Here is a 99,776-nt window from a genome sequence, read left to right as displayed (position 1 = left end):
GGCCGTCTACGTGTCGTACGACAAGGGCCAGAGCTGGAAGAAGGTCACCGTCACCAACGGCAAGATCAAGGTGAAGAACCCGGCCAAGGGCAAGAGCATCTCGTTCCGGGCCAAGATCACCGACAAGAAGAACAACAAGTCGACGATCTCGATCTACAACGCGTACTACGGCAAGTGAGTCCGTAGGACACAGAAGCACCACCTGAGCAAGGAGCCCGCCGGAAGCTGTCACAGCTTCCGGCGGGCTGTTTCGTGTGCGGCCCGGTGGTCGGCACGAAGGGACACCGGCGACACCTGTTCGGCACATCAATGTCCCTATTTACACCAAACCTCCCTAGCCTGGTGTGATGGGTGAGGACAGGCGTCTCGCGGCGGTGGTGGCGCTGGCGCAGGGCATGGCCGCGGCGCACAGTTCGCGGGAGGCCTGGCGGGCGGCGGCGGCCGGCGCGTGCCGGGCGCTCGGCGGGAGTTTCGCCGCGCTGTCAGTGTGGGAGCGGGAGCTGGGCCGGCTGCGGGTGCTCGTCAATGTCGGCGAGCGGGCTCCGGGCGAGGCGGAGTTCCCGGACGGCGAGGCCTACCCCGTGCACCAGTTCCCCGAGATCACCGAGTTCCTGCACGAGCGCTGGGCCGGCGGCGGCGAGCCCAACGCCTGGGTGGAGACGGCGGAGGGCCCCGCGGCCGGCCGCCGCCCCGGCTACTGCCATCAGCGCGTCGCCGCCCTGCGCCGCCGCGGCCGGGGCTGCTGCGTCGTCGCGCCGATCGTGCTGCACGGCAGGGCGTGGGGCGAGCTGTATGTGGCCCGGCCGGTGGGCGCCCCCGTCTTCGACCGGGCCGACGCCGACTTCGCCACCGTACTGGCGGCCGTCGTCGCCGCCGGGATCGCGCAGGCGGAGCGGCTGGAGGAGGCCCGGCGGCTGGCGTTCACCGACGCCCTCACCGGCCTGGCCAACCGCCGCGCCGTCGACGTACGCCTGGAGGAGGCCATCGAGCGGCACCGCAGGGAGGGCGTCGTGGTCAGCCTCGTCGTCTGCGATCTGAACGGGCTCAAGCGCGTCAACGACACCCGCGGGCACGCCGTCGGCGACCGCCTCCTCGAACGCTTCGGCTCCGTCCTCTCCCTCTGCGGTGCCATGCTGCCCGGCGCGCTCGCCGCCCGGCTCGGCGGTGACGAGTTCTGTCTGCTCGCCGTCGGCCCGCCCGCCGACGAGGTGGTCCGCGCGGCCGACGAACTCTGTCGCCGGGCGGCGGAGCTGGAGCTGGGCGAGGGGGTGGCCTGCGGGGTGGCGTCCACCGAGGACCCCATCGGGCCCGTGCGCTCGGCCCGTCGGCTGTTCCGGCTCGCCGACGCGGCCCAGTACCGTGCCAAGGCCGTACGGGCCACGAAACCCGTGGTCGCCGGGCGGGAGGGGCCGGACGACCCCGTCGTCCGGCTGGCCGACGCGCCCTCGAAGGAGAGGGGGGCGGAGCGGCGGCGCTTCCGGGGGCACAGATGACGTGTCGGTAAGGGTCTCAGGTGCGCTCCGCTAGTGACATCCTGGAATTCACTGCGTACGCTCCTGAATATGGATATGCACACTGTGGTGGTGGGGACGTCCGGGGTCACCGCGTCCGACGTTCTCGCCGTGGCGCGCGGCGGCGCCCGGGTCGAGCTCTCCGGGGAGGCGGTCGCGGCCCTCGCCGCGGCCCGCGAGATCGTGGACGCGCTGGCGGCCAAGCCCGAACCCGTCTACGGCGTCTCCACCGGCTTCGGCGCGCTCGCGACCCGGCACATCGGCCAGGAGCTGCGCGCTCAGCTCCAGCGCAACATCGTCCGCTCGCACGCCGCCGGCATGGGTCCGCGGGTGGAGCGGGAAGTCGTCCGCGCGCTGATGTTCCTGCGGCTCAAGACCGTCTGCTCCGGGCACACCGGCGTCCGCCCCGAGGTCGCGCAGACCATGGCCGACGTCCTGAACGCCGGCATCACCCCCGTCGTCCACGAGTACGGCTCCCTCGGCTGCTCCGGCGACCTCGCCCCGCTCTCCCACTGCGCCCTCGCGCTCATGGGCGAGGGGGACGCCGAGGGCCCGGACGGCGTCGTACGGCCCGCCGGTGAGCTGCTCGCCGAGCACGGGATCACCCCCGTAGAACTGCGCGAGAAGGAGGGTCTTGCCCTCCTCAACGGCACCGACGGCATGCTCGGCATGCTGGTGATGGCCCTCGCCGACCTCGACACCCTCTACAAGTCCGCCGACATCACGGCCGCCCTCTCCCTCGAAGCGCTCCTCGGCACGGACAAGGTGCTCGCCCCCGAGCTGCACGCCATCCGGCCGCACCCGGGCCAGGGCGCTTCCGCCGCCAACATGCTGGCGGTGCTGAAGGGTTCGGGCCTGACCGGGCACCACCAGGACGACGCCCCGCGCGTCCAGGACGCCTACTCCGTGCGGTGCGCTCCGCAGGTCGCGGGCGCCGGACGCGACACGATGGCGCACGCGCGCACGGTCGCCGAGCGCGAGCTGGCCTCCGCCGTGGACAACCCCGTCGTCCTGCCCGACGGCCGCGTGGAGTCCAACGGCAACTTCCACGGCGCGCCCGTCGCCTACGTCCTGGACTTCCTCGCCATCGCCGCCGCCGACCTCGCCTCCATCACCGAGCGGCGCACCGACCGGCTGCTCGACAAGAACCGCAGCCACGGCCTGCCGCCGTTCCTGGCCGACGACGCCGGTGTCGACTCCGGGCTGATGATCGCCCAGTACACGCAGGCGGCGCTGGTGAGCGAGCTGAAGCGGCTGGCCGTACCGGCGTCCGCGGACTCGATCCCGTCCTCCGCGATGCAGGAGGACCATGTGTCGATGGGGTGGTCGGCGGCCCGGAAGCTGCGCACCGCCGTGGACAACCTGACGCGCGTCATCGCCGTGGAGCTGTACGCGGCCACGCGCGCGATCGAGCTGCGCGAGGGCCTGACTCCGGCACCGGCCTCGCAGGCCGTGATCGACGGGGTGCGGGCGGCCGGTGTGCGAGGGCCCGGCCCGGACCGGTTCCTGGCGCCCGACCTGGCGGCTGCGGACGCGTTCGTGCGTGACGGGCGGCTGGTCGCGGCCGTGGAGTCCGTCACCGGTCCGCTCCGCTAGCGGACAGCACGAAGCCCCGCCGTACGGAGGTGACGGCGGGGCTTCGGACGACTTACTTGATCTTGCCCACCTGGGCCGTGACGACCTCCGCCGGGATCTCGGACGCCTTGTCGGAGTCGAGCGCCGCGAGGTTCAACGAGTAGAACGAGGCGACGGTGTTGCCCTTGCGCACCACCTCGGTGGTGAAGAGGGCCGTGCCGTCGCCGTCCATGTCGACGCTCTGGACGAACGCCACGGACTCGTCACCCTGTCCGGAGCCCTTCGCCGGGGCGACCTTGACGACCTTCGTGGTCTCGCCCTCGCCGGTGAAGTCGTACCCGCCGGAGCAGGCCGAGACGCCGTCGGAAACGGCCTTCATGGCCTTCTCGGCGCCGTCACCCTCGTAGGAGGACAGGCCCACGAAGGTCACGTTGACGTTGAGGGCGTCCGCGAAGTCCTCCGGGATTTCACCGCCGGCCGACGTCGGGACCTGCGAGACGGTGTTGGACACGTGCGCGTCCGTCTCCCCCGGCGGGAGAGCGGCCGTGGCCCAGACCAGCGGTTCGCACTCGGCCTTGCTCGACTTCACTCCGGTCTTGGACTTGGGGAGGGTGTCGTCCCCGTCGTCGACCTTGTACTGCTTGGCGTCCAGGTCCCCCTGCGCGAGCAGCAGCTTCTCCAGCTCGGCCGTGCTGAGCGCCTTGGCGGCCTGCGTCGGCGAGGAGGAGGACTCAGGCGCCTTGGAGCCGTCGGAGCCCTTCGAGTCGTCGCTCGAACAACCGGTGATGAGGGCGAGCGACAGGGCGCTCACGCCGATCGCGGCGCCTATGCGCGCCCCCGATGATCTCTTCATGAGCGGACTATGAGCGTTTTGTTAAAGAAGAGTCAAGTTTAATCAGAAACCGTGACGTTCCCGGCGAACCGAGTACGCGACGAACCCGGCGCCCAGCGCGAGGAACGCGGTCCCTCCGACGACGTACGGCGTGGTGTCGAAGCTTCCGGTGTCGGCGAGTTCGACGTCGGACGTCTGCGGGGTGGTGGCCCGCGCCTGCTGGGTGGCCTGCGTGGCCGCGGTCGCCGAAGAAGGGGTCTGATCGGCGGTCGCGTTGGCGGACGGGACGAACCACAGGGCGCCCAGCAGGGTCCCCGCGGCGGTGGCGGTCAGCAACGGACGGCGAGCGGATGACACGGAATATCGATCCCCTTGTGGCGCTGGCGAATTGGCCGTGTGGAGCGATGCTAATGAAAGGCGCGGGTCGCGGGAAAGTCGCGGGAGCCTCCAGCCTGCCTCGGGCCGTACGCTCCGACCATGAGCACTGCAGAGACATCACGTTTTGTACGCCTTCGCGTGGAACTCGTCCTTGAGGTGGACGACGAGGACGCCGTGACGAAGGCGGCGCTGCGCCGGATCGCCGACGACGGCGATATGCCGGCCGACGAGCGGGTACACGCCGAGAGCGCTGTGACGGAGGACACCGCGGAGGCCCTCGCGTACCTCGTGGACCCGTTCGACCTGGTCAGTGAAGTGCCGGGGGTCGAGCTCACTCAGGCGTCCTGGTCCAGCGAGCGGATCGACTACGACCCCGAGTCGGCGGAGTGGGACCTGGACGAGGATGATGTCGACGAGGACGACGAAGAGGACGGCGAAGCAGGAGCGGCCGGTTAGCCGCGCTCGGGAAAAATCGTGGCCCCGGGCGGCAACCGCCGCCCGGGGTTTCGTCGTCTCAGGGAGCGCACTGACCGACACCCACACCAGCCGCTCCGGCGGACGTGGTGTGCCCCACACCTGCGAGGGATGTGGAACGGGACGAACCGGTCGTAGCGTTGAAGGTTCTTGACGGGGACTCTCGGGGTTTTGGGGATTCGGCAACGATGGAGAAGCGTGTGATGACGAACAGTAGGCGGCGCAAGGGCCTCGCGGCCGCGTCCGCACTGCTCGGCGGTGTGCTGGTGCTCTCGGCCTGTTCCGGCGGCGACGACAAGGCCTCCGGTGACGGCGGCAACGACACCTCGCAGGCCAAGGTCGACGAGGCGGCCGCCGAGAAGACCTCCGAGGCCCAGATCAAGATCATGCCGAAGGACGGCTCCGACAACGCCTCCATCAACAACTCCGCCACCGTCACCGTGAGCAAGGGCACGCTCACCGAGGTGACGATGACGACCGCCGACGGTGCCGCCGTCGAAGGCGCGATATCCGCGGACAAGAAGAGCTGGAAGCCGAACGCCGCGCTGCAGCGGTCCACCACCTACAAGATCGCGGTCACCGCGGAGGACGCCAAGGGCCTGAAGGCCCACGAGAACGCCTCCTTCAGCACGGTCTCCCCCGACAACAGCTTCCTCGGCTACTTCACGCCGGAGGACGGCTCCACCGTCGGCGTGGGCATGCCGGTCTCGCTCAACTTCGACAAGGCGATCACCAACAAGGCGGACGTCCAGAAGGGCGTCACCGTCACCTCCACCAGCGGCCAGGAAGTCGCCTGCCACTGGTTCAACGACACCCGCATGGACTGCCGGCCCGACGAGTACTGGAAGGAAGGCTCGACCGTCACGCTGAAGCTCGCGCTCGACGGCGTCGAGGGCGCCGAGGGCGTCTACGGCGTCCAGCAGAAGACGGTGACCTTCACCATCGGCCGCAACCAGGTCTCCTACGTCGACGCGAACACCAAGCAGATGAAGGTGACGCAGGACGGCAAGACCATCAAGACGATCCCGATCTCCGCCGGTGCGCCCGAGACGAAGACGTACGAGGGTCAGATGGTGATCTCCGAGAAGTTCAAGGAGACCCGGATGAACGGCGCGACGGTCGGCTTCACCGACGACGACGGCAAGGGCGAGTACGACATCAAGGACGTGCCCCACGCCATGCGCCTGAGCACCTCCGGCACCTTCATCCACGGCAACTACTGGGGCGCGAAGTCCATCTTCGGCAGCGTCAACACCAGCCACGGCTGCGTGGGCCTGTCGGACACCAAGGGCGCCAACGACAAGGGCACCGCGGGCTACTGGTTCTACAACAACTCCATCGTCGGTGACGTCGTCGTCGTCCAGAACACCGGCGACAAGACCATCGCCCCCGACAACGGCCTCAACGGCTGGAACATGAGCTGGGCGGACTGGAAGGCGGGCTCGGCGGTCTGACGCCACCCGAGCACGGAACGAGGGCGGTCACCCGATGGGGTGGCCGCCCTCGACTTTGGCTTCGCATAAGGGAGTTGCCGGTCGTGTGTCTGGTTCCCCGGTTGCTCCTGTTGAGCCGAAGCCCCTGTCACGGTGCCCGCCGTGGCGGGGGCTTCTCCAAGGAAGTACGCAGCCCGCGGCTCGCCGCAAGCCCGACCCGGCCACTGGATCTCAGTTCGACTTCGGCGCCGGGGCTCATGGCCGACGGTGACTACTCCCCCGGCCACTCCGGCTTGCGCTTCTCGTTGAACGCCGCGACGCCCTCCGCCCGGTCCCCCGAGAACGCCACCGAGCGCCAGGCCGCGTCCTCGACCTCGAGCCCCGCGCGCAGATCCATCCCGAACCCCAGCCGCAGCGCCCGCTTCGCCGCCCGCAGCCCCACGGGCGAGTTGCCCGCGATCCGCCCGGCCAGCGCCAGCGCCTCCGCGCGGTCGTGCCCGGCGTCCACCAGCTGGTCGACGAGCCCCAACTCCCGTGCCTCGGCCGCCTCGACCCGCCGCGCGGTGAAGATCAGCTCCGCGGCCCGGGCCGCCCCGACCCGCCGCGGCAGCAACTGCGTACCGCCGCCGCCGGGAATCACGCCCACCGACACCTCCGGCAGCCCGACCACGGCCGTCCGGTCGGCCACGATCAGATCGCAGGACAGCGCCAGCTCGAACCCGCCCCCCAGCGCGAACCCGTGCACCGCCGCGATCGTCGGCACCGGCAGCTCCAGCACCCCGGTGTACGCCGCCCGCGCCACCGGCCGCTGCCGTACCAGATCCGCGTCGCTGAAGGAGTTCCGCTCCTTGAGGTCCGCCCCGACGCAGAACGCCCGTTCGTGCGTCGAGGTCAGCACCACCACCCGTACGCCGCTGTCCGCGCCCAGCGCCGCGCAGGCCGCGCCGACGGAGCGGGCCATCTCCGTGGAGACGGCGTTCATGGCCTTGGGCCGGTCCAGAGCGAGCTCGGCGACGTGCCCGCCGTCCCCGTGCCGCCGTACCAGCACGAACTCCCCGTACCGCTGCTCGCTCATGACACCGCTCACGACACCCTCCCGGTTAACGCGGGTTAACAACACTCGTCCAGATCATCGCAGCCCGGCCCCGCGCAGGGAAGCGGGAACCCCGCAGGTCGCCGCCCGGGCCCTCGACCCCGGCCCCGACACCCGTTCGAGTGACATCCCGCCCAACTCCCCCGCCACCGCCCACGGCAGCGCATACCGTGCGCGAGCGCAACGGGGAGGGAACGTGATGACGACGACGGACACGACAACGACACCGGAGGCGCGGCCGCAGGACACCGCGGCGCTCCGCCTCTTCGGCCCCCGCGGCCGGCACCGCCGTCCCCGCCCCCGCAAGGTCCTGCTCGCCGCCGGGGGCCTCGCCCTGGCCGCCGGCGCCCTGAGCCTCGTACGACTGGCGTCCGAGTCGGCTCCCGGCGGGCTCGGCGCGCCGGACGCCGAACCGTGGCGGGCTCCCGGGACGGAGCCGGAATCCGGCACGGACCGCGCCACGAACGCCGCCGTCACGGTCAGCGCGGTGCCGCGGGTCAGTCCGTCCGCGACCTCCGCCATGGGCGGGCCCGGCGCCACGCCGACCGGCGCCGCGAGCCTGCCGGCGGCCCCGGGCACCACCGCGCCGCCGTCCGCGGCCGACGCGTCTGCCGACACCACGACGATCCCCGAGGCACCCGCCGCCACCACGCCCGCGCCCCGGCCCGCCGCCCCGACGAGCGCGCACCCGCAGCCTCCGGCCGGGCCCGCGGACTCCCCCGCCCCGGCCCCGCAGCCGACGCCGTCCACCGCTCAGCCCACGCAGCCCGCCCCGGCCGACCCGCCCGTCGTGTGCATCCCCGTCATCGGCCTGTGCGTGGACCCGCTGAAGCTGCACACGGAGAACTGACGAAGGCCGCTACGACGGGTCCCCGTCACGCCGCGTCAGCAGCCACGGTTCGACCACGCCGAGGCCGCGTACCGGGCGCTGCCACATCGGCTGCAGCGCGAAGCGGTACGTCGGCGGCTCCTCGCCCTCCTTCTCCGCGGCCGCGGCGGCCTCGGCCGCCTCCGCCTCGGAGGCCGGGGCCTCGCGGGTGCGGATCAGCTCCTCGGCGAAGGCGCTGTCGACGAGGACGGCGTCGCGCGGAGCTATCGAGGTCAGCCGGGAGGCCAGGTTCACGGTCGTTCCGAAGACGTCGCCCATACGGGTGGTCACCGTGCCGAACGCGATGCCGACGCGCAGCTCGGGCATCGTCTCGTCGTTCGCCATGGTCTCGATGAGACGCAGGGCGATCTCCGCGGCGACCGCGGCGTCGTCCGCCGCGTACAGGACCTCGTCGCCGAGGGTCTTGATGAGCCGTCCGCCGCGGGCGGCCACCAGGTCGGCGGCGGTGGTCTCGAAGGCCTCGACGAGCTCGCCGAGTTCCTCCTCCTCCATACGGCGGGTCAGCCGCGTGAACCCGACGAGGTCGGCGAACCCGACCGCGAGGCGCCGGTCCACCATCTCCTCGTCGTCGGCGGCCTGTACGACCCTGCCGGTCGCGGCGGCGAGCTGCCGGCGCCAGACGTAGACGAGGAACTCCTCCAGCTCGGGCAGGAGCAGCTCGACGAGGGGGTACGTGACCTCGGTGCGGGTCATGCCGGGTTCCGGCGGCTCGGTCAGCCCCTCCAGGAAGGAGTCGATCTGCCATTCGGCCAGCCGGGCGGTGGTCTGCCCGGTGGACCGCGCCACCTGCACCGCCATCGCCTCGCTCAGCAGCCCCGCCTCGACGAGGCCGGCGAGCCGCCGCAGGGCCAGTACGTCGGCCTCGGTCAGCGCCTTGGCCTGCCCGATGTCGGCGAAGCCCATGGCCCGCCAGAAGCGGGAGGCCAGTTCCATGGAGACACCGGCGCTGCGGGCCGCCTGAAAGGGGGTGTAGCGCCGCTCCGCGCCGAGGATCAGCTGTTCGAGACGCAGGGCGAGCGGATCCTCGCCGGGGTCGGCGGCGTAGGGGTCCGTGCCGGAGCCCGTGTCGTCGACGGTCACGCCTGCTGCCCTTCCGATCTGCCACGGTCAGGTATCGACCGGCCTCAACTCTACGGCAGGTGTGCGCCAGCTCACTCCGTTAGGTTTGGCCGGGGGTTTCGTGATCGCCGGTTGTCCCGCACCGGCGTAAGCGCCCCGCCGTGGGGGCTCCGCCCCCAGCCCCCCGTCATGCCGCCGTGGCACTCCGCGGGCCGGCGGGGGTTGCTCGCGCAGTTCCCCGCGCCCCTGACGGGGCACTGCCCCACGCCCGACGTCCAGCCTGCGGGCATGCGTGCCGCCCGGGGCGGCACGGGTGGGCGCAGGCGGCGCCCCGGTGGCGCCGGGCTGCGCGTCTCACTCCGACGTCAGCTCCCACACGCGGTCACGCCGGACGCAGGTGGACGATGTCGCCCGCCCCCACCGGCTCCTGGACGCCCTCCTCCGTGGCGATCACCAGCCGCCCGTCCCCGTCCACGGCGACCGCCTCGCCCTCGATGGACCGGTCGCCCGGAAGCTCGGCGCGCACGGCTCGCCCGAGCGTCGCGCAGCCCGCCGCGTAGGTCTCCTGGAGGCCGCTCGCGGCGGGGTCACCCCCGGCCCGCTCCCACCGCCCGTACCACGACTCCAGCGCCCGCAGCACGGCCCGCAGCAGCGGATCGCGGTCGGTGGTCACGGCCCCGGCCAGCGCCAGCGACCCCGCCGCGGGCACGGGCAGCTCATCCTCCCGGAGGGTGACGTTGATGCCGACGCCGACGACGATCGCGTCGTCCCCGGCCCGCTCGGCGAGGATCCCGCCGGCCTTGCGCTCCTCGCCGCCGACGGTGACGAGCAGATCGTTCGGCCACTTCAGCGCCGTGTCGACGCCCGCCGCCCGCGACAGCCCCGTGGCCACGGCGACCCCGGTGAGCAGCGGCAGCCAGCCCCAGCGGGACACCGGCACGCCCTTCGGCTTGAGCAGGACGGAGAAGAACAGGCCGGAGCGCGGCGGCGCGGTCCACTGCCGGTCCAGGCGGCCCCGCCCGGACGTCTGCTCCTCCGCGACGAGGACCGCGCCCTCCTCGGCGGTGCCGTTGACGGCGCGGGCGACCAGGTCGGAGTTGGTGGAGCCGGTGCGCTGCACCACGTCCACGTCGCACCACAGGCCCCCGTGTCCGCCGTCCCGCACCAGCGCCCGACGCAGCGCCGGCGCGTTGAGGGGCGGACGATCGAGGTCGGACCAGCGGCTGTCGTCTGAGGCATCTCGCGGCGTCATGCAAGCCACCCTAGGTGTGTGAAACGCCGCACTGCTGATTGATAGACCCCCCATTACTCTACGGATGAGTAACCGTCCCCCCTTTTGAGCAGGCAGGGAGCCGCGAGACCGATGTCCGAGCCGGAAGAGATCGACATCCACACCACCGCGGGCAAGCTCGCGGATCTCCAGCGCCGTATTGACGAGGCGACGCACGCCGGCTCCGAACGCGCCGTCGAGAAGCAGCACGCCAAGGGCAAGTTGACGGCCCGTGAGCGCATCGACCTGCTGCTCGACGAGGGTTCCTTCGTGGAGTTGGACGAGTTCGCGCGGCACCGCTCCACCAACTTCGGGCTGGAGAAGAACCGGCCGTACGGCGACGGCGTCGTCACCGGGTACGGCACCGTCGACGGCCGCCCGGTGGCGGTGTTCTCGCAGGACTTCACGGTCTTCGGCGGCGCCCTGGGCGAGGTCTACGGGCAGAAGATCGTAAAGGTGATGGACTTCGCGCTGAAGACCGGCTGCCCGGTCATCGGCATCAACGACTCCGGCGGCGCCCGCATCCAGGAGGGCGTCGCCTCGCTCGGCGCGTACGGCGAGATCTTCCGCCGCAACACCCACGCGAGCGGTGTGATTCCGCAGATCAGCCTGGTCGTGGGTCCGTGCGCGGGCGGCGCGGTGTACTCGCCGGCCATCACCGACTTCACCGTGATGGTCGACCAGACCTCGCACATGTTCATCACCGGCCCGGACGTGATCAAGACGGTCACCGGCGAGGACGTCGGCTTCGAGGAGCTGGGCGGGGCCCGTACCCACAACTCGGCCTCGGGCGTGGCCCATCACATGGCCGGGGACGAGAAGGACGCCATCGAGTACGTCAAGCAGTTGCTGTCGTACCTGCCGTCCAACAACCTCTCCGAGGCCCCGGCGTTCCCGGAGGAGGCGGACCTCGAACTCAGCGACGAGGACCGCGAGCTGGACACCATCGTGCCGGACAGCGCGAACCAGCCGTACGACATGCGCACGGTGATCGAACACGTCCTGGACGACGCGGAGTTCTTCGAGACGCAGCCGCTGTTCGCGCCGAACATCCTCACCGGCTTCGGGCGGGTGGAGGGCCGGCCGGTCGGCATCGTCGCCAACCAGCCGATGCAGTTCGCGGGCTGCCTCGACATCGACGCGAGCGAGAAGGCCGCGCGGTTCGTGCGGACCTGCGACGCCTTCAACGTCCCCGTCCTCACCTTCGTGGACGTGCCCGGCTTCCTGCCCGGCGTCGACCAGGAGCACACGGGCATCATCCGCCGCGGCGCCAAGCTGATCTACGCCTACGCCGAGGCGACGGTCCCGCTGATCACCGTCATCACCCGCAAGGCCTTCGGCGGCGCCTACGACGTCATGGGCTCCAAGCACCTGGGCGCCGACCTGAACCTGGCCTGGCCGACCGCCCAGATCGCCGTGATGGGCGCCCAGGGCGCGGTGAACATCCTGCACCGGCGCACGATCGCCGAGGCCGAGGACTCAGGAGAAGGGGAGGCGACGCGCGCGCGGCTGATCCAGGAGTACGAGGACACGCTCCTCAACCCCTACGTCGCGGCCGAGCGCGGCTACGTCGACGCGGTGATCATGCCGTCGGAGACCCGTCGGCACCTCGTGCGCGGGCTGCGTCAGCTGCGCACCAAGCGGGAGTCCCTGCCCCCCAAGAAGCACGGCAACATCCCCCTTTAAAGGATCCGAAGGAGCCGCTGTGACGATCAAGGTCTTGCGGGGCAACCCGACACCGGAGGAGCTGGCCGCCGCCCTGGCGGTGGTCCGCGCCCGCGCCGCGGCGGCCGCGGTCGAGCCGTCCGGCGCGGACGCCCCGAGGGACGCGTGGTCCGACCCGTCCCGCATCGCGGCCCACCGCCTGCCCCAGCCTGGCCCGGTGTCCTGGGCCCGCACCTACTGGCCGGGCTAGAGAACCGTTGAGACGGCTTCGGCCATCACCGCGTACCCGGCGTCGTTCGGGTGCAGGTGGTCGCCGAAGTCGTACGCGGGATGCAGCCGGTCCGGGTTGTCCGGGTCGGCCAGCGCGCGGTGGAGGTCGACGACCGTGTCGTACTCCCCCGAGCCGCGGATCCATGCGTTGAGCGCGTGGCTCGTCCTGGCCGCGCGCTCGCCCCAGTGGTCCGAGCCGCCGAGCGGCAGCAGCGTCGCGCCGATCACCCGCAGGTGCCGGGCCCGCCGTAGCAACGCGCGGTGTCCGGCGATCAGTTCGGCGGCCTCCAGGACGGGTGCCGGTTTGTAGGTGGGCTGGTCGTCCGTCTCGCTGAAGCCGATGTCGTTGAGGCCGAGCAGCACGACGGCCGTGTCCACCCCGGAGTGGTCCAGCACGTCCCGGCCGAACCGGTGGACGCCCTTCTCGCCGTACCAGGCGGAGTCGTTGAGCAGCAGGTTGCCGCCGATGCCCGCGTTGAGCACGGGCCGTCCGGTGCGGGCCGCGAGGGTGTCCGACCAGCGCCGGTCGGTGCCGGGGGTCGAGCCGAAGCCGTCGGTGATCGAGTCGCCGAACAGGGCGACGCCGTCGGCGCGTCCGGCGTCCGTGTCGACCGCGGAGAGGAAGTACCAGGACTCGGTGGTCGCGGTGAAGCCGGTGCCGTCGGCGTCCGTGAGCAGGTCGCCCTCGCCCCGGTATGCGGTCGTGAAGGCCTGCGCGTGGAAGGTGGCCGGGCCGGTAGCGGCGTCGAAGTGCAGGGTGACCGTCACCGACTCCCCTGCCGCTACGGCGAGTTCGGCGGGGTCGCTGACGAGCTGCCCGCGCGCCGGGATCTCCGCCGAGGCCGCCCCGCCGAAGGTCAGCCGCGTCAGCGACCCGGGCGCTACGGCGGCCCCGGCGGCGGCGCGTCCCAGGCTCGCGCCCGCGATCCGCACGGCCGAGGTGCCGTAGGCGTGGGAGAGCCGTATCCGCACCCGCCCGCCGCCCGCGCTGAGCCGGACGACCTGGCGCAGTGACTGGCGCCAGAAGCCCTCGCGGGACCAGTTGGGGGTGAAGCCTTCGCTGGGGAGCTGGGGGGAGGCGGTCCAGGCGGTGGTGAACACGACGAGCACACCCTTCCTAAAGGGGACTGGAGTTCCATTAGCTTAATGGAACAGGTGGCCCATTTGGAAATGCCGGTGAAGTTGAGTACCCGTACTCAGGCGCGGGGCGGTTCCGCCGCCGACCATCGAGACATGCTGTGGTCCGACCCCGAGAACGAACCCCCGAAGGACATGCGCGAGATGCAGGGCATGCTGCGGCGGTTGGGCGTTCTCATGGCGCTGGCCATGGTGCTGGCGATGCTGGTGACCGGCCTGAGATGAGGCACGGCGAAGCCGCCGATACGCTGACGGCATGACTGATCAGCCGCGCCGCCGACTCGTCCTCGCCTCCCAGTCCCCCGCCCGGCTCGGGCTGCTGCGGCAGGCCGGACTCGCCCCCGAGGTGATCGTGAGCGGGGTCGACGAGGACGCCGTCAGCGCACCCACACCCGCCGAGCTCGCGCTCGCCCTGGCCCAGGCGAAGGCCTCCGTCGTGGCCGCGAAGCCCGAGGTCAAGGGCGCGCTGGTGATCGGCTGCGACTCGGTCCTGGACCTGGACGGGCAGCCGCTCGGCAAGCCCGCCGACGCCGAGGAGGCCACCGCCCGCTGGAAGGCCATGCGCGGCCGGGCGGGCACGCTCCAGACCGGCCACTGCGTCTGGGACACGGCCACCGGACGGCACGCCGCCGCCACCGCCTCCACCGTCGTCCGCTTCGGCGAGCCCAGCGACGAGGAGATCGCGGCGTACGTCGCCTCCGGCGAACCCCTCTACGTCGCCGGTGCGTTCACCCTCGACGGCCGCTCGGCGCCGTTCATCGACGGCATCGACGGCGACCACGGCAACGTGATCGGCATCAGCCTGCCGCTGGTTCGCCGACTGCTGGCCGAACTGGGCGTCGGCATCACGGAGTTGTGGGCGCCGGCCCGCTGACCGGCTCCCCCGGGACGTCCGGGACGGCGTCGGCGGGCTCGGCGGGCTCCTCGGGGCTGTCGTAGGTCATCAGCAGCAGCACGATCAGCCCCAGCACCACCACCATGAACAGGAACTCCGCCCAGCCCAGCAGCCCCCAGGCGAACGCGCCGAGCATCCCGTGCACCACGGCCGCGCTGATCAGCAGGATCCGGCCGAAGCCCGCCGGCGGCCGGTCCCGCAGCGCGACCAGCAGGGCCACCAGGCCGCACAGGGCGAAGTACAGGCCGAAGACGACCCCGCCGAGCTTCGAGGACAGCGACATCACGTCCGGGTCCAGGCCCGCCAGCGACATGTCCTGGCGGTCGACGACCACGCCGAGGAACCAGTTGACGGCCGCGATGCCGAGCGCCTCCACGAAGAGGACGATCGCCACCACCCATGCCACCGGTCTGCGCACCACCGGCCCCCACCCACTTCCGAGCGTTCGAGCGCTGTCCGAGCAGGACTGCGGTTACTCCAAGTACGTTCGAGACATCGCGAACGCTACTAACGGGTAAACCTCGGGACAAGGGTTCCGGGAGGGGCAAAGAATCATTGGGCCATTCGTAGGGACTCCACAAAGAAACCGAGTGGGCCGCAGCACGCTCTCACAGAGACCTTGACCACATCAGGGGACTAGGGTTTCTCCGAGGAGTCCTGCGTACGGCGGTGCGACAAGGGATTTCGCGGGTCGAGCGAGCCTCGAATCACGCTCCGTGTGGGCAAGCTCACCATTGGGGACGGGTCGAAGTGCCGTGTCGGCAGTCCCTAAACTCGGCTTGTTTCAAGGAGGGAGCCTCAATCGTGCGCAAGGTGCTCATCGCCAACCGTGGCGAAATCGCTGTCCGCGTGGCCCGGGCGTGCCGGGACGCCGGTATCGCGAGCGTGGCCGTATACGCCGACCCGGATCGGGACGCTCTGCATGTCCGCGCCGCGGATGAGGCGTTCGCCCTGGGCGGTGACACTCCGGCCACCAGCTATCTGGACATCGACAAGGTGCTCAACGCAGCACGCGAGTCGGGGGCCGACGCGATCCATCCCGGCTACGGATTCCTCTCCGAGAACGCCGACTTCGCGCAGGCGGTCCTGGACGCCGGTCTGATCTGGATCGGCCCGCCCCCGCAGGCCATCCGCGACCTCGGCGACAAGGTCGCCGCCCGGCACATCGCCCAGCGTGCCGGCGCCCCGCTGGTCGCCGGCACGCCGGACCCGGTCTCCGGCGCGGAGGAGGTCGTCGCCTTCGCCGAGCAGCACGGCCTGCCGATCGCGATCAAGGCCGCCTTCGGCGGCGGCGGCCGCGGCCTGAAGGTCGCCCGCACCCTCGAAGAGGTGCCGGAGCTCTACGAGTCGGCCGTCCGCGAGGCCGTCGCCGCCTTCGGCCGCGGCGAGTGCTTCGTCGAGCGCTACCTCGACAAGCCGCGGCACGTGGAGACGCAGTGCCTGGCCGACCGCCACGGCAACGTCGTCGTGGTGTCCACCCGTGACTGCTCGCTCCAGCGCCGCCACCAGAAGCTGGTCGAGGAGGCCCCGGCGCCGTTCCTCTCCGAGGCGCAGATCGCCGAGCTGTACTCGTCCTCCAAGGCCATCCTCAAGGAGGCCGGCTACGTCGGCGCAGGCACCGTGGAGTTCCTCGTCGGCCTGGACGGCACGATCTCCTTCCTGGAGGTCAACACCCGTCTGCAGGTGGAGCACCCGGTGACCGAGGAGGTCTCCGGCATCGACCTGGTGCGCGAGATGTTCCGCATCGCCGACGGCGAGGAACTCGGCTACGACGACCCGCCGCTGCGCGGCCACTCCTTCGAGTTCCGCATCAACGGCGAGGACCCGGGCCGCAACTTCCTGCCGGCGCCCGGCACGGTCACCACGTTCGCCCCGCCCAGCGGCCCGGGTGTCCGCCTGGACGCCGGTGTCGAGTCCGGCTCGGTCATCGGCCCGGCCTGGGACTCCCTGCTGGCCAAGCTGATCGTCACCGGCGCCACCCGTGAGCAGGCGCTGCAGCGGGCCGCCCGTGCGCTGGCCGAGTTCCAGGTCGAGGGCATGGCCACGGCCATCCCGTTCCACCGCGCGGTGGTCAAGGACCCGGCGTTCGCCCCCGAACTCACCGGCTCCAGCGACCCGTTCACGGTCCACACCCGCTGGATCGAGACCGAGTTCGTCAACGAGATCAAGCCGTTCGCGGCCCCGGCCGACACGGACACCGAGGACGAGACCGGCCGCGAGACGGTCGTCGTCGAGGTCGGCGGCAAGCGCCTTGAGGTCTCCCTGCCGTCCTCGCTCGGCATGTCGCTGGCCCGCACCGGTCTCGCGGCGGGCGCCAAGCCCAAGCGCCGCGCGGCCAAGAAGTCCGGCCCCGTCGCCTCCGGCGACACCCTCGCCTCCCCGATGCAGGGCACGATCGTCAAGATCGCGGTCGAGGAGGGCCAGGAGGTCAAGGAGGGCGACCTGATCGTCGTCCTCGAGGCGATGAAGATGGAACAGCCCCTCAACGCCCACAAGTCCGGCACCATCAAGGGCCTGTCCGCGGAGGTCGGCGCGTCCCTCACCTCGGGCGCCCCGATCTGCGAGATCAAGGACTGAGCCCCCTACGGCACCCGAGGCGCCCGGCGGACCTGAGCAGTGGGTCCGCCGGGCGCCTCGTTTTCCCGTCCCCCGTGACGGTGGCCCTCACGGGCTGCGCGTCCACCCCGTACCGCGTCGGACGACGACGAGTGCGGCCAGGGCGAAGGCGACGGCCGTCATCACGAAGGACACGACGGTCAGGGGGATATCCGGGAAACCTCTGGAAAAGGCGTCCTTGAGGAGAAGGTACGGCCCGTGCGCGATCCGGGAAGACCGCGCGGTCGCTCGCGGTGGCATCCTGGTGGCAGACCGGGGCGCGGACGAGAGCAGGTGGGAGCCATGGTGGGCGCGACCTCACGCGAGACCGCGGGGAGTGGTGGTGCGGCGGCACCGCAGGTCGCTCCGCGCGCCATGCGCGCCGACGCCCGCCGCAACCACGAGCGCCTCCTCACCGAGGCCAGGGCCGCCTTCGCCGAGCACGGTACGGAGGCGTCCCTGGAGGATGTGGCCCGGCGCGCGGGCGTGGGGATCGGCACGCTCTACCGGCACTTCCCCAACCGGCAGGCCCTGCTCAGCGCCGTCTTCGAGGACGGAGTGGCCGAACTCCTCGCCCGCGCCCACGAACTGCGCCGGGCGCCCGAGCCCTGCGCGGCCCTGGTGACCTGGCTGCGCGAGATGGTCGCCCACGCGAGCGAGTACCGAGGCCTGGCCCGCGCCCTGATGTCCGTCTCCCCCGACGACACCTCGGCCCTGGCCCGGTGCAGCGCCCCCATCAGAGAAGCCGCCACCGCCCTACTGACCCGCGCCCAGCAAGCGGGCGCGGTACGCGAGGACGTAGCCATCGGCGACCTCCTCCAACTGACCCACGCCATCGCACTGGCGGCGGAGGAGACCCCGGGTGACCCGGGCCTGGCAGACAGACTCCTGGTGTTGACGCTCCGGGGTCTGAAGCCCGCCTAGGGGCGCGGGGCTGTACCGATGTGCGGCTACCGCCGCGTGGGCGCGAAGCGGACCTGGCGAACTCGACGGCGGTACGGCAGCGCCCCGAAGGGGCGCGGGGAACTGCGCGACAAGCCACATCGGCCCCGCACCCGCAAGGAACCACAAGCCCCTACGGCGAAGAGGCGACTGCCTCAACGCCTCCGCAGATCCGCAACCCGCCCCCGCCCAGCAGCCGCAGGCTCCTGCATCACGGCCGCCCGAAGCCCGGCGGCAGCGCCTTGTCGAGGTCCCGGCAGGGCACGCCGCCGCGCCGGGACTTCGTCACCCCCCGGGTTTCCGCTCGCCCCCGCCACGGCGATCTGCACCCCCTGATCGGCGAGGGCCTGCAACTCGGTCTGCGCGCGGTCGTCATGAGCCGGCGGCTCATCGGTCACCAACCGCGTGATCACATCCGTGGGCACGGTCTGGAACATCGTGTCCGTACCGAGCTTGGTGTGATCGGCGAGCACGACGACCTCCGCGGCGGCCTGCACCAACGCGCGGTCGACGGACGCCGACAGCATGTTGGACGTGGACAGCCCCCGCTCGGCGGTCAGCCCGCTCCCGGAGAGGAAGGCACGCGACACCCGCAGCCCCTGGAGGGACTGCTCGGCCCCGCTGCCCACCAGGGCGTAGTTGGAACCGCGCAGAGTGCCGCCGGTCATCACGACCTCCACCCGGTTGGCATGGGCCAGCGCCTGGGCCACCAGGAGGGAGTTGGTGACGACGGTCAGTCCGGGCACCCGGGCGAGCCGGCGTGCCAGCTCCTGGGTGGTGGTACCCGCCCCGACCACGATGGCCTCGCCCTCTTCGACGAAGTTGGCGGCGAGGTCGGCGATGGCCGTCTTCTCGGCGGTCGCGAGATGTGACTTCTGCGGAAAGCCGGACTCCCGCGTGAACCCGCCCGGCAATACCGCACCGCCATGTCGGCGGTCGAGGAGTCCTTCTGCCTCCAGCGCGCGCACGTCCCGCCGTACGGTCACTTCGGAGGTCTGGACGACGCGGGCGAGCTCACGGAGCGACACGGCCCCGTTCGCTCGCACCATTTCGAGGATCAATTGGCGACGTTCTGCAGCGAACACGAAACTGACAGTAACCCCAACGACCGTCTGCTTTCAGCAGTTTGCGCCGAATAACAGAAGTTGTTCGCACAGGAGGGCATGAAGTGGTATAGGACCTCACCACTGTGACCATGTCGTACGCGTGCTCGACAACTCCCCGTGACCAGCGGGGAGTTGTTTCCGGCCGCGGTGCGGGTCAGGCCTCGCCGGTCGCCTTGCGGGTGTGGAGCTGGCGGGCCACCTCGGCGATCGACCCCGAAAGGGAGGGGTACACGGTGAACGCGTTCGCGATCTGTTCGACCGTCAGATTGTTGTCGACGGCGATCGAGATGGGGTGGATGAGTTCCGAGGCGCGCGGCGCCACGACCACACCGCCGACCACGATCCCGGTGCCCGGCCGGCAGAAGATCTTGACGAAGCCGTCCCGGATGCCCTGCATCTTCGCGCGCGGGTTGCGCAGCAGCGGCAGCTTGACGGCGCGGGCCTCGATCTTGCCGGAGTCGATGTCGGCCTGCGTGTAGCCGACGGTGGCGATCTCCGGGTCGGTGAAGACGTTGGAGGAAACGGTCTTGAGGTTCAGCGGGGCCACCGCGTCGCCGAGGAAGTGGTACATGGCGATACGGCCCTGCATGGCGGCGACGGAGGCGAGGGCGAAGACCCCGGTCACGTCACCGGCGGCGTACACACCGGGAGCCGTGGTCCTGGAGACCTTGTCGGTCCAGATGTGGCCGGACTCGCGCAGCTTGACGCCGGCCTCCTCCAGGCCGAGCCCCGCGCTGTTCGGGATGGCGCCGACGGCCATGAGGCAGTGCGAGCCGGAGATGACGCGGCCGTCGGCGAGGGTGACCTCGACCCGGTCGCCGACACGCTTGGCGGCGGCGGCCCGCGAGCGTGCCATGACGTTCATGCCGCGGCGGCGGAAGACGTCCTCCAGGACGGCCGCGGCGTCCGGGTCCTCACCGGGGAGCACACGGTCGCGCGAGGAGACGAGGGTGACCCGCGACCCGAGGGCCTGGTAGGCGCCGGCGAACTCGGCACCGGTGACACCGGAACCGACCACGATGAGCTCGTCGGGGAGCTCGGTGAGGTCGTAGACCTGGGTCCAGTTGAGGATGCGCTCACCGTCGGGCTGGGCGTCGGGCAGCTCGCGCGGGTGACCGCCGGTGGCGATCAGGACGGCGTCGGCGGTGAGGGTCTCCTCGGTGCCGTCGGCGGCGGTGACGACGACCTTGCGGGAGCCGTCGAGGGCCTGCATGCCGTCCAGCCGACCGCGGCCGCGCAGCACCCGGGCGCCCGCGCGCGTGACGGCGGCCGTGATGTCGTGCGACTGCGCGAGCGCGAGCCGCTTCACCCGCCGGTTGACCTTGCCGAGGTCCACGCCGACGACCCGCGCGGGGGTGTCGATGTGCGGGGTGTCGTCCGCGACGATGATCCCCAGCTCCTCGTAGGAGGAGTCGAAGGTGGTCATCACCTCGGCCGTGGCAATGAGAGTCTTCGACGGGACGCAGTCGGTGAGCACCGACGCCCCGCCCAGGCCGTCGCAGTCGACGACGGTCACCTCCGCGCCGAGCTGAGCGGCGACCAGCGCCGCTTCGTATCCGCCGGGTCCGCCACCGATGATCACGATCCGAGTCACGTACTCCATTGTCCCGCACGCACCACCGTGGTACGGCCTCGGGGGCCGCCCGAGATACCACTGTTACGGGAGAGGCGGCCGTTTCGGCTGCCGTACCCTCTCCCCATGTCGCTCTACGCCGCGTACGCCGGCAACCTCGACGCGCGGCTGATGACCCGCCGCGCACCGCACTCGCCGCTGCGCGCCACCGGCTGGCTGAACGGGTGGCGGCTGACGTTCGGGGGCGAGCAGATGGGCTGGGAGGGCGCGCTCGCGACGCTCGTCGAGGACCCGATGGCACAGGTCTTCGTCGCCCTGTACGACATCGCCCCCATGGACGAGGAGTCGCTGGACCGCTGGGAGGGCGTCGGCCTCGGCGTCTACCGCCGCTCACGCGTACGCGTGCACACCCTGGAGGGCGAGGAGTCGGCCTGGGTGTACGTCCTCAACGGCTACGAGGGCGGCCTGCCGTCGGCCCGCTACCTGGGCGAGATCGCCGACGCGGCGGAATCCGCGGGGGCACCGCACGATTACGTGATGGAGCTGCGGAAGCGGCCCTGCTGAGGGGGGCCGTCCTCAGCGACAAGGACGTCCTCGTCCCCGACGACTGACCGGCCCGCCCGCGGAGCGATTCGTCGGAAACAACAAGACAACGATCGCCATGCCGTGGGCTCTGTCATCTACGCGCGTAGGCCCTGACCGGCTACCCTCGTCGGCGTGAACGCATCTCTTCTTCCGGACGACATCCAGGGCGATCCCTACGCCGCCGCCGACGCCGCCGCCGCGCGCCTGCGCGAACTCACCGGCGCCGAGACCCACGACGTAGCCCTCGTGATGGGCTCCGGCTGGGCACCGGCCGTGGACGCGCTCGGCGCCCCGGACGCCGAGTTCCAGGTCACCGAGCTGCCCGGGTTCCCGCCGCCGGCGGTGGCCGGTCACGGCGGCAAGATCCGCTCGTACAAGATCGGCGACAAGCGCGCGCTGGTCTTCCTCGGCCGTACCCACTACTACGAGGGCCGCGGCGTGGCCGCCGTCGCGCACGGCGTCCGCACGGCCGTCGCGGCCGGCTGCAAGACCGTCGTCCTGACGAACGGCTGCGGCGGACTGCGCGAGGGCATGCGCCCCGGCCAGCCGGTGCTGATCAGCGACCACATCAACCTGACGGCCACGTCCCCGATCGTCGGCGCGAACTTCGTCGACCTCACGGACCTGTACTCGCCCCGCCTGCGCGCCCTGTGCAAGGAGGTCGACCCGACGCTGGAAGAGGGCGTCTACGCCCAGTTCCCCGGCCCGCACTACGAGACGCCCGCCGAGATCCGCATGGCCCGCGTGATCGGCGCGGACCTGGTCGGCATGTCGACGGTGCTGGAGGCCATCGCCGCGCGTGAGGCGGGCGCGGAGGTGCTCGGCATCTCGCTGGTGACGAACCTCGCCGCGGGCATGACCGGCGAGCCGCTGAACCACGAGGAGGTTCTGCAGGCCGGGCGGGACAGTGCGACGCGGATGGGGTCGCTGCTGGCCCAGGTGCTCGGCCGCCTGTAGGAACCCGGCGTCACCCGGACCGCCCGGGGGGCTCCGCCCCCTGGACCCCCGGGCCTTTGCCCACCCACCACCCGTTTCCAGTCGGCCAAAAGGTGTGGGCACAGGCCGGGGGCCCGGGCGCGGAGCCCCCAGCGGGGTCCGGGGCAGCGCCCCGGGGACGCGCACCCCCACGCACCCGCACGGACACAACGAGAGGCTGACCCACGGTGCACGACGACCTCATCACCACCGCCAAGACCTGGCTGGCCGAGGACCCCGACCCGGAGACCCGTGCCGAACTCGCCGAGCTGATCGACGCCGAGAACCACGCCGAACTCGCCGCCCGCTTCGCCGGCACCCTCCAGTTCGGCACCGCCGGCCTCCGCGGCGAAATCGGCGCCGGCCCGATGCGCATGAACCGCACGGTCGTCATCCGCGCCGCCGCCGGCCTGGCCGCGTACCTGAAGAAGCAGGGCCACGACGACGGCCTGGTCGTCATCGGCTACGACGCCCGGCACAAGTCGGAGGACTTCGCCCGCGACACCGCCGCCGTCATGACCGGCGCGGGCCTGCGTGCCGCCGTACTCCCCCGCCCGCTCCCGACGCCCGTCCTGGCGTACGCCATAAGGCACCTGGGCGCGGTCGCCGGGGTCGAGGTCACCGCCAGCCACAACCCGCCCCGCGACAACGGCTACAAGGTCTACCTCGGCGACGGCTCGCAGATCGTCCCGCCCGCGGACGTCGAGATCGCGGAGGAGATCGCCGCCGTCCCGTCCCTCACCGCCGTGCCCCGCCCCGCCGGCGGCTGGGAGACCCTCGACGACAGCGTCCTCGACGCCTACCTGGCCCGTACCGACGCCGTCCTCGCCGCGGACTCCCCGCGCACGGCCCGTACCGTCTACACGGCGATGCACGGCGTCGGCAAGGACGTCCTGCTGGCCGCGTTCGCCCGGGCCGGCTTCCCAGCCCCGGAGCTCGTCGCCGAGCAGGCCGAGCCGGACCCGGAGTTCCCCACCGTCGCCTTCCCCAACCCGGAAGAGCCCGGCGCGATGGACCTCGCCTTCGCCAAGGCCCGCGAGACCGACCCGGACCTCGTCATCGCCAACGACCCCGACGCCGACCGCTGCGCCGTGGCCGTCAAGGACGGCGGGGCGTGGCGCATGCTGCGCGGCGACGAGGTCGGCGCCCTCCTCGCCGCCCACCTGGTCGGCCGTGGGGCGCGGGGCACCTTCGCGGAGTCGATCGTCTCCTCCTCCCTCCTCGGCCGGATCGCCGAGAAGGCGGGCCTGCCCTACGAGGAGACCCTCACCGGCTTCAAGTGGATCGCCCGCGTCGACGGCCTGCGCTACGGCTACGAGGAAGCCCTCGGCTACTGCGTCGACCCCGACGGCGTGCGCGACAAGGACGGCATCACGGCGGCCCTGCTCATCACCGAGCTCGCCTCCGTGCTCAAGGAGCAGGGCCGCACCCTGCTCGACCTCCTCGACGACCTCGCCGTGGAGCACGGTCTGCACGCCACCGACCAGCTCTCGGTCCGCGTCGAGGACCTGTCCGTCATCGCGGACGCCATGCGGCGCCTGCGCGAGCAGCCGCCGACCGAGCTGGCGGGCCTCGCCATCACCCGCGCCGAGGACCTCACCCGGGGAACGGAGACGCTGCCGCCCACCGACGGCCTGCGCTACACCCTCGAAGGCGCCCGCGTCATCGTCCGGCCCTCCGGCACCGAGCCGAAGCTGAAGTGCTACCTGGAGGTCGTCGTCCCGGTCGACGGACACGCCGGTCTCCCGGCGGCCCGCGCGCGGGCGACGGAGCTGCTGACGGCGATCAAGCGGGACCTGTCGGCGGCGGCCGGCATCTGAGCCGTAGTGCCCGAACTCGATGGGGTGCCCCGGACAGGGGCACCCCATCGAGTGATTTACGGACGGTGGTTGACCCCGGCTCCACGCCCCGCCGCCCCTCCCGGGCAACGGTGGACCGGCACACGCCTCACCGAGCCGAGTCAGCCCCGGAGCCGCCGCCGTGTCCTCGACCGCCTTCCGGCCGACGCCCAGCGCGACGACCACCACCCCCGCCCCGCCGCCGTCCCGTCCCCGCCCCTCCCTCCGGCGCGCGGCACCGGCGCTCGCCGCCTACCTGGCCGTCCGCGCCACCGGCCTGCTGGTCCTGGCCCTCTGGACGCACCGCCAGCGGCACGGGGTGTGGCCGATCCTGGCGACCCAGTGGGACGCCGACTGGTACCTCGGCATCGCCGACCACGGCTACACCGGGGACCCCGGCGTCGGTCCGAGCGCCAGGAGCATGGCGTTCTTCCCGCTCTACCCGTTCCTGGTCAGGGCGGTCTCCGCGGTCACCCCCGGCAGCCCCGCCAGCACGGGCCTGTGCATCGCCGTGGTGGCCTCCGTCGCCGCCGCCTGGGGCGTCTTCGCCGTGGGCGACCTGCTGTACGGGCGGCGCGTGGGCGTCCTGCTCACCACGCTGTGGGCCGCGTTCCCGGTCGGCCTGGTGCAGTGGATGGGCTACACCGAGTCGCTGTTCACGGCGTGCGCGGCCTGGTCGCTGTACGCGGTGCTCACCGGCCGCTGGCTGTGGGCGGGCGGCGGCGCGGTCCTCGCCGGCCTGACCCGGCCGACCGGTGTCGCGGTGGCCGCCGCGGTCACCGTCACGGCGCTGCTGGCACTGCGCCGCGGCCCGTTCTCGCCGCGCGTCCTCGCGGCCGCCCTGCTGGCCCCGCTCGGCTGGTGCGGGTACGTCGGCTGGGTCGGCCTGCGCGTGGACCGCTGGGACGGCTACTTCGCCGTACAGCGGCTGTGGCACAACCAGCTGGACGGCGGCACGGAGACCCTGCGCCGGATGCGCAAGCTGCTGATGTACGACCCGACGCCCCAGCTGTTCCTGGTCCTGGTGACCGGCGTGATGCTGGTGTCGGCGGTGCTGTTCGCGCTCTCGGTGTGGGACCGCCAGCCGGTCGCGCTGCTGGTGTTCACGGGCGTGCTGCTGGCGATCGTCCTGGCCAGCAGCGGTGTCTACTTCCCGCGCGCCCGCTTCCTCCTGCCGGCCTTCCCCCTGCTCCTCCCGGTGGCCCTCCATCTGAGCCGGGCCTCGCGCCGCTACCGCGCTCTGGCGCTGGCGGCGGCGGTGGCGGGCTCGGCGTACTGGGGGGCGTACATGGTGCTGGTGTGGCCGAGCGCGCCCTGAGCGGCCCCCTTCAGGGGCGCGGGGAGGGCCGCCGCGGCCTCAGCCCGTCGCCAGCAGGACCAGCAGCAGCACGACCCCCGCCACGGCCGGCGCGATCAGCTCGTAGGCCCACCGGACGGTCACCTCGCCCTGCGCCGACTCGGCCTGCTCCCGGGTGGCCAGCAGTTCCCGCAGATCGTCCATGACCTGGTCGGTCTCGGCGCGGATGGGCCCGTCGTCGGCGGAGGCGGGACCGACGGGCGCACCGAACCCGAACCCGAAGCCGAAGCCGCCCCGGCCCTTGCGCCCCCCGGCCCGCTCCGCCTCCGCCCGTGCCTGCTGCCGCGCCGCCTTCTTGCGGGCGCGCAGCGAGACGGGAACGGCCCACAGCTGGTACTTGTCGCCAGACTTGGCGATCACCTCGTTGGAGTAACCGGAGCGCAGTGAGACGACCTGCCCCCAGGGCAGGACGATGACCCGCAGCGGGTTGCGGATGCGCAGCCGGTCATCGTTGGCGAAGACGGCGGGCCGCACCGTGAACGCGGCCACCACCGGCACGATCAGGACCAGCATGGCCAGGGCCAGCCACGGCGTGCGGCCGTCGCCGTTGACCAGGGCGTCGAGGCCGAGCCAGCCGACGAGGGCGAGCAGCAGGGTGCCGCCGACGATGCCCATGGGCGAGCGATAGATGCGGTCCTTGGTCGTCATGGTCCCGATTCTGCCTCAGCCGTCCGGCGGGGGGCCGGGCGCCCATCCGTCGCAGGGGTCCCGTGCGTGGGCGGGTGCGGGTGGTTCGTGGCTGGTCGCGCAGTTCCCCGCGCCCCTTCGGGGCGCCGTCTCGATGAACCGCTCCTCGGGGTGTACAGCCGCTACGCGCGTAGATATGCTCGTCTGGTGACCATGCCCACCAATGCACCCACGGCAGCGAAGGCCCTCTCGGACGTGACGTCGTCCGACAGCACGCTGCGCCGCTTCCTCCACGGGCTGCCCGGCGTCGACGCGGTCGGCCTGGAGGCGCGCGCCGCCTCCCTCGGCACCCGTTCCATCAAGACGACCGCCAAGGCGTACGCCATCGACCTCGCCATCTCGATGGTCGACCTGACGACGCTGGAAGGCGCGGACACCCCGGGCAAGGTCCGGGCGCTCGGCGCGAAGGCGGTCCACCCCGACCCCACCGACCGCACGACCCCCGCGACCGCGGCCGTCTGCGTCTATCCCGACATGGTGGCCACCGCCAAGGAGGCGGTCGCCGGCTCCACCGTGAAGGTCGCCTCCGTGGCCACGGCCTTCCCGGCCGGCCGCGCCGCCCTCGCCGTGAAGCTGGCCGACGTGCGCGACGCCGTCGCCGCGGGTGCCGACGAGATCGACATGGTCATCGACCGCGGGGCGTTCCTCGCGGGCAACTACATGAAGGTCTACGACGAGATCGTCGCCGTGAAGGAGGCCTGCGGGGCGAGCGCCCGTCTGAAGGTCATCTTCGAGACCGGCGAGCTGTCGACGTACGACAACATCCGGCGCGCGAGCTGGCTCGGCATGCTGGCGGGCGCCGACTTCATCAAGACCTCGACGGGCAAGGTCGCGGTCAACGCCACCCCGGCCAACACCCTCCTCATGCTGGAGGCCGTCCGCGACTTCCGCGCGCAGACCGGCGTCCAGGTCGGCGTGAAGCCCGCCGGCGGCATCCGCACCACCAAGGACGCGATCAAGTTCCTCGTCCTGGTCAACGAGACCGTCGGCGAGGACTGGCTGGACAACCACTGGTTCCGCTTCGGCGCCTCCTCGCTCCTGAACGACCTGCTGATGCAGCGTCAGAAGCTGGCCACCGGCCGCTACTCCGGCCCCGACTACGTGACGGTGGACTGATCCCCATGGCATCTGCATTCGAGTACGCACCGGCGCCCGAGTCCCGCGCGGTCGTCGACATCGCGCCGTCCTACGGCCTGTTCATCGACGGCGAGTTCACCGAGGCCGCCGACGGCAAGGTCTTCAAGACCGTCTCGCCGTCCACCGAAGAGGTCCTGTCCGAGATCGCACAGGCGGGCGAGGCGGACGTGGACCGGGCCGTGAAGGCCGCCCGCAAGGCGTTCGAGAAGTGGTCGGCGCTGCCCGGCTCCGAGCGCGCGAAGTACCTGTTCCGCATCGCCCGGATCATTCAGGAGCGCAGCCGTGAGCTGGCGGTCCTGGAGACGCTGGACAACGGCAAGCCGATCAAGGAGACCCGCGACGCCGACCTCCCCCTGGTCGCCGCGCACTTCTTCTACTACGCGGGCTGGGCGGACAAGCTCGACCACGCCGGCTTCGGCACCGACCCACGCCCGCTGGGCGTGGCGGGCCAGGTCATCCCCTGGAACTTCCCCCTGCTCATGCTCGCGTGGAAGATCGCCCCGGCGCTGGCGACCGGCAACACGGTGGTGCTCAAGCCCGCCGAGACGACCCCGCTGTCGGCCCTCTTCTTCGCGGACATCTGCCGCCAGGCCGGCCTGCCCAAGGGCGTCGTCAACATCCTTCCGGGCTACGGCGACACGGGCGCCGCCCTCGTCGCGCACCCGGACGTCGACAAGGTCGCGTTCACCGGCTCCACGGCCGTGGGCAAGCAGATCGCGCGCACGGTCGCGGGCACGCGCAAGAAGCTCACCCTCGAACTGGGCGGCAAGGGCGCGAACATCGTCTTCGACGACGCCCCGATCGACCAGGCGGTGGAGGGGATCGTCAACGGCATCTTCTTCAACCAGGGCCAGGTGTGCTGCGCGGGCAGCCGGCTGCTGGTGCAGGAGTCGATCCAGGACGAGCTGCTGGACTCCCTGAAGCGGCGCCTGTCCACGCTGCGCCTCGGCGACCCGCTGGACAAGAACACGGACATCGGCGCGATCAACTCCGAGGAGCAGCTGGCCCGGATCACCGCGCTCGTCGAGCAGGGCGAGACGGAGGGCGCCGAGCGCTGGTCGCCGGCCTGCGAACTGCCCGAGAGCGGCTACTGGTTCGCCCCGACGCTCTTCACGAACGTCACCCAGGCGCACACCGTCGCCCGCGACGAGATCTTCGGCCCCGTCCTCTCGGTCCTCACCTTCCGCACCCCGGACGAGGCGGTCGCCAAGGCCAACAACACCCAGTACGGCCTGTCGGCGGGCATCTGGACGGAGAAGGGTTCGAGGATCCTCGCCGTCGCGAACAAGCTGCGCGCGGGTGTCGTCTGGTCCAACACGTTCAACAAGTTCGACCCGACGTCGCCGTTCGGCGGCTACAAGGAGTCGGGCTTCGGCCGCGAGGGCGGCCGCCACGGCCTGGAGGCGTACCTCGATGTCTGACGCGACCCGACTCTCCGTCTTCAAGACCTACAAGCTGTACGTCGGGGGCAAGTTCCCCCGCTCCGAAAGCGGCCGGGTGTACGAAGTGACCGACACAAAGGGCAACTGGCTGGCCAACGCGCCCCTCTCCTCCCGCAAGGACGCCCGTGACGCGGTGGTCGCCGCCCGCAAGGCGTTCGGCGCGTGGTCCGGCGCGACGGCGTACAACCGCGGTCAGATCCTCTACCGCATCGCGGAGATGCTGGAGGGCCGTCGGGAGCAGTTCGTGCGAGAGGTGGCGGACGCGGAGGGCCTGTCGAAGTCGAAGGCCGCCGCGCAGGTGGACGCGGCGATCGACCGCTGGGTCTGGTACGCGGGCTGGACGGACAAGATCGCCCAGGTCGTGGGCGGCGGAAACCCGGTCGCGGGTCCGTTCTTCAACCTCTCCTCCCCCGAACCGACGGGCGTGGTCGCGGTGCTGGCCCCCCAGGAGTCGTCCTTCCTGGGCCTGGTCTCGGTGGTCGCCCCGGTCATCGCGACCGGCAACACGGCGATCGTGGTGGCCTCCGAGAAGGCCCCGCTGCCCGCCCTGTCCCTGGGCGAGGTCCTCGCCACCTCCGACCTGCCCGGCGGTGTCGTCAACGTCCTGTCCGGCCGTACGGCGGAGATCGCGACGCCGCTCGCCGCGCACCAGGACGTCAACGCGATCGACCTGGCCGGCGCCGACGAGGAGCTGGCGAAGGAACTGGAGATCGCCGCGGCGGACAACCTCAAGCGCGTCCTGCGTCCACAGGCTGTGGACTACGCGCGGACTCCCGGCATCGACCGCATGACGGCGTTCCTGGAGACCAAGACGGTCTGGCACCCCACGGGGTCGCTGGGCGCGTCGGGCTCGTCGTACTGAGCCCCTGAGAGCCGGAGAGCCGCGTCCTCCCTCCGTCCGGGGAGGACGCGGCTCTCTGCTGTGCTCAGGCGCCGCCCAGCAGCCCCGCCGGGATGCTGCCGATGGACTGCGCCTGGGCCACCGGTCCGGTCAGGGCCTGCGAGGTCAGGGGCTGGAAGTCGGCGACCTGGGTGCCGAGGCCGTTGTCGAGGGGGTCGACGCCGGTGCCGGCCAGCGGGTTCGGCTTGAGGGCGGTGATCGGGCCGGTGACGTACCCGACCGAGCCGGTCAGCGCCTGGAGTCCGGCCTCGGGGTCGATCTTGCCGAGGGACGTGGGGCGGGTGCGCATCACGTCCACGACGGGCTCGGCGTCGGCCGCGGCGGCGACGCCCGCGCCGGCCCCCAGGGCGACGCCGGCCGTCGCGAGGGCGGCCAGTGCGCGCCGGTTGGCGGGATTCGGGGAGGACGCTTGTCGGGCCATCGTTGCTGCCACCTTCTGATGCGCTGGGTAATCAGGTCGACACGAAGGGTAGTTGAGGTGTGACGCGCGCTTCAAAGGCAACCCGCGGAGTCGATGAACGGCAGGTGAATGCCTCACACTGGTGACCCGTGAGTTCCCATCCGCCCATACCGACGCGAGTCGTGCTGCTCTGCGGCCCCTCCGGCTCCGGCAAGTCCCTTCTCGCGGCCCACTCCGGCCTTCCGGTGCTGCGGCTCGACGACTTCTACAAGGAGGGCGACGACCCGACGCTGCCGCAGGTCCTCGGGAGCTCCGACATCGACTGGGACCACCCCGACTCCTGGGACGCCGACACGGCCGTAGCGGCCATCGAGCGACTGTGCCGCACGGGCCGTACGACCGTCCCGGTCTACGATCTCTCGCTCAGCGCCCGTACCGGCGAGGAGCCCGTCGACATCGGGCGGACCCCGCTGTTCATCGCGGAGGGCATCTTCGCCGCCGAGATCATCACGCGCTGCCGGGAACTCGGGGTGCTGGCCGACGCGCTGTGCCTGAGCCGCGGTCCGGTCAAGACGTTCCGCCGCCGGTTCCTGCGCGATCTGAAGGAGGGCCGCAAGTCGGTCCCGTTCCTGCTGCGCCGCGGCTGGCGGCTGATGCGGGCCGAGCGGTCCATCGTGGCCCGCCAGGCGGCACTGGGCGCCCACGCCTGCGACAAGAAGGAAGCCCTCGGCCGGCTCGCCGCGGCCGCGGCGGGCCGCCGCCCGGCCGCGGACCCCACGCCCACGCCCTGAGCGACAGAGGGACACACGAAAGCGGGACTGGACGGACCCCCCGGCCCTCCAGTCCCGCTCCCGTTGGTGCTCCCCCGTGCTTTCCCCCGGTTTCCCCCCGATGGTGCTTCCCCCGTGGGTCCCCCGACCCTCGTTGGCCCCCCTGGTACCGCTCCCCCGACCGGTACCGCCCCCGTTACCTGCTTCCCCCCAACCTTCAGGCGACGAGCTCGCCGAAGGCGTCCTCCTCGTCACGGCCGAAGCTGAGGACCTCGTCCTCGCGCAGCCGGCGGAGCGACCGCCAGATGCTGGACTTCACCGTGCCGACACTGATGTCGAGGATGTCCGCGATCTCCGGGTCGGTGCGGCCCTCGTAGTAGCGCAGGACCAGCATCGTCCGCTGGAGTTCGGGCAGCCGGGCCAGCGCCTGCCACAGGACCGCGCGCAGCTCCGTGCCGCGCATCGCGTCCGTGTCGCCGGGCGTCTCCGGCAGCTCCTCGGTCGGGTACTCGTTCAGCTTGCGGCGGCGCCACGCGCTGATGTGGAGATTGGTCATCGTCCGCCGCAGGTAACCCCCGACGGCAGCCTTGTCACTGATCCGGTCCCACGCCTTGTACGTCGAGAACAGCGCGCTCTGCAGCAGGTCCTCGGCCTCGAAGCGGTCACCGGTGAGGTGGTAGGCGGTGGCGTACAGGGAGGCGCGGCGCTCCTTGACGTAGGCGGTGAACTCCGCCTCCGACAGCGAACGACGACGCTCCCCCGAGTCCTCCCTGTACGCGCTTCCCCCGTGCGTTTCCCCCGTGAAACCGTCAACCACCGTCATGTACGCGGTGTGCTGACGCCCGGTGCCGCGAGCGCACCCCCGCCCGCTCACGGCACCGGACTTCTCCGAAACCCGGCCCCCGTGCACGTCGTGCAGACGCGTGACAACTGCGCTGGTGCTGTTGCTGTGCAGCGTGTTCATCTCGCGCCCCCCGTCGTGGACTTACCCGGTGTTCGGCTTGCTTCCTTGCCTGTGCCGAAAAGCTTGCCCGGGCCACTTCATCGCCGTGTCCGCCGACTGTCACAGACCTGTCACAGGGGTACGTCGTGGTTCTCGCACCGCGCGGTCACAGAGCGGAGCGGTACCGGTACGTAGCCGTCCAGGTGTCGAAACCCCGCCCTGCCATGGGCCAGAATGACCCCCGTGCCTTCCCTGTTGCTGATCGAGGACGACGACGCCATCCGTACGGCCCTGGAGCTGAGTCTCACGCGCCAGGGTCACCGGGTTGCCACCGCTGCCACCGGCGAGGACGGCCTGAAGCTGCTGCGCGAGCAGCGGCCGGACCTGATCGTGCTGGACGTGATGCTGCCCGGCATCGACGGGTTCGAGGTGTGCCGGCGCATCCGGCGCACCGACCAGCTGCCGATCATTCTGCTGACCGCGCGCAGTGATGACATCGACGTCGTGGTCGGACTGGAGTCCGGTGCCGACGACTATGTCGTCAAACCCGTGCAGGGGCGGGTCCTCGACGCCCGGATCCGGGCCGTGCTGCGGCGCGGGGAGCGGGAGTCCAACGACGCCGCGACCTTCGGCAGCCTGGTCATCGACCGTGCGGCGATGACCGTGACGAAGAACGGCGAGGACCTCCAGCTCACGCCGACCGAGCTCAGGCTGCTGCTGGAGCTGAGCCGGCGGCCCGGGCAGGCACTGTCGCGGCAGCAGTTGCTGCGGCTGGTGTGGGAGCACGACTACCTCGGTGACTCGCGTCTGGTGGACGCCTGTGTGCAGCGGCTGCGTGCCAAGGTCGAGGACGTGCCGTCGTCCCCGACGCTGATCCGTACGGTCCGCGGGGTCGGCTACCGGCTGGACGCCCCTCAGTGACCCAGACGCACGGTGGGTTCCGCGGCTGGGCCGCGGCACGTAAGGGGGTCTGGTCCCGGCTGCGGTTCACCAGTCTGCGGCTGCGCCTGGTCGTCGTGTTCGCCCTGGTGGCGCTCACGGCCGCCGTCTCCGCGTCCGGGATCGCCTACTGGCTCAACCGCGAGGCCGTGCTGACCCGCACCCAGGACGCGGTGCTGCGGGACTTCCGGCAGGAGATGCAGAACCGGGCGGGCGTGCTGCCCGAGCGGCCGACGCAGTTCGAGCTGCAGCGCACCGCGGAGCAGATGTCCAACAGCAGCCAGAAGTTCAGTGTGCTGCTGGTCGGCGAGAACGCCGAGGGCAAGACCGTCTCCGGCAGCTCGGGCGGGCTGAACGGCTTCATGCTGAAGGACGTTCCCCAGTCACTGCGCGACGCGGTGAACGAGGAGCAGGCGGTCAACTCCACCAACAAGTACGCCTACCACCTGTACTGGCAGCGGATCGTGGAGAACGACACGCCCTATCTGGTGGCCGGGACGAAGGTGATCGGCGGCGGGCCGACCGGTTACCTGCTGAAGTCGCTGGAGCCGGAGGCCAAGGACCTCAACTCGCTCGCCTGGTCGCTGGGGATCGCCACCGGCCTGGCGCTGATCGGCTCCGCGCTGCTCGCGCAGGCCGCCGCCACGACCGTACTCAAACCCGTGCACCGGCTGGGAGTTGCGGCGCGGCGGCTCGGGGAGGGCAAGCTGGACACCCGGCTGCGGGTGTCCGGCACCGATGAACTGGCTGATCTGTCACGGACGTTCAACAAGGCCGCGGAGGCGCTGGAGAAACGGGTGGCGGACATGGCCGCGCGCGACGACGCCTCCCGGCGGTTCGTGGCCGACATGTCCCACGAGCTGCGTACCCCGCTCACCGCCATCACCGCCGTCACCGAGGTGCTGGAGGAGGAGCTGGAGGCGGAGACCGGCAGCATGGACCCGATGATCGAGCCCGCGGTACGGCTCGTCGTCAGTGAGACGCGCCGGCTGAACGACCTGGTCGAGAACCTGATGGAGGTCACCCGCTTCGACGCGGGCACCGCCCGTCTGGTGCTGGACGACGTCGACGTGGCCGACCAGATCACCGCGTGCATCGACGCGCGGGCCTGGCTCGACGCGGTCGACCTGGACGCCGCACGCGGCATCCACGCCCGGCTCGACCCGCGCCGCCTGGACGTCATCCTGGCCAACCTCATCGGCAACGCCCTCAAGCACGGCGGATCGCCGGTGCGGGTCTCGGTGCGGGAGGCCGACCAGGAGGTCGTCATCGCGGTGCGGGACCACGGTCCCGGCATCCCCGAGGACGTCCTGCCGCACGTCTTCGACCGCTTCTACAAGGCGAGCGCCTCCCGCCCCCGTTCCGAGGGCAGCGGGCTCGGCCTGTCCATCGCGCTGGAGAGCGCGCACATCCACGGCGGCGAGATCACCGCCGCCAACTCCCCCGACGGAGGCGCCGTGTTCACGCTGCGGCTGCCCCGGGACGCCTCGTCGCTGACGCAGGAGGCCGAGGACACCGCGGGCGCGGACGCGAAGGGTGACGCCTGATGACCGTACGCCGTCTGCCGGCGCTCCTCCTGCTCGCCGGACTGGTCTCCGGGTGCGGGATCCGGGCCACGGAGGTGCCGACCGACTTCGGCCCCGCGCCCTCGCGGGTGCAGTGCTCGCTCTCCGGTCCGCAGGTGTCGACGCAGTCCTCGCGCGGGCTGCCCGCGCAGGTGTTCCTGCTGTGCCGGTCCTCGCTGGTGGCCGTCGACCGGGTGGTACGGGTACCGGACGACGTGGCGGACTCCGAGCGGCGCATGCTCGTAGCCCAGGGGCTGCTGGACGAGTTGGCGGAGACTCCGTCGGCCGCCGAGGCGGAGGCCGGCTACACCACCGCCGTCCCCGCAGGACTGACCGTACGGGGGCCGCGCCCCTCCGACCCCGACGACGCCCTCCGCCTGAGCACCCCGCCCGATGCGCTCGCCCCCGCCTCCCTCGCCCAGATCGTCTGCACCTTCTCCGACTCCGCGGCGGCGGAGAGCGACGGCTCGGTGACCCTGGGCGGCCCGGACTCCGGACCCTTGCGCCGCTACGACTGCACGGACGAGGTCAGGGCGAGTCCGGGCAGGATGGAGCCTCCGTCCACCGAGGTAAAGGACGGCTGATCAGCTTTGCTCCTAGGGGCGCGGGAAACTGCGCGACAAACCCCCACCGCCCCGCAGACTCAAGGCAAACAGGTGTGGCACTCACCTCACCCGGAACCAAGCCGACAGGCATCCGCGTCTAGGGGGACGTGCAGCGTCCCGGCTCCAGCGGCAGCGCCACCGCCGCTTTCCGCATCCGCGCGACAGGAGGCACCCTCCTGGTCGCACATCTCGCCTTCGTCGCCTGGCTCACGCTGCGCCCGCTCGACGTGCCCTGGGTGATGCCGCCCAACCTGCATCCGCTCGCCGGCATCGAGTCCGAGATGGCCCTCGGCTGGCGCGAGGGAACCCGCCGCATCCTGGAGGGGCTGGCCCTGCTCGCCCCGCTCGGCGTCCTGCTCCCGGCGGTGCACGGAAGGGTCGCCGTCTCGCCGCTCGGCTCACTGCTGCGCACGGTCCTGGCCGGTGCCCTGATCTCCCTGGGCATCGAGCTGTTGCAGACCGGCGTGCCGGGCCAGGTCGTGGACGTCGACTCCCTGCTGCTGAACACCGTCGGGGTCGCCCTCGCCCACATCGCGGTGGTGCCGGCGGCACGGCACTGGCTGCGCCGCAGGACCGAGCGCGCGGGCCGGACGGCGCCCCTTCAGGGGGAGGCTCCTCCGGGTCGTACCCCGACGATTCCCAGGGTCGGGATCGCACCGTAGAGCGATGCTTTGTTCCTTTCGTCTCCGTAGTGTGGAAGTCAGACGGGGCAGCCAACGGGCCGCCTCCGACCGAAGCGAAGGAGTCGCAGATGTCCCGCCTCGCCCGACCCACCAACGGCCGCATGATCGGCGGAGTGTGCGCCGCGCTGGCGCGACGCTTCGGCACCTCCGCCACGACGATGCGTGTGCTCTTCCTGCTCTCCTGTCTGCTGCCGGGCCCGCAGTTCCTGCTGTACATAGCGCTGTGGATCCTGCTGCCCTCGGAGAAGTCCGAGCACACGGCACGCACCGCCTGGTGAACCCCGTTCGTCCGCATACGCCGACGGGGCGCACCCCGCGTGTCCAGGGGGTGCGCCCCGTCGGCGCGTTCGCGGGCCGCTCAGCCCAGCGGGATGCCGTTCACCGGCAGACCCTGCGTGGGCAGGCCCGTCTGGCCCACCGGCAGTCCGCCGAGGAGACCGGCGACCGGCTTGGTCGGGCCGTCGGCCAGGACCTTCTCGGCAACCGGCTGGGTGGCGGCCAGGCTCGCGCCGACCGCGCTCTGCCCCTGGGCCAGGGCCTCACCGGCACCCGGCAGCGACTTGGAGACGTTCTCCGCGGGGAGCGTCCGGGTGACCGTGTCCAGCGCCGAGCCGGCGTCCGGCACAGCCGGAGCCGCGTTGGCGGCGCCCGCACCGGCGGCGGCGAAAGCGGCACCGAGGGCGGCGACACCGAGGGTCTTGGCAGCAGACTGCTTCATTGAATGCGTCCTCGAAATGGATGACGGGGATATGAGCGGTCCACGACCGTAAACACGACGAGGCGCCCGCCGCAAACATCGAAATGCGGACGGATGGTGAACACCCGTCCGAGTTCCGCCGCCCGACAATTCCCCCGGTCAGCCCTTCTCGTCGACAGAACCGCTGGTAGAAGCGGTCTGCTGGAACAGCCACTCGGACTTCAGCTCGGCATATCCGGGCTTGACGACGTCATTGATCATCGCGAGTCGTTCATCGAAAGGAATGAACGCTGATTTCATCGCATTGACGGAGAACCACTGCAGGTCGTCGAGCGTATAGCCGAACGCTTCGACAAGATGCTCGAATTCCCGGCTCATACTGGTGTGGGACATCAGCCGGTTGTCGGTGTTCACCGTCGCCCGGAAGTGCAGCCGCCGCAGCAGCCCGATCGGGTGCTCGGCGTAGGAGTCGGCGGCCCCGGTCTGGAGGTTGGAGCTGGGGCACATCTCCAGGGGGATGCGCTTGTCCCGTACGTAGGAGGCGAGCCGGCCGAGCTTCACCGAGCCGTCGGCGTGCACCTGGATGTCGTCGATGATGCGCACCCCGTGCCCGAGCCGGTCGGCGCCGCACCACTGGAGGGCCTGCCAGATGGACGGCAGCCCGAAGGCCTCGCCGGCGTGGATGGTGAAGTGGTTGTTCTCGCGCTTGAGGTACTCGAAGGCGTCGAGGTGGCGGGTGGGCGGGTGACCGGCTTCGGCGCCCGCGATGTCGAAGCCCACCACGCCGAGGTCCCGGTAGCGGTTGGCGAGTTCGGCGATCTCCAGGGCGCGGGCGGCGTGCCGCATGGCGGTGAGCAGGGCGCCGACGCGGATGCGGTGGCCGTTCTCGCGGGCCTGCCGTTCGCCTTCCCGGAAGCCCTCGTTGACGGCCTCGACGACCTGTTCGAGGGTGAGGCCGCCCTGCAGGTGCTGTTCGGGGGCGTAGCGCACCTCGGCGTAGACGACGCCGTCCTCGGCGAGGTCGAGGGCGCACTCGGTGGCGACCCGGACGAGGGCCTCGCGGGTCTGCATCACGGCGACGGTGTGCGAGAAGGTCTCCAGATACCGCTCCAGGGAGCCGGAGTCGGCGGCTTCGTGGAACCAGACGCCGAGCTTGTCGGGATCGGTCTCGGGAAGCCGGGAGTACCCGCTGTCGCGGGCGAGTTCGACGATGGTCCCGGGGCGGAGGCCGCCGTCGAGGTGGTCGTGCAGCAGAACCTTGGGCGCCCGGCGGATCTGGTCCGGAGTCGGGGTGTTCGCGATGGTCTGGCTCGTCATTTCCGCATTCTATTTCCTACGCGCGTAGAGCGCCTGTTGTACGAATCCGTCGATACGTAACGGTGACCGCACGGACGGGTGGCGTACACCCGTGCTTCTGACACTGTTCTGTCATGGCACAGCAAGCGACGCCGGTTCGGACCGCCCGGCTGGGGAGGCCTCTCGGCCCGGAACCGACGACCGTGAGCGGGGTGGTGCTCCTGCTCCCCGGAGGTGACGAGACCTCACATCGGCGCCCCTCGCCGATGTTTGCGACGGCGTCGGTGCGCGCGCTGGGGCGGCGCCTGACGCGCGCGGCGCGCGAGGAGGGGCTGGCCGTGCACGTCGTGCACTACCGCTGCCGCGGCTGGAACGGCACCGAGGCCAACCTCGCGCACGACGCCACCTGGGCGGCGGACGAGGTCGTACGGCGCTACGGAGACGTCCCCGTCTGCCTCGCCGGGTTCGACATGGGCGGCCGGGCCGCGCTGCACGCGGGCGGGCACGAGGCGGTCAACTCCGTGCTGGCGCTCGCCCCTTGGCTGCCGGAGGAGGACGTGGCCGTACCACCCGAACCGGTGAAGCAGCTCGTCGGGCGGCGGGTGCTGATGGCGCACGGCACGAACGACCAGCGCACCGATCCCGAACTGTCGTTCCGGCTGGCGGCGCGGGCGAAGAAGGCGAACCGGGACGTGTGCCGGTTCGAAGTGCACTCCGACGGCCACGGGTTGCACCAGCACCGCGACGAAGTCCTCGCCCTGGCCGAGGACTTCGTCATGGGGACGCTGTTCGGCCGGTCCTTCTCCCGCCCGGTCGAGGACGCGTTCGCGGCCCCGCCCCCGCTGGGGCTGCGGATGCCGCTGGCGGCGGGGTTCGGACGGTCGTTGCGTCGGTAGTCGCATGCGCGAGATCCAGGGGTCCGGTCAGTCGGGGAGCAGTCGGCCGCGTTGTGCCAGGAGGAACTTCTTGAAGGCCGCGACGGGTGGGGTGTCCGGGCGGCCCTCCAGCCAGGCGACGCCGATCTCGCGGACCGCGCGCGGGGCCGTGACCGTCAGCTCGACGACCCCCGGGCGAGGTACGGCGGGCGGCGGCAGCAGGGCCACCCCCAGGCCCGCCGCCACCAGTCCCCGGAGGGTCTCCGCCTCCTCCCCCTCGAAGGCGATGCGCGGCTTGAAACCGGCCTGCTTGCAGAACTCGTCGGTGATCCGGCGCAGGCCGTAGCCGGGTTCGAGGGTCACGAAGACCTCGTCGGCGGCCTCGGCCAGGCGGATCCGCCTCCGGGCGGCGAGGCGGTGGTCGGCGGGGACCACCAGGCGCAGCTTCTGCTCGTCGAGGCGGCGGGCGACAAGGTCGGGGGCGTCCGGGACCGGGGAGGTCAGGCAGAGGTCCAGCTCGCCCGCCCGCAGCCGTTCGATCATCGCCTCGCCGTAGTTCTGGACGAGGCTGAAGCGGATCCGGGGATGGTCCTCGCGGAAGGTGTGCAGCAGGCCGGGCACGGTCTCGGCGCCCATCGTGTGCAGAAAGCCGAAGGCGACCTTGCCGGTGGCCGGGTCGGCGTCCGCGCGGACCTCGTCGGCGGCGCGCTCGATCTCGGCGAGGGCGCGTTCGACGGAGCCGAGGAAGGTGCGTCCGGCGGGGGTGAGGGAGACGGTGCGGCCCCGGCGGGCGAACAGGTCGACGCCCAGGTCCTGTTCCAGCCGGACCATGGCCCGGGACAGGGTGGACTGCGGGACCTGCATCTCCTGCGCGGCGCGCGTGACGTGCTCGGTGCGGGCGACGCCGGCGAAGTAGGCCAGCCGCGGGGCCAGCAACATCACCATGTCTTCTGTGTCACTGGACGGTGACAGACGCGCCTGTGACCTTTGCTGATGCTCCATGGGAACGATTATGACGATTCCATGCATTGGACGGATCAACGGGGCGGTGCCTACGTTCGTGGCATGTCTCCCGCCAGTACCGGGGCGTCCACGACCGTGGGCGCCGTTGCTTCGTTCCCTTCCTCCGACTCCCGTATGGCCCCGGGCGGGCCCGGCTACCGCCGGATGAGCTTCGCCCTCTTCCTCGCGGGCGTGGCGACCTTCGCGCTGCTGTACTCCACGCAGGCCCTACTGCCGCTGATCTCAGGCGAGTTCGGCGTGACGGCGAGCGACGCGAGCTGGACGGTCGCGGCGGCGACGGGCGGCTTGGCCCTGTTCGTGCTCCCGATGAGCGCGCTGTCGGAGCGGTACGGCCGCCGTACGGTGATGACGGCGTCCCTGGCGGTCGCGGTGACCGTGGGTCTGCTGGTCCCCTTCGCCCCCTCGCTGCCGGCGCTGGTGGCGCTGCGCGCGGTGCAGGGCGCGGCGCTGGCCGGGCTGCCGGCCTCGGCGACGGCGTATCTCGCGGAGGAGGTCCGCCCCAAGGCGCTGATCACGGCGATCGGTCTGTTCGTCGCGGGCAACAGCGTGGGCGGCATGAGCGGGCGAGTCCTCACCGGCTGGGTCGCGCAGGAGTGGGGCTGGCGGGTCGCCCTCGGGGTGATCGGTGCGGTCGCGGTGGCGTGCGCGGTGGCCTTCCGGCTGCTGCTGCCGGCGCCGAAGCACTTCACGGCGGGTTCGCTGCGGCCGCGGGTGCTGGTGGGCACGGTCCGCGGTCACCTGTCCGACCCTCTGCTGCGCCGTCTGTACGCGATCGGCGCGCTGTTCATGACGGTGTTCGGCGGCGTCTACACGGTGATCGGCTACCGCCTCACGGAGGCGCCGTTCTCGCTGCCGCAGGGCATCGTGGGCTCGATCTTCCTGGTCTACCTGGTCGGTACGGTGTCGGCGTCCACGGCCGGCCGACTGGTGGGCCGCCTCGGACGCCGGGGCGCGCTGTACGCGGCGGGCGGTACGACGGCAGCGGGGCTGCTGCTGTCCCTCGCGGACTCGCTCCCGCTGGTGCTGCTGGGCCTGGTCCTGATCACCGCCGGCTTCTTCGCGGGCCACGCGGTGGCGTCATCGGCGGTCAGCAAGACGGCCACACACGGACGCGCCCAGGCCTCGGCGCTGTACCAGTCCGCGTACTACGTCGGGTCCAGTGTCGGCAGTACGGTCGGCGCGGTGGCGTTCCACTCGGGGGGCTGGGCCGGGACCGTGGGCGTGGGCCTGCTCGCGGTGCTGGGGGTCGTGACGATCACGGTCCTCGGCACACGCGCGGCCCGCGTCGCCGCACGACGCTCGCCGATGGCAGCGGCACGCTGACCTCGGCGCCGGCCGAAGCCCTTACGCCACTTCGCCTGATCGTCAGTCGGGACGTTTGGCCATAACGACCAGACCGGGCCCGCTGTACGCCGTCGGTGGGAGCCGCAATTCGGCGACCGGGTTCAGGCCGGCCTGCTCGATCAGATTGACGAGTTGTTCCGGCCGCCACTTGTGGGTCGTCCAGCGGACGGATACGCCTCCGTAGGCCTCAGTGCGCACCGCGTCCTCGTCGCCGACGTGCGTTGCGGTGATGAAGTGTCCGCCTGGCTGCAACGCGCGCGCGAACAGGGCGAGGACCTGGGGAAGGACGTCACGGGGGAGGTTGAACAGTGACCACCACCCGAGCACGCCGCCCAGGGACGCTTCATCGAGATCGAGTTCGGTGGCAGAAGCGACGGCGAAGCGGCACTCCGGATGAAGGCGTCGTGCGTTCTCGATCATGCGAGGAGAGAGATCCACCCCGGACACGTCGAGTCCGCGTTCGGCGAGGTAGGCGGTCACCGTTCCGGGCCCGCAGCCGACATCGAGGACAGGCCCGAGCCCGCGCACAGTGTCAGCGAAGGCGTCGATCGACGCCTTGAGCCACGGATCCGTGCGGATGTCGCCGACTCCTGTCGTCACGACCATGTGGGCATAGTTGTCGGCCACCCGGTCGTAGGAATCACGTACGACGTCGAGATCGGCCGGGCGGTCAATGGGGTGGGCGCGCATCTGCCAACCATAGGACGGCACTGGAGACTTGGGGCTGGTGAAGTGCTCCCCGAGTCGAGGAGATCCGGGATCATGAAGCATGCTCCCCGATGACTGGCACCTCACCCAAGACGTTGACGACTTCCTCGCCCGAGCCGGGGACTTCCTGCGCTCGCGCCCCGCCCTGCACAACACGCCGCTGACGGACATCGAGAAACTGCGGATATGCAGGCCGGACACACACGGCCCCGTCACCGCCGTCTTCGGCCGACTGGAGTGCGGAGGCGAGGTCCACGCGATCTTCTACCTCACCTCGCGCGGCCGCCTGGGCCTCACCCCCCTCCCTGTCGAGCAGACCGACGCCCTCGCCGCCCACTTGGCCGTCCTCGGCCACTCGCCCGCCAACGTCATCGCGGACCACGACACCGCCACCGCATACGCCGACTCCTGGCAGCGGCACACGGGGGCGGCGCCCTCACTGTTCTGGCGGACCCATCTCTACCGTCTCGGCACCCTCACCCCGCCGCATCCGCACCCGGAGGGCAAGGGCCGTCCAACGGGCGGGACAGACCGCGAGCACGTCGTGCGCTGGTGCCGTGAGTTCTGCGTCGACGTCGGGGAGCAGTCCTCCATCGACTTGATCGACGCCGGCTCCTGGGACGACTCGCGCTTCGGCGACCGCCACTTCACCCTCTGGGAGACCCCGGACGGTACCCCCGTCTCGATGGCGGCCGCGACCTCGGTCATCGGCGGCATGGTCCGGATCGACCCCGTCTACACCCCGGCCCACCTCCGGGGCCGCGGCTACGCCGGCGCCGTGACGGTCGAGGCAAGCCGGGCAGCGCTGGCCGCGGGCGCGACGGACGTCGTCCTGTTCACGGACCCGGACAACCCCACCAGCAACGCCCTCTACCAGCGCATTGGGTATGTCCACGTCGGCGACTTCGCCGGGTACAAGTTCTCCTGAAACGCATCACAAGCCGGTTGAGGGCGTGATCAGGCGCCATCACCCGCCCGTAGCGATGGCTCTGACCTGCGCGTTCGTTGGCTCCGCACGCCATTGTCAGTGGGCTGGGGTAGCTTCCGAGGTGTTGGGCGACACACGGATGGCCACAGGGGTGGGTGGAGATGGGCGAGACGGCGACCACGACGGACCTTGACGCGACGCTGGAGCGGCATCGGGTCGAGCTGACCGGGTACTGCTATCGGATGCTCGGGTCGTCCTTCGAGGCCGAGGATGCGGTGCAGGACACCTTGGTGCGGGCCTGGCGCAGCTACGACAAGTTCGAGGGGCGGTCCAGTGTCCGGTCGTGGCTGTACCGGATCGCCACCAACGTCTGCCTGGACATGCTGAACGCGGGGAACAAGCGGGCCCGGCCCATGGATCTCACCGAGTCCACCCCCCTCGCCCAGGCCGCCCTCTCCCCCCGGCCCGACCACACCTGGCTGGAGCCGGTGCCGGACGCCCGTGTCCTGCCGACCGTGGAGGACCCGGCGGAGGCGGCCGTCGCCAAGGAGTCGGTGCGGCTGGCGTTCATGGCGGCCCTCCAGCAGCTCCCGCCGAAGCAGCGCGCGGTGCTGATCCTGCGCGAGGTGCTGGCCTGGAAGGCGAGCGAGGTCGCCGAACTGCTCGGCACCTCGGTCGCGTCGGTCAACAGCGCCCTCCAGCGTGCCCGCGCCACCCTCGCCGAGCGGCACGAGAAGGCCGCCGACGCGGCCGTGTCGGACCCGCTGGACGAGGAGCAGCAGAAGCTCCTGGAGCGGTACGTCGCGGCGTTCGAGGGCTACGACATGACCGCGCTGACGGCCCTGCTGCACGAGGACGCCGTCATGACGATGCCGCCGTTCGACCTGTGGCTGACGGGCCACGACGACATCACCGGCTTCATGACGACGCTGGGCTCGGCCTGCGAGGGCTCGCGCCTGCTGCCGGTCGAGGTCAACGGGCTGCCGGGGTTCGCGCAGTACAAGCCGGACCCGGAGACGGGCGGCTACACCCCGTGGGCCGTGCAGGTCCTGGAGATCTCAGACGGCCGGCTCACCGGGTTCCACTTCTTCCTCGACACCAAGAGGTGGTTCCCGCTGTTCGGGCTGCCCCTCCATCTCGAAGCGGAGGCCGATCAGGTCCAGTAGGCCGGGCAGGGCCGGATCGGGCTCACGCAGCCTGATCCGGGCGCCGGACCGCCGGGCGGTGAGCTGCAGCCGCGCCAGCAGGTCGACCGTGCCCAGCCCCGGCGGCCCGAGCCCTCCGACGTCGCATACCACGACCCCGGCGCCCGAGCTCTCCAGCAGCTCCCGCAGGTCGTCGCACCAGCCCGTCACCTCGCCCCTGGTGACGGGCCCGGTCAGCACGAGTACAGCGGGTGTCATGGCGTCCACGATCGGTAGACCGGGCGGGCGCGCGGAACTCATCGCTGGCGCAGTGGCATACGAAAGGGCCGGGGCCTTAACGCCCCGGCCCTTCGTCTCGTCGTCAGGCGATGCGGTCCAGCACGATCGGGTTCGGCGTGAAGTCCGTGGCCGCCGTCGCGATGTCGTACGAGCCATCCACCGCCTGGAGGGCGTAGTCGAAGCGCTCCGGGGTGTCCGTGTGGAGGGTGAGCAGGGGCTGGCCCTCGGTCACCGTGTCGCCGGGCTTGGCGTGCATCTCGATGCCCGCGCCCGCCTGCACCGGGTCCTCCTTGCGGGCACGTCCGGCGCCCAGGCGCCAGGCGGCGACGCCGATGTCGTAGGCGTCGAGGCGGGTGAGGACACCGGACGACGGTGCCTTGATGACGTGCTGTTCGCGGGCCACCGGCAGGGCCGCGTCCGGGTCGCCGCCCTGCGCGGCGATCATGCGGCGCCAGACGTCCATGGCCGAGCCGTCGGCGAGGGCCTTCGCCGGGTCGGCGTCCTTCACGCCCGCCGCGTCGAGCATCTCGCGGGCCAGGGCGATCGTCAGCTCGACCACGTCGGCGGGGCCGCCGCCGGCCAGGACCTCGACGGACTCGCGGACCTCCAGGGCGTTGCCCGCCGTGAGGCCGAGCGGGGTCGACATGTCCGTCAGGAGGGCGACGGTCTTCACGCCGTGGTCGGTGCCGAGGCCCACCATCGTCGAGGCCAGCTCGCGGGCGTCCTCGATGGTCTTCATGAAGGCGCCCGAGCCGACCTTGACGTCCAGGACCAGGGAGCCGGTGCCTTCGGCGATCTTCTTCGACATGATCGAGGAGGCGATCAGGGGGATCGCCTCGACCGTGCCCGTGACGTCACGCAGGGCGTAGAGCTTCTTGTCGGCCGGGGCCAGGCCGTCGCCCGCCGCGCAGATCACCGCGCCGGTGCCGTCCAGTACGGACAGCATCTCCTCGTTGGAGAGCAGGGCGCGCCAGCCGGGGATGGACTCCAGCTTGTCGAGCGTGCCGCCGGTGTGGCCGAGGCCGCGGCCGGACAGCTGCGGGACGGCCGCGCCGCACGCCGCCACCAGGGGGGCCAGGGGCAGTGTGATCTTGTCGCCGACGCCGCCCGTGGAGTGCTTGTCGGCGGTCGGGCGGCTCAGGGACGAGAAGTCCATGCGCTCGCCGCTGGCGATCATCGCGGCGGTCCAGCGGGCGATCTCGCGCCGGTTCATGCCGTTGAGCAGGATCGCCATGGCGAGCGACGACATCTGCTCGTCGGCGACCTCGCCGCGCGTGTACGCGTCGATGACCCAGTCGATCTGCTCGTCGCTGAGCTCGCCGCGGTCACGCTTGGTGCGGATCACGGAGATGACGTCCATGGCCATGGGATTCCTTCCGACGTTCTCAAGAAAGTGCGCGGCCCCTCTGAAGCGGTTCAGAGGGGCCGCACGGGAGTTACTTGGTGAGATGGTCCGGGCCGAAGGCCTGCGGCAGCATCTCCGACAGCGGGAGGATCCCCGCCGGTGTCTCCAGCAGCAGGTCGGGGCCGCCGAACTCGTAGAGCAGCTGTCGGCAGCGGCCGCACGGGACGAGGATCTCGCCCCGGCCGTCGACGCACGTGAAGTGCGTCAGGCGGCCGCCGCCGGTGCGCTGCAGCTCCGAGACGAGCCCGCACTCGGCGCACAGGCCGAGGCCGTAGGAGGCGTTCTCGACGTTGCAGCCGGTGACCGTGCGGCCGTCGTCGACGCGGGCGGCCACGCCGACCGGGTAGCCCGAGTAGGGGGCGTACGCGTGGCTCATCGCCTCGCGCGCCACCGCCCGCAGGGCCTCCCAGTCGACGTCGCCCGTCGTCACTTGCCCTGGCCCTTCCGGTACGGCATGCCGTCCGCCTTGGGCATGCGCAGCCGTTGCGCCGACAGGGCGAGGACGACCAGCGTGATGACGTATGGCGTGGCCGACACGACCTGGTTGGGCACCTCGTTGGTGCCGGCGTACCAGGCGAAGACCAGGCCGCCGACGACGAGGGTGATCACGGCCGGGACGTACTTCTTCTGGATCGCCAGCCAGATCGCGCCGATGACCAGCAGCAGCGCGCCGAGCAGCAGCAGGGCGTGCACGTTGTCGGAGCCGCCGCGCAGGTTGAGGCTGTCGGTGTAGCCGAACAGGCCGGCGCCGATGGCGAGGCCGCCCGGCATCCAGTTGCCGAAGATCATCGCGGCGAGGCCGATGTAGCCGCGGCCGCTGGTCTGGCCCTCCAGGTAGAAGGGGTTGGCGACGATGGAGAGGAAGACGCCGCCGAGGCCGGCCAGACCGCCGGAGATGATCACGGCGAGGTACTTGTACTTGTAGACGTTGACGCCGAGGGACTCGGCGGCGACCGGGTTCTCGCCGCAGGAGCGCAGCCGCAGGCCGAAGGCGGTGCGCCACAGGATCCACCAGGTGGCGGGGATCAGGGCGATGGCGATCAGGGTCAGCCAGGAGACGTTGGTGACCAGGCCGCCGAGCAGGCCGGCGATGTCCGAGACGAAGAACCAGCCCTGGTCGTTGAGGTCCTTCAGCCCGTCGGACAGGCCCGGCACGGTGAAGTGGCCGAGGGATTCGACCGCCGGGGACTGCTTGGCGGAGCCGCCCTGGTGGCCCTCGAAGGCGAGGGGCGCGAGGTAGCGGGTGGCGCCGAGGGCGAGGATGTTGATCGCCACACCGGAGACGATGTGGTTGACGTTGAAGGTGACGGTGACGAAGGCGTGCAGCAGGCCGCCGAGGCAGCCGCCGATGATGCCGACCAGGACACCGGTCCACGGGCCCCACTGGAAGCCGGCCCAGGCACCGAACCAGGTGCCGAGGATCATCATGCCTTCGAGGCCGATGTTGACGACGCCCGCGCGCTCGGCCCACAGACCGCCGAGACCGGCGAGGCCGATCGGCACGGCGAGCTGGAGCGCGGTGGACATCTGGCTGACGTTGGTGATGCCGTCGGCGCCGGTGATGATGCGGACGATCGAGGTCAGCGCCAGGGCTCCGGCGATGACCAGCAGCAGGACGGGCCACGACATACGGCGGCCGGTCGGCGCCGCGGGCTGCAGCGTGGGCTGGTTGACGTCGCTTGCGGTGGTCATCGGCCAGCCACCTCCTTCGTGGTGTTGTTGTCGGCGCCCAGGACGTTGCCCGCGGCGAGTTCCGCGCCGACCTGGCGCTGCTGGCGGCGCAGGCCCCACTCGCGGACGGCCTCGTAGGAGACGACGACCGCGAGCACGATGATGCCCTGCATGATCACCGCGATTTCCTTGTCGTAGCCGTGGAAGTCCAGCTCGGGCGAGGCCTTGTCGAGCCAGGCCCACAGCAGGGCGGCGAACGCGATACCGGTGGGGTTGTTACGGCCGAGCAGGGCGATGCCGATGCCGAGGAAGCCGATGCCGGTGGGGAAGTTCAGGTTGTAGGTGTGGCTGCTGCCCATCAGGATCGGCAGGCCCGCGAGGCCGGCCAGGCCGCCGGAGAGCAGCATGGCGGTGAGCACCATGCGCTTGGGGTCCACACCGCTGGCCGCGGCGGCGGTCTCCGAGGCGCCGGAGGCGCGCAGGTCGAAGCCGAAGCGGGTGCGGTTGAGGGTGATCCAGTAGCCGATGCCGAGGACCACGGCGAGGATGACCAGGCCGTAGATCTCGCCGGCCGCGCCCATGTCGATGCCGGGGATCCAGCCGGACTCGTGCATCTCGCCGGTGGTGTTGTTGTTGCCGACCTTCACACCGAAGACGTCGGGCAGCCACAGGTAGGCGATGACGGAGGTGGCGATCGCGTTGAGCATGATCGTCGCGACGACCTCGCTGACGCCGCGGGTGACCTTCAGGACACCGGCGATGCCGGACCAGAAGGCGCCGGTGAAGATCGCCGTCAGGAGCAGCAGCGGGACCTGGAGGACGGCCGGGAGGTTGGCGTGGGCGCCGACGATCGCGGCCATCATGGCGGCGAGCTGGTACTGGCCGTCGACGCCGATGTTGAACAGGTTCATCCGGAAGCCGACGGCGACGGCGAGGGCCGCGATGTAGTACATCGAGGCCTGGTTGATGATCCTGACCTGGACGTCGGAGAACGAGGCCTGCTCGAACATGATCGTGAACGGCTCGACCGGGTTCTTGCCCGAGGCGAGCAGCACGATCGCGCTGAGCACGAAGGCCACGGCGAGCGCGATGACCGGTCCGGCCACCGCGAGGAGCGCGCGCTCCTTGTCGAACTTCTTCATCAGCGGGCCTCGTCTTCCGGAGACTCAGGGGCGTCTTCGGGGGTTTCGTCGTGCTCCAGGTGGCCGGTGGCGGCACCGGTCATGGCCGAGCCGAGCTCCTCCGGGGTGATGGTGGCCGGGTCGGCGTCCGCGACCAGCTTGCCGTTGTAGATCACCCGGAGCGTGTCGGACAGGCCGATGAGCTCGTCCAGGTCCGCGGAGATCAGCAGGACGGCCAGGCCCTCGCGGCGGGCCTCACGGATGTGGTCCCAGATCGCGGCCTGCGCGCCGACGTCCACACCGCGGGTGGGGTGGGCGGCGATGAGGAAGCGCGGCTTGCTGCTCATCTCGCGGCCGACGATCAGCTTCTGCTGGTTGCCGCCGGAGAGGGAGGCGGCGGTGACGTCGATGCCGGGGGTGCGCACGTCGTACTCGGTGACGATGCGCCGGGTGTCCTCCTGGGCCGCCTTGGGGTCCAGCCAGACGCCCTTGGCGTTGGGCTTCTCGGTGACGTGGCCGAGGATGCGGTTCTCCCAGAGGGGGGCCTCCAGCAGCAGGCCGTGGCGGTGGCGGTCCTCGGGGATGTAGCCGATGCCCTGCTCGCGGCGCTTGCGGGTGGCCCAGCCGGTGATCTCCTCGTCGGCGAGGGTGATCGTGCCGGAGTCGGCGTGCTTGAGGCCGATGAGGGCGTCGACCAGCTCGGTCTGGCCGTTGCCCTCGACGCCGGCGATGCCCAGGACCTCGCCCGCGTGGATGGTGAAGCTGATGTCGTCCAGCAGGGCCTTGCCGCCGGCCGCCTCCAGGCGCAGTTTGTCGACCGTGATGACGGGGCGGTCGGTGACCGTGGACTCAGCCGTCTCCGGCGTGGGCAGCTCGCTGCCGACCATCATCTCGGCGAGCTGGCGCGGGGTGGTCTCGGCGGGGACGGCGGTGCCGACGGTCGTACCGCGGCGGATGACGGTGATGTCGTCGGCGACGGAGAGGACCTCGCCCAGCTTGTGGGAGATGAAGATGACCGACAGGCCCTCGGCCTTCAGCTCGCGCAGGTTGTCGAAGAGCGCGTCGACCTCCTGCGGCACCAGGACGGCCGTCGGCTCGTCGAGGATCAGCGTGGTGGCGCCGCGGTAGAGGACCTTGAGGATCTCCACGCGCTGGCGGGCGGCGACGCCGAGTTCCTCGACCAGGCGGTCGGGCTGCACGCCGAGGCCGTAGCGGTCGGAGATCTCCTTGATCCTGCGGCGGGCCTTGGCGCCGATGCCGTGGAGCTTCTCGCTGCCGAGGACCACGTTCTCCAGGACCGTGAGGTTGTCGGCGAGCATGAAGTGCTGGTGGACCATGCCGATGCCGCGGGCGATGGCGTCGGCGGGCGAGGAGAAGGTGACCTTCTCTCCGTCGATCGCGATCGTGCCCTCGTCCGGCTTCTGCATGCCGTAGAGGATCTTCATCAGCGTCGACTTGCCGGCGCCGTTCTCGCCGACGAGCGCGTGGACGGTGCCCTTGCGGACGGTGAGGTGGATGTCGTGGTTGGCCACGACACCGGGGAATCGCTTCGTGATCCCGGCGAGTTCGACGGCGGTCACCGATTCGTTGACCGCCGCTCCGGCCGGAGGGCTGCTGGACGCGTTGATGGCGCACTCTCCTGGGGACGGGGGTCGTCTACGCGCGTAGCGCCCCTACGGCATACAAAGGGGCGACACACCGCTGACAACGGGGTACGGGGAGAGCCTCCCCGTACCCCGTTGAGCGGAGGTAACCCCACGGTTACACGCTGCTCAGGGTGTTGCTGCTCAGCTGGACTTAACCTTGATCTCGCCGTCGATGATCTTCTTCTTGGCCGTCTCGATCGCTTCCTGGAGCTCGGCGTTGTCCGCGAACTTCGGGTTGGAGTTCGACAGGCTCACCTCGCCGGACTTCAGATCGCCACGAACGATACCGGTCTCGGGCTTGCCGTCCTCGACCGACTTCGCCAGGTTGTACACCGCCTTGGCGACATCCTTCATCGCCGAGGTGAGGATCGAGTCCTTGTACTTGGCGAGGGCTTCCTGCTTGTACTGGTCGGAGTCGACGCCGATCGCCCAGACCTCGTTGGCGGCGGCGGCCTGGATGACACCCTGACCGGAGAGACCGGCGGCCGCGTAGACGACGTCGGCCTTCTTCTCGATCTGGCCCTCGGCGGCCGACTTGCCCTTGTCGGGGCTGGAGAAGCCGCCCTCCTCCGCGGTCTGCGTGAGGTACTGGGAGAGGACCTTGACCTTGGGGTTCGTGTCCTTGACGCCCTGCGCGAAGCCCGCCTGGAACTTGTGGATCAGCGGAATGTCCACACCGCCCACGAAGCCGACGACGTTCGACTCGGTGCTCTTGGCGGCGGCGACGCCGGCCAGGTAGGAGGCCTCCTCCTCGGAGAAGACCAGGTCGGCGACGTTGTCCGCCTCGACCGTGGAGTCGTCCACGATGCCGAAGGTGGTGTTCGGGAACTTCTCCGCGGCACCCTTCACGGCGGAGGCGTACGCGTAGCCGACGCCCACGACCGGGTTGTAGCCCTGCTTCGCCAGCGACTCCAGGCGCTGCTGCTTGTCCGCGTCCGTCTCGCCCTCGGTGGGCTCGACGTCCGCCGTCTCGTAGCCGAACTCCTTCTTCGCCTTCTCCAGGCCCGCGTACGCGGCGTCGTTGAAGGACTGGTCGCCCTTGCCGCCGACGTCGTACGCGATGGCCAGGCCCTTGTCGCCCTTCGACTCGGACGAGCTCTCGGAGGAGGTGCCGCCGCAGGCGGAGAGCGCGAGGGCCAGAGAGGCGGTCGCTGCGCCTGCGACCGTGATCCGGGAAATCCGGCGCATTGTGGTGCTCCTGTCGTGGACAAGCGCCGGGAACGGTTCAGCTTCGGCGCTGGCTTCGCCGCAGATTAACGCGCGTAGACCTGCCTGAAAACCCCTTCTGTCCTTCTTGTTATCCGGCCGTGGCCAACGCCCCTCCACCCTTGCCCAAGGGCTTGCCGCCCGCAAAGGGAAGGTGGCGGTGGGTGACCGTACCGGGAACGCCGAAGCGGGCGGGGGCCTGAGCCACCCGCCCGCTTCACACGCACTCCTCTGCTTGCCCCAATCGGGCGACTACTCCGTCTTGACCTTGATGGAGCCGTCGATGATGCCCTCCTTGGCCTTGGCCACGGCGTCCGTCAGACCCTCGATCTCCGCCATCTTCGGGTTGCTGTCGGCGAGGCCGACGCCGTCCACCTTGAGGTCGAAGGTCTGCACGCCGGTCAGCGGCTTGCCGTCCTCGACGGACTTGGCGAGCGCGTACACCGCGCCGCCGACGTCCTTGAGCGCGGAGGTGAGGATGTAGTCCTTCTCCGCCGACAGGGCCTCCTGCTGGTACTGGTCGGAGTCGACACCGATCGCCCAGACCTTGGCCTTCGCGGCGGCCTGGATCACACCCTGGCCGGAGAGACCGGCCGCCTGGTAGACGACGTCGGCCTTCTTCTCGATCTGGCCCTCGGCGGCGGCCTTGCCCTTGTCGGGGCTGGAGAAGCCACCCTCCTCGGCGGTCTGGGTCAGGTACTGCGAGACGACCTTGACCTCGGGGTTGGTGTCCTGGACGCCCTGCTTGTAGCCGGCCTCGAACTTGTGGATCAGCGGAATGTCCACACCGCCCACGAAGCCGACGACGTTCGACTCGGTGGCCTTGGCGGCGGCGACGCCGGCCAGGTAGGAGGCCTCCTGCTCGGCGAAGACCAGGGAGGCGACGTTGTCACCCTCGACCACGGAGTCGACGATGCCGAAGGTGGTGTCCGGGTAGTCCTTGGCCACGGCCTCCATGGCGGGACCGTAGGCGAAGCCGACGCCGATCACCGGGTTGTAGCCCTGCTTGGCCAGCGACGCCAGCCGCTGCTCCTTGTCGGCGTCCGTCTCGCCCTCGGTGGGCTCGATGTCGGCGGTCTTGTAGCCGAACTCCTTCTGGGCCTTCTCCAGGCCCGCGTACGCGGCGTCGTTGAAGGACTGGTCGCCCTTGCCGCCGATGTCGTACGCGATGGCCAGGCCCTTTTCGTCCTTCGTCCCGGAGTCACCGCTGTCGTCGCTGCTGGTGCCACCACAGGCCGTGGCGGCGAGGGCGATCGACGCGACCCCCACCGCGACACGGGTCAGTTTGGATATCCGACGCATCGTGAAGTTCCCCATTCTCCAAAGCCCCGCAGTGGGTGCTGAGTTCGGCGCACATTAACGCGCGTAGACACTCCTGGGAACGGGGTATCGCACGGCCGTTATCCATTCGTGCCGATGGCCGGTTACGTCCCGGTGAACCACCGGATCAAAAGGTGCACTCAGGACGTAACCGCCCACTGTCTACGCGCCCAGGCTGCGCTCGGCCGACGCCGGGCGCAAGTGGAACGGCGCCGCAGAGGTTCCCTACAGGTCGATCAATGCCGCGGCCGTGAACAGTTCCACCCCGACCGTGATCGCGTGCTCGTCCACGTCGAAGTCACCCTGATGGAGGTCACGGACGGTGCGCTCGCCGGGCGGGCGGACGCCGAGGCGGGCCATGGCGCCGGGGACGTGCTCCAGGTACCAGGAGAAGTCCTCGCCGCCCAGGCTCTGCTCGGTGCCCTCGACGGAGGCGGGGCCGCGGCGGGCGATCATGGCGTCGCGCAGCAGTTCGGTGACGTCCGGGTCGTTGACCACGGGCGGCACCCCGCGCACGTAGTTGATCTCGGACTTGGCCCGGTGCAGGTTGGCGACCTCGTCGATCGCGGCGACCACGATGTCGGGCGCCTGCCGCCAGGCGGCGAGGTCCAGGCAGCGCACGGTCCCGGAGAGCTCGGCGTGCTGCGGAATGACGTTCGGCGCGTGCCCGGACTCGATCCGCCCCCAGGTCACGGCAAGGCCGCTACGGGTGTCCACGCGCCGGGCGACCAGTGCGGGCACGTCGGTGACGACCCGGGCGACGGCGGTGACCAGGTCGGTGGTCAGATGGGGGCGCGCGGTGTGGCCGCCGGGGCCGTCCAGGGCGATCTCCAGCCGGTCGCAGGCGGAGGTGATGGCGCCCTCGCGGATGCCGATCCGGCCGGCGTCGACTCTCGGGTCGCAGTGCACCGCGACGATCCGCCCGACGCCCTCCAGCACCCCGCAGTCGATGGCGTCGGCGGCACCGCCGGGCAGTACCTCCTCGGCGGGCTGGAAGATCAGCCGCACCGGCCGCGGCAGCAGGCCCTTGCGGTGCAGCTCGGCGAGGACGAGCCCGGCGCCCAGCACCACCGTCGTGTGCACGTCGTGCCCGCAGGCGTGCGCCCGGTCCGGCACGGTGGACCGGTAGGGGCACTCCGTCTTGGCGTCCGGGATGGGCAGGGCGTCGATGTCGGCCCGCAGGGCGAGCGCGGGCAGCCCGTCGTCCCAGTTGCCGATGTCACAGACGAGCCCGGTCCCGACGGCGAGCACACGCGGCTGCAGACCGGCCCGCTCCAGGCGCTCCTTGATCGCGGCGGTCGTACGGAACTCCTGGTTGCCGAGCTCCGGATGCATGTGCAAGTCACGCCGGAACGCGACGAGTTCGGCACGCAGCGCCTCGGGGAGCGTGCCGGGAAGCAGCGCTTCCCCCGGAAGATCGACCTCGGACTCTACGGACATCAAGTGCTTCACCCTCTGAAGGGTAGGACGCCCGGGTGGCCAACTGACCCTCGATCAACAAAAGTTCAGCCCGTTAGGGGAAGAAAATCTGGCCGCCCGACGCATAGCTGTCGGCCCGGACGGGTAAACTCACCCATTTTTGATCATGAGCGCCACCCATCCGCTGTATTCAACCCATACCACGGTACGGACACCCCCGTCGGTTCTGTTCACCTGTCGGCACCCGGCGTCGAGGCGTCCTCAAGCGTTTCTACGGCGCCCAGGGCGCGCAGGACGCGGTTCAGGTCGGCCGGGGCGGCGGCCAGCCGGACAACGGTACCGGCGTCGTCGAACTCGGCGATGTGCCAGCTCGCGGGGACGAGGTCGCCGTCACCACCCCGGGCCCGGCGCACCTGCCGGAGGGTGAGCCGCCCGACCGGGATCACCCTCGCCCCGAACCGGCCCGGCCCGGGCGTCACGGCAGGCGGCTCGCCTCCACCGAGGGCGATGTGGGTGCCGAACTGATGCGGGTTGTAGTCGGTGGCCTCCAGGAAACGGGCGGACAGGAAGACCTCCTCCTGCCCCTCGGGGACGTCGGCGACGGCGGGCGTACGGACACGCGTGGCACGCCAGGCCCAGGCGAACAGGCCGACCGTGACCAGCGTGCCAACGGCGGCCCAGGTGATCGCCGCCGGGGTGTCGGGCAGGGACGTGGGATGCCGGTAGGACAGGGGCACCAGCCACAGACCGGTGACGAACAACACCCCCGCGAAGGGCAGCGTCGAGGGCAGCACGTCGTCGGCGGGCAGCCGCCGACACCGCACCCGGACCAGCAGCCGGGCGGCGGGGAAACCGGCGGCAAGGGCGAAGAGGGTGGCGACGACGGCCGTGGAACCGCCGGTGACGACGTGCCGGTGCCACACATGGTGCTCACCGGAGACGGTCATGACGGTCCGGCGCCACACGGACAGCTCGACCTCGTCGCCGGGCTGGAAGGAGCGGGCGGCCTCCTCGGTCACCGACAACCGCTGATCGCCGCCCTCGGCACCTTCCTGGAAGTAGACATAGCTGGGCTGCTTGGGCCGGTCGGCGGGCTCGGTCCGGGTGATCACGGCCGGCCAGGAGGACACGCACTCGGCGCGCTCGGCGTCGGGCGTGGCATCGGTACAGGCGGTGGCCGCCCGCCAGGCCCGCTCCTCGCCCGCGGCACCGGGCGTGGCCAGTGCGAACCCGACGGCGAACCCGAGCAGCACCACGCAGGCGCTCAGCGCCCCGGCCCAGCCGCGCCCAGCGGTACGCCTGGACACCACAACAAGATGATCCGACGAAGGCGTCCCGTAACGCCGGTGCAGCGCACGAAAGGCAGCGACCTCGGCGTCGAAGACCCGGTCGTTGCCACTGTGCCCGTACGGCAACGGCAGCACCCGCCGCCGCCCCTCACGCGGAACCAGTTCGAGCCGACGGGCGGGCTGCACCTTGGGATTGTTCTCGTGCACCATCCGCACGCGCAGCTCGGCGATGTCGTACCAGGGCGTACTACGGCGCCGCAGCAACGTGCGGCTGTGCACCCCGTACGCATCCGCACGCACCTCGACCACAAGCGCCCGCAGCGCCACCAGCCCGGCCACGGCAAGGCAGGCCCCGACGAACGGCCACGGCCCGGCCCCCGCGTACACCAGGCTCACGACGGCCGTGACAGCCCCGGCCGCCCCGAGGACGACCAGGCACCACAGGGTGCGCCGGATGGAGATACGGCAGACCACGTCACGGACGACTTCTCTCATGCACGAAATCATCTCTTCCGACGAGGCCCGGACGCTTGTACGAGTTCCGGCAGCCTCCCGGAGTGCCATCTTGCCGACGCCACCCACAATGGGCAGATCCGGGCCACCCCTACCCGCCAACCCGGGCCACACCTCACCCAGAACTGGCCCAAATCTGCCAATGGCCCGCCCGGAAGCCGCTGAGCCGCCCCGGCGTGCTGGCGAGGCGCTGACGCGCCGCCCACTCCGTGGGCCTTGTCGGCGGCGTGGGTGTGCACCCCGGTCGGCCACCCGCTTTCCCGGGCCGCCCGCACGCTTCTCCCCCGTGCTGGAGCGAGCCGAGTCAAGGGTGGGCCGCAGGCCCATCGGCGCAGCCGACGCGGAGCGCAGCGCAGCGCCCTTTACTCGGCTCGCGGAAGCACGACACTGACCCAGAAGCGGGCGGCCCACACCAAGAAACGGCACCCCCGTAATGGAGCCCCTACCCCACCCCCACCGCCGCCAGCCGGTGCACATCCCGGGCCGAGCCCGTCACCCCGGACAGGAACCCCTGTGCCCTCGGGGAGGCGTTCTGGGTCAGCCAGCTCGGGTCGATGTCGCAGACGGCGACGCGGACCTCCGTACCGGCGAGGGCCAGCGGGAGGGTGTGGACGACCGTCGACGGGAAGCTCAGTATCGTGCGGCCGATGGGGCCCCGTCGGGCGATCAGCTCCAGCGGGAGGTCGGGGCGGACGATCTCCAGGCCCGTCTCCACCGCCAGCCGGTGGAGTTTCTCCGTGCTCTCGCGGCGGTGGGCGAAGTAGCGGGCGGCGCCGTGGGTGCGGGCGAGGGTGCGGACCGCCGCCACGTAGCGGTCGGCGTCGACCACGCCCGTCTCCACCAGGGAGGTGCCCACCATGTCGGCGCCCTTGGTGACGCGGGGCGGGCCGAAGCGGGTGCGGGTCCAGGCGAAGGTGTTGGAGGTGACGGTCACGCCCGCCGGCGTCTCCTCCATCGGCATGGAGGAGAAGATCTCGACGCGGCGGTCCTCGCCCGGCGTCAGACGGCGGCGGGCCGAGGACGCCACCGGGGCGAAGAGCAGGTCCCGCGGGCCGGGGCGGCCGCCCTTGCGGTGCCAGCGCACCAGGCGTTCGCCGCGGGCCAGCTGGGCGACGAACTCCATCGTCGCCGTGCCGTCGTCGACGACGACCAGGTCGCGGGCCCTGGTGATGGTCAGCAGGAGCTGGACGTAGCGGGAGAAGGGGTCCCCGAGGACCACGCGCGGCGCCCTGCGGAGCATGCCCGCCAGGCCGCCGATCGTCTGGAACGGCGCCGCCGCGCCGCCCCGCGCCTCCTCCCAACGCACCTCGTGCCCCTCCTGCCGGGCCAGCTCCGCCATCCTGCGGAGCTGGCCGCGGGTCATCGGATCGGTCGGGGACAGCACAACGAGGGTGAGTTTCCCGCCGGATGCCTCCGCGCCGGAGCCACCCGCACCAGGCGCCCCCGCGCCCGCGCTCGCGCCCCCCGCGCCCGCGCCCACCCCCCGGGTGTGCGCCCACTCCAGCACGTTCAGCAGCTGTACCGGGCTCTCGACGAACGCGAGTGTGGTGGTGCCGTTGGTGCCGTTGGTGCCGGCGGATCCGGCGCGGCGGCTCATCGGAGTATGACCGTCCCCTGGGTGTCGAGGGTTCAGACCGTGACCGGCTCGCCCGCGGCGGCGGCGATCTCCGCCTCGGCCACGACACCGGTGACGCGGCGCAGCTTCTTCATCGGGCCGAGCTCGGAGTCGTAGACCTTCTTGACGCCGTCGCCGAGGGAGGCCTCGATGGTGCGGATGTCGCGGACGAGGCGGGTGAGGCCCTGCGGCTCCACGGAGGCGGCCTGGTCGGAGCCCCACATCGCACGGTCGAGGGTGATGTGGCGCTCGACGAAGGTGGCGCCGAGGGCGACCGCGGCCAGTGTGGTCTGCAGGCCCGTCTCGTGACCGGAGTAGCCGATCGGGACGTTCGGGTACTCGGCCTGGAGGGTGTTGATCACCCGCAGGTTGAGCTCCTCGGCCTTCGCCGGGTAGGTCGAGGTGGCGTGGCAGAGCAGGATGTTCTCGGAGCCGAGGACCTCGACGGCGTGGCGGATCTGCTTCGGGGTCGACATGCCGGTCGAGAGGATGATCGTGCGGCCGGTGGCGCGCAGGGCGCGCAGCAGCTCGTCGTCCGTCAGGGAGGCGGAGGCCACCTTGTGGGCGGGGACGTCGAACTTCTCCAGGAAGGCGACGGCCTCGGTGTCCCACGGGGAGGCGAACCAGGCGATGCCCTTCTCCTTGCAGTACTCGTCGATCCGGCGGTACTCGTCCTCGCCGAACTCCACGCGGTGGCGGTAGTCGATGTACGTCATCCGGCCCCAGGGGGTGTCGCGCTCGATGTCCCACTGGTCGCGCGGGGTGCAGATCTCCGGCGTGCGCTTCTGGAACTTCACCGCGTCGCAGCCGGCCTCGGCGGCCACGTCGATGAGCTTGAAGGCGTTGTCCAGCTCGCCGTTGTGGTTGATGCCGATCTCGCCGCAGATGTAGACGGGCTGGCCGGGGCCGGCGATGCGCTCGGTACCGAAGGTGCGGAGACGGGAGTTGGCAGACATGGCTACAGACGTTCCTTACTTGTCGAGGGAGTCGAGAGAGGGGCCGAGGATCCAGCTGGCGATCTCTCGGATCGCGCCGTCACCGCCGGGGACGGTGGTGACCGCGCGTGCGGCGCCGCGTACGACGTCGTGGGCGCTCGCGACCGCCACGGGCCAGCCGACGAGGGCGAAGCACGGGAGGTCGTTGACGTCGTTGCCGACGTAGAGCACGCGCTCAGGCGCGATGCCCTGCTCCTCGCACCACTGCTTGAGCGCGAGGTCCTTGCGGTCGATGCCGTGCAGCACGGGGATCTGCAGCTTGCGTGCGCGGGCGGCGACGACCGGGTTCTGCTCCGTGGAGAGGATCAGCATCTTCAGGCCGCTCCTGCGCAGGGCGGCGATGCCGAGGCCGTCCCCGCGGTGCACGGAGACGAACTCCTTTCCGTCGGCGTCGATCAGCACCCGGTCGTCGGTCTGGGTGCCGTCGAAGTCCAGGACGACCGCGTCCACGTCCCCGAAGGCGGGCAGGGCGCCGATGGGGGTCCCCCCGCGCGAGCGCAGCCGAGCGTGGGGGAGGTCCGCGTCGAACAGCGGGGCCAGGGCGCGGGCCCGGGCCAGGTCGTGCGGGTCGTCGATCTCCAGCACGCGTGCGGGGTCGGTCCGTACGAGTTCGGTACGGCCGAAGAAGCGGTGCTGGTGCTTGCGGAAGCCCGGCGCGTCCATGGCGTAGGCGGCGCCGGTCTCCAGGAGGTCCTGGGGGCGGTCCTGGCGGCGGGGGCGGCAGGACTTGTCGTGGTTGACGCCGAAGGAGCCGCCGGTCTCCTCGTCTCCGTCGCGCCAGACGAAGCCGTGGAAGGGGGCCACGGTCACCGCCGTGTCCGCGCCGTTCTCCACGACGGCCGCCGCGACGCTCTCGACGTCCTCGCGGACGAGGAAGGGGCTTGTGCACTGGACCAGCAGGACCACGTCCACCGGCGCCCCGTGCAGGGCCTCGTGGGTGTCCATGGCGTGCAGGACGGCCGCCTCGGAGGTGGCCGTGTCTCCGGCGATGGCGGCGGGCCGCAGTACGACCTCGGCGCCGGCCTCGCGGGCGGCGGCGGCGATGGCCTGGTCGTCGGTGGAGACGACGACGTCGGTCACCAGCCGGGTGGCGCGGCACTCGCGTACCGCCCGCGCCACGAGCGGTACGCCGCCGACGGGGGCGAGGTTCTTCGCGGGCACGCCCTTGGAGCCGCCGCGGGCGGGGATGACGGCGAGCACGCGGCGCGCCGAAGTCCCCGGGCCGGTCTGCGGGTTGGTCATGGGGTCCACTCCTTGGGCTCCGTGCGAGGGATTCGGGTCGGGCACGCCCCGCGGCCGGCCGGTGCTCACAGCTCCCCCATCCGCCGGATGACCGGCGCCACCCGCTGCACCCCGTGCCGGTAGGCCCCGCGGGCGGCCCGGCGGACGATCTGCCGGACCGGGCCGGGGTCCTTGTCCTGGGCGGGGGCGCCGGGCAGCGGGCTGCCGTCGGGGCCGAGGTGGTGGCGGGCGAGGATGCCGGGCAGGTAGCCGGGCGCGGTCGCGGGTGTGTAGTACGGGGTCAGCGGCGGGAGGTCGCCGGCGAGCAGCTTGGCGATGCGCTCGCGGGCTCCGTCGAAGGCGGTCTCGTACGATCCGTCGGCCGCGACGCCCTGCCGGGACACCCACCCCTCGTCGGCCACCGGCAGGTGCCCGGCGTCGAGTTGGTCCCAGGAGGCGAGGCAGCCGGAGCCGACGAAGTGGTGGTTGCCGAGGACCTCGCGGACGCCCAGGTCGGTGAGGACGACGGTCGGGATCCGGCGGTGCAGGGATTCCAGGGCGGCCGTGGAGCTGACGGTGACGAGCAGGTCGGTGCGGTCCAGCACCTCGCCCATGTGGCCGTACACCAGCCGGAAGTTGGGCGGCAGGTCCGCCTTCTGCGCCAGCTTCTGGTAGGGCAGCTCCTCGATGTGCGTGGTGTGTTCGCCGGGCCTGGAGCGCAGCTTCAGCAGCACCTCGCGCTCGGGGTGCAGGCGGGCGTGCCGCACCAGCCGGTTCAGCAGGTAGGTACGGTCCTTGCGGCTGTCCGGTACGGAGGGCTGCGCGGCGAAGACGACCGTGTACGGGTCGTGCTCCCCCTCGTAGGGCGCCCCGCCGAGGAACGGCAGCGCCCCCTCCGTGACCGCCGAGGCGTCGGCGCCGACCCCCTCGTAGACCGCGCGGAAACGGTCCGCGTCCTGGCGGGAGTTGGCGAGGACGAGGTCGGCTCCGTGCCGCAGGAGGAGGCCGTCGGCGAGCTTCTCGTAGACGACGCCGACGTAGCCGGTGACGACGACGGGGCGTGCGGTGCGGCCTTCCCAGACGCGCTTGAGGCCGTGCAGCATGGCCTGCACTCCGCCGCCGACCAGGGCCAGTACGACGATGTCGTAGGACTCCTCGGCCATGGCGCGCAGGAACTCCACGGCCGTCACCTCGCGCAGGGAGTCGGCCGTCACGCCGACCTCCGCCAGTTGGCGGGCGGTGGGCGTGGCCCGGCCGCGCAGCAGGAATCCGCTCAGGGCGGGCGCGGCTTGCGTACCGCCTTCGGGTGCGGCTTCCATGGGCGGGCCCGGGGCGATGCGGCCCGCCGTCAGCGCACCCCATTTCCAGCGGGTGTCGGAGTCCGCGAGGACGGCGATTCGCGGCGGCTTCGGTGTACTTGCTGGCACGTGGAAGACGCTAGGAATCAATTCCTAGGTATGGCCCAACCGTGAATCAACGAAAAGTTAACAACATCCCACCGAGAGCCGAACTGGCCTGGCAAAACCCGGGAAGTACAGGGGGTGCACCGTTCCGACACATGGAGTTCACCCGCTGTACCCGCACCGTCAAGTTCCGCTGCCGGGCCCGCTCCTAATCTTTTGCGGGTGCCAAAGCTTTCCGTGATCGTGCCGTTCTACAACGTGCAGCAATACGCCCCGGACACCCTCAGAAGTCTGCGTGCGAATGCCCGGCGCGACTTTGAGTTCATCCTGGTCGACGACCATTCGGAGGACGGAACTCCGGCCATTCTCGAACGGGCCGCCGACCAGCTCTCGGAGGTCGCGCAGGTGCGCTACATCCGGCACGAGGTGAACGGGGGACTCGCCACCGCCCGCAACACCGGCCTGGACGCGGCGCGGGGCGAGTACCTCACCTTCCTCGACGGCGACGACTGGCTGGCGCCCGGCCACTTCGCCGAACTGGTCGCGGCCATGGAGGAGTTGGGCTGCGACTTCGTGCGTACCGACCATGTCCAGGCCGTCGCGCGCGCCAGAACCGTGCACCGGGTGCCGCACGGCCGGCGCGGCGAGGTGCTGGACCCGCGCGGGGCGATCCTGCCGGCCGACCGGACGACCTCCGTCGACTACGCCTACGCCTGGGCCGGCGCCTACCACCGCCGGCTGCTGGAGAAGGGGCTGCTGCACTTCACCGACGGGCTGCGGACGGCCGAGGACCGGCCGTGGATCTGGAAGCTGCACCGGGAGGCGGAGTCGTTCGCGGTGGTGGGCCTGCTGGGCGTCTTCTACCGGCGCGGGGTGGCCGGTTCGCTGACCCAGATCGGCGATGTGCGCCAACTGGACTTCATCCGCGCCTTCGACCAGGTCATCGAGGAGACGGCCCGGGATCCGGAGGCGGACAGGCTGCTGCCGAAGGCGATGCGCACCTACTGCGCGATCATCGCCCACCATCTGGCGGACGAGTCCAAGTGGGAACCGGCCGTGGCCAGGCAGCTGCGGGCGATGAGCGCGGCGGCGATACAGCGCATGCCGCAGGACGCGCTCGGTGACGTGCTCGACACCATGGACCTGCGCCGGGCCGGCAAGCTGCGCCGGCTGCGGCGCCGGGTCACCACAGCGAAGGCGGCCGCGTGATGTCCCCTGCCCCCCAGGCCCCTGCCACCCGCACCCCCCGTACCGCCCGCGCCCCCCGTACCACCCGGATCTTCTGCGTCTCGACGCTCTACGGCGCCGCCACGCTGGCCGCCGCGATCGACTCGGACTGCTTCGCCGCGGCGGACCGCCGGCTGCTGCTGGTCTTCAACAACGCGGCGACACCGGAGACCACTCCGGCCGTCGACGAGATGCCGGGCTTCGAGGCGCTGCGCGACCGCTTCGACGGCGTACTCTCCTTCAACGAGGCGATCCGGCCCTTCCACCCCGGCGCCTGGGAGCCGCGGCCGGACGACGTCCCGCTGTTCGAGCGCTATCTGCGGCTGCTGTGGGGGCTCGGCGAGGACCGGGTGGAGCTGGTCCTGGAGTCCCTCCAGGTCAACCCGGCGCTCGGAGTGGCGCAGATGTTCACCGGCGCCCCCATCGACGTCTACGCCGACGGGCTGATGAGCTACGGGCCCACCCGGAACAAGCTGGACCCGCTGGTCGGCACGCGGGTGCGGCGGCTGCTCCACCTGGACCTGGTGCCGGGGCTGCGGCCGCTGCTGCTGACCGAGTTCGACGTGCCCGCGCAGGTCGTGCCGACCGACGCGTTCCTGAAGGCGATGGGCGAACTCGCGGGTACGGGCCCGGAGTTGCCGGTGTTGCCGGACAACTCGGCGCTGCTGCTGGGCCAGTACCTGTCCGCGCTGAACATCCTCACGCCGCAGGCCGAGGAGGAGCTGCACGTGCGGATGATGCGGGGGGCGGTGGAGCGCGGGCACCGCTCGATCGTCTTCAAGCCGCATCCGACGGCTCCGGCCCGCTACAGCCGCGTCCTGGAGACCGAGGCCGAGCGGCTCGGTGTCGAGCTGACCGTCCTGGACACGCCTGTCCTGGCCGAGGTGCTCTTCGAGAAGGCGCGCCCCGGCCTGGTCGTCGGCTGCTTCTCGACCGCGCTGTTCACGGCGTCCGCGTTCTACGGCCTGCCCGTCGCCCGGATCGGCACCGGGCCGCTGCTGGACCGGCTGACGCCGTACCAGAACAGCAACCGCGTCCCGGCGGTGCTGGCGGACGCCGTGCTGCCGGACCTGGAGGGCCGCGAGGGCGAGGAGACGGTCGCCGCGGAGACGCTGGGCGCGCTGGTCACCGCCGTGGGGTTCACCATGCAGCCGCAGCTGCACCCGGGGCTGCGGCCGGCGGCGGAGGCGTATCTGTCGGGGCAGTTCGGGCCGCGCACCCAGCGCTACTTCAAGCGCAAGCGGCTCACCTCACTGGGGCTGCCCGGCGGCATCCCGGAGCGGCTGTCGTTCCTGCCGCGCAACGCCACGGCACGCCGGGTGGTGCGCCGGGCGAAGGCCTTGAGGAAGGCGGTGGGCCGCTGAGCCAAGGCCCGGTGAACCACCGGAATCGGCCAAGGAAACAGTGGCACAACATCGACTCGAACCGATGATTCCACGGCAGGGGCGGCGCCCGGATCCCTAGGATCACGGACGCCGCCCCATCGCCGTCTCTCCCCCGCCACCTTCCCCCCACCCCCACCTTCCCCCCACCTCATCCGACTCCGTGAGGCACTCATGACGAACCTCGGCCGGCTGTACCCCCTGCTCGACGACGTCACCCTGCCGGACGACATCCCCTACTCGCAGGTCAGCGACTGGGAACTGCGCTTCCTGTACCTCCTGGGCCGCCATCGCCTCACGGGTGAGGACGGCATCGTCGAACTGGGCTCGGGCGGCGGCGGATCGACGTACGCGCTCGCGCTCGGGCTGCGCGACAACCCGGTCTTCGACGAGCGGACGGGGCGGCTGCACGCGTACGACTTCTTCCACGTCGGCAAGGGCACCTTCGCCACGGAGAAGTTCTTCACGGCCGGTGCCAGGCCCGTGGACGGCGGCACGTCCTTCCTGGCGGACTTCCGCGCCCGGCTCGAACCCTTCCTGCCGTTCCTGGAGATCCACGCCGGTGACATCCACCGGACCTCCGACCCGGACGACACCGACCCGATCGAGTTCCTGCACATCGACATCGCCAAGACGCCCCGGGTGTTCCGCTGTGTCGCCGAGCGCTTCCTGACCCGGCTGCGGCCCGGATCGGTCGTCCTGCACCAGGACTTCGCCGGACCCCGGCTGCCCTGGCTGCACTACAGCACGGGCGCGCTGCTGCCGTACATCGAGCTCGCGGGCCCGCCGATCCGGTCCACGCTGGCCTTCGAGGTGTCCCGGCCGATCCCCGCGCACGTGCTGAAGAGCGTCGCGGAGGACGCGTACACGGTGGACGAGAAGCTCGCGCTGATCTCCGCCGTACAGGACCGGATCGACCACGACCACACCGGCGGCATCCCCTTCAAGTCGGTGCTGGAGATGGCCAAGGCGTACGTCGCGCACTACGCCGGCCAGTACGAGCGGGCCTGGTCGATCGCCGGGCCGCTGGAGTCCGACGCGTATCTGAGCCGGACCCGGGCCAGCCACTTCGAGCAGCTCAGGAAGGGCCCGGGGCGCTGATCCCCGGACCCTTCACGGGTCAGCTCCCCAGGATGATCCGCAGGTCCGCCGCGTTCGCCTCGGTGACCTTCCACAGCTCCTGCTGGCGGCCGTGCACGTCGGCGACGGTCGCCGCGTGGTCGCGCAGCAGGTCCTTGGAGCGCTCCACCAGGCGGTCGGCCAGGTGGCGGTCGTGGACGGAGACGCCCCACTCGGGGCGGTCGATGTCCCGCAGGAAGTACGCCATCTTCGGGTGCGAGATCAGGCTGATGATCGGCGTGCCGCAGCCGAACGGGATCATGCCCGCGTGGCCGCGCATGCCGATGACCAGCTTGGTGCGCGCGTACAGGTCGCGGATCTCGTCGTTGTCGAAGTCGTACATCGGGATGACGGGCAGCGAGATGCCGTGTTCGCGGCGCAGGTCGAAGGCGATCTTCTCGTCGTCGAGGGAGTGCGCCACGCACCGCACCTCGGCCAGCTCGCCCAGGTCCCGTACCGCGCGGGCCATCTGATTCAGGAAGTAGCCGTAGTCGTGGCCGAAGCGCAGGCCCGCGCGGTCGTAGGCGGCGTTGATCAGGATGGTGTCGTCGCGTCCGGCCGGGTCCCGCCAGTCCGGCACGAGCTGGCGCGTCACGGTCGTCGGGCACGGCTGGAAGCGGACCTTGTCGTGCAGGTGGGCCGGGAGCATGGCCCGCACCTTCTCGATCGAGCCGTGGTTGCGCAGCCCGAAGAAGGCGGACTTCTCCACCAGCAGGCGCAGCGAGTCGCGGAACCGGTTCGCCCGGTAGGACTGGCCGTCGAAGGCGTTGAAGCCCACGGCGTAGACCGCGATGGGCACGTCGATGCGGCGCATCAGCTCGTCCGGGACGTTCCACTGCCAGGCGCTGTTGCCGTTGGGCATGGTGTCCGGGATGAACAGGCCGCCGCCGCCGATGACCAGGCCACGCCGGGCGTTGACGCGTTCCAGGGCCGCCTCGTCGAAGAGCCGGTGGGCGTGCACGGAGTGCCAGCGGCGGGAGCCGGTGTCGGGGCCGAAGGCGCTGCGCACGCTCTCCGGGAGCAGCTTGTCGCCCGCGTTGCCCTGCCGGTCCATGTAGAAGGCGACGTGCGCCAGTTGGTCGCCGGGGGCGCCCAGGTCGGCGGGCGGGGCGGAGGCCGCGCGCTGCGCCCACAGTCTGCTGGAGCGGTGGGTGATGTCGACCGACAGTCCGGCCGTGGCGTGCTTCAGGGCGGTCTCGTCGTCGCCGTGCACCCAGGCCATCTGGGCGAGGCGGGCGAAGGCGGTGGCGGCCCGGTTCGGGGCGGCCGTCGCCATCAGCAGCTGTGCCTCGGCCTCGGCGTAGCGCGAGACGCTCATCAGGGCGTGGCCGAGGACCTCGTGCGGCCAGGCCTCGTCGAGCGGGATCCGGACGCTTTCGAGGATGTCCACGGCGTCCTGGTACTCGCCGGCCGCGATGTGCGCGGCGGCCACCTTGCGGGCGACCTCGACGTCACCGGTGCGGGCGACGTGCGGGGTGCCGTAGTGGACGACCAGGTCGTGGTGGAGGCCGCCGCTCCGGGAGAGGTACTCGGCGTGGAAGTCGGCGTCGGACAGCTCGAACTCGCGCCACTTCTCCTCGGCGAGGCCGTAGCCGGACTCACCGCCCTGCCACGGCTTGTGGCGGCCGGTGAAGTGCAGGATCGCGGTGTCCTCGGGCACGGGCAGGTCGCCGGACAGGCGCCGCTTGACGAAGTTGTAGCGGGGGTCGAGGCGGACGAAGTCGCCGTCGAGGACGGCGTTGAGGATGCCCTGGTCGTGCTTGTCGAGTTCGTAGTCGCCGCTGCGGCCGGTGGCGTCGAGCCTGGCGCAGAACTCGTCGCTCAGGTATTCGCGCTGGATGACCAGCAGCCCGGAGTTGAGCTTGTGCTGCCCGTAGAAGAACTGCGGGACGGCGGCGAGGCCCTCGCGCAGCCTGAGCAGTTCGCCGAGGTCGTCGAGGACGACCATGTCGGTGTCGAGGGTGATGACGGTGTCGTACTCGCGCAGCCGGAAGACGTCGAGGATGAAGTACGCCTTGCGGACGAGGTAGTTGTCCTGGTCGCCCTTCTTGTACGCGTCGTAGTGGGTGTCGTTGACGCGCTTGAGGACGATCCTCGGGTGCAGGGCGCGGATCCTCGCGATCGAGCCGGGGCGCAGGTCGTCGTAGAGGACCACGAAGTCCTCGCACACGCTCGGGTTGGACAGCGCGAGGCTGCGCAGCAGGGCGAGGAAGCCGGGCAGGTAGTTCTCGTCGACGTAGGACGCGAAGGCGATGCGGCGCTTGCCGGTGAGGGCGTGGGCGTCGGTGGCGGGGGCCTGGGTCGCAGGCGCGGTCGTGGTCATCGCAGGGAGATCCTCATGTCGGTCACGCTCTGGGCCCGCTCCATGACCCATGCCTTCTCGCTGGTGTATTCGTGTACGGAGGTGATGGCGAGCTTCATCGCTTCCTGGACGCGGTAGGCGCCGCTCTCGTAGAAGTCGAAGCCGATCAGGTCGAGCTTGGGGCTGACGTCCAGGAAGTCCAGCAGGTACAGCATGTTGAAGCCGGTGGTCGGGATGCCGGACCACCGGTCGCTGCCGAGTCTGCCGATGTTGCGCACGGGCCAGCGCAGGGACTCGTCGCCGAGGCGGGTCTGGGCGCCGGGCACCAGGCGGTTGCGCAGCGACCACTTCCAGTCGCCGGAGATGCCGCCGAACACCAGCCGGGTGTCGACCTGCTTGTCCCAGTTGAAGCCGTGCTTGTGGATGGTGGCGTGGATGTCGGTGCGGCTGCCGGTGTGCCTGGGGTCGATGCGGTACGAGTTGAAGCGTACGACGAGGTCGTAGGCGTCGATCTCGGCGCCCATCGAACTGGCGCCGACCCGGCCGGAGTTGGCGATCAGGCAGACCGACTTCCCGGCGATGAGGTTGCGGAACTCGCCGAGGCTGATCCACTGCACGCCGCCGACGGTGGGGTCGGCGACGGGTCCGCGCATGCGGCTGCGGCGCTGGTCGGCGTAGAGCGCGAGGACCTCGGTGAGCCCGGCGAGGGCGGTGACATCGGTGTCGGCGGCGATGCGCAGGTCCAGGTACTGGCCGAGCAGTTCCTGGCGTTCGGTCACGGGGGCGTCGCTCATCGCCAGCACCGCGCCGAGCAGGCGCGGTTCGGCGGCGGGCCAGTCGCCGGCGGCGTGCGCGGCCAGGCCCTCGGACCACACCTCGGTGGCGTCGCGGCGGGTGAACTCCTCGGCGCGCGGGCACTGTCGGCGCAGCAGGGCGAGCAGTTCGCGCTCCCGTTCGCCGGCCGTGCGCAGGCCCGCGATGCGGGCGCGGACGCCGAAGCCGTCGTCGTCAGTGAGGCCGAGGTACTTCTCGTACGCCTCCAGCGCCTCGGTCTCCTCGCCGACCGCCTCCAGCACGCGGGCGCGCAGCCGCCAGCCGGCGCGGGAGTTCTTGCGCTGGGCGAGGACGGTGTCGCTGATGACCAGGGCGAGGTTCAACTCGTCGTCGTAGCCGCACTTGAGTGCCTGGTTGGCGACGGCGAGCAGGGCGTCGAGGAGGTCGTTGCCGAGGCCGGTGGCGGGGGTCGCGGCGCCCTTGACGGCGCGCTTGAGCAGCGCGGTGGCGCCGGTGGTGGGGGCGGGCGCGGGCGTTGCGGGGGTGGTGCCCCACACGACGAGCAGCTTTCTGAGCTGTTCGGCGAGTTCGATACGGCGGCGGTCGATGCTGCCGACGAGTTTGCCGCTGTGCACCGCGCAGGCACGCAAACAGTCGTCCAGCTCCCCTCCGCGCGCACGTGCCCGTCTGTTCTGGACCCTCGTCATGGCACTCCTGGTTTTCGCCAAGCCAATGCTGTGTTCGCCGCGGTTTATCGGCGGGTGGGGGGTTCTTGAAACCGATTGGTCATCCGTGGGGGGACGCTGAGAAAAATTAGGAAGGCAAAACGACGCCAAGGTGAACTCACCGGGTCCAGGGGACTAATCGTTGCCCCACTGCCCCCACCCCCGCCCCGACTTCGATTCGGACTGACGTGCCCGGGTCCCCCGAGAAATGGACGACTGCGCGACGCGATCTCCTGTGCCGTCAGCGGGTTCGTCGTCCGCATGGGCGGCCGGGGCCGTCCGCCGGTCGTTCTTCGCCTCCCGCGCCGCCCTGTTCGCGCCGTACTCGTCCGGCCCGGGTGCTGGATGCGATCGCTCAGTTGTCGCTGACCGATCACAAACGACCAAAGTCGGTCTTAGAATCCCCTCTTGTACCCGCACGCCACCGACGCCGCATCGCGGTCCGGTTCCGTGCGGTGGGGGAACGGGGGAGTTTGGTGGGGGAACGAACCGTGCCTGCGGGCATGTTGCGGCTCATCGCGCTGAGAGCGTGGACGCATCGGGTACTCCTCGGTGCCGTGCTGCTGACGGTCTCGCTGACCACGACCGTGCTGGCCGCGCTCACCGCCTACTCGGGCGCGATAGGCGACGCCGCGCTGCGGCGGTCGCTCGCCGAGGAACGCACCGCCGCCGAGGCCGCCCTGGTGGTCAAGGCCGCCGTACCGGCCGACCAGCGGCAGGCGGCCGACGACGCCGTGCGCGACGCGTCCCGCACCCTCTTCGACGGGCTGCCGCTGCAGGTGCGCACCCTGCTGCGCTCCGGCCCCTACGCCCTGCCGCCCGCACTGCGACCGGTCTCCGAACGGAACGAGAACCCCGACCTCACCCACTTCGCGGCCCTCGACCGCACCCAGGTGCGGACCGTCGCCGGACGGCTGCCCCGCCCCGCGGCGACCACCGGACCCCTGGAGGTCGCCCTGCCGCAGAGCGCCGCCCGCCGACTCGGGCTGGAACCCGGCGACCGGCTGACCGTCACCGACCGGCTCGACGGCCCGGCGGTACGCCTGCTCATCACCGGCGTCTACCGGCCGGTCGACGTCCGGGCGCCCTACTGGCAGCTGGACGACCTGGCGGGCCGCGGCGTGAAGGAGTCCAGCTTCACGACCTACGGTCCCCTGCTCACCGCCCCGGACGTGCCCGCGTCCGGCCGGGTGAGCGCCGACGCGTCGGGCTGGCTGGTGTCGGCCGACTACTCCTCCCTGACGACCGAGCGGATCGGCGCCCTGCGCGAGGGCATCCGCGCGGGCACCGCCGAGTTGCGCGAACGGCCCGAACTCAGCGGCGCGACCATGGCTTCCACCGCGCTGCCCGAGGTGCTCGACCGCATCGAACGCTCCCTGCTCGTCACCCGCGCCGGCATGCTGATCGTCGCCGCCCAGCTCGGACTCCTCGCGGCCTGCGCCCTGCTGCTCGTCGCGGGACTGCTGAGCGCCGAGCGCAGGTCCGAGACCCGGCTGCTGCGTGCGCGCGGCGCCACCCGGGCACGCCTCGCGGGCCAGGCCGCGCTGGAGGCCGCCCTCATCGCCGTACCCGCCGTGATCGTGGCCCCGCTGCTGTCGGGGCCGCTGACGCGGCTGCTCGTCGAACAGGGCGCGTTGGGCCGGACCGGGGTGCGCGTCGATCTGCCCGCCTGGGGCCGGCCCGAGGTGTGGGCGGTCTCCGTCGGCGTGGCCGCGCTCTGCGCGCTGGCCGTCGCCGTCCCGGCGTGGCGGGCGTCCTTCGCGGGCGCCACCGCGCGGGCGGGGGCCCTGGCCGCACCGCTGCGTGCCGGGGCGGACATCGGGCTGGCCGTCGTGGCCGGCGTCGCCCTCTGGATGCTCGACAGCCAGCGCTCCGGCGCCGTCACCGCCGACCGCGAGGGAATCCTCGAGGTCGACCCGCTGCTGGTGCTGGCGCCCGCGCTGGTGCTGCTCGCCGGAACGGTCCTGGTGCTGCGGCTGCTGCCGCTGCTGGCACGGATCGGTGAACGCCTCATGACCCGCGGGCGCGGGCTGACCGCGGCCATGGTCGGCTGGCAGTTCAGCCGCCGACCGATGCGCGGGGCGGGCCCCGTGCTGCTCCTGGTCATCTCCGTGGCGCTGGGCGTGACGGCCATCGGGCAGGGCGCGTCCTGGCACCGCTCCCAGACCGACCAGGCCGACTTCCGCGTCGGCGCCGACCTGCGCGTCCTCGCCTCCGGGGGCGGCGGTGTGGGCCGCACCGACGTCTACGCGGACCTGCCGCACGTCGACGCGACCGCCCCCGCGGTCCGCGGCACGATGACGCTCTCCGGCAGCCGCACCGCGACCGTCATGGCCCTCGACACCGCCGAGGCCACCGGGGTGATGCTCGCGCGCAGCGACCTCACGGACGGCCCGCCGCTCGCCGGACTCGCGCCGCGGGGAGCACCGCCCACCGGCGTGGAGATACCGGAGGGCACCGACCGGCTCACCCTGACCGCCACCCTCCACAGCAGCACACCCGGGTCAGGCGCCGACGTCACGCTCACACTCCGGGACCGTGACGGCACCTCCTACGAGATCCCGTCCGGGCGCCTCGCCGCAGACGGCCGCCCGCACCGGCTGACCCCCGAACTGAACGGTGCCCGGGGCCCGTTGGCGCTGACCGGACTCGAACTGACGACGCCCCAGCCGTTCGACCGCCCCCACCGCCACCGCCTCGTCCTCGGCGCGCTCACGGCGACGGCGGGCGACCGCGACGCCCAGCGGCTGGCGCTGCCCACGAAGTGGACGACCGCGATCGAGGCCGCCCCGCTCTACGTCCCCGACGACGACGCCCTGGCCACCCACCCCCGGATCACGTCCACGGCGCCCGTGACCATGACGTACAGCACCGGGTACCAGCCGCCGGACATGTCACCGCCCGCCCCGCCGCTTGAGGTCCGGCTGAAGGTCACCCAGCCGCGCCCGCCCGAGGTCGTCGCCGTCGCCACCGACCGGTTCCTCACCGCGTCCGGAGCGCGCGTGGGCCAGCGCGTCCAGGTGCCGTTCGAGGGCCACTCGGTGCCCGTACGCATCGTCCGCACCACGGACGCCCTGCCCACCACCGAGGCCACCGCCCAGGGCGGCGGAGCCCTGCTGGTCGATCTGCGGGCCGTCAACCAGGCGCTCCAGGCCCGCTACGGCACCGGACTGACCCCCAACGAGTGGTGGCTGAGCAGCTCCGCGCCCGACGCCACCGCCGCGGCCGCCCGCGCCCTGCCCGACGTCGACCCGAAACAGGTGCTGGTGCGCGACGAGACCGCGGCCGAACTGAGCGACGACCCCTTCGGGGCGGCCCCGGAGGCGGCGCTGGTCGCGGCGGCCGCGGTGACCGTGCTCTTCGCCTCGCTCGGCTTCGCGGTCAGCGCGGCAGGGGCGATACGCGCCCGGGACGGCGAGTTCGCCGTGCTGCGCGCCCTCGGGACACCGCGCCGCCGGCTGGTCCGGCTGATCGCCGCCGAGCACGGCGTCCTGGTGGGCCTGGCCCTGCTGGTCGGCACGGCGCTCGGAGCGGTGCTGACGTACATTCTGGTCCCCCTCGTCATCCTCACCGGGCAGGCCACCCGGCCGCTGCCGCCCGTGCTCGTCGAACTCCCGCTGCTGCCGCTGGCCGCCCTGCTGACGGCACTCGCGGCGGGCCCCACCCTCGTGACCGTGGCCCTCGCCCTGCGACGGGCGAAACCCCTCACGACGACTCTCAGGGACGAGGTGCCCCAGTGACCGCGCAGCAGGGACCCCCTCGGGACGAGAGGACGGGGCCCGTGCCCCCGCGTGCGGGGGCCGGACTGAGGACCCGGCTGAGGGCCTTCGCCGGCACCTCCGTCGCCCTCGCACTGCTGGTGGCCGTGACCGCGGCGCTTGCCGCCGCGTACCCGCGCGCCGTCGACCGGTACGGGGACGCGGGGCTGCGCCAGGCGATCGAGCAGGCCCGCCCCGACCGCACGACCGTGCAGGTGCAGGCCGCGCCTCCCTGGACGGCCACGGTCCAGGAGAGGCAGGCCCTGTTCCGCGGCGACCGGCTGGCCGAGGCGTGGGCCGAGGTCCTCGCCACCGCCGAGGCACCGCTGACCCCCGACCGCGACCAGTCGTCGTACGGCGTCCGCACGACCGTCCCCCTGGCGGTGTCGGCCCCCCGGATCCCCCGGCCCGCCGGACTGCCCGCCCAGATGGTGCTCGCCGCCCAGCAGGACCTGGCCTCCCACGCCCGGATCGGCGCGGGACGGCTGCCCCGCGCCACCGGCGAGGTGACCGCGACGACCGAGCGGGTCGAGGCCGCCGTCACCGCGGACACCGCACGCCAGCTCCGCATCCGGGTGGGTTCCGTGATCCACGTACCGGACGCGCGAGGCGGCCCGCTCGCCGTCCGGATCACGGGCATCGTCAAGCCGCGCACCCCCGCGGGCGCGTACTGGTCGACGCTGCCCGCGCTGCGCACCCCCACCCTGAGCCGCCTGCCCGGCAGCCGGCCGACGGACGTCTACTGGGTCGGCGGCCTGCTCCTCGCCCCCGAGGCCGGCCCCGTCCTGCTGCGCACGCCCGGCCGCCCCGAGCGCTACTGGAACGTCGCCCCCGACGTGGGCAGCCTCCGCGCCCACGATCTCGACCGCCTGACCTCCGCCGTCGCCGCCCTGGAATCGGGGCCGGGCGTGCAGCGCCTGCGGGCCTCCGTCGACGAGGAGCTGGAGGCCCGGACGAAGCTCGACGAAACCCTCGCCGACCATGCCGGACTGCGGTCGGGCATCGAGCCGCTGCTCCTTCTCGCCGCCGTCGGGACCGGCAGCCTCGCCGTCATCGTCCTGGTCATGGCCGGAGGCGTGGCAGCCGACCGCCGGCGCGCCGAACTGACCCTGCTGCGGGCCCGCGGCGCCTCCCTGACCGGTCTCGCCGGACGGCTGCTGGCGGAGACGACGGCGGTGGCCGTACCGGCCGGCGCCCTCGGACTGACCGCCGCACTCCTGCTGCTGCCCGACGCCCGCACCGCGCCCGCCGTCGCCGCCGCCCTCGCCGTCACTCTGGTCGCCTGCCTCGTGCTGCCGCTGCGCGCCGTGGCCGCGCACCGCACGGTACGCCTGCACGACGGCGGGGAGGACCTCGGCAGGGCCCGGACGTCACGGCGACGCACGGTGGCGGAGGTCACCGTCCTGGTGATCGCCGGGGGAGCGATCGCCGCACTGCGCCGGCAGGGATCCGGCAGCACCGCCCTGGTGGCCGCCGCCCCGCTGCTGACGGGCGTCGTCGCCGCGCTGCTGCTGGCACGGCTGCACCCCCTGCCGCTGCGCGCCCTGAGCAGGGCGGCCACCCGCCGGCTGCGCGGCCTGGTGATCCCGCTGTCACTGGCCCAGGTGGCCCGCTCCCCCGGCTTCGCCGTGCTGCCGCTGCTCGCCCTGCTCGGCGCCCTGACCGCGGCCGCGTTCGGCGGCTCCGTGCTGGCCGGGGTCACGGCGGCCCGCGACCGGGCCGCGCTCCTCGACGTCGGCGCCGACGGCCGCGTCGAGACCACCGCCGGCACCCTCCCGCGCGACCTGCCGGACCGCGTCCGCCGGCTGCCCGGCGTCCGGGACGCGACCGAGGTGAGCGTCGTCAACGACGCGAAGCCGGAGCAGAGCACCCAGCCGGTCCCGCTGGCCGGGGTGGACCCCGACGCCTACGCGCGCCTGTCCCACCGCACGGCGCTGGGGCCGTTCGACGCGGCGGACCTCCGGCAGGGGGCCGCCGGTACGGCGGGCGGTGCCGGTACGGCGGACGGTGCCGCCCGGCCCCTGCCCGCGCTGGCCTCCCCGCGCGTGGCCGAAGAGTACGGCACCGGCCCCTCCACCGTGCTCCTCCCGGACGGCACCTCCGTCACCGTCCGGATCGTCCTGGTCCGGGCGCGCACACCGGCCGTGACCGGTGACGACTTCCTCGTCGTGGACCGCTCCGGCCTCCCCGCCGCCCGTGCGACCACCCTGCTCCTGACCGGCGACACCCTGAACGGCCGGGCGCTGCGCTCCGCGGCGGACGGCACGGGGGCGACCGTCCGGCTGCGCGCCGAGGAACGCGCGCGGTTCGTCGACTCCCCGCTCCAGTCCGGCACGGAACGCCTGTTCGGCGTCGCGGTCGCCGCGGGCGCCGGGTACGCCGTACTCGCCCTCCTGCTGACCGTGCTGCGCACCGCGCCCGAACGCACCGCTCTGCTCGCCCGGCTGCGCACCATGGGCATGAACCGCTCCCAGGGCCGCCGACTGCTCATCCTCATGGCCCTGCCGCAGGCGTTGCTGGCCGCGGCGGGCGGCGTCCTGACCGGCTGGGCCTGCATCCGTCTGCTGTCGCCCGGTATCGACCTCGCGACCATCGCCCTGGCCTCGCCGTCCGCCCTCGAAGGGGCCGCGCTGCGCACCGATCCGCTGTCGCTGGCGGTTCCGGCGCTCGCCGTGCTGCTGCTGGCCGTCGGCGTGCCCGCCGGGCAGGCCTGGTGGGCCGGCCGCCGCGGCTCGGTGCGCGAACTGAGGCTGGGGGACGGCTAGACAGTGAACAGCCCCCCGACAACCAGGTCCTGCCGTACGGACCGCGCCGGCTCCGGGACCGGGGCCGCCGGGCCGCGCAACCACGGCACGACCCGAACGACCGCGTCCAGCCCCCTCGGGTACCGGCCCGTGTTCCCGCGTCCGCCCAGGAGCATCCGATGACCAGCAGCCCGACCTTCCACGAGCTCGCCGACCGTGCCCTCGCCGCGCGCAACGAGGCCGCCTACGGCCATGACGCCCTGATCACCTGCGACCGGGTGGTCCGGATCTTCTCCGCCGACGGCGTGGAGGTCCAGGCGCTGCAGGGCCTCGACCTCCTGGTGCGCAAGGGAGAACTCATGGCTCTGGTGGGGGCCTCCGGCAGCGGTAAGTCCACCCTCATGAACATCCTGGCCGGACTGGACAAGCCCACCGCCGGGGCGGCCCGCGTCGCCGACCACGACCTGGTCACGATGTCCGCCAAGGAGCGTCTGGCCTACCGTCGCGCCACCGTCGGCTTCGTCTGGCAACAGACGTCCCGCAATCTCCTGCCGTACCTCACCGCCGCGCAGAACGTCGCCCTGCCCCTGCAACTGGCCGGCACCCGCCGTGGACGCCGGGCCCGGGCCACCCGCGTCATGGAACTCCTCGACCTGCTGGAGGTCGCCGACTGCCGCGACCGCACACCGCCCGAGATGTCCGGCGGCCAGCAGCAGCGCGTCGCCCTCGCGGTCGCCCTCGCCAACGACCCGGCGGTCCTGCTCGCCGACGAGCCCACCGGCGAACTCGACTCCCACACCGGCGAACAGGTCTTCGCCGCGTTCCGCACCGCGAACGAGGAACTGGGCACGACCATCGTGATCGTCACCCACGACCAGTCCGTCGCCGGTGAGGTCCGCCGCACCGTGGCCATCCGCGACGGCCGTACCTCGACGGAGGTCCTGCGGCACAGCGAGGTCGACTCCGCCACGGGCCAGGAGAACCTGGTGGCCCGCGAGTACGCCATGCTCGACCGCGCCGGCCGCCTCCAGCTCCCGGCGGAGTACACCAGGGCCCTGGGGATGCGCGACCGCGTCGCCCTGGAACTGGAGCCCGACCACATCGCGGTCCGCCCGGACGACCGGAACGACCGGAACGACCGCGCGGGCCGGGGCCCGGACACCTCGGACGCGGCGGAGCCGGGGCCCTGACAGGAACCGGGGGCGCCCCCGCCCGCGCGGCGAGCTCCGGCCGACGGGCCCTGGGGCCCCGGCACTTCAGGACTCGGTGATCTCGCCGTCCTTGAGCTCCAGCACGCGGTCGGCGAGGTCGAGGAGCGTCGTGTCGTGCGTGGCGACCAGGGCCGTGATCCGTTCGCTGCGGACGACCGCGCGCAGCAGCTCCATCACGGAGTGCCCGGTCTCCGCGTCCAACTGCCCGGTCGGCTCGTCGGCGATGAGGATCGAGGGGCTGTTGGCCAGGGCACGGGCGATCGCGACGCGCTGGCGCTGTCCGCCCGACAACTCGCCGGGTCGCTGCTCGGCATGGTCGGCGAGGCCCACGAGGGACAGCAGCAGCTCGACGCGCTCCCGCCGCTCGCGGGGATCCGCCCTGCGCAACCGCATCGGCATGCCCACGTTCTCGGCGGCCGTGAGGATGGGGATGAGCCCGAACGACTGGAAGACGAAGCCGATGCGTTCCCGGCGCAGCGCGAGGAGGGCGTCCTCGCCCTGCTCGCGCAGGTCCAGCCCGTCGACGGTGACGCGTCCGCTGTCCGGCTCGTCGAGGCCGCCGACGATGTTGAGCAGTGTCGTCTTGCCGGAGCCGGAGCGGCCCCTGAGCGCGACGAGTTCTCCCGGGGGGACCTCGAAGGAGACACCACGCAGGGCGTGCACGGCGTTCGCGCCCCGACCGTACGACTTGTGCACGTCCGCCACCCGCAACATGGCTGTGGCGGTCACCGCCTGACCCATCGTGCCCCCCGTAAGCTCCGCTGATCCCGCGGCGCGCAGTATCTCACCCGGCGACGCACGGACCAAGGCGGACGCCGGTCGTCTGTGAGCGCGTCGGCGGTCGCGCGGAACTCCTCGAAGACGTACGGCCGGACTGCCCGGGCCGGGCTCTAGCTGCCCGCGAGCGACAGCTTCACCGCGAACCCCAGGAACAGGGCCCCCGCCGCCGAGGTCGCCCCGGCCGACAGCCGCCTGCGCCGCCGGAAGGCGCTCGCCAGCCTGGTGCCGCTGAATATCAGGGCGGTGAGGTAGAGGAAGCTGGCGAGCTGGGCCAGGGCGCCGAGGACGACGAAGGACAGGGCCGGGTAGGCGTATGCCGGGTCGACGAACTGCACGAAGAACGCGACGAAGAACAGGATCGCCTTGGGGTTGAGCAGGCTGATGACGAACGCCCGCCGGTAGGGCCGCTCGTCCGCGGCAGCGGCGGCCGGCGCGTCGTCGGCGCCCGGCTCCCGCCGCGCCCGCCACATCCCCCGGGCCGCCCGCAGCATCCCGACCGCCAGCCAGGTCAGATAGCCGGCGCCGGCGTACTTCACGATCCCGAAGAGCACGGCGTTGGCCTGGAGCAGCGAGGCCACCCCGGCGGCCGACAGCGTCATCAGCACGGCGTCCCCGCACCAGACCCCGGCCGCGGCGCCGTATCCGGCCCGGACGCCCTTGCGGGCGGCGACGGAGAGCACGTAGAGGGAGTTGGGGCCGGGCAGCAGGACGATCAGGACCAGGCCCGCGAGGTAGGTGGGGAGATCGATGACGCCGAACATGGAAAGGAGTGTCGCACGGGGGTACGACACTCGGGTTGCCCTAGCCGTTGAGAAGCATGTCCACGGAGAGTTCGACGCTGATACCTACGGACTCGGGCACAGGCATGCTCTGGCCGCGCTTGAACCGTTGGGGGGCGGGGTACTTGCCGTCGACCGGCAGGGTGAACAGGAGCACCTCGTCATGCTTCCGGTCCGCGACGACGTATGCCGGGATACCGGCCTGGGCATAGCACTCGACCTTGGGACCGAGGTCGTCGGACCAGTTGGACGAGGTGACCTCGATGACCAGGCGGAAGACGTTCGGGGCGTAGTAGTTCTTCTTGACGTGAGCGTCGCAGAAGTCCTCGTCGACGACGGAGAAGTCGGGGATCGCGAAGTCCTCGGGGAGCGTGGGCAGCCAGAGACCGATGCCCTGGACATGCTCGGCTCCGCTGCCTTCGATGCCCGCCCTGTCGAAGCTGCGACCGATTTTGGTCAGCGCCAGCTGGTGCGGGCCATCCGGCGGCGGTGTCACAACGAGCCTCCCCTGGAGAATCTCCACGCGGTGGCCAGGCAGTGCATGGGCAAGCTGCTCGGCAGCCTCGCCCAGAGTCAGCTCCTGCTGCAGTACGGCCATGGCGTCCTCCTTGTCGGGGCCCACTCTTCACGAGCGTAACCGGGGACGTGCACGTTCCGCCCCCGATCACCCGTACGAAGTAATCGCCCAGCTCAGAAGGCGTCCGACGGTACGTAGGTGCCCCAGACCTCGCGCAGGGCGTTGCAGACCTCGCCGACGGTGGCGCGGGCGCGGAGGGCGTCCTTCATGGGGTACAGGACGTTGTCCTCGCCGGCTGCGGCCTTCTTCAGGGCGTCCAGGGCCGCGTCCACCGCCGACTGGTCCCGCTCCGCGCGGAGTTTGGCGAGGCGTTCGGCCTGCTGGGCCTCGATGGCGGGGTCGACGCGCAGCGGCTCGTAGGGCTCCTCCTCGTCGAGCTGGAAGCGGTTGACGCCGACCACGACCCGCTCACCGGAGTCGGTCTCCTGCGCGATCCGGTACGCGGAACGCTCGATCTCGTTCTTCTGGAAGCCGTGCTCGATGGCCGAGACCGCGCCGCCGAGGTCCTCGACCTTCGTCATCAGCTCGACCGCGGCGGCCTCGACCTCGTCGGTCATCTTCTCGATGACGTAGGAGCCCGCGAACGGGTCGACCGTCGCCGTCACGTCCGTCTCGTAGGCGAGGACCTGCTGGGTGCGCAGCGCCAGGCGCGCGGACTTGTCCGTGGGCAGCGCGATGGCCTCGTCGAAGGAGTTGGTGTGCAGCGACTGCGTGCCGCCGAGGACCGCCGCCAGGCCCTGGACCGCGACGCGGACCAGGTTCACCTCCGGCTGCTGCGCGGTCAGCTGCACGCCGGCGGTCTGCGTGTGGAAGCGCAGCATCAGCGACTTGGGGTTCTTCGCGCCGAACTCCTCGCGCATCACCCGCGCCCAGATCCTGCGGGCCGCACGGAACTTCGCGACCTCCTCCAGGATCGTGGTGCGGGCCACGAAGAAGAACGACAGACGCGGCGCGAAGTCGTCGACGTCCATGCCCGCCGCGACCGCCGTGCGCACGTACTCGATGCCGTCCGCGAGCGTGAACGCGATCTCCTGCGCCGGCGAGGCGCCCGCCTCGGCCATGTGGTAGCCGGAGATCGAGATCGTGTTCCACTTCGGGATCTCGGCCTTGCAGTACTTGAAGATGTCCGCGATCAGCCGCAGGGAGGGCTTGGGCGGGAAGATGTACGTCCCGCGCGCGATGTACTCCTTCAGCACGTCGTTCTGGATCGTGCCGGTCAGCCTGTCGGCGCTGACCCCCTGCTCCTCGCCGACCAGCTGGTACATCAGCAGCAGCAGCGCCGCCGGGGCGTTGATCGTCATCGACGTCGACACCTTGTCCAGCGGGATCCCGCCGAACAGCACCCGCATGTCCTCCACCGAGTCGATCGCCACGCCGACCTTGCCGACCTCGCCGTGCGCGATCGGCGCGTCGGAGTCGTGGCCCATCTGGGTGGGCAGGTCGAAGGCGACCGACAGACCCATGGTGCCGTTGGCGATCAGCTGCTTGTAGCGGGCGTTGGACTCCGTCGCCGTACCGAAACCGGCGTACTGCCGCATCGTCCACGGACGGCCCGTGTACATCGACGGATACACACCCCGGGTGAACGGGTACGCGCCCGGCTCACCCAGCTTCTCGGCCGGATCCCAGCCCGCCAGGGCATCCGGCCCGTACACCGGCTCGATGGGCAGTCCGGACTCCGACTCGCGCGCCATGGTGTGTTGCCTCCCGCCGAGCTGTTCGCTCGATGCTCACTCACTGGTACAGGCCGACCCTTCGACGGACTGTAGCCGGGCGGCCCGCACCCGGTGGAGTGCAGCACGCTGGGACCTTGCTCACAACGTCCGTGCGGCCCCGGTCACAGCCGTTCCGTACCGTTCACAACCAGTCTTCCGCGGGGAGACATCCCACGGAACACCGGCAGTCGCCGGCATGAGACGACGGGGGCCGTGATGCGTATCAGGGGCATGAGGAGACCGGCCGGAGTGCTCGCCTGGGCGGCGGCGCTCGCCGTGGTGTGCGGCTGCACGGTGCAGCCGTCCGACGAGGAGGGCGGCCGGCGGTCGCCGGTGCGCATCGAGACTCCCGGCGGGACTCCGTCGAGGACCGCGGAGGCGGGCCCACCCGAGAAGGCGGACGACAAGCCCGCGCGCGAGGCGCCGAAGGTGCTGTGGTCCCGCGGTGACACCGGGCGGGACGTGCGCGAGCTCCAGGCCCGGCTGCGCCAGGTGGCCTGGCTGTTCGACGGGCCGACGGGCACCTACGACGACCTGACCGAACGGGCGGTCAAGGGCTTCCAGGGCAAGCGCGGGCTGCCGCGCACGGGCCGGACGGACAGCGTCACCTGGCAGCGGCTGCTGAGGATGACGGACGAGCCCGGCCAGTGGGACCTGTATCTGATGGGCGGGCAGCCGGCCGCCGAGCCGGACCCGCGGTGCCTGACCGGCCGGGTACTGTGCATCGACAAGACGAGCCGGACCCTGCGCTGGATGATCGACGGCCGGACCGTCTCGACGATGGCGGTGCGCTTCGGCTCGCAGTACACGCCGACGCGCGAGGGCGTGTTCCAGGTCTACTGGAAGTCCCGCCACCACCACTCCACGCTGTACGACTCGCCGATGCCGTACGCGATGTTCTTCAGCGGGGGCCAGGCGGTGCACTACTCGTCCGACTTCGCGGCGCGCGGCTACGCGGGCGCCTCGCACGGTTGCGTCAACGTCCGGGACGAGACGGCCGTCGCGGAGCTGTTCGCGCAGGTGCGGAACGGCGACAAGGTCGTCGTGTCGTGGTGAGTCGCGGAAGAAGTGCGAGGCGGGAGAGGAGTGGGGCGCGGACGGGACCGGGGGAACGTGTCCCGCCCGCGCCAGGTGCACAAGCCGTAGGTACGGGGGGAACCCCGGCTCTGTGCGACGGCCGATGACCAGTCGGCTCATTGAGTACTGCGTGCGGGGCCGGGAAAACGTCACACCTAGCGCGAAAAAACTTCAACGATCTACGAATCCGCAGGTCAGCTGGCGTGTCGACCCTCCGGGCGGGAGGGCGGTTCGTCGGCGCGGTGGCCGCCGCCGTCGCCCTGGCCGGGCTGGTGGCCTTCGCCGTCGCCCTGGCCGTTGCGGCCCCCTTGGCCGGGCTGGTGGCTTTCGCCGTGTCCCTGGCCGTTGCGACCGTTCTGGCCGTTGTGGCCGCCCTGGCCGTTGTGGCTGTTCTGGCCGTTGCGACCGCTCTGGCCGCCCTGGCTGTGCTGCCCGTTGTGGCCGCCTTGACCGTTCTGGCCGCCCCTGCCCGCGCCCTGGCCCGGCCGGTGGCCTTCGCCGCCGCCCCGGCCGTTGTGGCCGCCCTGGCCCGCGCCCTGGCCGGGCCGGTGGCCTTCGTCGTCGTCCTGGCCGTTGTGGTCGTCCTGGCCGGTGCCCCGGCCGCCGGTCGCGCCGCCCTTGCCCTTGCCGTTGCCGTTGCCGCTGCCGTTGTTGCTGCCGTCGTGGGACGTCCCGCGGTCGACGAGGAGGCCCGAGCAGTACTTCGACACGCGCGCGGAGCCGCCGGCCGCGCCTTCCAGAGCACGCCGGCGGTCGTCGTTCAGGCGCCTGCCGTCGCGGATGTCCCGGCAGGCCGAGGTGACGCTGCCCTTCCAGCCGTCGGCGCGGCCCTTCTCCTCGTCGGCCGAGGACCCGGGGTCGGGGGCCGGTCCGCCCGTCGCGGTCTCGCCGTGCGAGGGCTTCCCGTCGGGTGCGGGCTCGCTCTCCCCGGCGCCTTGCGACGGCTGCGGGGCGAGCGGGAGCCCGGGCGTGGGCTCCACCGTGACCGAGGAGGCCGGGGTCGGTTCGTCGTCGCCGAACGGCTGGGGCAGCACTCCGGTTCCGGCCGCGACGGCGACGCCGCCGACCAGGCCGAGGGCCAGCGCGGCGGCGAGCCCGAGGCGCGCCGGGCGGGCCCAGCGCGGGCGGCGGGTGCCGTGGGCGGGGCCGCCGATCCGGACCAGCCCGGCGTCGGGGGAACGGTGGCGGGCGGGTCGGCCGACGGGGGCCGGGGCGTCGGCGCGGGCCGAGCGGAAGGCGGCCAGCGCGGCGGCCTCGCCGGGGAGTTCGGCGCTGCTCAGCGGGGGTTCGGCGGTCAGTGCCTCAAGCGTCTTGGCGAGCCGTTCCGCCTGGTCCCGGTCGGCCGCGTCGACAGCCTCGAGTGACTCCCCGCTCAGCAGACGTTCCGCGGTTTCCGGGTCCAGCCACCTGTACTGCTCGTCGGCCATCACACATCCTTCTGCGTCCGCGCACGCGTATGCGTCACACTCGCGGACGTCACCGCGCGACCGCGCGGTTCTGGCTGAGGGGGCAGGGCGTCGAGGACGCCCGCCGATTCCGGATCGAGTTCCGGATCGCCGCCGAGCAGCTCGGCGAGTCGCTTCAGACCGCGGTGCGCCGCCGTCCGTACGGCGCCCGGCCGCTTGCCGAGGGTCTCCGCCGCCGTCTTGGCGTCGAGCCCCACGACCACGCGCAGGACGACGGCCTCGGCCTGGTCCTGCGGCAGCCGGGCGATGAGGGAGAGCGTGCCGTCGGTGGCGAGGGCCTCGATGGCCTCGCCCGCGGTGTCGGACTGCGCGGCCTTGCCGGTGAGCTCCGTCTCGTCACCGCCGATCGCGGGGCGGCGGCCGCGCATGCGTATGTGGTCGAGCGCGCGGTTGCGGGCTATGCGGGCGGCCCAGCCGCGGAAGCGGTCCGCGTCGCCGCTGAAGCGGTCGAGGTCACGGGCGATCTGGAGCCAGGCCTCCGAGGCGACGTCCTCGGCGTCCGGGTCGCCGACCAGCGTCCGGACGTATCCGAGCAGCCGCGGGTGCACGGATCGGTACACAGTCCGGAACGCGGTCTCGTCCCCGTTCTGTGCCGCAAGCACCGCGGTCGTCAGCTCCGCGTCGTCCCCCAGCACCCGTTTTCCTCGGTCGATGGTTGCGGTGATCAGTCAACTGTCCCGCTCGGCGCGAATGGCACGTTACGACCTGAAACCACTGCTCGTCCATGTCCGCACAAAGCGCAACCCACTCGTGACGGGGCGGGCCGTGGCCCTGGTCGGGTGGGGTGTGACAGAAAACGCACTCACGGCGCTGTAAGAAGTACGGGCCGCCGCGCGGCCCGTGCCGCGCGACGGCCGGGGCCTCTCCTGTGGGGGGTGGCGGCCCCGGCCGTCTCCGCGGATTAGGGATCTGGCCTGCGACGATGTGCGACTTCTGTGACCAGCGCGGCTGGCGCGTGACCAACGCGATCAGACATCTCGTCAGATCTTCCTTGGACCGATGCGCTGAGCCGCCCCGGACGCCGGCTCGCCTACCCCTTCGACGCGACGCTGCCGCGCTGCGAGCATCCCGATCCGCCCCTGCGGTCGGCCTGAATCTCCACCGGGTCACGTCCGCTGGAGTGGTGTATCGACGGCCACTCGGTGATCTCTTCTTTGAGGCTGTGCGGTGAGTTCGGTGGGCAGGACGGTGTCGTCGGTTTCTGACTCGATCGAGTGGAGGCGGGCCTTGGCCAGCAGGTCGAGTCCCATGTAGCGGCGGGCCTCATCCCAACGCCGGAGCAAACCCCCGGATCAGGTCGAACCCGTACATCACTTCCTTGGACGCAACCCGAGACCTGTGGAGGCACGACGGGCTGCATCAAAGCGCCTTCAGTGCCTTCGCCAGCCTCGCCCATGGATCGCAGGCGCGCGCCGGTGGCCAGGTACGTGATCCACGATGGTGGCATGTCCACCCCAGCACCGCTCAGATCCCGCTCTGCACCTTTCCCCGCTCGCTTGGCCCGCCTCACACAGAAATGAGCCGAATCCGATCGCCGCAGAGTTTGGTCATGTCGTCGATGTCGGACGTCAGCATGACCACGGGCCGCTGCTGCCGCAGGGCAGCCTCGGCCACGGCCGCGTCGATGGCGTACTTGTGACCGTGCAGCCCTGCCCCCATCAACAGTGCCGAGGCCGCCTTCGCCTCCTCGTCCCCCACCGGGATCACCCGCAGGCCAGACAGCAGCCAGCTCAGCCGGGCCTTGTTCGTACGGGCGTGGACGGCCTCGATGATGGTGAGCGAGCAGATCACCGCCTCCATGCCACGGGAGCGCGCCTCCGCGACCAGCGCCGCCACTGTCTCGTCATCGTCGAGCAGCTTGGAGAGCCCCTCGCTGTCCAGGACCAGCGTCCCCTCGTGGCTCAGCTTGCGGCGGGCCACTGGTCTTCCTCGGCGAACACCTCGTCGAACACCTGCCGCGCCCGCTGCCGCGCCTGCTCGGACGCCGGCCCGTTGCGGCTCTCGTAGTCGGCCAGATACTCGTCCAACACCTGCCCCCGCAGCTCCCGCTCAACGGCTGCGGCGATGAACGCGGAGAACTCCCGCTTACCGACCCGCGCCCGGATCGCCTCCGCAGTCCCCTCGGGCAGGGAGAGGCTGACCCGCGTCGCCGGCCCCTCACCGATGCTGTACGTCGTCTCAGACATGACCCCATTGTGTCAAACAAGTAGGAAACCAGAAAGCCCTGAGCAACCCCACCCGCCCCAGGGGATCTGCGGGCACCGGACGAGCGGCTCCTTCAAGTCCGGCTCGCCTGCCCCGACATCACCCGGGCCTGCGATCTCGCCCGCGCCTTCGCCGACATGGTCCGTCACCAGCGCGGATACCTGCTGCTGGAGTGGATCCGACAGGCCGAGCAGGACGCACCGAAGCGCATGAAGGGCTTCGCCGGCTTCCTCCGCCAGGACCTCGACGCAGTGACCGCCGGCCTGACTCTGCTCTGGAGCTCTGGAGCCGTCGAAGGAAACGTGAACCGGGTGAAGACACTCAAGCGGGCTATGTACGGCCGGGCCTCGTTCGAACCCCTCCGCACCCGGATCCTCATCCATCCATCAACTTCACGGAACTGCAGACAGGGCCACTGAAAAACCCTGGTCGGATTCCGTAAAACCCTGGTCGGATTCCGTGGAGCTCCAGTTCAGGACGATTGCGGGGTCGGCTGCGGCTCGCCGTCAGCCTGTGGACCGCCGGCGAGAGACCCGAAGTACTCGTCGAGCAATAGGAGCAGTTGATCCACAGCGTGCTGGTCGTCCTCGGGTGACCACGGCTCTGGGGGGCGGCCCTTGGGAAAGGCAAGCTTCAGGACCAAGCCCGTCCAGACCAGATTCGTCCCGAAACCCAGTTTGGCGGCGAGCCACTCCTGGAACCCGTTCAGGAGGTCGCCTGCTGCGGCGACGTTGTAGCCGTTGAGGAACCCGGTCACCGACCCGAAGGTGACGCGGCCAACGAATATGCCCGGGTGCGTCTTGAAGTCTTCCCAGAAATCCTGGCGGGACTGCACTGGCTTGCGCATGGCACGCCCCGCACGACTCCAGGCAGGGGGAATGTCCGACAGATTGCTGCCGACCCCCCACGTGGAGTACGAGACCACCTCCGGCCCCACGCCAAGCGCGGCGAGGAGCCTGCCCGCGCGCGCTGCCGAGTCGACCGGACCGCCCATCCGGGTCCAGATGTGCGTTCCCGGAGCGTCCCCTTCGTGATGGGTAGCGACGAAATCCGTACCCTCCAGCACGAAGAACGCCGCCCGGACCCTGCCGTGTCCGTCCCACGAGGTCTCAAGAGTCAGCCTGAGCCGACGGGCCACCGCGTCCAAGTCCACCGAGAGATAGGCGAAGGAGTACATGGGCCAGCCGACGCCTTGGAACATCGAGACTTGCCGGGCCGGATTGGGTCCGCCCGGCGGTTCTGTCGCGGGCTCCCAGCCGTCCTCGGCATCCGGTACGCACATCAGTTCAGTCACAGGGACAGTCAACCAGCACGCGGCGGCCACGATGTGACGGCCGACAGCAGTCTTGCAGCCCCCACGACCAGTTGTTCACGGAACCACGGCCAGAGCCAAATTCAACGAGCCTCATCAAGCCCGCAGGCACCGAGCTGACCATTGACCGCATGCCCGTCGCGTAGCCGAACAGCGGTCACGCAATCCTTCCCGACCCGATGCGATGAGCCGTCCCGGACGCGAGCTTGCGGGCCCCTTGGACTCGTCGCTTGCCGTACTGGGCCATGGTGTAGCCCGGCGAGTGGTGCCTCACGTTCGCGGCGACCTCCACGGGGTTCTCCCCCGCGTCCAGGTCGTTGGTGACCTTGCTGCGCCGCCAGTCGTGGATGCGGAACCGGTCGGGAAGATCCAGCCACTTTCTTGTGGTCCGCCACCGTGCGCTGACCTGACCAGCATCCTGGACGCCACCGGGCGCGATCCCGCCTCGGCGAAGCATGTATCCGTCCCGCGCAAAGACAAGGCCCTGCTCCACCCAGAGCGAGCCAAGCTTCTCCTTCCACATCTGCTGGCGCTCCCGCTGAACCTTCAGCACCGCCATCAGCGCCGGATCGACATAGATGATCGCGTCGTCGTCACCGTCCTTGGCCAGGCGCCGCAGGACGCTCTTGTTTCCCACCTCAACGACGACCCACTCCAGTTCGATGGCGCAGTCGTCCCAGTGGACGAGGTCCCACTTCATCCCCAGGGCCTCACTGCGGCGGACACCCGTTGCCGTGTACGTCGTCCACAACGGCGCATCACGCGTACAGAAATGCAGCGGCCCACAGCCGCGCCGCCCGCACGGTGTTCGGCCTGCCCTTTCGGGGGATTTCGATCGGAGTAACTCCCCTGACCGTTACCTCTCTTAGACACTCAGGACGTGGCCTATATTGCGCACGCCCCAGGGCTACGGACCTTGAGCACACGCAGTCGCCGCTGTGCGGGTGACACGCAAGCCGGGCAGCTCGCGTAGCTGATCGTCGAGGGCACCCTGCGGCATAAAGGCCATTCCGAACCGGACGTGGCGCGCGGCCCGCCCGGCGGCCGGGCGAGAGGCAGCAGTACACACTCGGCCGACGCCCCTCTGGACGATGAGCGACGTGCTGACCGATCCCGCCACCATGGTCAGTGGCGAGGCAACCGAGCGCACCGACCTGACCTCGGCACTCGCAACCTTCTACGAGAGGGGTAGCCGTGCCGCGCGGTCTGGGACGCAGTCCCTGCCGAGGCGATCCGCGACGGGCTGATCGACGCCGCCGGTTGGCCACATGACCAACGCGTGACCAACAGCAGTCAGGAACAGGCAGGAACACCCAGATGAGGCCCGCACCAGACGGCAAACGGGAACCTGCCTCTGGATGACAAAGTGCCTGGTCAGAGGCCCTCGACGACTTGCCTCGCCCAGGGGTGGCGGCCCCGGCCGTCTCCGCGGATTAGGGATCTGGCCTGCGACGATGCGCGATTCTCCTGACCAACGTGGCCAGCGCATGACCAACGCGATCGGACACCTCGTCAGTTCTTCCCCGGGCCGGTGCGCCGAGCCGGGCCGGGCGTCGGCTCGTCAAACCCTTCGCCGCGGCACTCCGTGCTGCCAGCCTCCCGATCCGCCCCTGCAGTCGACCTGAACCTCCGCCGGCTCTTCCACTGCCCGGCATCGGGCTCTGCTCGGAAAGCAATGGGTGGAGCGCTTGAATACAGGCGCCGCGGTACGCCTCGTCCCGAAGCGACTGCACGCCCGAGACACGCTCTCCCGCCGCACGCTGCGCAACGGCCTCGTCGGCCTGCGACTCACTCGTCGATGGGCGGCCTCGGCCGAAGGGAGCAGCAGATGCCGACGGTGAGGAGCATCTCCAGCCACTTGGCGGGGGCGCACCCGACGATCGCCGGATGGCCGCCGGAACCCCCGGGCTTCCAGGCTGGTGACATGACACACCGTACGTACGAGAAGGAACCTGATACCGCTCGCCGGCTCCCGGCCGAAGCAGCGAGTCGCCGCGACGCCAGGCGGCCCGGGGGCGAGCTCCGGGAGTTTCTCGGCACGGCATTGGGCGGTCGGCGGCCTCTGTCCGGCCGCCGTACGCCCTGATCCCCGCGATGCCGTTGTGCACACGCTTGCCGCGACGGCCGCTGAACCGGCCCCCTGAGCCGAGCCCGGAAGCCCCCGTGCGGCCTGATGCCGTCCGCCGCTGACGAGGTGCGCGGCCGACCACGTTGGAAAGGAATCCTGTGAACACCGCATCCGCCCCGGAGGCGACGGGTGCCGACTCCCCCCGCGTCCGCGAGACGCTGAGGGCGCTGTACGGATATGTCCGCCCGCACCGGTGGACCGTCGTACTCGGTCTGCTGTTGGCGCTGGCCGGGGCCGCCGGCGGACTGCTCCAGCCCCTGGCTACAAAGGCGCTGGTCGACCGGCTCTCGTCCGGTGGCACGATCGCCACCATCCTGCTGGCCCTGACGGTACTGGTGCTGCTCAGCACGGTGGCCGAGGCATTCGGCGCCTACGTGCTGGAGCGGACGGCGGAGTCCGTGGTCCTGGCCGCTCGCCGCAGTCTGATCGGCCGGCTGCTGCGGCTGCGGCTGTCGGCGGTGGACCGGATGCAGCCGGGCGATCTGATGTCCCGGGTGACCTCCGACACCACGCTTCTGCGGGCCGTCAGCACCCAGGCGGTGGTCAACGCCGCGACCGGGACGGTCACGCTGATCGCGGCGGTCGTGGTGATGGCCTTCCTCGATGTCGTCCTGCTCGGCGTCGCACTCGGTGTGGTCGTGGTCGTCGGGGCGGGCGCCGCCCTGGTGCTGCCGAGGATCGGGCAGGCCGCCGAGCGCTCCCAGGCCGCGGTCGGGGAGATGTCCACCGGCCTGGAGCGGGTCTTCGGCGCGTTCCGTACGGTGAAGGCGTCCGGCGCCGAGGAGCGGGAGACCGCCCGCGTCGAGGCGTCGGCCCGGCGGGCGTGGCGCTACGGCGTGCGCGGCGCGAAGTGGGAGGCCCTGCTGGGAACGGCGGACAACCTCGCCGTCGAGCTGGCGTTCCTCGCGGTGCTCGCGGTCGGCGGGGCGCGGGTGGCGTCCGGGGACATCCCCGTCTCCACGCTCATCGCCTTCCTGCTGTACCTGTTCTACCTGATGGAGCCGGTGTACAAGCTGGTCGAGGCCGCCTCCGAGTACCAGGAGGGTGCGGCGGCGATTTCCCGGATCAAGGAGGTGGACCGCCTGGCGGCGGAGCCACCGGCCAAGCGCCGGCCGCCGCGGCCCAGGGACGTGGCAGCCGTGCAGCGTGCGGCGTCGGTCCGCTTCGAGGAGGTGTCCTTCCGCTACGGGCCGGGGCTGCCGTACATCCACCAGCAGGTGGACTTCGAGGTGCCGGGCGCCGGGACGACAGCCTTCGTCGGCCCTTCGGGTGCGGGCAAGTCGACGGTCTTCTCGCTCATCGAGCGGTTCTACGAGACGACCGGCGGCCGGATCCTGGTGGACGGCAAGGACATACGCGAGTGGCCGCTGCCCGAGTTGCGGTCCGTCATCGGGTATGTCGAGCAGGACGCGCCGGTGCTGGCCGGAACGCTGCGGGAGAACCTGGTCTTCAGCGCGCCCGGCGCGACGGACGACGACATCCGGACCGTCCTCGCCCGGACCAGGCTCGACGCGCTTGTCGAGCGTCTCCCGCACGGCCTGGACACCCTGGTCGGGCACCGCGGCTCGAAGCTGTCCGGCGGTGAGCGCCAGCGCGTCGCGATCGCCCGCGCGCTGCTGCGCAGACCTCGACTGCTGCTGCTGGACGAGGCGACCTCGCAGCTCGACGCGGTCAACGAGCTGGCGCTGCGGGACGCCATCGCCGAGGCGGCACGCGAGACCACCGTCCTGGTGGTGGCGCACCGCCTGTCGACGGTGACGGACGCGGACCGCATCGTCGTCATGGACGCCGGCAGGGTCCGCGCGGTCGGCACCCATGAAGAGCTGGTGGCCGAGGACGAGATGTACGCACAGCTCGCCACGACCCAGCTCCTGATTCCGGCGGGTTGACGTCCTCTCCTGCCCGAGGGCAGGAGATTCCGGTCTGTACCTCCCCCATCGCGGTACCACCTCGGGTTCCTGTTTCACAGGCCACGGCCGACCGGTGGGGGTCGGTCTGGCACGGCCTCCGCAGGCCTGACTTCCCGCCCGTCCGGCGGTAGGTCACCTGCCCCCTGAAGGGTGGAGCACCAGGCAAGAGTCGGGCAGCCCCGGCGGGTGAGAGCGGTGCCCCATCGGCTGCCCGCGTCACCAGGCGGTCCGCACACCCGCTCAGTCAGGTCCCGTTGAGCAGGCCGGACGGCGGCCCGCTCAACCTGATGCGCATGGGCACCGTCAAGAGCACGCTCCACCCGGCACTGGTGAACGAGGGCGCCGGGTGCGATGGAGAAGGCGCTCCGTCCGGTGCGTCAGTGCGGCCGGCGCGGGCGGGGGGTCCCTGCTGTGCCGAGGCCCCCCGCCCGGGGACAGGTCAGCCCATGCCCTGGAGGCGCCAGATCTGGTTCTTCTTCCAGGTCAGGTCGGTCGCCGGGTCGCAGGTCCACTGGTGGATCTTCGCGCGGGGGTCGGTCGAGATCCCGCTGACGTCGACACACTTGCCGCTGTGGACGGCGGCCAGCTGGTAGTCCTTGCCGCTGCCGAGCGCGGTGACGGGCTGGAGGGTGAACATCTGGTTCGTGCTGCCGCTGCAGGTCCACTGGATGACGGCGGCACCGTCGGCCGTGGAAGCGCCCGAGACGTCCAGGCACTTACCGCTGTGCTCGTTCACGATGGTGTAGGTGTTCGGCCGTCCGGCGACCGGCTTGAAGTCGAGCATCTGCTGGTAGCCGCCCTCGCAGTGATATTGCTGGTACTGCGTGCCGTCGGCGGTGCTGAGGTCGGTGTCGTCCAGGCACTGACCGCTGTGCTGTACGACCGCGACCGTGGAGACGGTGGTGTTCGACGGCGGCAGCAGCGTGACGGTGTAGCCGTCCGCGGCGTCCGTCCACGGCACGCTCACCGAGGCCGAGTTGCCGCTGACGGTCAGGGTCTGGTCGGAGACCGTCACCGGACCCGTCACCGCGTCGCCGCCGTTGTTCGGTATGCGCTGGACGATCGCGCGGACCCGGCTGTTCTCCACCACGGAGGTGGTGTCGAGGCGGTGGAGGTTGACGGTGACGTCGCCGGTGTTGCCGTCGTTGCCCAGCAGGATCTTCGCGTTGCGCGCGGTGTTGTCCTTGGTCGCCAGCCCGTCGGTGTTCGTACCGGGCGTGAGGTTGACGATGCTTCCGGTCTGGGAGCCGTAGTACCGGTACAGGAACCACTCGCCGAGCGGCAGGTACTGGCCGGAGCTGTTCTTGGTGAGCAGGTTGGCCGCGTAGTCGTGCAGGTTGGGGCCCCATCCCCAGTTGGCGCGCATGCCGTCGGCGCCGGCCCGCTCCAGGCGGCTGATGAACCAGCCGCCGCCACCGGGGTTCTGCTGCTCGCGTCCGGCGTACTCGTTGATCTGGTACGGGCGGGTGTTGGTCAGGCCCGCGGCGGCGAGGGTCGAGTTGGCGTTGCCGACGGCCTGGACGGGGTCGTGCGGGATGGCGTGCCAGCTGTAGATGTCGGGGGCGACGTTGTTGGCCTTGATGTGGTTCAGGTAGGTGGTCCACCAGGTGTTGGAGGAGTGGGGCGGGTTCGCCGTGCTGGGGCCGACGATGAGCTGTGCGGGAAGATTGGCCCGCACGGCGGCGTGGAACCGCGACCACATCTGCAGGTACTGGCTCTGGGGCCGGTCCCAGAAGCCGCTCAGGTCCGGCTCGTTCCACAGGTCCCACTGGACCGTCATGTTGTTGGCCTTGACGTCGGAGATGAGCTGGTTGACGAAGTTGTCGAACTGCGTCCAGTCGCCGTTGTCGCCAGGGAAAGGCTGGCTGGTGGTGCCGTCGGCGCCCCACAGGTCGTGCGGCAGGAGGACGAACGTGCCGCCGAGGGCGTCGGTGCGCTTGTACTGGGCGAGGGTGGCCTGCCAGCGCGTCTGGTAGTCGGCGAGGCTGGTGGCGTAGCCGCCGCCGTTGAGCTGCGCGCCGCCGGCCCGCATGAACTGCCACTTGATGTCTTTGAAGAAGTGGTCCGGCGGCAGCGACCCGTCGGCGGTCAGCCCGTAGATCATGCCCGAGGCGCGGTAGCTGGGGGCGCCTTTGACGGTAGCGAAGTCGACGGTGACGCTGGTGTCCGCGGCCTGCGACGGGCCGACGGGCACCAGGGTCGCGGCCAGGGCGGCCAGGAGGACGGCCACGGACGAGGTCGCCCGGCGTCCGGTGCGGGTTGCGGGGCTGGGATGTGTCCAGCGAGATTTCATGCTGTGGCTCCTGGGTGAGCGGGGTGGATGACCGGGGTGGGAGCATCCCCGGGGCTGTGGGGAGACGGCCGGTCAGTGGCCGTCTCGGTGTGCGTGGGCTTCGGCGAGGAGGAGGTAGCTGCTGGCGGTCCAGGTGTAGGCGCGGTCGCGCAGGCCCGTGCCGGTGAGGGCGTCGAAGTTCTCGGCGAAGCCGTGGGTTTCGCACAGGGCGCGGAAGCGGGCGCTGATCTCGTCGGCGAGGCGGTGGTGGCCGGCGCGGCGCAGGCCGTCCTCGATGAGGACGGTGGCGGGGGCCCAGATCGGGCCGCGCCAGTAGCCGTCGGAGAGGTAGTGGGGTGAGGCGGGCAGTTCGGTGGCCAGGCCGTACGGGGTCAGGTGGGCCTCGATCCGGGCGGCCAGGGTTTTACCGATGGGCTCGGGAAGGTGTTCGCCCAGTGCCATCGGCATCAGGTCCAGCAGGCTGGAGCTGCCCCAGGTCGCGGCGGAGTCGACACCACGGGCCACGAACCGCTCTCCCGTCCACAACTCGTCGAGCATCGCGGCCTGGGTGGCCTCGGCGGTGACGGTCCAGCGGCGGGCCTCGTCGGGCAGGTCCAGTTCGGTGGCCAGAACGGCCAGTTCGTGGAGCTGGAGGGTGAGGAAGGCGGCCAGGTCGGCGGTGACGACCACGCGTTCGGGGTCGAAGGTGGTGGCGTTGTCCCAGCCGCTGTCGTTGCCGTGCTGGTAGTGGGGCAGGGCGGCGCCCGGTGCGCGGCGGACGGTGAGCCAGAAGTCGGTCCACCGCGCCAATCTGCGGTAGATCGCGGCGAGTTCAGTCCGGCTGAGGGGGTCGGGGAGTCGTCTGCGCAGGTGGGACAGGGTCCAGCCGTGGATGGGCGGTTTGACGAAGTTGTAGAGGACCTCGGAGTGGGTCACCGAGTCGGGCAGGGCGCCGGTCTCGTCCTGATGGTCGAACGGCAGGGAGAACTGGTCCCAGGCCAGGGCGGGTGTCCCGGGTGCCAGGGCGAGGGCGTTGAAGCAGTGGTCCCAGCTCCAGACCTTGTCCATCCAGTGTTTGGACATCAGCACCGCGGGTCGGGTGACCAGCTCCGTCGGGCGGACGGTCGCCGACCACACGACGTACGCGGCGAGTTCGGCGGCGGGCGTGGCCGAGGAGCGCCAGGGGGCGACCGCGTCGGCGAAGGCGGCGAAGGTCTGCTCCGCGGTGGCCACGACGGCGTCGAACGTCTCCGAGGAGGCGTAGGGCAGGCGGGCGCTGTCCAGTTCCTCGACGGCCGCTTCCCAGACTTCGCCGGGGGCCGCGGTGAGGGTGACGCCTCGTTCACCGCTGCCGAGGGCCTGGCTGCCGGATATCTCGGCGACCGTGCCCGACAGCACGGTGACGCGGTAGCGGCGCCCGGTCTCGTACGAGGCGAACACGTGCGCCCCGTCCGTCGGGTCGCGGTAGAAGTAGGTGCCCGTGAAGGGGGTCAGGGCGTCCGCCGCAGCGGTGACGCGCAGGCCGAGCCCTTCGCCGCGCAGGCGGACGGTGTCCGGTGAGGCGTAGGCGAGGGAGACGCGCCCTCCCGAGCCGGTCCAGCTCAGCAGTTGCGGAGTCGCCTCGACGCGGGTCCCCGCGCGCTCGCCCGTCGTCGTGTCGAGGGGAGTGAAGCGCAGGACGGCGTGCATGCCGTTCTGGTGCGAGACGAGGTGGAGGTCCTCGGCACGTGTCTTCTCCGCGAGCACGGGCGAGATACCGAACCAGGAGCCGTGCGTGCTGAACGGGATGTCGTGGACGGAGAAGGCCGGGCCGGATCGGGCGGCGGTCATCAAGTGGGACTCGTTTCTTGAGCAGGGGGACCGGCGATGATGAAGTGGTCAGTCCTTGACGGCTCCGGCGGTCACGCCGGCGGCGACGTAGCGCTGGGCGAGGACGAGGATCACCGTGGCCGGCAGTGAAGCCACGACGGCGGTGGCCATGATGGCGTTCCACTCCTGGTTGTTGTTGCCGATGTAGTGGTAGATGCCGAGCGTGATCGGCTCGTGGGCGCCGCCGCCCGCGAGGGTGCTGGCGAAGACGAAGTCGGACCAGGACCACAGGAACGCGAACAGCGACACGGTGACGATCGAGTTGCGGCTCATCGGCAGCACCACGGACCGGAAGGTGCGCCAGGGCCCGGCTCCGTCCATCTGCGCGGCCTGGAGGAGTTCGCCGGGGATGCCGGACATGAACGCGGTGAAGATGAGGACGGCGAAGGGCACGGCCAGGGTGGAGTCGGCGACGATCAGGCCGGGCACGGACTGGAGCAGGCCGAGCTGGAGGTAGATGGCGTAGAAGCCCATCGCCATGATGATGCCGGGGATCATCTGGGCGACCAGGAAGAGGAAACCGAGGACTCCCCCGCCGCGCGGGCGCAGTTTCGCCAGGGCGTACCCGGCGGGCGCTGCCAGCGCCACGGTCAGGACGACCGTGCCCAGGCCGATGACCAGGCTCGTGGCCAGGTAGGGCAACTGCTGGTCGAGGACGGTGCGGTAGCCGTCCAGGGTGGCGTTGACAGGGAACCAGTCGGGCGGTGACTTGCGCATGTCCTGGTCGCGGGTGAAGGACACGTTCAGCATCCAGTAGACCGGGAAGAGCATGACGGCGGTGAGCATCAGGCCCGTGGCCGTCTTCCACCAGGTGGTCCGGCCGCGGTGCGGGCGGCGTCTGGCCGGGGTGGTCCGGAGGCCGGTCATGAGGCGTACTGCTTTCGCTGGACCTTCAGGTACACCAGACCGAAGACCAGGGCCGCGGCCACGAGCAGGTTGCCGACGGCCGCGCCCGGGCCGAAGGCGGGCAGCAGGTTGCCGAAGCCGAGCCGGTAGGACCAGGTGGCGAAGGTGGTGGACGAGTCGGCCGGGCCGCCCTTGGTCATGATCCAGATGATGTCGAAGACCTTGAGTGTGTAGACCAGCCCCAACAGCAGCGTGATGGCGGACACGGGGCGCAGGAGCGGGAAGGTGATGCTCCAGAAACGTCGCCAGGCGCTCGCGCCGTCGAGGGCGGCCGCTTCGTAGAGGCTGTGCGGGATGGACTGCAGTCCGCTGTGGAGAACCACCAGGTTGAAGGGGACGCCGATCCAGATGTTCGCGACGATCACCGACGTCAGCGACCAGTCCGGTGACGTCAGCCAGTGCACCGGACCGATACCGACGGCGTGCAGCGCCGCGTTGATGACACCGGAGTCGCTGTTGAGCATCCACGACCAGGTGGAGGCCGACACGATCAGCGGCAGCAGCCAGGGCACCAGGAACAGGGCCCGCAAGGTCGCCGACAACCGGAAGTGCTGGTGGAAGAAGACCGCGAGGGCCAGGCCGATGGCGTACTGAAGAACCAGGCACACGACGGTGAACACCACCGTGTGGATGAGTGCCGGACCGAACGTCGGGTCGCCGAAGACCTTCTGGTAGTTCTCCAGTCCGGTGAACGGCGCGTCGCCCTGGACGAAGGAGCGGACGGTGTAGTCGCGCAGGCTCAGGTCGAGGTTGCGGTAGAGGGGATAGGCGTAGAAGAGGACGAGGTAGACAGCGACCGGGGCGAGGAACGCCCAAGCGGCCCACTGCTGGGAAACGGGACGACGGCGCCGGGGGGCGGTGCGGGCCGGGGACGGGGCGGCGGTGGCCGCCGCCCCCCTCCGGTCACGTATCGGCCGACGTTCCGGCAGGTGTGTGGTGTGCTTCATCAAGGAGCCCCGGATCGCGGTTGCCTGACGATTACTTGACGGCGTCCTGAGCCGCGCTCAGTGCGTCCTCGGGCGACTTGGAACCGCTCAGGGCGGACTGGACCGCCTTCCACAACTGCTCCGAGATCTTCGGGTACTTGGTGCCCAGGTCGTCGCTGGTGCGCCCCTTGGCCGCCTTCACCGCCTCGACCCAGGGCTTCAACTCGGCGTTCTCGGCAATCTGCTTGTCCTGCACCTCGCTGGTGGGAGCCACGTACGACAGGGTGGTGTCGGTGTCGTACAGGTTCTCGGCGCTGGTCAGGCAGGACACCAGCTTCCGCGTGGTCGCGTAGCGTCCGGTGTCACCCTGGACCGGGACGGTGACGAACTCGCCACCCGTCGGGGCGGCCGCGTTGCCGCCCCCGGAGGCAGGGATGGGCAGGACGCCGTATTCGAAGCCGGCCTTCTCGGCGTTGGCGAGCTGCCAGGTGCCGTTCTCGGCGAAGGCGTAGTCGCCGCTCGCGAACTCCTGCCAGCTGGTGGTCTGGGTGTTGTTGATGACCGAGTTGGGCGCGTAGCCCTTCCTCAGCCAGTCGGTCCACAAGGAGACGGCCGCCACCCCCTGAGCGGAGTCGAGTTCGGTCAGCTTCGCGCCCGAGCCCCAGAACCACGGCAGGAACTGGAAGCTGCCCTCCTCCGTGCCGATCGCGGAGAAGGTGATGCCCTTCTTGCCGGCCTTCTTGACCTTCTCCAGCGCCGCAGTCAGCGACTCCCAGTCCTTGACCGAGGCGATGTCCACGCCCGCGGCCTTGAGAACGTCCTTGTTGTAGTAGAGGGCGAGGGTGTTGGCACCGATCGGCGTTCCGTAGGTCTTCCCACCCGACTGGCCGGCCGCGAGCAGGTTGGGGTCCGCCTTCGAGGTGTCCAGCTTGTTGTCGTCGGTCGTGGTGAGCACCCCTGCTTCGGCGAGGGTCGACACCACCGGGTTGTCGACGATGAGCACGTCCGCGGAGTTGTCCTGCTGCGCGGCCAGCAGTGCCTTGTTCGTCAGGTCGCTGGTGTCGAAGGCCGTCCGCTTGATCTTGACCCCGGCCTCGCTGCCGCAGCCTTCCAGCAGCTTCGTCCAGGCCGAGCTCCTGTCGAACTGCGGGTACGGGTCCCAGATGGTGTACGTCCCGCCGTCCGCCGACTTCGCGGACGTGGTGCCATCGCCGGAGGAACAGGCGGTGCCGGCGACGGCCACGGCGGTCGACAGGGACACGGCGGCGAGAAGCCGTCTCGAGGAGCTGTTCATGGCGGGTCCTTGGCTTTGGGCACACGTGTGCCGTGGTCGGGGTGGCTGGGGGGAGCGGCACGCCGAAGGGCGCCGGTGGGGGCGGGTGCCGGGTGACAGGGGAAGGGTCGGGAAGAAGGGAGAGGACGGGTGAGGGGATCAGGCTTCGTCGGATGATGCGCCGGTGACGGGTCCGGTGCTGGCCCGCAGGGAGATCGGCGGTGCGAGCAGGTGGTGCCGGGGCGGCGCGCCGGGATGGTCGATCCGCTCGACGAGCAGGTCCACGGCCCGTCGACCCATCTCCTCCGCGGGTACGTCCGCAGCGGTGAGCTGCGGGGTCACCGTCTCCGCCCACCGGCCGGCCACGACCCCGGTGACGGAGAAGTCACGCGGCACATGACGGCCCGCCTGCGCGAGCCCCCGATACAGGCCCCCCAGGGCGGCCTCGTTCAGCGTGACCAGGGCCGTGGTGGCCGGGTCGTCGTGCAGGATCCGCTCCAGGCACACCTGGCCCGAGGCGGCATCGTCCCCGCAGCAGTACGTCCGTACCGTCAGCCCGCGCTCGGCCGCGGCCTTCGCGAACCCGTCCAGTCCCCGGTGCGCGGACTCATAGCCGGCATGCAGCAACTGCTCGGGTCGGTTGACGAACGCGATCCGGCGGTGACCGAGGTCCGCGAGATGGTGCACGCAGGCCGCGGCGAGCGCGGTGTGGTCCAGGCCGACCCACCAGCTGCCCTCCGGGTGCGCGGTACGGCCGATGGCAACGGACGGGAAGCCCAGTTCGGCCAGATGGTCGACCCGGTCGTCGCGCAGCCTGATCTCCATCAGGATGGCGCCGTCGACCCGCCGCTCCCCCAGCAGCCGCTGGAACGAGCGGTCGCTGTCCACACCGCTCGGGGACAGCAGCACGTCGTAGTCGTACGCCGCCGCGGCCTCCACCACGCTGCCGATGAAGTCCAGCTGCATGCCGGTGTAGTGGTCCCCAGCCGGCGGGAAGGCCAGACCGATCGTGCCGGTCCGGCCGTTGGCCAGGGCCCGCGCACTCGCGTTGGGCCGGTAGCCCAGCTCGTCGATGACCCGCTGGATCTTCCGGCGGGTCTCCTCCGACACCGGGCGCTTGCCACTCAGGGCGTACGACACGGTGCTCCGCGAGACACCAGCCCGCTGGGCGATCTCACCGATGTTCACGACGACTCCTTCATCGAACCGATTCGACACACCTGGGAGGAGGAAGAGACCGGTCACATAGAGAGGATTGGAGTGACAGCCGACCCGGAGTCGAACCGGTTCGCGTTGAAGGGAAGCTAGGAGCTGGCCCATGCGGGTGTCAATACCTCGGAAACACATCGGAAATCCGCACGCGCGACCCCACGGCGCCGCCCCCACCGCCCTACAAGTCCGGCGACGCGACGGACGGGCCGGACCACCCGCGGCGTCACGGCAACCGCCTCCTCGTGCCCCACGAACCCGGGATGCCGAAGGTGTTGACGCGTCCCGCTCGGCCCACCTAAAGTCTGCCCGACCTTGCGAACAACGTTCGATTTATCGGACAACTCGCTCCGGCCGGACCGGAATGGGGCGCGCGGCTTCCCGTGGTCAAGGACCGCGACAGCGCACCGCCAGATACGACAGCGGTCACCACCGGGAGGCGGAGAAGAGGGCCACGGACGGCGCAGGCAACCAGGCCATGCGTGGTGGTTCGGCGGCGCGATCCGGAAGGAGCACGGGATGCTCGGTGAGCGTGGCGAACGTCGGCTCCGGAAGCGACCAGGCCGAGGGCATGGCCGAGGTCTCCGGACGCGGGGTGAGGGCGGCGCGCCGGGTCAGCGGATCCGGGCGGCACCTTGTCCGGGTGCGCGCCCTGCTCGTACCGACCGACATCGAGACCGTGCGCCGACAGACGCACTCGACACCGGGAATTCGTCCCCGACCGGCGCGACGAGCAGACAACCTGCCCCCACACCAGCCCCGTGGCCAGCGAATTCGAGATGGCAGATCCCCAACGTCGCGACTGTCCGGGACTCCGTCGTGGACGCGGTCGAGAAGGGCACGCCGAAGCCCGCAAGAGCGGCCCTCTTGCGGGCTTCGGCAGGCCGTCCAGGCCAGGGTGGAACATGAAGCCGGGCCACCCCGACCGGAGCTCACCGGATGTACTTGGCGGGCTTGGTGGCTGCGTTGAGCAGGTATTCCAGGGGGCCGCGGCGGAAGAAGCGGGACCAGACCGCGGCGAAGACGGTCGCCACCAGGATGTAGGTGAGCACGGGCACCCAGGACTTCGTGGTTCCGGCGCCGGAAGCGGGCCACGCGGACTGTGCGAGGAAGTGGCCGACGTAGGCCGTCAGGGACATGGTGCCCACGGCGATGACCGGCTTCGCCAGGCGGCGCAGTCGCGCCACGCGGTCCATCAGCACCGTCGCGCCCACAATCACGAGGATCGCGACGCCCACGCTGCCGATGATGTCGAACGTGGTGCCGGTGTGCGCCCCGGCGCCCAGCAGGTCCGAGGCCGACGACACGAGCTGCTCGCCGGACCCACTGCCACTCGCCCCCGCCCCGGAGCCTTTGGACCACGGCCCGGAGCCGCCGGACGACCCCCCGGTTCCCCCGAACACAGCGTCCTTGCCCGCCAGCAGCAGGGACAGGCCGTACGCGGCCACGGTGAGGGTGGCGCCGAGCACGGCCAGGCGCCGCTGGAC

At 71.3% G+C, this 99,776-nt stretch carries 88 protein-coding genes (1 of these 88 running past the window's edge); 37 read left to right on the top strand and 51 right to left on the bottom strand.

All coding sequences use genetic code 11. From position 1 onward, the window contains the following. The first annotated feature begins 347 nt into the window (after positions 1–347). Positions 348–1,493, top strand: a complete 1,146-nt coding sequence (locus tag ICC28_RS11760; RefSeq protein WP_188288414.1) for a GGDEF domain-containing protein — start codon at positions 348–350, stop codon at positions 1,491–1,493. Between the two features lie 75 nt (positions 1,494–1,568). Beyond that, positions 1,569–3,107, top strand: a complete 1,539-nt coding sequence (hutH, locus tag ICC28_RS11755; protein WP_188288438.1) for a histidine ammonia-lyase — start codon at positions 1,569–1,571, stop codon at positions 3,105–3,107. Between the two features lie 52 nt (positions 3,108–3,159). Here the strand turns inward: hutH and ICC28_RS11750 are convergent, their stop codons facing one another. Next, the gene (locus ICC28_RS11750; protein ID WP_188288413.1) at positions 3,160–3,939 is read right to left on the bottom strand and encodes a hypothetical protein; all 780 of its coding nucleotides are present in this window, start codon (positions 3,937–3,939) and stop codon (positions 3,160–3,162) included. 42 nt (positions 3,940–3,981) lie between these two features. After that, a complete protein-coding gene (locus tag ICC28_RS11745) occupies positions 3,982–4,275 on the bottom strand; it encodes an LPXTG cell wall anchor domain-containing protein (protein WP_188288412.1) in 294 nt (97 codons plus the stop codon). 120 nt (positions 4,276–4,395) lie between these two features. Between ICC28_RS11745 and ICC28_RS11740 the strand changes: the two genes are divergently transcribed. Continuing rightward, positions 4,396–4,752: a hypothetical protein gene (locus ICC28_RS11740; protein ID WP_188288411.1), complete on the top strand. Its 357-nt coding sequence runs from the start codon at positions 4,396–4,398 to the stop codon at positions 4,750–4,752. Positions 4,753–4,973: 221 nt separating this feature from the next. Next, entirely contained in the window at positions 4,974–6,224 is a 1,251-nt protein-coding gene (locus ICC28_RS11735; RefSeq protein WP_188288410.1) for an Ig-like domain-containing protein, read from the top strand. A gap of 250 nt (positions 6,225–6,474) precedes the next feature. Here the strand turns inward: ICC28_RS11735 and ICC28_RS11730 are convergent, their stop codons facing one another. After that, the gene (locus tag ICC28_RS11730; protein WP_188288437.1) at positions 6,475–7,278 is read right to left on the bottom strand and encodes an enoyl-CoA hydratase/isomerase family protein; all 804 of its coding nucleotides are present in this window, start codon (positions 7,276–7,278) and stop codon (positions 6,475–6,477) included. A 217-nt stretch (positions 7,279–7,495) separates the two neighbouring features. On the opposite strand from ICC28_RS11730, the gene ICC28_RS11725 reads away from it, so the two are divergent. Further along, positions 7,496–8,146 carry a hypothetical protein gene (locus ICC28_RS11725; protein WP_223188656.1) on the top strand — a complete coding sequence of 217 codons (651 nt, stop codon included), beginning with the start codon at positions 7,496–7,498 and terminating at the stop codon, positions 8,144–8,146. Between the two features lie 9 nt (positions 8,147–8,155). Here ICC28_RS11725 and ICC28_RS11720 read toward each other — a convergent pair whose 3' ends face one another. Both ICC28_RS11720 and ICC28_RS11715 read right to left on the bottom strand, forming a co-directional pair. Then, on the bottom strand, positions 8,156–9,265 hold the full coding sequence (locus tag ICC28_RS11720; RefSeq protein WP_188288409.1) for an adenylate/guanylate cyclase domain-containing protein: 1,110 nt from the start codon (positions 9,263–9,265) through the stop codon (positions 8,156–8,158). A gap of 361 nt (positions 9,266–9,626) precedes the next feature. Next, positions 9,627–10,496 carry a biotin--[acetyl-CoA-carboxylase] ligase gene (locus ICC28_RS11715; RefSeq protein ID WP_188288408.1) on the bottom strand — a complete coding sequence of 290 codons (870 nt, stop codon included), beginning with the start codon at positions 10,494–10,496 and terminating at the stop codon, positions 9,627–9,629. 111 nt (positions 10,497–10,607) lie between these two features. On the opposite strand from ICC28_RS11715, the gene ICC28_RS11710 reads away from it, so the two are divergent. Beyond that, positions 10,608–12,200, top strand: coding sequence for an acyl-CoA carboxylase subunit beta (locus ICC28_RS11710; protein ID WP_188288407.1), 1,593 nt, complete (start codon positions 10,608–10,610; stop codon positions 12,198–12,200). Between the two features lie 19 nt (positions 12,201–12,219). After that, the gene (locus ICC28_RS11705) at positions 12,220–12,429 is read left to right on the top strand and encodes an acyl-CoA carboxylase epsilon subunit (protein WP_188288406.1); all 210 of its coding nucleotides are present in this window, start codon (positions 12,220–12,222) and stop codon (positions 12,427–12,429) included. On the opposite strand, the gene ICC28_RS11700 is transcribed toward ICC28_RS11705, so the two are convergent. Continuing rightward, positions 12,426–13,550 (bottom strand): GDSL-type esterase/lipase family protein, encoded by a 1,125-nt coding sequence (locus tag ICC28_RS11700; RefSeq protein WP_188288405.1) that lies wholly within the window; start codon positions 13,548–13,550, stop codon positions 12,426–12,428. The two genes, ICC28_RS11705 and ICC28_RS11700, sit on opposite strands and share 4 nt — an antisense overlap. 132 nt (positions 13,551–13,682) lie before the next feature. Here ICC28_RS11700 and mmpB point away from each other — a divergent pair, with 132 nt between their 5' ends. Further along, complete coding sequence (gene mmpB, locus ICC28_RS41465) at positions 13,683–13,811, top strand: morphogenic membrane protein MmpB (RefSeq protein WP_411158586.1); 129 nt, start codon at positions 13,683–13,685, stop codon at positions 13,809–13,811. Between the two features lie 31 nt (positions 13,812–13,842). Further along, complete coding sequence (locus ICC28_RS11690; RefSeq protein ID WP_188288404.1) at positions 13,843–14,460, top strand: Maf family protein; 618 nt, start codon at positions 13,843–13,845, stop codon at positions 14,458–14,460. Here ICC28_RS11690 and ICC28_RS11685 read toward each other — a convergent pair. Further along, positions 14,432–14,902 (bottom strand): hypothetical protein, encoded by a 471-nt coding sequence (locus ICC28_RS11685; protein WP_188288403.1) that lies wholly within the window; start codon positions 14,900–14,902, stop codon positions 14,432–14,434. The two genes, ICC28_RS11690 and ICC28_RS11685, sit on opposite strands and share 29 nt — an antisense overlap. 383 nt (positions 14,903–15,285) lie before the next feature. On the opposite strand from ICC28_RS11685, the gene ICC28_RS11680 reads away from it, so the two are divergent. After that, entirely contained in the window at positions 15,286–17,058 is a 1,773-nt protein-coding gene (locus tag ICC28_RS11680) for an acetyl/propionyl/methylcrotonyl-CoA carboxylase subunit alpha (protein ID WP_188288402.1), read from the top strand. Between the two features lie 321 nt (positions 17,059–17,379). After that, on the top strand, positions 17,380–18,000 hold the full coding sequence (locus ICC28_RS11675; RefSeq protein WP_188288401.1) for a TetR/AcrR family transcriptional regulator: 621 nt from the start codon (positions 17,380–17,382) through the stop codon (positions 17,998–18,000). A gap of 173 nt (positions 18,001–18,173) precedes the next feature. On the opposite strand, the gene ICC28_RS11670 is transcribed toward ICC28_RS11675, so the two are convergent. Then, positions 18,174–19,079 carry a DeoR/GlpR family DNA-binding transcription regulator gene (locus ICC28_RS11670; protein ID WP_223188731.1) on the bottom strand — a complete coding sequence of 302 codons (906 nt, stop codon included), beginning with the start codon at positions 19,077–19,079 and terminating at the stop codon, positions 18,174–18,176. A 199-nt stretch (positions 19,080–19,278) separates the two neighbouring features. Then, positions 19,279–20,727, bottom strand: coding sequence for an NAD(P)H-quinone dehydrogenase (locus ICC28_RS11665; protein WP_188288399.1), 1,449 nt, complete (start codon positions 20,725–20,727; stop codon positions 19,279–19,281). A gap of 96 nt (positions 20,728–20,823) precedes the next feature. Here ICC28_RS11665 and ICC28_RS11660 point away from each other — a divergent pair, with 96 nt between their 5' ends. The 4 genes from ICC28_RS11660 (at position 20,824) to ICC28_RS11645 (ending at position 25,413) form a co-directional block, all read left to right on the top strand. Next, positions 20,824–21,261: a gamma-glutamylcyclotransferase gene (locus ICC28_RS11660; RefSeq protein WP_188288398.1), complete on the top strand. Its 438-nt coding sequence runs from the start codon at positions 20,824–20,826 to the stop codon at positions 21,259–21,261. Positions 21,262–21,414: 153 nt separating this feature from the next. Next, positions 21,415–22,239, top strand: coding sequence for a purine-nucleoside phosphorylase (locus tag ICC28_RS11655; RefSeq protein ID WP_188288397.1), 825 nt, complete (start codon positions 21,415–21,417; stop codon positions 22,237–22,239). 206 nt (positions 22,240–22,445) lie between these two features. After that, positions 22,446–24,077 (top strand): phospho-sugar mutase, encoded by a 1,632-nt coding sequence (locus ICC28_RS11650; protein WP_188288396.1) that lies wholly within the window; start codon positions 22,446–22,448, stop codon positions 24,075–24,077. Positions 24,078–24,237: 160 nt separating this feature from the next. Further along, entirely contained in the window at positions 24,238–25,413 is a 1,176-nt protein-coding gene (locus tag ICC28_RS11645) for a hypothetical protein (RefSeq protein WP_188288395.1), read from the top strand. Between the two features lie 39 nt (positions 25,414–25,452). Here ICC28_RS11645 and ICC28_RS11640 read toward each other — a convergent pair whose 3' ends face one another. Next, on the bottom strand, positions 25,453–26,100 hold the full coding sequence (locus ICC28_RS11640) for a PH domain-containing protein (RefSeq protein ID WP_188288394.1): 648 nt from the start codon (positions 26,098–26,100) through the stop codon (positions 25,453–25,455). A 192-nt stretch (positions 26,101–26,292) separates the two neighbouring features. Between ICC28_RS11640 and deoC the strand changes: the two genes are divergently transcribed. From deoC to ICC28_RS11625, 3 genes are read left to right on the top strand one after another with little or no spacing between them, the layout of a single operon-like run. Next, positions 26,293–27,255 (top strand): deoxyribose-phosphate aldolase, encoded by a 963-nt coding sequence (deoC, locus tag ICC28_RS11635; protein WP_188288435.1) that lies wholly within the window; start codon positions 26,293–26,295, stop codon positions 27,253–27,255. Between the two features lie 5 nt (positions 27,256–27,260). Then, the gene (locus tag ICC28_RS11630; RefSeq protein WP_188288393.1) at positions 27,261–28,697 is read left to right on the top strand and encodes an aldehyde dehydrogenase family protein; all 1,437 of its coding nucleotides are present in this window, start codon (positions 27,261–27,263) and stop codon (positions 28,695–28,697) included. Further along, the gene (locus tag ICC28_RS11625; protein WP_188288392.1) at positions 28,690–29,580 is read left to right on the top strand and encodes an aldehyde dehydrogenase family protein; all 891 of its coding nucleotides are present in this window, start codon (positions 28,690–28,692) and stop codon (positions 29,578–29,580) included. The genes ICC28_RS11630 and ICC28_RS11625 overlap by 8 nt, the downstream gene beginning before the upstream one ends. 64 nt (positions 29,581–29,644) lie before the next feature. Here the strand turns inward: ICC28_RS11625 and ICC28_RS11620 are convergent, their stop codons facing one another. Then, on the bottom strand, positions 29,645–30,040 hold the full coding sequence (locus ICC28_RS11620) for a hypothetical protein (RefSeq protein WP_188288391.1): 396 nt from the start codon (positions 30,038–30,040) through the stop codon (positions 29,645–29,647). 128 nt (positions 30,041–30,168) lie between these two features. Between ICC28_RS11620 and ICC28_RS11615 the strand changes: the two genes are divergently transcribed. Then, the gene (locus ICC28_RS11615) at positions 30,169–30,810 is read left to right on the top strand and encodes a uridine kinase (RefSeq protein ID WP_188288390.1); all 642 of its coding nucleotides are present in this window, start codon (positions 30,169–30,171) and stop codon (positions 30,808–30,810) included. Positions 30,811–31,006: 196 nt separating this feature from the next. On the opposite strand, the gene ICC28_RS11610 is transcribed toward ICC28_RS11615, so the two are convergent. Then, positions 31,007–31,753: a SigE family RNA polymerase sigma factor gene (locus tag ICC28_RS11610; RefSeq protein ID WP_188288389.1), complete on the bottom strand. Its 747-nt coding sequence runs from the start codon at positions 31,751–31,753 to the stop codon at positions 31,007–31,009. Between the two features lie 222 nt (positions 31,754–31,975). Here ICC28_RS11610 and afsQ1 point away from each other — a divergent pair, with 222 nt between their 5' ends. The 5 genes from afsQ1 to ICC28_RS11585 all read left to right on the top strand — a co-directional run bounded on the left by afsQ1 (position 31,976) and on the right by ICC28_RS11585 (position 35,802). Beyond that, positions 31,976–32,653, top strand: a complete 678-nt coding sequence (gene afsQ1 / locus ICC28_RS11605) for a two-component system response regulator AfsQ1 (RefSeq protein WP_037886857.1) — start codon at positions 31,976–31,978, stop codon at positions 32,651–32,653. After that, positions 32,650–34,218 carry a sensor histidine kinase gene (locus ICC28_RS11600; protein WP_188288388.1) on the top strand — a complete coding sequence of 523 codons (1,569 nt, stop codon included), beginning with the start codon at positions 32,650–32,652 and terminating at the stop codon, positions 34,216–34,218. The genes afsQ1 and ICC28_RS11600 overlap by 4 nt, the downstream gene beginning before the upstream one ends. Beyond that, positions 34,218–34,820, top strand: coding sequence for a hypothetical protein (locus tag ICC28_RS11595; protein ID WP_188288387.1), 603 nt, complete (start codon positions 34,218–34,220; stop codon positions 34,818–34,820). The genes ICC28_RS11600 and ICC28_RS11595 overlap by 1 nt, the downstream gene beginning before the upstream one ends. A gap of 128 nt (positions 34,821–34,948) precedes the next feature. Beyond that, the gene (locus tag ICC28_RS11590; protein ID WP_188288386.1) at positions 34,949–35,503 is read left to right on the top strand and encodes a VanZ family protein; all 555 of its coding nucleotides are present in this window, start codon (positions 34,949–34,951) and stop codon (positions 35,501–35,503) included. Between the two features lie 89 nt (positions 35,504–35,592). Then, positions 35,593–35,802: a PspC domain-containing protein gene (locus ICC28_RS11585; RefSeq protein ID WP_188288385.1), complete on the top strand. Its 210-nt coding sequence runs from the start codon at positions 35,593–35,595 to the stop codon at positions 35,800–35,802. Positions 35,803–35,882: 80 nt separating this feature from the next. On the opposite strand, the gene ICC28_RS11580 is transcribed toward ICC28_RS11585, so the two are convergent. Both ICC28_RS11580 and ICC28_RS11575 read right to left on the bottom strand, forming a co-directional pair. Continuing rightward, the gene (locus ICC28_RS11580) at positions 35,883–36,242 is read right to left on the bottom strand and encodes an ATP-binding protein (RefSeq protein WP_188288384.1); all 360 of its coding nucleotides are present in this window, start codon (positions 36,240–36,242) and stop codon (positions 35,883–35,885) included. Between the two features lie 138 nt (positions 36,243–36,380). Continuing rightward, positions 36,381–37,538, bottom strand: coding sequence for an adenosine deaminase (locus tag ICC28_RS11575; RefSeq protein ID WP_188288383.1), 1,158 nt, complete (start codon positions 37,536–37,538; stop codon positions 36,381–36,383). A gap of 113 nt (positions 37,539–37,651) precedes the next feature. Here ICC28_RS11575 and ICC28_RS11570 point away from each other — a divergent pair, with 113 nt between their 5' ends. Further along, the gene (locus ICC28_RS11570; protein ID WP_188288382.1) at positions 37,652–38,413 is read left to right on the top strand and encodes an alpha/beta hydrolase; all 762 of its coding nucleotides are present in this window, start codon (positions 37,652–37,654) and stop codon (positions 38,411–38,413) included. A 27-nt stretch (positions 38,414–38,440) separates the two neighbouring features. Here the strand turns inward: ICC28_RS11570 and ICC28_RS11565 are convergent, their stop codons facing one another. Further along, a complete protein-coding gene (locus tag ICC28_RS11565; RefSeq protein ID WP_188288381.1) occupies positions 38,441–39,394 on the bottom strand; it encodes a LysR family transcriptional regulator in 954 nt (317 codons plus the stop codon). 63 nt (positions 39,395–39,457) lie between these two features. Between ICC28_RS11565 and ICC28_RS11560 the strand changes: the two genes are divergently transcribed. Next, positions 39,458–40,738, top strand: coding sequence for an MFS transporter (locus tag ICC28_RS11560; RefSeq protein WP_188288380.1), 1,281 nt, complete (start codon positions 39,458–39,460; stop codon positions 40,736–40,738). Positions 40,739–40,780: 42 nt separating this feature from the next. Here the strand turns inward: ICC28_RS11560 and ICC28_RS11555 are convergent, their stop codons facing one another. Next, on the bottom strand, positions 40,781–41,449 hold the full coding sequence (locus ICC28_RS11555; RefSeq protein ID WP_188288379.1) for a class I SAM-dependent methyltransferase: 669 nt from the start codon (positions 41,447–41,449) through the stop codon (positions 40,781–40,783). Positions 41,450–41,528: 79 nt separating this feature from the next. Between ICC28_RS11555 and ICC28_RS11550 the strand changes: the two genes are divergently transcribed. Next, complete coding sequence (locus tag ICC28_RS11550) at positions 41,529–42,395, top strand: GNAT family N-acetyltransferase (protein ID WP_188288378.1); 867 nt, start codon at positions 41,529–41,531, stop codon at positions 42,393–42,395. A gap of 161 nt (positions 42,396–42,556) precedes the next feature. Beyond that, positions 42,557–43,561, top strand: coding sequence for a sigma-70 family RNA polymerase sigma factor (locus tag ICC28_RS11545; protein ID WP_188288377.1), 1,005 nt, complete (start codon positions 42,557–42,559; stop codon positions 43,559–43,561). Here the strand turns inward: ICC28_RS11545 and ICC28_RS11540 are convergent. From ICC28_RS11540 to ICC28_RS11475, 14 genes are all read right to left on the bottom strand, one after another. Further along, positions 43,454–43,840, bottom strand: a complete 387-nt coding sequence (locus tag ICC28_RS11540; RefSeq protein WP_188288376.1) for an STAS domain-containing protein — start codon at positions 43,838–43,840, stop codon at positions 43,454–43,456. The two genes, ICC28_RS11545 and ICC28_RS11540, sit on opposite strands and share 108 nt — an antisense overlap. 61 nt (positions 43,841–43,901) lie before the next feature. Continuing rightward, entirely contained in the window at positions 43,902–45,185 is a 1,284-nt protein-coding gene (locus ICC28_RS11535; RefSeq protein ID WP_188288375.1) for a thymidine phosphorylase, read from the bottom strand. A 70-nt stretch (positions 45,186–45,255) separates the two neighbouring features. Then, positions 45,256–45,654, bottom strand: a complete 399-nt coding sequence (locus ICC28_RS11530) for a cytidine deaminase (RefSeq protein ID WP_188288374.1) — start codon at positions 45,652–45,654, stop codon at positions 45,256–45,258. Beyond that, the gene (locus ICC28_RS11525; protein WP_188288373.1) at positions 45,651–46,916 is read right to left on the bottom strand and encodes an ABC transporter permease; all 1,266 of its coding nucleotides are present in this window, start codon (positions 46,914–46,916) and stop codon (positions 45,651–45,653) included. The genes ICC28_RS11530 and ICC28_RS11525 overlap by 4 nt, the downstream gene beginning before the upstream one ends. Beyond that, positions 46,913–48,037 (bottom strand): ABC transporter permease, encoded by a 1,125-nt coding sequence (locus ICC28_RS11520; RefSeq protein WP_188288372.1) that lies wholly within the window; start codon positions 48,035–48,037, stop codon positions 46,913–46,915. Before ICC28_RS11520 ends, ICC28_RS11525 begins: the two co-directional genes overlap by 4 nt. Then, positions 48,037–49,596 carry an ABC transporter ATP-binding protein gene (locus ICC28_RS11515; RefSeq protein ID WP_188288371.1) on the bottom strand — a complete coding sequence of 520 codons (1,560 nt, stop codon included), beginning with the start codon at positions 49,594–49,596 and terminating at the stop codon, positions 48,037–48,039. The genes ICC28_RS11520 and ICC28_RS11515 overlap by 1 nt, the downstream gene beginning before the upstream one ends. A 207-nt stretch (positions 49,597–49,803) precedes the next feature. Further along, positions 49,804–50,850: a BMP family protein gene (locus ICC28_RS11510; RefSeq protein WP_188288370.1), complete on the bottom strand. Its 1,047-nt coding sequence runs from the start codon at positions 50,848–50,850 to the stop codon at positions 49,804–49,806. 270 nt (positions 50,851–51,120) lie between these two features. Continuing rightward, a complete protein-coding gene (locus ICC28_RS11505; protein WP_188288369.1) occupies positions 51,121–52,170 on the bottom strand; it encodes a BMP family protein in 1,050 nt (349 codons plus the stop codon). A 243-nt stretch (positions 52,171–52,413) separates the two neighbouring features. Next, positions 52,414–53,628 carry a M20 family metallopeptidase gene (locus ICC28_RS11500; RefSeq protein ID WP_188288368.1) on the bottom strand — a complete coding sequence of 405 codons (1,215 nt, stop codon included), beginning with the start codon at positions 53,626–53,628 and terminating at the stop codon, positions 52,414–52,416. Positions 53,629–53,837: 209 nt separating this feature from the next. Further along, positions 53,838–55,391, bottom strand: coding sequence for a PH domain-containing protein (locus ICC28_RS11495; protein ID WP_188288367.1), 1,554 nt, complete (start codon positions 55,389–55,391; stop codon positions 53,838–53,840). A 460-nt stretch (positions 55,392–55,851) separates the two neighbouring features. Continuing rightward, entirely contained in the window at positions 55,852–57,006 is a 1,155-nt protein-coding gene (locus ICC28_RS11490; RefSeq protein ID WP_188288366.1) for a hypothetical protein, read from the bottom strand. A 32-nt stretch (positions 57,007–57,038) separates the two neighbouring features. Next, complete coding sequence (locus tag ICC28_RS11485) at positions 57,039–57,980, bottom strand: N-acetylneuraminate synthase family protein (RefSeq protein ID WP_188288365.1); 942 nt, start codon at positions 57,978–57,980, stop codon at positions 57,039–57,041. 15 nt (positions 57,981–57,995) lie between these two features. Beyond that, positions 57,996–59,261, bottom strand: coding sequence for an N-acylneuraminate cytidylyltransferase (locus ICC28_RS11480; protein WP_188288364.1), 1,266 nt, complete (start codon positions 59,259–59,261; stop codon positions 57,996–57,998). A gap of 65 nt (positions 59,262–59,326) precedes the next feature. Further along, the gene (locus ICC28_RS11475; RefSeq protein WP_188288363.1) at positions 59,327–60,667 is read right to left on the bottom strand and encodes a DUF6716 putative glycosyltransferase; all 1,341 of its coding nucleotides are present in this window, start codon (positions 60,665–60,667) and stop codon (positions 59,327–59,329) included. A 198-nt stretch (positions 60,668–60,865) separates the two neighbouring features. Between ICC28_RS11475 and ICC28_RS11470 the strand changes: the two genes are divergently transcribed. From ICC28_RS11470 to ICC28_RS11460, 3 genes are all read left to right on the top strand, one after another. After that, positions 60,866–61,852 carry a glycosyltransferase family 2 protein gene (locus ICC28_RS11470; RefSeq protein ID WP_188288362.1) on the top strand — a complete coding sequence of 329 codons (987 nt, stop codon included), beginning with the start codon at positions 60,866–60,868 and terminating at the stop codon, positions 61,850–61,852. Next, positions 61,852–63,234 carry an alpha-2,8-polysialyltransferase family protein gene (locus ICC28_RS11465; protein WP_188288361.1) on the top strand — a complete coding sequence of 461 codons (1,383 nt, stop codon included), beginning with the start codon at positions 61,852–61,854 and terminating at the stop codon, positions 63,232–63,234. Before ICC28_RS11470 ends, ICC28_RS11465 begins: the two co-directional genes overlap by 1 nt. 192 nt (positions 63,235–63,426) lie before the next feature. Beyond that, positions 63,427–64,353 carry a class I SAM-dependent methyltransferase gene (locus tag ICC28_RS11460; protein WP_188288360.1) on the top strand — a complete coding sequence of 309 codons (927 nt, stop codon included), beginning with the start codon at positions 63,427–63,429 and terminating at the stop codon, positions 64,351–64,353. Positions 64,354–64,372: 19 nt separating this feature from the next. On the opposite strand, the gene ICC28_RS11455 is transcribed toward ICC28_RS11460, so the two are convergent. Both ICC28_RS11455 and ICC28_RS11450 read right to left on the bottom strand, forming a co-directional pair. Beyond that, positions 64,373–66,694: a glycosyltransferase gene (locus ICC28_RS11455; protein WP_188288359.1), complete on the bottom strand. Its 2,322-nt coding sequence runs from the start codon at positions 66,692–66,694 to the stop codon at positions 64,373–64,375. Continuing rightward, on the bottom strand, positions 66,691–68,154 hold the full coding sequence (locus ICC28_RS11450) for a glycosyltransferase family 29 protein (protein WP_188288358.1): 1,464 nt from the start codon (positions 68,152–68,154) through the stop codon (positions 66,691–66,693). Before ICC28_RS11450 ends, ICC28_RS11455 begins: the two co-directional genes overlap by 4 nt. Positions 68,155–68,675: 521 nt before the next feature. On the opposite strand from ICC28_RS11450, the gene ICC28_RS11445 reads away from it, so the two are divergent. The 3 genes from ICC28_RS11445 to ICC28_RS11435 all read left to right on the top strand — a co-directional run bounded on the left by ICC28_RS11445 (position 68,676) and on the right by ICC28_RS11435 (position 75,864). Next, positions 68,676–71,912, top strand: coding sequence for an ABC transporter permease (locus tag ICC28_RS11445; protein WP_188288434.1), 3,237 nt, complete (start codon positions 68,676–68,678; stop codon positions 71,910–71,912). A gap of 41 nt (positions 71,913–71,953) precedes the next feature. Beyond that, the gene (locus ICC28_RS11440) at positions 71,954–74,695 is read left to right on the top strand and encodes an FtsX-like permease family protein (RefSeq protein WP_188288357.1); all 2,742 of its coding nucleotides are present in this window, start codon (positions 71,954–71,956) and stop codon (positions 74,693–74,695) included. A 158-nt stretch (positions 74,696–74,853) separates the two neighbouring features. Then, positions 74,854–75,864, top strand: coding sequence for an ABC transporter ATP-binding protein (locus ICC28_RS11435; RefSeq protein WP_188288356.1), 1,011 nt, complete (start codon positions 74,854–74,856; stop codon positions 75,862–75,864). A gap of 66 nt (positions 75,865–75,930) precedes the next feature. Here ICC28_RS11435 and ICC28_RS11430 read toward each other — a convergent pair whose 3' ends face one another. The 4 genes from ICC28_RS11430 to ICC28_RS11415 all read right to left on the bottom strand — a co-directional run bounded on the left by ICC28_RS11430 (position 75,931) and on the right by ICC28_RS11415 (position 79,715). Continuing rightward, entirely contained in the window at positions 75,931–76,626 is a 696-nt protein-coding gene (locus tag ICC28_RS11430; protein ID WP_188288355.1) for an ABC transporter ATP-binding protein, read from the bottom strand. Positions 76,627–76,775: 149 nt separating this feature from the next. Beyond that, the gene (gene leuE, locus ICC28_RS11425) at positions 76,776–77,426 is read right to left on the bottom strand and encodes a leucine efflux protein LeuE (RefSeq protein ID WP_188288354.1); all 651 of its coding nucleotides are present in this window, start codon (positions 77,424–77,426) and stop codon (positions 76,776–76,778) included. 40 nt (positions 77,427–77,466) lie between these two features. Continuing rightward, positions 77,467–78,042 (bottom strand): Uma2 family endonuclease, encoded by a 576-nt coding sequence (locus tag ICC28_RS11420; protein WP_188288353.1) that lies wholly within the window; start codon positions 78,040–78,042, stop codon positions 77,467–77,469. Positions 78,043–78,134: 92 nt separating this feature from the next. Further along, complete coding sequence (locus tag ICC28_RS11415; protein ID WP_188288352.1) at positions 78,135–79,715, bottom strand: methylmalonyl-CoA mutase; 1,581 nt, start codon at positions 79,713–79,715, stop codon at positions 78,135–78,137. Between the two features lie 252 nt (positions 79,716–79,967). Here ICC28_RS11415 and ICC28_RS11410 point away from each other — a divergent pair, with 252 nt between their 5' ends. After that, on the top strand, positions 79,968–80,792 hold the full coding sequence (locus tag ICC28_RS11410; RefSeq protein WP_188288433.1) for a L,D-transpeptidase family protein: 825 nt from the start codon (positions 79,968–79,970) through the stop codon (positions 80,790–80,792). Between the two features lie 215 nt (positions 80,793–81,007). On the opposite strand, the gene ICC28_RS11405 is transcribed toward ICC28_RS11410, so the two are convergent. The 5 genes from ICC28_RS11405 to ICC28_RS11385 all read right to left on the bottom strand — a co-directional run bounded on the left by ICC28_RS11405 (position 81,008) and on the right by ICC28_RS11385 (position 84,465). Continuing rightward, positions 81,008–82,240: a hypothetical protein gene (locus tag ICC28_RS11405; RefSeq protein ID WP_188288351.1), complete on the bottom strand. Its 1,233-nt coding sequence runs from the start codon at positions 82,238–82,240 to the stop codon at positions 81,008–81,010. Then, positions 82,240–82,914, bottom strand: a complete 675-nt coding sequence (locus ICC28_RS11400; protein ID WP_188288350.1) for an RNA polymerase sigma factor — start codon at positions 82,912–82,914, stop codon at positions 82,240–82,242. Before ICC28_RS11400 ends, ICC28_RS11405 begins: the two co-directional genes overlap by 1 nt. Positions 82,915–83,385: 471 nt before the next feature. After that, positions 83,386–83,529 carry a hypothetical protein gene (locus ICC28_RS11395; protein WP_188288349.1) on the bottom strand — a complete coding sequence of 48 codons (144 nt, stop codon included), beginning with the start codon at positions 83,527–83,529 and terminating at the stop codon, positions 83,386–83,388. Between the two features lie 256 nt (positions 83,530–83,785). Next, positions 83,786–84,199 (bottom strand): DNA-binding protein, encoded by a 414-nt coding sequence (locus ICC28_RS11390; protein ID WP_188288348.1) that lies wholly within the window; start codon positions 84,197–84,199, stop codon positions 83,786–83,788. After that, positions 84,181–84,465, bottom strand: a complete 285-nt coding sequence (locus ICC28_RS11385; RefSeq protein ID WP_188288347.1) for a hypothetical protein — start codon at positions 84,463–84,465, stop codon at positions 84,181–84,183. Before ICC28_RS11385 ends, ICC28_RS11390 begins: the two co-directional genes overlap by 19 nt. A 66-nt stretch (positions 84,466–84,531) precedes the next feature. On the opposite strand from ICC28_RS11385, the gene ICC28_RS11380 reads away from it, so the two are divergent. Continuing rightward, positions 84,532–84,903 carry a transposase gene (locus ICC28_RS11380; protein WP_223188721.1) on the top strand — a complete coding sequence of 124 codons (372 nt, stop codon included), beginning with the start codon at positions 84,532–84,534 and terminating at the stop codon, positions 84,901–84,903. Positions 84,904–84,956: 53 nt separating this feature from the next. On the opposite strand, the gene ICC28_RS11375 is transcribed toward ICC28_RS11380, so the two are convergent. The 3 genes from ICC28_RS11375 to ICC28_RS11365 all read right to left on the bottom strand — a co-directional run bounded on the left by ICC28_RS11375 (position 84,957) and on the right by ICC28_RS11365 (position 87,722). Continuing rightward, positions 84,957–85,778 (bottom strand): hypothetical protein, encoded by an 822-nt coding sequence (locus ICC28_RS11375; protein WP_188288346.1) that lies wholly within the window; start codon positions 85,776–85,778, stop codon positions 84,957–84,959. A 175-nt stretch (positions 85,779–85,953) separates the two neighbouring features. Beyond that, complete coding sequence (locus ICC28_RS11370; RefSeq protein WP_188288345.1) at positions 85,954–86,496, bottom strand: hypothetical protein; 543 nt, start codon at positions 86,494–86,496, stop codon at positions 85,954–85,956. A gap of 1,088 nt (positions 86,497–87,584) precedes the next feature. Further along, a complete protein-coding gene (locus ICC28_RS11365) occupies positions 87,585–87,722 on the bottom strand; it encodes a hypothetical protein (protein ID WP_188288344.1) in 138 nt (45 codons plus the stop codon). Positions 87,723–88,022: 300 nt separating this feature from the next. Between ICC28_RS11365 and ICC28_RS11360 the strand changes: the two genes are divergently transcribed. Continuing rightward, positions 88,023–89,813 carry an ABC transporter ATP-binding protein gene (locus tag ICC28_RS11360; protein ID WP_188288343.1) on the top strand — a complete coding sequence of 597 codons (1,791 nt, stop codon included), beginning with the start codon at positions 88,023–88,025 and terminating at the stop codon, positions 89,811–89,813. A gap of 460 nt (positions 89,814–90,273) precedes the next feature. On the opposite strand, the gene ICC28_RS11355 is transcribed toward ICC28_RS11360, so the two are convergent. The 7 genes from ICC28_RS11355 to ICC28_RS11325 form a co-directional block, all read right to left on the bottom strand. Continuing rightward, positions 90,274–92,127, bottom strand: a complete 1,854-nt coding sequence (locus ICC28_RS11355; protein WP_223188652.1) for an RICIN domain-containing protein — start codon at positions 92,125–92,127, stop codon at positions 90,274–90,276. A 72-nt stretch (positions 92,128–92,199) separates the two neighbouring features. Then, entirely contained in the window at positions 92,200–93,936 is a 1,737-nt protein-coding gene (locus tag ICC28_RS11350; protein ID WP_188288342.1) for an amylo-alpha-1,6-glucosidase, read from the bottom strand. Positions 93,937–93,984: 48 nt separating this feature from the next. After that, positions 93,985–94,842 (bottom strand): carbohydrate ABC transporter permease, encoded by an 858-nt coding sequence (locus ICC28_RS11345; protein ID WP_188288341.1) that lies wholly within the window; start codon positions 94,840–94,842, stop codon positions 93,985–93,987. Further along, the gene (locus ICC28_RS11340; protein ID WP_188288340.1) at positions 94,839–95,828 is read right to left on the bottom strand and encodes a carbohydrate ABC transporter permease; all 990 of its coding nucleotides are present in this window, start codon (positions 95,826–95,828) and stop codon (positions 94,839–94,841) included. The genes ICC28_RS11345 and ICC28_RS11340 overlap by 4 nt, the downstream gene beginning before the upstream one ends. 31 nt (positions 95,829–95,859) lie before the next feature. Beyond that, positions 95,860–97,101 carry an ABC transporter substrate-binding protein gene (locus ICC28_RS11335; protein ID WP_188288339.1) on the bottom strand — a complete coding sequence of 414 codons (1,242 nt, stop codon included), beginning with the start codon at positions 97,099–97,101 and terminating at the stop codon, positions 95,860–95,862. A 138-nt stretch (positions 97,102–97,239) separates the two neighbouring features. Then, a complete protein-coding gene (locus tag ICC28_RS11330; protein WP_188288338.1) occupies positions 97,240–98,268 on the bottom strand; it encodes a LacI family DNA-binding transcriptional regulator in 1,029 nt (342 codons plus the stop codon). Between the two features lie 953 nt (positions 98,269–99,221). Further along, a protein-coding gene (locus ICC28_RS11325) for a DUF418 domain-containing protein (protein ID WP_188288337.1) crosses the window boundary here: on the bottom strand, positions 99,222–99,776 show its end. 711 nt of this gene lie beyond the right edge of the window; the window shows 555 of its 1,266 coding nt (coding positions 712–1,266); its start codon lies off the right edge, out of view; its stop codon occupies positions 99,222–99,224.

It is taken from the genome of Streptomyces sp. TRM68416 (genome assembly GCF_014596915.1).
In the GTDB taxonomy this organism is placed as follows: Bacteria; Actinomycetota; Actinomycetes; order Streptomycetales; family Streptomycetaceae; genus Streptomyces.
Note: the sequence above shows the minus strand (reverse complement) of the source record. Positions and strands in the feature narration are given on the sequence as shown.

Excerpts from the sequence above, each read along its gene's own strand:
- ICC28_RS11760 (WP_188288414.1), top strand. The coding sequence starts at position 348 with ATGGGTGAGGACAGGCGTCTCGCGGCGGTGGTGGCGCTGGCGCAGGGC.
- hutH (WP_188288438.1), top strand. The coding sequence starts at position 1,569 with ATGCACACTGTGGTGGTGGGGACGTCCGGGGTCACCGCGTCCGACGTT.
- ICC28_RS11750 (WP_188288413.1), bottom strand. The coding sequence starts at position 3,939 with ATGAAGAGATCATCGGGGGCGCGCATAGGCGCCGCGATCGGCGTGAGC.
- ICC28_RS11740 (WP_188288411.1), top strand. The coding sequence starts at position 4,396 with ATGAGCACTGCAGAGACATCACGTTTTGTACGCCTTCGCGTGGAACTC.
- ICC28_RS11735 (WP_188288410.1), top strand. The coding sequence starts at position 4,974 with ATGACGAACAGTAGGCGGCGCAAGGGCCTCGCGGCCGCGTCCGCACTG.
- ICC28_RS11730 (WP_188288437.1), bottom strand. The coding sequence starts at position 7,278 with ATGAGCGAGCAGCGGTACGGGGAGTTCGTGCTGGTACGGCGGCACGGG.
- ICC28_RS11725 (WP_223188656.1), top strand. The coding sequence starts at position 7,496 with ATGACGACGACGGACACGACAACGACACCGGAGGCGCGGCCGCAGGAC.
- ICC28_RS11715 (WP_188288408.1), bottom strand. The coding sequence starts at position 10,496 with ATGACGCCGCGAGATGCCTCAGACGACAGCCGCTGGTCCGACCTCGAT.
- ICC28_RS11710 (WP_188288407.1), top strand. The coding sequence starts at position 10,608 with ATGTCCGAGCCGGAAGAGATCGACATCCACACCACCGCGGGCAAGCTC.
- mmpB (WP_411158586.1), top strand. The coding sequence starts at position 13,683 with ATGCTGTGGTCCGACCCCGAGAACGAACCCCCGAAGGACATGCGCGAG.
- ICC28_RS11690 (WP_188288404.1), top strand. The coding sequence starts at position 13,843 with ATGACTGATCAGCCGCGCCGCCGACTCGTCCTCGCCTCCCAGTCCCCC.
- ICC28_RS11675 (WP_188288401.1), top strand. The coding sequence starts at position 17,380 with ATGGTGGGCGCGACCTCACGCGAGACCGCGGGGAGTGGTGGTGCGGCG.
- ICC28_RS11665 (WP_188288399.1), bottom strand. The coding sequence starts at position 20,727 with ATGGAGTACGTGACTCGGATCGTGATCATCGGTGGCGGACCCGGCGGA.
- ICC28_RS11660 (WP_188288398.1), top strand. The coding sequence starts at position 20,824 with ATGTCGCTCTACGCCGCGTACGCCGGCAACCTCGACGCGCGGCTGATG.
- ICC28_RS11640 (WP_188288394.1), bottom strand. The coding sequence starts at position 26,100 with ATGACGACCAAGGACCGCATCTATCGCTCGCCCATGGGCATCGTCGGC.
- deoC (WP_188288435.1), top strand. The coding sequence starts at position 26,293 with ATGCCCACCAATGCACCCACGGCAGCGAAGGCCCTCTCGGACGTGACG.
- ICC28_RS11630 (WP_188288393.1), top strand. The coding sequence starts at position 27,261 with ATGGCATCTGCATTCGAGTACGCACCGGCGCCCGAGTCCCGCGCGGTC.
- ICC28_RS11625 (WP_188288392.1), top strand. The coding sequence starts at position 28,690 with ATGTCTGACGCGACCCGACTCTCCGTCTTCAAGACCTACAAGCTGTAC.
- ICC28_RS11620 (WP_188288391.1), bottom strand. The coding sequence starts at position 30,040 with ATGGCCCGACAAGCGTCCTCCCCGAATCCCGCCAACCGGCGCGCACTG.
- ICC28_RS11610 (WP_188288389.1), bottom strand. The coding sequence starts at position 31,753 with ATGAACACGCTGCACAGCAACAGCACCAGCGCAGTTGTCACGCGTCTG.
- ICC28_RS11595 (WP_188288387.1), top strand. The coding sequence starts at position 34,218 with ATGACCGTACGCCGTCTGCCGGCGCTCCTCCTGCTCGCCGGACTGGTC.
- ICC28_RS11585 (WP_188288385.1), top strand. The coding sequence starts at position 35,593 with ATGTCCCGCCTCGCCCGACCCACCAACGGCCGCATGATCGGCGGAGTG.
- ICC28_RS11580 (WP_188288384.1), bottom strand. The coding sequence starts at position 36,242 with ATGAAGCAGTCTGCTGCCAAGACCCTCGGTGTCGCCGCCCTCGGTGCC.
- ICC28_RS11575 (WP_188288383.1), bottom strand. The coding sequence starts at position 37,538 with ATGACGAGCCAGACCATCGCGAACACCCCGACTCCGGACCAGATCCGC.
- ICC28_RS11570 (WP_188288382.1), top strand. The coding sequence starts at position 37,652 with ATGGCACAGCAAGCGACGCCGGTTCGGACCGCCCGGCTGGGGAGGCCT.
- ICC28_RS11565 (WP_188288381.1), bottom strand. The coding sequence starts at position 39,394 with ATGGAGCATCAGCAAAGGTCACAGGCGCGTCTGTCACCGTCCAGTGAC.
- ICC28_RS11560 (WP_188288380.1), top strand. The coding sequence starts at position 39,458 with ATGTCTCCCGCCAGTACCGGGGCGTCCACGACCGTGGGCGCCGTTGCT.
- ICC28_RS11555 (WP_188288379.1), bottom strand. The coding sequence starts at position 41,449 with ATGCGCGCCCACCCCATTGACCGCCCGGCCGATCTCGACGTCGTACGT.
- ICC28_RS11550 (WP_188288378.1), top strand. The coding sequence starts at position 41,529 with ATGCTCCCCGATGACTGGCACCTCACCCAAGACGTTGACGACTTCCTC.
- ICC28_RS11545 (WP_188288377.1), top strand. The coding sequence starts at position 42,557 with ATGGGCGAGACGGCGACCACGACGGACCTTGACGCGACGCTGGAGCGG.
- ICC28_RS11540 (WP_188288376.1), bottom strand. The coding sequence starts at position 43,840 with ATGAGTTCCGCGCGCCCGCCCGGTCTACCGATCGTGGACGCCATGACA.
- ICC28_RS11535 (WP_188288375.1), bottom strand. The coding sequence starts at position 45,185 with ATGGCCATGGACGTCATCTCCGTGATCCGCACCAAGCGTGACCGCGGC.
- ICC28_RS11525 (WP_188288373.1), bottom strand. The coding sequence starts at position 46,916 with ATGACCACCGCAAGCGACGTCAACCAGCCCACGCTGCAGCCCGCGGCG.
- ICC28_RS11520 (WP_188288372.1), bottom strand. The coding sequence starts at position 48,037 with ATGAAGAAGTTCGACAAGGAGCGCGCGCTCCTCGCGGTGGCCGGACCG.
- ICC28_RS11510 (WP_188288370.1), bottom strand. The coding sequence starts at position 50,850 with ATGCGCCGGATTTCCCGGATCACGGTCGCAGGCGCAGCGACCGCCTCT.
- ICC28_RS11505 (WP_188288369.1), bottom strand. The coding sequence starts at position 52,170 with ATGCGTCGGATATCCAAACTGACCCGTGTCGCGGTGGGGGTCGCGTCG.
- ICC28_RS11500 (WP_188288368.1), bottom strand. The coding sequence starts at position 53,628 with ATGTCCGTAGAGTCCGAGGTCGATCTTCCGGGGGAAGCGCTGCTTCCC.
- ICC28_RS11495 (WP_188288367.1), bottom strand. The coding sequence starts at position 55,391 with ATGAGAGAAGTCGTCCGTGACGTGGTCTGCCGTATCTCCATCCGGCGC.
- ICC28_RS11490 (WP_188288366.1), bottom strand. The coding sequence starts at position 57,006 with ATGAGCCGCCGCGCCGGATCCGCCGGCACCAACGGCACCAACGGCACC.
- ICC28_RS11485 (WP_188288365.1), bottom strand. The coding sequence starts at position 57,980 with ATGTCTGCCAACTCCCGTCTCCGCACCTTCGGTACCGAGCGCATCGCC.
- ICC28_RS11480 (WP_188288364.1), bottom strand. The coding sequence starts at position 59,261 with ATGACCAACCCGCAGACCGGCCCGGGGACTTCGGCGCGCCGCGTGCTC.
- ICC28_RS11465 (WP_188288361.1), top strand. The coding sequence starts at position 61,852 with ATGTCCCCTGCCCCCCAGGCCCCTGCCACCCGCACCCCCCGTACCGCC.
- ICC28_RS11460 (WP_188288360.1), top strand. The coding sequence starts at position 63,427 with ATGACGAACCTCGGCCGGCTGTACCCCCTGCTCGACGACGTCACCCTG.
- ICC28_RS11455 (WP_188288359.1), bottom strand. The coding sequence starts at position 66,694 with ATGACCACGACCGCGCCTGCGACCCAGGCCCCCGCCACCGACGCCCAC.
- ICC28_RS11450 (WP_188288358.1), bottom strand. The coding sequence starts at position 68,154 with ATGACGAGGGTCCAGAACAGACGGGCACGTGCGCGCGGAGGGGAGCTG.
- ICC28_RS11445 (WP_188288434.1), top strand. The coding sequence starts at position 68,676 with ATGTTGCGGCTCATCGCGCTGAGAGCGTGGACGCATCGGGTACTCCTC.
- ICC28_RS11435 (WP_188288356.1), top strand. The coding sequence starts at position 74,854 with ATGACCAGCAGCCCGACCTTCCACGAGCTCGCCGACCGTGCCCTCGCC.
- ICC28_RS11430 (WP_188288355.1), bottom strand. The coding sequence starts at position 76,626 with ATGGGTCAGGCGGTGACCGCCACAGCCATGTTGCGGGTGGCGGACGTG.
- leuE (WP_188288354.1), bottom strand. The coding sequence starts at position 77,426 with ATGTTCGGCGTCATCGATCTCCCCACCTACCTCGCGGGCCTGGTCCTG.
- ICC28_RS11420 (WP_188288353.1), bottom strand. The coding sequence starts at position 78,042 with ATGGCCGTACTGCAGCAGGAGCTGACTCTGGGCGAGGCTGCCGAGCAG.
- ICC28_RS11415 (WP_188288352.1), bottom strand. The coding sequence starts at position 79,715 with ATGGCGCGCGAGTCGGAGTCCGGACTGCCCATCGAGCCGGTGTACGGG.
- ICC28_RS11410 (WP_188288433.1), top strand. The coding sequence starts at position 79,968 with ATGAGGAGACCGGCCGGAGTGCTCGCCTGGGCGGCGGCGCTCGCCGTG.
- ICC28_RS11405 (WP_188288351.1), bottom strand. The coding sequence starts at position 82,240 with ATGGCCGACGAGCAGTACAGGTGGCTGGACCCGGAAACCGCGGAACGT.
- ICC28_RS11395 (WP_188288349.1), bottom strand. The coding sequence starts at position 83,529 with ATGGGACTCGACCTGCTGGCCAAGGCCCGCCTCCACTCGATCGAGTCA.
- ICC28_RS11385 (WP_188288347.1), bottom strand. The coding sequence starts at position 84,465 with ATGTCTGAGACGACGTACAGCATCGGTGAGGGGCCGGCGACGCGGGTC.
- ICC28_RS11370 (WP_188288345.1), bottom strand. The coding sequence starts at position 86,496 with ATGAAGTGGGACCTCGTCCACTGGGACGACTGCGCCATCGAACTGGAG.
- ICC28_RS11365 (WP_188288344.1), bottom strand. The coding sequence starts at position 87,722 with ATGTCACCAGCCTGGAAGCCCGGGGGTTCCGGCGGCCATCCGGCGATC.
- ICC28_RS11355 (WP_223188652.1), bottom strand. The coding sequence starts at position 92,127 with ATGAAATCTCGCTGGACACATCCCAGCCCCGCAACCCGCACCGGACGC.
- ICC28_RS11350 (WP_188288342.1), bottom strand. The coding sequence starts at position 93,936 with ATGACCGCCGCCCGATCCGGCCCGGCCTTCTCCGTCCACGACATCCCG.
- ICC28_RS11345 (WP_188288341.1), bottom strand. The coding sequence starts at position 94,842 with ATGACCGGCCTCCGGACCACCCCGGCCAGACGCCGCCCGCACCGCGGC.
- ICC28_RS11340 (WP_188288340.1), bottom strand. The coding sequence starts at position 95,828 with ATGAAGCACACCACACACCTGCCGGAACGTCGGCCGATACGTGACCGG.
- ICC28_RS11335 (WP_188288339.1), bottom strand. The coding sequence starts at position 97,101 with ATGAACAGCTCCTCGAGACGGCTTCTCGCCGCCGTGTCCCTGTCGACC.